Raw genomic sequence first — 114,545 nt, forward strand, 5'->3', positions numbered from 1 at the left:
GACATGGAGCTTCCCCAGGTCCTGTCCGAATTCGGGGTGGTCTTCCTCCTCTTCGCCATCGGGCTGGAGCTGCCGCTGTCGCGCCTGCGGGCGATGCGGCGCTACATCTTCGGGCTGGGGCTGATGCAGGTCGTCCTGACCAGCGCCGCCATCGCCGCCGTCGCCTACGCGCTGGGCGAGGGCATGGCGGCGGCGCTGGTGATCGGCGGCATGCTGGCCTTTTCCTCCACCGCCACGGTGTTGAAGCTGCTGGTCGAGCGCGGGGAGACGGTGGCGCGGTTCGGGCGCGTGTCGGTCGCCGTGCTGATCTTCCAGGATCTGGCCGTCGTGCCGCTGCTGACCCTGCTGCCGCTGCTGGCCGGCGGCGACACCAGCATTCCCTGGGCGCTCGCCCTGGCCGGGGTCAAGGCCGTCGCCGCGATCGGCGCGATCATGCTGCTGGGCCGCTTCGTGGTGCGCCCGGTCTATCACTTCGTGGCCTCGGCCAAGAGCCCGGAAGTGTTCACGGCGACCAACCTGCTGGTCGTGCTGGCGGTCGCCTGGCTGACGGGGGCGGCCGGCATGTCGATGGCGCTGGGCGCCTTCCTGGCCGGCATGCTGATGGCCGACACCGCCTACCGCCATCAGGTGGAGGCCGACATCGAGCCGTTCCGCGGCCTACTGCTCGGCCTGTTCTTCATGACCGTTGGCATGACGCTGGACCTGCCGGCCATGCTCCAGCGCGCCGACCACATCCTGATGGTGACCGCCGCGCTTCTGGTCGGCAAGAGCATCCTGCTGTTCCTGCTCTGCCGCCTGTCGGGGCTCGGGCTGGCGACGTCGCTGCGCATCGGGCTGCTGCTGTCGCAGGGCGGCGAGTTCGCCTTCGTGCTGATCGGCAAAGCGACGCGGCTGGCGGTGCTGGAGGGCGAGACGGGGCTGCTGCTGTCCTCCTGCGTGGCGCTCAGCATGGCGGTTACACCGCTGGTCGGCGCCATTGCCCAGCGGCTGGCCCAGAAGGTCGAGGCCCGCTACGGCGCCGAGGCCTTCGGGGTGGAGACCAGCGACATCACCGGCCATGTGCTGATCGCCGGCTACGGCCGGGTCGGTCGCGCCGTCGCCCGGCTGCTGCGCACCCACGACATCCCCTACGTCGCGCTGGACCTCGACCCGCAGCGGGTGGCGGCGGCGCGGGCCGAGGGGCTGCCGGTCTATTACGGCGACTCCAGCCAGATCGGCGTTCTCCGAGCCGCCGGGATCGAGCGGGCGCGGGCCGCTGTCATCACCGTCAACCGCCCCGACATGGCGGAGCGCGCCGTGGAGGCCATCCGCCGGGCCGCCCCGCGCTTGGCCATCGCCGCCCGCGCCCACGATCTGGACCGCGGCGCGCGGCTGAAGAGGGCCGGGGCCAGCGCCGTGGTGCCGGAGACGCTGGAGGCCAGCCTGCAACTGGCCAGCCTCGTGCTGCGCAACGCCGGGGTGGACGCCGAGACCATCGACCAGAGCCTGAAAAGCGTCCGCGACCGCGGCTACGACGCGCTCAGCGAGCCAGCCGGCCAAAACGATTGAGCGATCACGTCAGCGTTCGACCCGCCACAGGTCGAAGACGGTGCCGCGGTAGACCTCCTGCGCTCCCGGCGGCGGCGTCAGCCCGGCCGCGTGGAAGACGTTGGAGAACATCACCAGCACGTAATCGTACTTGTCCCGCCAGCCGATGTAGTGCGGGCAGGGCTCGACATGGTCGCGCAGGGTCGCCTCCCCAGGGCGGGAGAGCAGGCGGACGTCCACCGGAACCCCCTCGTAGATCGCCATGCAGCGGTCGCGGTAGGGCTGGGTCACGGTCAGCGGCTGCTTACCCGGGTGGCTGAACAGGGTCGGGACGAAGGCGCGCCGCTCCACGGTGATGAGCGACGGCAGATGGATCAGGCTGGGCAAGGCGACCAGCGCGTGCCGCCAGGGCGGCTGGGTGAGCAGGAACTCCCGCGTGTTGCAGCAGCCGGCCTCCTGCCCCGCCCAGGCGATCAGGACGGAGCGTCCGGGCTCGATCCGCTCCATGGCGCGGCGCAGGTCGGCCACATCGTCCTCATAGGCCAGCCAGTTGAGCGTCAGCACGCCGGTCCTCACCGTCAGCAGGGCGAGCAGGCCGGCGGCGAAGGCCGCCGCGGCGCGGGCGCTGGGAAAGCGGATGTCGGTGCCGGCCACCAGCAGGAAGGCCGCGAGGATCCAGAAGCGGATCGACACGAAATAGGTGCCGAAGAACGGGTCCGGCACGACGAAGAAGGCCAGCACGAACAGCCCCACCGCGAGCATCATCGCCGGCGCGGCGCGCAGCCAGCCGGCCAGACGCGCCGCCACCATGCCGCCCAGGATCAGCAGCAGGGTCGCCACGTCGAGCAGCGTGTTGTAGTTCAAGACCGGGGCCAGCATGTCGTGCAGCCGGTACCCCCACTGTTTCAGCTCGGTCAGCTTCTTCAGCCGCCAATAGACCTCCTTCAGCAGCAGGACCGGCGTGCTGTCGCGGGCGCCCACCGCCGCCGCATCGGATTGCAGGAGGTGCGTCCCCACCGTGCCGGCGAACAGCGCCACGGGAAGGACCAGAAGCGCGGCGAAGCGCAGGGCGTCGCGCCCGAGATTGGCGAGCGTCGGCGGCTTGCGCCCCTGCCCCACATACTTCACCGCCTCCACCGCGAACAGGCAGAGCAGGAAGGAGCCGAGCACGATGGCGTGGGCGAAATAGAGGAACAGCGCGCAGCCCATCCCCACCGGCACCTGCCAGCGCCGTCCCGCCAGCGCGATCCACAGCGACAGCCCGACCAGCAGGAAGCCGAGGCCGAGCGAGAAGCTCATGAAGCCGCCGATCAGCGTCGCGTTGTAGATGAACAGCGCGCCGCACAGCGGCCACAGGCTCCACCGCCCGAACAGCGTGCGGTTCAGCAGCATCGCCCCGAACAGGGTCAGCAGCCCGGCCAGCGCCATGTAGACGCGCCCGGCGATGTACAGCGGCAGCACGCTGGCCAGCGGCAGCATCACCGCCTCCATCAGCAGGTTCGGCACCGGCGTCAGGGATGCGGTGTAATGGTCGCCCAGAAAGGGGTCGGTTCGGTAATGCAGCAGCACGTCCACCCGCGCCAGATGGTTCGGGTAGTCGAGCAGCGGCGGCATCTCCACCAGGATGAGCGGCAGCAGAAGCAGCGCCAGGATCACCGGCAGCACGAGCAGCAGCGGCGGCGACCAGGCTCCGGCCCCGGTGTCCGTCCGCAGGGCGGCGGCGCCGGGGCCGGGGGCCTGCGACAGTCCTGAATGGTCCACCGGAGCCTCCTGCATTTGGTGCAATGCGGAAGGCTCAACACATCCACTGTCCGCATCGCCAGAAGGCAATGGCGTTACGAGTCGGCGTTGGACTTAGTCCGTGGCCCGGACGGGGCAGGCTCCATGGCCCGCAGAAATCCCGTTCGCATGAGGCGGGGCGCCCCGCCCGCCCCTTTTCGCGGTTAGGCCGGGCGCCGTCGGTGTAGCAGTCACGGCTGCGGGAAGACGCGGGCGCGGTCGATGTGGACGCTGCACTGGTCGCCGAGGCGCAGGCCCAGGGCGGTCAGCCGCTCGCGGTCCATCTCGGCCTCCAGCGGCAGGCCGGCGAGGTCGATCTCGATCCGCGCGTCCGGACCCACCACATGGATGCCCGACACCCGGCCCGGCCCGCCGGCGCTGGGGCTGAGGCCCAGATCGTGCGGGCGCACATAGGCGATGGCCGGGCCGCGGACCGTGCCGTCGGCGGGGATCGACAGCGCCCCGTTGGCCGTCCGCGCCACCCCGTCGGTCACCACACAGTCGAAGCGGTTCACCTGCCCGAGGAACTCGTAGACGAAGGCCGAGGCCGGACGGTCGTAGACCTCCGCCGGGCTGCCCACCTGCTCGATCCGGCCCTGGCTCATCACCACGACGCGGTCGGCCAGCTCCAGCGCCTCCTCCTGGTCGTGGGTGACGAAGACAGAGGTGATGTGGATGTCCTCGTGCAGCTTGCGCAGCCAGCGCCGCAGCTCCTTGCGCACCTTGGCGTCGAGCGCGCCGAACGGCTCGTCGAGCAGCAGCACCTTCGGCTCGATGGCGAGCGCGCGGGCCAGCGCCACGCGCTGCCGCTGCCCGCCGGAGAGCTGCGCCGGATAGCGGTCGGCGAAATGGGCGAGCTGGACCAGTTCCAGCAGTTCCATGACGCGCCGCTTGATCTCGGTCGAGGCCGGGCGCTGGCCGCGTGGCCGCACCTTCATCCCGAAGGCCACATTCTCGAAGACGGTCATGTGGCGGAACAGCGCGTAATGCTGGAAGACGAAGCCGACCTGCCGCTCCCGCGGGGTGAGGCTCAGCGCCTCCTCCCCGTTGAGCAGGAGGCTGCCGGAATCGGCGAACTCCAGCCCCGCCATGATGCGCAGCAGGGTCGTCTTGCCCGAGCCCGACGGGCCGAGCAGGGCCAGAAGCTCGCCGGAACGGACCTCGAGGTCCACCGCGTCGAGCGCGCGGAAACTGCCGAATTGCTTGGTGATGCCCGAAACCTGGATCGCCATGACGTGCGTCGCCTCAATGCCGGGTGGCCGCCAGCTCAGCCCCGAAGCGCCATTCCAGCACCGACTTCACGACCAGCGTGACGAGGGCGAGCATGGCCAGCACCGAGGCCACCGCAAAGGCAGCGACCAAGTTGTATTCGTTGTAGAGAATCTCGACATGCAGGGGCATCGTGTTGGTCTCGCCCCGGATGTGGCCGGACACCACCGACACCGCGCCGAACTCGCCCATCGCGCGGGCGTTGCACAGCAGGACGCCGTACAGCAGGCCCCATTTGATGTTGGGCAAGGTGACGCGCCAGAAGGTCTGCCAGCCGGACGCGCCCAGCACCAGAGCCGCCTCCTCCTCCTCGTTGCCCTGCTCCTGCATCAGCGGGATCAGCTCGCGGGCGACGAAGGGGAAGGTGACGAAGACGGTGGCGAGCACCAGCCCCGGCACGGCGAAGATGATCTGGATGCCCTGCGACTTCAGGAACGGCCCCATCAGCCCGTGCAGCCCGAACAGCAGCACGTAGATCAGGCCGGAGATCACCGGCGACACCGAAAACGGCAGGTCGATCAAGGTGATCAGCACGTCCTTGCCACGGAAGTCGAACTTGGCGATGCACCAGGACGCCGCCACCCCGAAGAGGAGGTTCATCGGCACGGCGATGACCGCGACGATCAGCGTCAGCTTGATCGCCGCCACCGCGTCCGGCTCCATCAGGGCCGCCCAGTAGGCGTCCGTGCCGCGGCGCAGCGCCTCGACGAAGACCGCGACCAGCGGCAGCACCAGGAACAGCATCAGGAAGGCCAGCGCCGTGGCGATCAGAAGCCCCTTCACCCAGCGGCTGTCGGCCAGCGCCGGGGTGAACCCGACGGCTTTCTTAACGAGCATGGCGCGACCTCATCCAGGCTTGCAGCAGGTTCAAGGCCAGCAGCAGCACGAAGGACGCCATCAGCATCAGCACGCCGACCGCGGCAGCGCCGGCATAGTCGTACTGCTCCAGCTTGATGACGATCAGCAGCGGAAGGATTTCCGACAGGCCGGGGATGTTGCCGGCGATGAAGATCACCGAGCCGTACTCCCCCACCCCGCGGGCGAAGGACAGGGCGAAGCCGGTCAGCAGGGCCGGCAGGAGCGCCGGGAACACCACCCGCCGGAAGGCCTGCCAGCGCGTGGCCCCCAGGGCCGCGGCGGCCTCCTCCTCCTCCGGCGGCAGGTCCTGGAGGATCGGCTGCACGGTGCGCACCACGAAGGGCAGGCCGATGAAGGTCAAGGCGATGGCGATGCCCAGCGGCGTGAAGGCCACCCTCAGCCCGAACCACTCCATCAGCAGGGAGCCGATCCAGCCGTTGGGTGCGTACAGCGCGCTGAGCGCGATGCCGGCGACCGCGGTGGGCAGGGCGAAGGGCAGATCCACCAGCGCGTCGACGATCCGGTCGCCGGGGAAGCGGTAGCGCACCAGCACCCAGGCGACGATGAAGCCGAAGACGGCGTTGACCGCAGCGGCGGCCAGCGACAGCCCGAAACTGACCTTGAAGGCGGCCAGGACGCGCGGCGTCAGCACGGCGTCCCAGAAGCCGGACCAGCCCAGCCCCGCCGCCTTCAGCGCCAGCGCGGCCAGCGGCAGCAGGACGATCAGGGACAGATAGGTCAGCGTGAATCCCAGGGTCAGCCCGAAGCCGGGCAGGACGCTGGGTTTTCGAAGAACGCTCAACACCGTGCCCCCCGTATTGGGAAGCACGGCGTCGCTGGTGGTTGCCGCGACCACGGGTCAGCGGCCCTTCTGGTAAATCTGGTCGAAGACGCCGCCATCCGCGAAATGCTTCTCCTGCGCCGTGCGCCAGCCCCCGAAGGAACCGTCGATGGTCACAAGCTTAACATTCGGGAAGCGATCCGCATACCGCGCAGCGACCTCCGGCAGGCGCGGGCGGTAGAAGTTCTTCGCCGCGATCTCCTGCGCTTCGGGGGTGTAGAGGAAGTTCAGGTAGGCTTCCGCCGCCTTGCGCGTTCCCTTGCGGTCGACCACCGAATCGACGACCGTGACCGGCGGCTCCGCCAGGATCGACAGCGACGGCACGACGATGTCGAACTTGTCGGCGCCGAATTCTTGGAGCGACAGGAAGGCCTCGTTCTCCCAGGCCAGCAGAACATCGCCGAGCTGCCGCTGGGTGAAGGTGACGGTGGAGCCGCGGGCGCCGCTGTCCAGCACCGGGACATTCTTGAACAGGTCGGCGACGAACTGCTTGGCCTTGGCCTCGTCGTTGCCGTTCTTCTCCAGCGAGTAGGCCCAGGCCGCCAGATAGTTCCAGCGCGCCCCGCCCGAGGTCTTCGGGTTCGGGGTGATGACCTGCACGCCCGGCTTCAGCAGGTCGTCCCAGTCCTTGATCTGCTTCGGGTTGCCCTTGCGGACCAGGAAGACGATCGTCGAGGTGTAGGGAGAGCTGTTGTTCGGCAGGCGCGTCTGCCACGTCTTCGGCAAGGCGCCGGAGTCGGCGATGGCGTCGATGTCGTAGGCCAGCGCCAGCGTCACCACGTCGGCGTCGAGCCCGTCGATGACCGAGCGCGCCTGCTTGCCCGACCCGCCGTGCGACTGCTTGACGGTCACCGTCTGGCCGTTTTCCGCCTGCCATTTCTTGGCGAACGCCTTGTTGAACTCCACATAGAATTCACGGGTGGGGTCGTAGGAGACGTTCAGCAGCGTGGTCTGCGCCTTGGCGGGCGCGATGGTCAGCATGGCGAGGGCAACACCCGCGGCCATTGCGGACAGGCGGCCTACGGAGAGCCGGCCAACGGAAAACCGGTTCGCGCGGAGCGCGGAGAGCCGATCACGAAACGACATGGCACACTCCCTCAGTATGGTTCATTGGGGGGCGGCACCGGCCCGAAGACCATGCGCCGCACCGCTGTTCACAAACCCGGCGCTCGCGCCGTATCCACACTCTTTATAATGTATATGCAATATCCATTTGCCTCCTAGAGTTTGCATGATTCCTCGGATGCCGCAAGGCTGTTTTTTGTCATTTCCCACGCCAAGCCGCGTTAATTTCACATCGCACTGTAAAATCGCTTCCTCACGGATCGGGCTGGAAGCGATGCGTCGGATCGCTATCATGCGCGCCCTCTCCGCCTCCTGTCCCGAACGGCCATGTCCGCAACAGTCCAGCCCCTCTCCCCCGCACTGCTGACCGCTCTTCTGGAGTCCGAACGCGCGCTCGGCCGGCTGGCGGAGGTGGTCCAGGACCCGACACGCCGGCGCCGGTTGTGGGCCGACGCGGCGCGGCGCGAGTCCTGCGCGGCGGCGCGGCTCGACGGGGTGGCGGTGGACCCGGCGGAATTCCTGGTGGCGACCATCGGCACCGACCTCGTCCCCACCGCCGGACGGGGGGCGGCGCAGTCGGTCCGCGCGCTGTGGCAAGGCGCTCTGTTCACCCAAGGCGTCATCGCCGCCCCGGCTCGCCACGCGGGAAACACGCGGGCGCCGATCCCGTCCAGCGGGGCCGCCGCCGATGCTTGGCGGGCGGTGGCGCAACTGGAGGCCGGGTCGGACGTCCGTTTTTCCTTCCCGCCCGACGACGAGGATGGCGACGCCACACCTGCGGCGGACGACACGCCTCCCGCCTGGACGCTGGGCTGGGCTGAGGCATTGTGGCGCTGCCTTCAGGCGGAGGTGTCCGGCCGCGATCCCGGACGGCTGGCCTTCTCCGCGGACCGCGAGGCGGAGGCGGCCACCCTGCTCAAGCGTCTGGATCAGGCCGGCGACTCGCCGGCCCTGCTCGGCGGCGTGGGCATGCTGGCCGAACTGCTGCGCCCGGCGCCCGATCTGCGCATTCCCGCCTGGGCGGTGCCCTCGGCCCGGCTGATGGCGGCGCTGGCCGTGGCGCGCTGCTGCCGGGTGCCGAACGTCTGGCTGCCAATGTCCGTCTCGCTGCACGCCGACCGCACGACCGCCGGCCTCGCCGCCTGCGGGCGGGAGGAGGGATGGCGGCTGTGGCTGGCCGACACGGCGGCGGAGACGGCGCGGCGGGAGCGGGAACGCGCCCTGTCTCTGGACCGCACCGCGGAGGGCTGGCAGCAGCGGGTGGGGGCCAAGCGCCGCAATTCCCGCACCCCGGACCTGTTGGAGCTTCTGTTCGAGGAGCCCGCCCTGACCGTGCGGCGGGTGCAGAAGCGGCTGGGCAGCACCTTCCGCGGCGCCCAGCTTCTGGTGGACGAGCTTCTGGAGGTGGGAATCCTGCGCGAGGCGACGAACCGCGCGTTGGACCGGGTGTTCATCGCCGTGGATCTGATGCCCTAAACCGGCAGACCCGGATCAGAAGTCACCAATCAGATGTCGAAGTTGACGGGCAGGCCGCCGGTCGCCTGACGGTGGCGCAGGGCGTCGGACAGGGTCTGGTTGTCGAGCACTTGGGCGGTGGCGTCGCGCACCTGGACCATCAGCCAGCGCACCGAACAGGTCGGCGGGTCGATGCAGTCCTCGCAGGGACGGAAGGAATTCTTGCTGGCGCAGGGAATCGGCGCCAGATGCCCGTCGATCAGCCGGATCACCTCGCCGAAGGAAATCTCCTCCGCCGGGCGCGCCAGACGGTAGCCGCCGCTCTTGCCGCGCTTGGCGAACAGCAGGCCATGCTTGCGCAGTTCCACCAGAATGGCTTCCAGGAACTTGCGCGGAATGTTCTCCCGCTCGGCGATTTCGGCGATCAGGACGAGTTCGTCGTCCGTCCGTTCGGCCAGCATGATCAGCGCACGCAGGGCGTATTTGGCTTTTTGCGACAGCATTCGGTCCGGCACCGCCCCCCGCGGCGGAATGGGATAAAGATAAAGTGCACTCCATATAGCCGCGTTGCCCAGGAATTGGTACCGGTTCTTGCCCTGGAAAACGGTGGCGCGTAAGGTCGAACACGAATCGATCCCTGACCATTGATCATTGACCGGCGAAGGACGCGGCATGCAGACCATCATCGTTCCCGTCACTCCGTTCCAGCAGAACTGCACGGTGCTCTGGTGTCCGGAGACGATGAAGGGCGCCGCCGTCGATCCCGGCGGCGATCTTCCGCGCATCCTGCGCGCCGCCCAGTCGAAGGGCGTGACGCTGGAGAAGATCCTGGTCACCCACGGCCACATCGACCACGCCGGCGCCGTCGCCGACCTCGCCGACGAGCTGAAACTGCCCATCGAGGGGCCGCACCGCGAGGACCAGTTCTGGATCGACGGCATGCCGATGCAGAGCCAGATGTTCGGCTTCCCGCCGGTCCGCTCTTTCACGCCGGACCGCTGGCTGGAGGAAGGCGACACGGTGACGGTCGGCAATCTGACGCTGGACGTCCACCACTGTCCGGGCCACACGCCGGGCCATGTGGTCTTCGTTCACAAGCCGAGCAAGATCGCCATCGTCGGCGACGTGCTGTTCCAGGGCTCCATCGGCCGCACCGACTTCCCCAAGGGCAACCACGGCGACCTGATCGAATCGATCCGCAGCAAGCTGTTCCCGCTGGGCGACGACGTGACCTTCATCCCCGGCCACGGCCCGACCTCGACCATCGGGGAAGAGCGGCTGTACAACCCCTTCCTCAACGATTGATGGCCTCAACGATTGATGGCCTCAACGATTGATGGGTGGGGAATGGCCGATCCGGACCCGCTGGACCGGCCATCCTTCCATCAGGCTCCCGTCTCGACGGACAGCGCCATCGGCAGCGGGTTGGCCAGGGTCTGGTAGACGACGCAATAGCGCTCGGTCAGCTTGGTCAGGCTGGCGATGCGCTCCGCCGGTTCGTCGGTGTCCAACTCGAAGCGCAGGCGGATGGCGCGGAAACCGACCGGCACGTCCTTCGCCACGCCCAGCGTGCCGCGGAAATCCAGGTCGCCTTCCGCCGACACCGTGCCGCCGCGCAGCTTGAACTCCAGCGCCGTGGCGACCGCCTTCAGCGTCACGCCCGCGCAGGCCACCAGCGCCTCCAGCAGCATGTCGCCGGAGCAGGCCTGGGTGCCCGGCCCGCCGGTCGCCGGGTGCAGGCCGGCCTCGACCAGCGCGCGGCCCGTATCCACCTTGCAGGCGATGCCGGAGTCGTCCAGCGCGCCGCGGGCTTTCAGCGTAACCACCGCCGACTCCGGGGCGTCCTTGTACTTGTCCTTCAGCGGCGCCTGGAGCGCGCGCAGATCCTGTGCATCCATACCCGTGCGTTTCCTCTGTACGGTTCGGCTTCTTGATTTGTGCGACCCGCGGATGATGGACCGCAAACATCATCCCGGCAATGCCCAAAGCAAAGGCCCGTCGCCCCATCCGCATGCCCCTTTTTGTTGCTCGTCCGGCGGCGGCACTCCGGCGTAAGGTTTCGTTAACGAAACACGGGATGCGGGGGTTGGAACCATGCTGCGACTGGGCACGAAGGTCCGGCATCATGGACGGGACGCCATGGTGATCGCGCGGACCCTGGGTGGGCACCCATCCTACGATCTGAGGCTGATCGACGGCACCATCGTGAAATACGCCCTGGAGGCGGACTGCGAGGCGGTGCCCGCCGATGGCGGCTTCCCGCCGCCGTCTGCCGGAGCCGGCACGGCGGCGGGAAGCCCCGGCTGAGTCTCGGGCTGGCGGCGGCGGGCAAGAGCGTCGTTGCCGAAACCCGTCCGCCCGCGCAATATCGCGCGATGGAACGGCTGGAAGACGATGGCGGCGACCCGCGGCGGCGCTGGCGGGTGATCGAGGGCGGCGGGACTCCCGTCGCGGTGTTCGGCGCGCCGCGCGATGGTGATGCGCGCCCGGACGGTGTACCGGACGGCGTTGTGGAGGCCGCGGCGCGCCCGATCCCCGAGGATTACGGGCTGACCCGGGAGGATCTGCGGATCTGGTACGCGCCGGGGCGCGTCGGGGTCGCGCTGGCCCTGGCGGCGACGGTGGGGATGGCGGCGGTAGAGGCCTACGACGCCGGGCGGCTGTCCGATCCCTGGATCCTGGGCGCCCTGCCCGGCCTGCTCACCGGCACCCTGATCGGCGGATTCGCCGGAATGGGGCTGATGGTCCTGGTCCACTGGTGCGACCCGCTGGTCGGCATGGTCTGGCCGACCTACGCGCGGCTGCGCCGTTACCGCGACGCGCTGGCCGCCGCGGTCGCCGCGGAACGGAGCGTCAACGAACGGATGCCCTGATCGCCACGAAGAATCACCGCAAAGGACGTTCCCTCCGCTGCCACCAGCGGTGGAAATGAAGGGCCTATCCCATTCGAGAGATGGTGCAGCGGCGCGTCGACCCAATCTGCTTAAGAGCAGACAGGAGAAACGCAGTGAACCGATTTGACGAAAAAGTCTATCGCGTAACGAAGCGCCGGGACGGTCCGAGCCTCCAGGAACAGAAGAGTCAACTGCTCCGCCTGAAGCAGGATCTCGAACAGTTCAAGTCCCGTCAGGCGGGCGCCGCGGTCGTCGGCAGCCTGCAGGCGCGCATCCGTGAGCTGGAAGCCTCCGTCACCCGCGCCGAAGCGGCACGCGTGACGGACCGCGAGTCCCGTCGCCCCCGCGGCGACGACGAGGACGCGGAATCCGGGGACATGCCGATGGCGGACGGCACCATGCGCGCCACCTCCAGCCGCTTCCCGCCGCGCGGACGGCCCGGCCGGACTCTCTGAACCGCAACGAAATCATGCCTCGCGGCCCGGATCACCCTCCGGGCCGTTGCCCTGTCCGGTTGCCCCACCGCCGGACCGATCCGGGGCCCGGTTGATCCAGATCAGGGCGGGTCCTGGTCATACCTCATACCTTTGGCTCGGTTTCAAGACCTTAGTTTGATGCTTTGGTCCGGACCGGACGTCCGAAGCGAGCGCGCCGTCCCACGGCGCCGAAGCGAGACAGCCCAGGGGTACATGTCATGACCTTCTCCGTCGCCGCCGCCACCACCGCAGCCATTGTCCCGCCGCCGATTCCCGCTCCGCCGACGCGGGCGGCGGAGACGGTGACCGGCCGCTGCGCCGGCTGCTCGGCGCGGAGCAAGGGGCTGTGCGGCGCTCTGACCGCCGGAGACCTCCCGGACCTGTCGACGACGTCGCGTCCGCTGGACCTGCTGTCGGCGACCCCGGTGGTGATGGAGGGGGAAGAGGCCGAGGCCGTCTTCACCGTCATGTCGGGCATGCTGAAGCTCTACAAGACCCTGCCGGACGGACGGCAGCAGATCACCGGCTTCGCCACGGCGGGCGACGTGATCGGGCTGGCCGTGGGCAGCGGCTACGCCTACACCGCCGAGACCGTCACCGCCTCCACCGTCTGCCGGATGTCGCGGACGGCGCTGCGCCGCCTGATGGAACGGCACCCGGCGGTTCAGGGGCGGCTGCTCGCCATGACCTCGGTCGAGCTGTCGGCGGCGCAGGACCAGATCCTGCTGCTCGGCTGCAAGACGGCGGTGGAGCGGGTATCCAGCTTCCTCCTCGCCTTGTCGCGGCGGTCGCGGCCGCTGGCCGACGGAACGCCCAGCGTCTTCCTTCCCATGCCGAAGGTGGACATCGGCGCCTATCTCGGCCTGCGCCCCGAAACGCTGTCGCGCGTGCTGCGCAAGCTGGAGGTCGCCGGGGCGATCACCCGCCTGACCAACGACCGCATCCGCATCGAGAATCCGGCGGTGCTCGAAGCCGCCGCCTGATCCCCCGCTCCATTCCGTTTCAGGCCCGGCCCGCCACCGGATAGCCCTCGCCGCCGAATCCCGCCGCCACGTCCTTCACGAAGGCCTGCCCGACCCGGCGGTAGCCCAGCCGGCCGAACAGGCCCGCGGCGTCGAGCTTCGGCGCGGTCGCCGCGACGACGCAGCCGCGCTCGTCCACCACCACCGACGAGCAACCCAGCTTGCGCGCCAGCAGGTCGATGCCGTCGGCCTGCGCCGCCGAGGTCACCGCGGCGTCGAACAGCCCAACCGCGATGAAGATCGGCACCGTCAGCACGCGGATCATCCCTTCGGCGCTGACGCGGTAGCAGAACAGGCCGCGGATGTGGCCGTCGCTCATCTCGCAGGCCATCACCCCACCGTCGCCGCCATCCTGCAGGAACAGGGCGGCCACCTGCCGCCACTCGTCCAGCGTCATGTCACGGTGCAGGGTCTGGACGACGGGCAGCGCCTGATCGGCCTGTGTCTTGGCAAGCGGAGCGAGAATGAAGCTTCTGGGCATGGGCGGGCGATCCTTTCGCGGGCATTGTCCGCGATGCCCCGGTCCGCCGCTTTGATTTTGGTCATGCGCCGCACCGGTAGAGGAACCAAGGGAGCGATTGCGCGGAGGCGGTGTTTCCACAGAACGGCCCCACCCCATCACCGGAGACCGGACATGAGCCCCTACCCGCCGCCCCGGCAGGAACCCGATGTGCCGATCCCCATGCCGCTGCCCCCCGACGCCCCGCCGGACGAGCCGGTGGAGGCTCCGCCCATGCCCGGCGAGCCGCAGGAACCGGTGTAGAAACCTCTCGCTTTGGACCGCGACGGCGGTCCCGGCCGCACGTGCGGCCGAAGCCCGCCGGCGAGTGAGGCGATGTGAGTCCAATGCGAACGGACGTTCGCTTTGGACTCAGGGCTTGCGGCGGTAGAGCGCCATGGCGCGCTCCAGGATGCCGGGCGACGAATAATCGCCGAGGAACAGGTCGCCCAGCGCGCGGCGCATCCGCGCCCGGATGCGGGAGCGGATGGCGTTGCGCAGCGCCTCCTCCTGCATGTGGCAGCGGCGGCAGAGGTTCTTCGGGCGGGCCTCCGGGTTGCCGGAGGGGCGGACCGGGCGCACCACGACCTGCACGTCGCGCGTCTCGGCATACTCCACCACGTCGGGCCAGGCCGCCCGCCGCCCGCGTCCGTCGCGCCAGGTCTGGTCGGCGGCATCGTACCAGCGGCCGTCCGGCAGGCAGCGCACGACGGCGCCGCCGGGCCGCCCGCAGCAGCGGCAGCGGTTCTCCCCGCTGGAGCCCTTGCGGTTGGCCGGATCGAGGTCGGGTCGGAGAATCTTTGCGCGGAGCGGTCTGGTCATGGCTTGATGCCTGCCTCGGGGCCGGGACTGCCCCTGCGGGACGTGGCTCATGACATGGATGGCCGCGGACCGCCAGTGCGAATTTGTGAAAAGCTCTCCAGAGACCGCGCCCTATGGACATGACCTCTCCCGACCCTTCCCACGCCGGCCCTTCCAACACCAGCGAGCCCGCCGACCCGCATCTGGTGCACGAGCTGGCCAGCGCCCACCCCGACGTGGTGACCGCCGCCACCGCGGGCGTGACGCGGGTGGCCCATGGCGAGGGGCTGGGTCTGGTGCCGCTCGGCCTGCCGCTGCCCAAGGGCAAGCGCGACCTGCTGGTTCCGGCGGAGCGCCGCGAGGCGGTGCTTCTGGAGATCCAGGGCACGCTCGACCGCGCGCGGCGGCGCAACGCCCTGCTCGCTCAGGGGCGCCGCGCGCTGGAGGGCTGGTCGACCAGCCTGCACCCGGCGGATGACCGCACGCGGGTCAGGGCGGTGCGCGGCGAGGACCTGCCCTGGCCCGGCCTGCCCGCCCCGGTGCGGCTCCAGGTGTCGCGCGTGCTCGACGCCATGGAACTGGCCGACCTGACGGACGACGATCTGGCCCTGCGGCTGGAGGGCGACCCGGCGCTGGCCGCCGCGCTGGAGGACGCGCTGTCGCGCACCGCCGCCCGGCTGCACCGCTACGCCGGGGAGGCGGACGGTGCGGACGATGCCTGGACCTTCGCGTCGCTGGCCGAGCGGCTGTCCCGCGCCGCCCGCAACCGCCACGGGGTGGACGAGCTGTTGGAGCGCTGGGACCGCGAGTTCGCCGTCTGGCGCCGCGAGCGGGCGGAGGCGCGTGGGCGCGCCTATGTGGATCGGCATTTCGATCTCGCCCGCTTCGAGAAGCTGTTCCCGGTGGCCCGCGGGCTGGGGCGGCGGCTGGTCCTGGTGATCGGCCCGACCAACTCCGGCAAGACCCACCACGCCATCGAGGCGCTGAAGGGCGCCTGGGACGGCATCTATCTGGCGCCGCTCCGCCTGCTGGCGCTGGAGGTGATGGAGCGGCTGAACGCCGAAGGCACGCCCGCCTCCCTGCTGACCGGCGAGGAGGCGATTTCCACCCCTGGCGCCCGCCACACCGCCTCGACCATCGAGGTGATGGACCCCGACCGCCCGGTCGAAGTGGCGGTGATCGACGAAATCCAGATGCTCGCCGACCCCGACCGCGGCTGGGCCTGGACGGCGGCGCTGATGGGCGCCCCGGCGGAGACCGTCTACATCCTGGGCGCTCCGGAGGCCCGCCCGCTGGTCGAGCGGGTGGCGGCCCATCTCGGCGAGCGGCTGGAGGTGATCGAACTGGAGCGCAAGGTGCCGCTGACCCTGATCGACCGCCGCCTGAACTGGGAGGAGGTGGAGCCCGGCGACGCGCTGATCGCCTTCTCCCGGCGGGAGATCCACACGGTGCGCGACACGCTGCGCGCCAAGGGCCTGTCGGTCGCCGCGGTCTACGGCGCGCTGGCCCCGGAGGTGCGGCGGCGGGAGGCGGCGCGCTTCCTGTCCGGCGAGGCCGACGTGGTGGTGGCCACCGACGCCATCGGCATGGGGCTGAACCTGCCCTGCCGCCGCGTGCTGTTCACCGCGCTGGAGAAGTTCGACGGGACCAGCGTCCGCCCGCTGAGCGCGACGGAGGTGAAGCAGATCGCCGGCCGCGCCGGGCGGTTCGGCAAGTTCGAGTCGGGGGAATTCGGCGTGGTCGGCCGCGGCACGCCGCAGGCCCTGCGCACTCTGCTGGAGAAGGCGGACGGGCGGCTGCGCGCCGACGCTCCGCTGACCGTGCGGCCGACCCGCGCCATGCTGGCCCGTCTGGCCGATCACATCGGGACGGAGGAGACGGTCCTGCTGCTCGACTGCTTCGCCGACGCCCGCACGGCGGGGTCGCCCTACCGGGTGGGCGACCTGTCCGGCATGCGGCGGCTGGCGGTGATGCTGGACGAGCGGCAGCTGGCGCTGTCGGCCAAGCTGGACCTGCTGCTGATCCCCGCCGATCTGGAGGACGAGGCGGAGGCCCGCATCCTCGCCGCCATCCTCGGCGCGGTGGAGGCCGGGGAGCCGTCGCCCCTCGGGCGCTTCGTCCCGGCGCGGCTCGACGGGCTGGACGGAGCGGCATTGGAGGGGCTGTCGCGGGCCTGCGACCTTTATTACTGGGCGGCGCGCAAATTCCCGTCGCTGTTCCCGGAACGGGAGGCGGTGCGCAGCCGCCGCGGCGAGATCAGCCGGCGCTTGGCCGACCTGCTCGCCACGCGCGGGGCGCGGTCCGCCGGGCAGCGGCGCGAGCCGCCGCCCAAGGCCGGTTTCCGCGGCGCCCCGCGCAAGCGCTTCGGCCCGCGGCGGTAAAGCGGCGGTGGAGCGGGGCCTTACATCCCGCCCGGATAGTTCGGGCCGCCGCCGCCCTCGGGGACGACCCAGTTGATGTTCTGGGTGGGGTCCTTGATGTCGCAGGTCTTGCAGTGCACGCAGTTCTGCGCGTTGATCTGCAGCCGCGGGTCGCGGCCGTCCTCCGCCCGCACGATCTCGTACACGCCCGCCGGGCAGTAGCGCGTCTCCGGCGCGTCGTAGAGCGCCAGATTGACCGCGATCGGCACCGACGCGTCCTTCAGCGTCAGGTGCGCCGGCTGGTCCTCCTCGTGGTTGGTGTTCGACAGGTACACCGACGACAGCCGGTCGAACGACACCACGCCATCCGGCTTGGGATAGGCGATCTTCGGCATCTCCGACGCCTTCTTCAGCGTCTCGTGGTCGCCGTGCCGGTGGTGCAGCGTCCACGGCGACTTGCCCTTGGTCGCCGTCTCGTAGGCCGCGTTCGCCAGACCCGCCCACAGGCCCTTCTGGAAGCCGGGGCGGATGTTGCGCACCGCGTGCAGTTCCGACCACACCCAGGACGCCTTCAGCTTCTCCGGATAAGCCACCGCCTCGCGCGCCGGAGCCTCGGCGGAGAGCAGCTCATGCACCGCTTCGGCCGCCAGCATGCCCGACTTCATCGCGGTGTGGTTGCCCTTGATCTTGGGCACGTTGAGGAAGCCCGCCGCGTCGCCGACGATCACACCGCCGGGGAAGGTCAGCTTGGGGATCGACTGGAAGCCGCCCTCGCTGAGCGCCCGCGCGCCGTAGGCGATGCGCCGCCCGCCCTCGAAGGTCGGGCGGATCGCCGGGTGGGTCTTGTAGCGCTGGAACTCCTCAAACGGCGACAGGTGCGGGTTCTCGTAGTCGAGACCGACCACGAAGCCGACCGACACCAGGTTGCCCTCCATGTGGTAGAGCCAGGAGCCGCCGTAGGTCTTGGGGTCCATCGGCCAGCCGATGGTGTGGACGATCAGGCCGGGCTGCGACTTGGCGGGATCGACCTCCCACAGCTCCTTGATGCCGATGCCGTAGGTCTGGGGATCGGCGTCGCGGCGCAGGTCGAAGCGCTCGAACAGCGTCTTGGTCAGCGAGCCGCGGCAGCCCTCGGCGAAGATGGTCTGCTTGGCGTGCAGCTCCATGCCCGGCGTGTAGTTGGCGGTCTTCTCGCCGTCCTTGCCGATGCCCATGTCGCCGGTGGCCACGCCCTTGACGGCGCCCGTGTCGTCGTAGAGCACCTCCGCCGCGGCGAAGCCGGGGTAGATTTCGACGCCCAGCTCCTCGGCCTGCCCGGCCATCCAGCGGGCGAGGTTGCCGAGGCTGATGATGTAGTTGCCGTGATTGTGCATCTGCGGCGGGGCGAAGGGCGACTTCAGCGCCTTGGTCTCGGTGAGGAAGAGGAAGCGGTCCTCGCGGGCCGGGGTGGTGAGCGGCGCGCCCTTCTCCTTCCAGTCGGGGATCAGCTCGTCGAGGGCGTGCGGCTCGAACACCGCGCCGGAGAGCAGGTGGGCACCGACCTCCGAGCCCTTCTCCACGACGCAGACCGACAGCTCCTGGCCGGCCTCGTTGGCGAGCTGTTTCAGGCGGATGGCCGCGCTCAGGCCCGACGGGCCGGCTCCGACGACAAGGACGTCGTACTCCATCACCTCGCGCGGATCGCGATCCATGGTCCCCATGCCTCCCGGTTGATTGAAGCGCCGGGGCCATTTCCGCAGGGTCCGGCGGCTTTCGGAACGGCGTATGCCTTTCGCACCCGCCAAAAAGGATATCTAAGCCCATGTAAGACCACAGGAGCCGTGGTAAGGTCAAACGATGATTGACCAATCCGACATCCTCGCCAGGCGCGCAGCCTGGAGGAGCTGGAGGCGGCGCTGCGCGCCTTCGACGGTTGCCCGCTGAAGGCAACGGCGATGAACACCGTGTTCGCGGACGGCAACCCCGCCGCGGACATCATGCTGATCGGCGAGGCGCCGGGCGAGGACGAGGACCGGCAGGGCAAGCCCTTCGTCGGGGTCAGCGGCAAGCTGCTCGACCGCATGCTGGCCCAGGTGGGACTCGACCGCAGCACGGTCTACATCAGCAACATCCTGCCCTGGCGTCCGCCCGGCAACCGCTCGCCGACCCAGGCGGAGATCGCCGCCTGCCTGCCCTTCCTGGAACGGCACGTCGAGCTGATCGGGCCGAAGGTGCTGGTGCCGCTGGGCGGCACCTCCGCCAAGACCTTGCTCAACCGGGCGGAGGGCATCACCCGCCTGCGCGGCCGCTGGTTCGACTACGCGTCCCCCGGCCTGCCCGGCCCGGTGCCGGTCCTGCCGATGCTTCACCCGGCCTACCTGCTGCGCAACCCCATCGCCAAGCGCGAGGCGTGGCGCGACCTGCTGACCCTGCGCCAGCGCTTTCCGGGCAAACCTTAAAAGGGCGGCCCTTAAAAAGGCGGCTTTCTGCCCCCTCCCTAACCCTCCCCCTCCTCGAGGTGGAGGGGACGGACGTCGCTTCGCATAAGGCACCCTCTCCCTCGCAGAGGGGGAGGGCCGGGGTGGGGCACGCCTTCGCGATGGTTAACGCCGCTGATTTTCTAAAATGTCCCGCTTATTGTGTTTATTCTTGCACGGTCATTCGAACATTCGAGATCCATAGACATTCCAAACATTGCCCAAGTACTTCGAAAGATCGGAGTGGTTTACCAAGTCGCCGCTATGCCGTTGCGCCAAGCGGCACAGAAAGACCCATGACCTTACGCCAAAAGGGTCTTCCCACTGGGCTAGAGCCATTTTTCTGCCCCCACTAAGTTGCTGAAAACCCTTGCGAACAGACGGCCTTGACCGCTGTTGGGGAATCATCTTCTTGCGATTCCCCTCCACTGCGGTTATTCGAATAACATGTTCCGGATATTGTGCAGCGCAGCAAACACCGTCTCGCTGCGGCGGAAGGTCCTGGGAATGGCGGGGGTGGCGCTGGCGCTGTGCGCGGCACCCGACCCGACGGGCGGCTATCGCCCGGCCCAGGCCGGCCTTGTGATTCACGCGCCGGATGGACGCCCCGTCGTCCCGCCGGGATTCGATCGTGCCGAGCAGACCCTGCTCCTGGCGACGGACGCCGACGCGCGCGCCGTCCAGTTGACGGAAGAGGACGCCCGCCATTACCGCCGCATCTTCGCCCTCCAGGAGCGGGGCGAGTGGGAAGGCGCCGACTGGGAAATCCGCCTGCTGCGCGACCGCCGCCTGATGGGCCATGTGCTGCGCCAGCGCTATCTGCACCCCGACCGCAAGGCCAGCTACGACGAGTTGGCCGGCTGGCTCCAGCGCTACGGCGACCTGCCGGGGGCGGAGCGCATCCACGCCCTGGCCCAGCGCCGCGCCCCCGCCGGCCAGCAGCGCGCCCTGAAGCCGCCGCGCGGCAGCGACGGGGAGCGGCTGACCGGATCGCTGGAGCGGCTGGGCGGCCTGCGCCCCGAACCGCTGCCGGAGACCGTCTCCGACGAGGACCAGTCCGACCCGGACAAGAGCGCCGAGGCCGCCGAGGACAAGACCAAGCTCACCGTCGCCCCGCGCAGCCGCACCGCCAGCCGTGCCAATCACACCACCCCGTCCCGCGTGACCGACCTGCTGCGCGCCGGCAAGCCGGGGGCGGCGCTCGCCCTGCTCAACCAGGACGACTTCGGGCGCAGCCTCGATTCGGTGCAGTACGACCAGGCGCGGGCGCGCATCGCCGCTTCGCTCTATTATTCCGGCGACGTGACGCAGGCGCTGTCGCTGGCCTCGGCCAGCGCCGCCCGTTCCGGCCCGGCGCTGACAGAGGCGCATTGGATCGCCGGCCTCGCCGCCTGGCGGCTGAAGCAGTACGACCGCGCCGCCCGCCACTTCACCAATCTGGCCGAGGCCGGCCCGCAATCGCCCTGGCTGGCCTCCGCCGCCAGCTTCTGGGCCGCCCGCGCCCACGCCCGCCGGGACCGCGAGGAGCAGGCCCGCACCCATCTCGCCGCCGCGGCGCGCTACCCGCACACCTTCTATGGCCTGCTCGCCCACCGCAAGCTGGGCGGCTCGGGCGACCTCAACTGGCGCACGCCGGAGCTGACCGGGGAGCATCTGAAGGCGCTGTCCACCCTGCCCGGCGGCACCCGCGCCATCGCCCTGATCCAGGCCGGCCAGCGCGAGGCGGCCGAGCTGGAACTGCGCCGCATCCACCCGCGCGGCGACACGCTGGCCGAACAGGCGCTGGTGGCGCTGGCCGACCGCGCCGGGCTGCCGGGGCTGGCGCTCCAGGTCGGCAACGCGGTGGCCGGTCCGGACGGCGCACCCTACACGGCGGCCCTCTACCCGGTGCCGCACTGGAAGCCGCGCGACGGCTTCGCCGTGGACCGCGCGCTGGTCTTCGCGGTGATGCGTCAGGAATCGCGCTTCGACCCCAAGCTGGTCAGCTCCGCCGGAGCCACCGGCCTGATGCAGATCATGCCGGCCACCGCCCAGCACGTGCAGGAGCGCAACGCCGACATCGGCGAGGCCGACGCCGGCCGCACGGGCCTGTTCGACCCCTCCACCAACATGGAACTCGGGCAGCGCTACATGGCGGAGCTGCTGAACAGCCAGGACATCGGCAACAACCTGTTCCTGCTGGCCGCCGCCTACAACGCCGGCCCCGGCACGCTGGCGCGCTGGCGCCGCGATCTGTCAGACATCGGCAACGACCCGCTGCTCTTCATCGAGAGCCTGCCCTACGCCGAGACACGGAACTACGTCGAGAAGGTCGTCGCCAACTTCTGGATCTACCGGCTGCGGCTGGGGCAGGAAATCGAATCGCTGGACGCCGTTGCGGCGGGCGGCTGGCCGGTCTATATGCCGGTGGATGTCTTCCCGGCGGCCCGGTCCACCCAGGTCGCGCAACACGGCGAAGCTCCCTGACCGAAGCCCGACCATGCCGAAAATCGACGAATCGCGCCCGTTCCTGCCCGTCAACATCGCCGTCATGACCGTGTCCGACACGCGCACGCCCGCCGACGACCGCTCGGGCGACGCGCTGGCGGAGCGGCTGGCCGGCGCCGGCCACCGGCTGGGCGCCCGCGCCATCGTGAAGGACGACGTCGCCGCCATCCGCGCCCAGGTCCAGGCCTGGATCGCCGATCCGGAGATCGACGTGGTGCTGACCACCGGCGGCACCGGCGTGACCGGCCGCGACGTGACGCCGGAGGCGGTGGAAGCCCTGTTCGACAAGGCGATCCCCGGCTTCGGGGAACTGTTCCGCCAGCTCAGCTACGCCAAGGTCGGCACCTCGACGATCCAGAGCCGGGCGACCGGCGGGGTTGCCAACGGCACCTACATCTTCACCCTGCCGGGTTCGCCCAGCGCCTGCCGCGACGCCTGGGACGACATCCTGGTCTTCCAGCTCGACAACCGGCACCGTCCCTGCAACCTCGTCGAACTGATGCCGCGCCTGCGCGAGCATCAGGTGTGACCGGCACAGCCGGCCTGCACGGCGCCCTGACGCGGCTGCCGGCTTTTGCCGACCTGCCTTCCGGCGCGCTGGAACCGATGCCGCGCCGGGGCGTGGCGCACGACCATGTTAGGCTGCCGGGAAAGGGCCTGGTCGCCCGAGTCCCGCGCTGGAGCCAGCTCGGGCTCGACCCCTTCGCCAATCTGGAGCAGCAGGCCACCGCCTTCCGCCGCGCCGCGCCCAGCGGACACACGCCGGAGCTGGCCGCCGTCCTGCCGCCGGGGCCGGATCTGCCCATGGGCGCGTTGGTGGTGACGGAGATCGTCGGGCGCCCGCCGCGCCTGCCGGGCGACATGCCGGCCATCGCGCGGGCGCTCGCCGCTCTGCACGCCCTGCCCCTGCCCCCAGACGGCGAGCGTGCCCCCCTGCCCGCCCCCGCCGACCCGGTGGCGGCGACCCTGGCCCAGGTGGAGCGGCAAGCGGTGTGGTTCGAGCGCGCCGGGCTGGCGCCGGACGCTCTCGCCCTGCTGGAGCGGGAATTCGACGACGCCCGCGCTTTCCACTGCGCGGCGCCGATCCCCATCACGCTGGTCGGCAGCGACGTCCACCCCGGCAACTTCCTGATCGACGCCGCCGGCAAGGCGTGGTTCACCGATCTGGAGAAGGCCCAGTACGGCCACCCGGCCATCGACCTCGCCCACGCCAGCCTCTACACCTCCACCAAGTGGGAGCGGGAGGTCGCGGCGGTGCTGGCCCCCGACGAGGTCGCGGCGTTCCACGAAGCCTGGGAGGCGGCGGTGCCGCCCGCGCTGGCCGAGGCGGTGCGCCCGTGGCGCCAGCCCTTGCGCCGGCTGACTTGGCTGCGCACCTTGTCCTGGATGGCCCGCTGGCGGGTCGAGGGCGCCGCCCTGTCGCCGGACATGCCGGACTCGCTGGCGGCCCACATGGACGCCCACGCGGTCGACGTCCTGCGTCCGGAGATCATCGGGCGGGTCGCCGCCGAGTGGCGTTGACCGGAGGGTGCCGGGCGGCCGAGACATGCGATGGTTCGGACCGCAGCGTGGTTAACCCTTGCCAGCGGTTGGTGTTAGACTGAGGAATCGAGTTTCAGGCTTTCCTGATCCGGACTCCGTAGGCGTGCAGGTGGACGCGGCATGATGACATTCCGATTTGGGCGGACCCGGTTGGGTCGGACGGCGCTCGGTGCCTTGCTCCTTTCCACGGCGGGCCTTCTGCCGGCCGGCAACGCCGCCGCCGCGGCCCCGGCGGCGACGGAGCGTCCGTCGCTGACCTCGGCGACCGGCAGCTATCTGGCCGGGCGCTTCGCCCAGCGCCAGGACGATTGGGCCGCCGCCGCCCTGTTCATGGCGCACGCCCTGTCCGCCGACCCCGGCGACCTGACGCTGCTGCGCCGCACCTACCTGCTGAAGCTGGGCGAAGGGCAGTTCGACGCCGCCATCGACCTCGCCAAGCGGCTGCTGGAGCAGGACAACGACCCGCAGATGGCCATCGCCCTGCTGGCCTCCGACAATCTGGCCCGCGGCAAGCTGAAGGAAGCCAAGGCGATGGCGGCGCGCATGCCCAAGGAGGGCATGGCGAAGTACATCGGCCCGCTGGTCGACGCCTGGCTGGCCGCCGCGGAGGGCAAGACCGACGCGGCGCTGAAGGCGCTGGAACCGCTCTCCACCGCCAGCGGTTTCGCCGCCCTGCACGACCTTCACGCCGGTCTGGTGCTGGAACTGGGCGGGCGCAAGGACGCCGCCGCGGAGCGCTTCGCCCGCGTGCTGGACAAGGAGACGCCGCTGCGCGTCATCCAGATCGTCGGCAGCTTCTACGAGCGCACCGGACGCAAGGACGAGGCGCGCAAGCTCTACGAGGCCTTCCGCGCCGGCAATCCCGACAGCCTGATGGTCGAGCCGGCGCTGAAGGCGCTGGACGAGGGCAAGACCACCGCCCCGGTGGTGTCCGACGCCAAGCAGGGGCTGGCGGAGGCCCTGTTCGACCTGGGCAGCGCCATCCATCACGAGGGGGCGGAGGAAACCGCCCTGCTGTTCGGGCGGATCGCCCTTCACCTGCGCCCCGACCTGTCCCTGGCGCGGCTGATGATCGGCGACATCATGGAGAACCGCGACCACCACGCCGACGCGCTGGTCGAGTTCCAGGCGCTGGAGAAGGACCCGGTGCTGGGCTGGACCGCCCGGCTGCGCGCCGCCGAGAGCCTCGCCCGGCTGGAGCGCACCGACGATGCCATCGCCGCCTTCTCCTCCCTGTCCGCCGAGCGTCCCGAGCGGACGGATGCGCTGATCCGGCTGGGCGACCTGTACCGCGTCGCCAAGCGCTACGGCGAGGCCGCCGACAGCTACAGCAAGGCGCTGGAGCGCATCGGCACGCCGGAGGAGCGGCATTGGGCGGTGCTCTACGCCCGCGCCATGTCCTACGACAAGGTGGACCGCTGGCCGGACGCCGAACGCGACCTGCGGGCGGCGCTGGCGCTGAAGCCGGACGAGGCCTTCCTGCTGAACTATCTGGGCTACAGCTACGTCGACCGCGGGCTGAACCTGGAGGAGGCCAAGACAATGATCGAGAAGGCCGTCGCCCTGCGCCCCAAGGACGGCTACATCGTCGACAGCCTGGGTTGGGCGCTCTACCGCACCGGCGATTTCGAAGGGGCGGTGGAGAAGCTGGAGCGCGCGGTGGAGCTGAAGCCGACCGACGCCACCATCAACGACCATCTGGGCGACGCCTACTGGCGCGTCGGGCGCCGCAACGAGGCCCGCTTCCAATGGACCCGCGCGCTCCGCACCGCGGAGGAGGAGCCACTGAAGGAGGACATCCAGGCCAAGCTGGACAAGGGACTGGTGGACCCCAAGGCCGCCGAGGCGGCGCCGCCGAAGGTCCAGTAAGGCCCGACCCGGCCGCTGCACCAGCCGGCACACAATCGTTCCCTTTACGTTCTTCTTTGCCGCGGCTATCCTGTCCCCATGGACGAGATTCCGCGGCAGGCCCTGAAAGGACGGGGAGCGATCAGCAACCTGACCTCCCGCTACGAGCGGGAGACGCGGGTGCTGGCCGACGACGGCTGGGGCGGGAACGAGGCGGTGACGGAGACCGTCCCGACCCAGGTCTTCGACGACACCGCCCGCTCGGTCCTGTCGAAGAACACGTCGCCCGACGTGATCTTCGAACGGTCGGTGAACCCCTACCGGGGCTGTGAGCACGCCTGCATCTACTGCTTCGCCCGACCGACCCACGCCTATCTCGGCCTGTCACCGGGATTGGATTTCGAGACGAAGATCTTCCGCAAGGCCAGGGCGGCGGAGCTTCTCGCGGCGGAGCTTCGCGCAAAATCCTACCGCTGCCAGCCGCTGGCGCTCGGCGCCAACACCGATCCCTACCAGCCCATCGAGCGGGAGCAGCGCATCACCCGCGCCGTGCTGGAGGTCTGCCGCGACTTCAACCAGCCGGTGATGATCATCACCAAGTCGGCGCTGGTCCTGCGCGACCTCGACATCCTGGCGCCGATGGCGGCCAAGGGGCTGGTCAACGTCGCGCTGTCGGTCACCACGCTCGACCGCGACCTCGCCCGCCGGATGGAGCCGCGGGCCAGCACGCCCGTCCGGCGCCTCGCCGCCATGCGTGAGCTGACGGCGGCCGGCGTGCCGGTGGCGGTGCTGGCCAGCCCGATGATCCCGGGGCTCACCGACCATGAGCTGGAAGCCATCCTGACCGCGGCGGCGGAGGCCGGGGCGACGCAGGCCAACTACATCCTGCTGCGCCTGCCGCTGGAGATCAAAGACCTGTTCGAGGAATGGCTGCGCGAGCACGCGCCCAACCGCGCCGAACGGGTGCTCAGCCTGATCCGCCAGTGCCGTGAGGGGGAATTGTACCAGTCCCAATTCGGCAGCCGCATGAAGGGCTCCGGCCCGGTGGCGGAGCTGCTGTCGAAGCGGTTCAAGCTGGCTTGCCGGCGCCTCGGGCTCAACGCCCGCGACGCCGCCCTCAACTGCGGCGACTTCAAGCCCCCTCCGGCCCGCGGCGATCAACTGACGATGTTTTGACCGTTCCGTCTTGCACAGGAGCCATCCGGCCCGCTCCGAGTTGATCGGCCGGCCGCCGCTGGGCTACCTTCGGCCGCCTGAACACGCCCGCACGGGTGTCGATAATCCGGGCCGCGGTTCGAAGACTGAGGGAGAGGGTAATGGCCACGATCGGTGAAATCCTGGCCAAGGCCTTCGCCGATCATCGCGCCGGCCGCGTTTCCGAGGCGGCCGTTCTCTATCGCCGCATCATAGAAGCCGACCCGGCAAACCCCAACGCCTTGTATCTGCTCGGAATGACCGAGTGGCAGACCGGCCGGCCGGCCGCGGGCCTGACCCTGATCGGGCGGGCGCTCCGGCTCAGTCCTGACTGGATCGAGGCGCGCGCCAACCGGGCCATCATGCTGGACAAGGCCGGCTATCCCGCGGAGGCCACCGCCGACTGGCGGCGGCTGACCTTCTTCGATCCGGGCCACCCGCAGGCTTGGCGCAATCTCGGCAACACCTTCCAGGCCCAGGGCGATGCCGGGACGCCGCAAGCCCTTCACGCGCTGCGCCGTGCCGCCCACCTCGACCCCGGTCTGGCCGAGGTCCATCACGATCTGGGGGTGGTTCTCCGCCGCGCCGGCCAGCTCGACGAGGCGGTGGACAGCCTGGTCCGCGCCATCGCGGTCAAGGCCGATCTGGCGCCCGCCCACATGAACCTGAGCAACACCCTGCTCGAACGCGGCGATGACGACGCGGCCCAGGCCAGCCTGCGGCGCGCGCTGGCTCTCGAACCGGCCAGCCCGGAATACTGGTACAATTTCGGCAACGCCCTGTACGCCCACGGCGATCCTCTGCAGGCTCTGCGCGCCTACCGGCGGTCGGCGCGGCTGGGGCTTGCCCTCGCCCATCTGCGGGTGGCAACGGTGCTGAGCGATCTGGGCCGCTTGGCCGAGGCCGAAGGCGAACTGATCGGAAGCCTGCCGATCCCCGGCGCCGATGTGTCCCTCAGCATCGAGCTGCTGACCAACGTCTTCCTGCGACGCGACCGGCTGGCCGAGGGTCGGGCGTTCTTCACCCGGCTGGCCTCGGCGCCGCTCGGCGGCGTGGTCTATCGCGGGGAGTGCCTGACCGCGCTCGCCGCGCTCGACCTGCGGGACGGCGCCCCCCGGGCGGCCCGCGACCGGCTGGCGGCGGTCCGCGGGGACAACGGCTGGTTCTTCACCGTGAAGTCGCTCGCCGCCTTGCGCGCGACCCTGGCCGATCAGGGGCTTCAGCTGATCCGCCCCGCCGCCGTGGGGGCGGACGGCGGGCACCGGCCGCCGCGCGTGACCTCCTCGTCCCTGGCCACCCGCGGCCGCTTCGCCCACACCGTCCTGGAATACATCCTGGTCCGGCTCTACGCCGAAAAGCACGGCTTCGTGCTGGAGACTCCCGATTGGGTGGGCGGCGCCTTCTTCGAGCTGAACGATCCGCCGCAGAGCGACCCGCTGCCGCCGCTGCTGTTTTCCCGCCGCATCCTCAACGATCTGGTCAGCGGCACCACGGAGCGGGCGCCGATCGCCGACCGCGACATCCTTTCGCCCCTGTTCCTGTTCGAGCACAAGCGGGAATACCGGCAGCGGGTCCAGTCCTGGCTGCGGCCGCGCCGGGTCTGGGAGCCCCACCTCGCCCCGGCGGTCGAGCGGTTGCGGGTGGCGGGAAACACGGTGGTCGCGCTCCACATCCGGCGCGGCGACTTCGTGACGGCCAACTACCCGATCACCGAGACCGCTTGGTACGTCGACTGGCTGCGCGACTGGTGGCCGCGTCTCGACCGGCCGGTGCTCTATGTGGCCAGCGACGACGTCGCGGCGATCCGGCACGCCTTCGCGGAGTTCCATCCCCTGACGCGGGCCGACGTCGTGGAGGAGTGGGTTGGGTTGGACTTCCTTCAGGACTTCCACGTGCTGATGAACGCCGACGTGGTCGGCACCAGCGCCGCCAGCGGCTTCAGCGCGCTGGCCGCCCGCCTCAACACCCGCGCCCGCCTGTTCGTCGAGCCGGACGTCGCCGCCCGCCGCGTCCGGCCCTTCGAACCCTGGACGTCCTGAGAGTTACGCACTGAGATTTACGCCCTGACGCCCTGCGCGATGGGTTACGGGCGGGACCGGGCCAGGGCCTGGAGAGCGGCGCGGACGCGGCCGACGACGGGCGCCCACTCGCCGCGCTGGTCCTGGCGGAACAGGCGCATGGTCGGGTACCACGGCGTGCACATCCCCTGGTCCAGCCAGCGCCAGTCGGGGGCGAAGGGCAGCACCGTCCAGACCGGACGGCCGAGCGCCCCGGCCAGATGGGCCGGCGCCGTGCAGGAGCTGATGACGAGGTCGAGGTTTTCCATGATCGCCGCGGTGTCGGCGAAGTCCGAAATCTCCGCGCCGAGGTCGATGAAGGACGGCGGCAGAGGCCCGCAGGTCTCCAGGTCCTGCCGCCCCGCCCCCTTCTGCAGGCCGAAGACCGTGACGCCCGGAACGTCCAGCAGCGGAAGAAACGCCTTCAGGCGCGGCGAACGGATGTGATCCGCCTTGAAACCGGGGTTTCCCGCCCACACCAGCCCCACCCGCAGCCTCTCCCGCGGCCCCAGACGCGTCGCCCAGCGTGTCGCCAGCTCCGGCTCGGCGCGCAGATAGGGGGTGTCGGCGGGTATGGTGTAGAGCATGGTGCCGAGCCGGTGCGGCAGGCTGGCCAGGGCGTCGTGCGCGTCATGCGGCGGCGGCGGGTCGAAGCGGCTGACCACGCCCTCGATGCCGGGCATGGCGGAGAGCAGGCGGACGAGCTGGCTGTTGCACTCGATGACGACGCGCACACCCCGCGCCTGAAGCCGCTGGGCGAAACGGGCGAACATGACGGTGTCGCCCACCCCCTGCTCGTCATGGACCAGCAAGGTCCGGCCGGTGAGGTCGGAGCCGTCCCAGGGGGGTGAGGCGAAGCTGCGCCGGGGCGACGGGAAGTCGGCCATGCGCGACCGCCATTCATACTCGGCGAACCCCTCCTCCAGCTCGCCCTTGATGAGCAGCCCGAAGCTCAGCGCGGTGTGGGCCTCCGCCAGGGAGGGGTCGAGCCGGACCGCGGCCCGCGTCAGGGCGATCATCTCGTCGACCCGCATCAGGTCGCGGGCCGCCAGCCCGAGGTTGAGGTGGGTGTGCGCAGCACCCGGCTGCATCGCGATGGATTGCCGGAAGCAGGCCACCGCCTCGTCGAGCCGCCCGAGATCCTGAAGCGTGACGCCCAGGTTGTTGAGGACGCCGGGATCGCCCGGTGCAAAGCCCAGCGCACAGCGGTAGTAGCGGACCGCCTCCTCGGCCCGGCCGAGACGGCGGTGGGCCATGCCCAGGTTGGCGTAGGCGGCGACCGACGACGGCGTCATGCCGAGGAGCACCATCAGCTCCTCGATCGCCGCCTCGGCGCGGCCGTCCAGGATGAGTGCCTGCGCCAGCAGAAGCCGCTGGTCGGTCAGCTGGGGCTTGAGGCGCAGCAGTCGGCGCAGCGCGGTCGCGGCGTCGCCGTGCCGGCCCAGGTCCGACAGCACGTTCGCAACGTTGTTGAGCGCATCGGCGGAGCCGGCGTCCAGCGCCAGGGCGCGCCGGCAGCAGGCCACGGCCTCGTCGCGCCGGCCGAGCCGCCGCAGCGCGCTGGCGAGGTTGGAGAAGCAGGCCGCGTTGTCGGGGGCGGAGCGGATGGCCTGCCTCATCCACTCCACGGCCTCCGCCGGCTTGCCGCACTGCAGCGCCAGCGCGCCCAGGAGATGCAGGGCGTCCGGGTGGCGGGGGTGGTCGGCGAGAACCCGCCGGTACGCGCTTTCCGCTTCGGCCAGCCGGCCCGCCCCGTGATGGGCGAGGCCCGCCGCGACAAGCGCCGCGGGGTCGGGTCGATCCAGGGTGGCTTTGGTGGAGAAGGCCATGCGTGCGAGCTTTCGAATCGTCGATCAGATCAGGACCGGGGCTGCCCAGGGATCGTAGGGGACCAGCGCCCGGCGCGCCGGGTCCGGCCGAAGGAACTCACTGGCGTTGCGGTTCAGCATGGTGGCGACGAAGGAGAAGGAGCTGTTGGAAATGGCAACCCGGTCGGCGTGGCAAAGGACGTGAAAGTCGGTGAAGAACTCCGCACCCGCGATCGGCTCGGCCAGATCGCTGGCGGTGACGGGGCGGTAGGCGGCGAACTCCCGCAGTTGGGCGGGATCGTCGGTCGCGATGAACAGGACAGGCCGGTCGAGCGTCGGCCAGACGGTCTCCAGCCAGTGCCGATACCAGGACGCCGGGGCGATCCAGAACCGCCCCCAGCCGAAATCCCCGCGCCGGAGGTGCAGCGCCACGACGGTCCGCCCGGCGTCGCGCAGACGGCCGAGCAGCGCATCCGCGTGGGGCTGGAGGTGGCGGCCCGGCGTGAACAGCGCGCGGAACTCCTCCTTGAACGGCGCCAGGGGTGTGGTGTCGCCGCAAAAATAGCCGGACACCTCGCGGTCCGCCAACACGGTGGAGGGCTCCCCGCGGAGGGAAGCGGTCACGGCGGCCTCCCCCTCCGCCTCCGCCACGCGCGGCAACGCCGGACCGGGCAGCGGATCGTCGTGATCGTACAGGTGGCGGCCGAGCCAGGGAGGAACCTCCAGGGTGAGGCCGTGCCGGGCGGCGTAGAGGCGCAGGGCGCCGTATTGGAGAAGCTGGTTGCCGAACCGCCCGTTGAGCCCCAGGACGGTCGAGGCGAGGCGGCGGCCCGGCCCGCCCGCCGGGGCAGGCGCCGGAGGCGGCCCCCAGCGCCGCGCCAGCAGGGACAGCGCGCGGCGCGTGAAGGCTTCGCCGAACCCAGGGTTGCAGCGGATCGCCCGCTCCCAGGCCACCAGCGCCGCGTCGGGGCGGCCGAGCGATTCCAGGGCTGCGGCCAGCGCCGCGTGACCGCCATACAGCTCCGGGCTGAGCCGCAGCGCCCGCCGGGCATGCTCCGCAGCACCCACTCCGTCGCCAAGGGCCAAGACGGCGATCGCACAGTCCGCGTTCAGATCGGGCCGCATCGGGTCCAACCGGAGCGCGCGCTCCAGCTCCCGCGCCCCCTGCCCGTCCTGCCCGAGCCGCCGGTTCGCGCGACCCAGCAGGCACTGGGCATTGGCATGGCCCGGCTGGAGCGCCAGGGCGCGGCGCAGCCGGGGGACGGCCTGGGCATGAGCGTCGGCGTCGATCAGCATGGAGCCGAGATTGCACCACGCGGCGGCCGCGCCGGGGTGAAGGCACGCCACCGCCCGGAAGGCCGTCAGCGCAAGCCGGTCGCGCCGAAGCCGGTGCGCGAGCAACCCCAACTCGAACCAGGCTTCGGTGCGGCCGGGGTCCTCGGCGGCGGCGCGGGTCAGCGCGGCGACGGCACGGTCGAGTTGCCCGGTCTGGATGGCCTCCTTCGCCACTGCGACGAGATCGATGGCGACGAGGTCGATGGCACGCGGGGCGTCCCGGCTTTCCGACGGGGCGGCTACCGGCGCCGGGGGCGGTCCCTCGGGCTCCCCTTTGGCCCTGAGGAACGGCGGTCCGGTCCAGCCACCGTCGCGCAGAAAAGCGTCTCTCCTAGCTTTCAGGGCGTGGAGGCGGCGCTGGGTCAGTATCTCGATCGCCACAAAGCGGGGGTCGGACGCGACCTGCTCCGTCGGCTTGACGCCGCTGGTCATCGTCTGGCGTTGCCGCGCCAGGGCGTTGTCCGCCCGCATCGTGTAATGGACCGTCTTCTCGGCGATCCGGACTCCGCCGAACAGGCTGTGGAGCGCCCGGCCATAGGCCACGTCGTCGGCCACGGCCGGGTGGAACGGCGCCTCCTCCGGGAAGCCGCCGATCATGTCGTGGCAGACGCGCCGTACGCAGAGGTTGCACGGGTAGCTCAGCTCCGACGCCTCGCGCCACGCGGGGGTGATCTCCCCGTCGATGGTGTCGAAGTGCATCCCGGTGCGGACGAACCCCGCGTCGGGGGTGCGGTCCAGCACCGTTGCCGTCAGCACGAAATGCCGCTCGAAGAAATAATCGTCGGCGTCGAGGAACCACAGGTAACGGCCCAGCGCCGCGGCGGCGCCGATGTTGCGCGACCGGCCCGCCCCCTGGTTGCGGTTGTTCGCGATCAGCGCGACGCTCTGCTCCGGATGAGCCCGTGCCCAGCGCAGGGCCCGCGACGCCGTCTCGTCGGGGGAGGCGTCGTCGACGACGCAGACATGGACCTGCGCCCGCGGGTTCCGCACCGTCTCGCGGTAGACGCGGGCCGCCGCCGCGACGCTGTCCAGCGCCCGCTCGATGGTGTCCTCCATCCGGTGGGCAGGGATCACCACGGTGCCGAGGAAGTCGGTGTCGGCCTTGTGGCGCGCGATCCCCCGCAGAGCGACTCCCAACCCGCAATCACCGGAATTCGCAGCCGCGTGCAGCCGTTCGGCCTCCGCGTCGCGGCCCTGGACCAGCCGCAGGATACCCAGGGCGCGGGCGAGGTCGCCCTGTGGCGGGACGAGGCCCGCCAAGGGCTCCAGCATCGCCGCCGCTTCGTCGGCCGTCCCGTCCTGCACCTGCGCCAGGGCCCGGCCGGCGGCGAGAGTCAGGTGCTCCCCGATCTGCCGGCCGAGCGCCTCGAAGTCACCGTGCAGGCGGGCGGCCCGAACGAACAGCGCGATCGCCCGCAGGCCGTCGCCCGCCGTGCGGGCGGCGAGCGCCGCGTGCTGCCACGCGACCGCGTCCGCCGGGTCGTTCGCCAGCGCCCGCCGGTGGATCGGGCCGCCTTCGGGGGCCTTGGCATCCCGTGCCATCCCTAGGCCACCGCCGCCACGAAGGCCTCGGCGAAGGCGCGCCACGTCCGCTCGCCGCGCAGGAAGGCCCGCGCCGTGTCGGCGCGGGCGCGGGCGGCGGCGCGGTCGGTATAGAGGGTTTCGAGATGGGCGACGGCCTCCTCGACGGAGGACTCCCCCCAGCCGCGGCGCCGGCCCCCTTGACCTGATGCGGGGTCGGGCACCAGGTCCTGCCGGGACAGCGGCAGGCAGTTGCCATCACGGATCAGGTCGAGATGACCGGTGTTGGCCGACAGGATGACCGGCACGCCGCAGGCCATCGCCTCCATGGCGACGAGGTTGGTCGCCCCTTCGCAACGGTTGGGAAAGAGGGCGGCGTGGCAGTCCGCCAGGATGGCGGCGATCTGGCCGCGCCCGAGAAAGCCCATGTCGACGAAGCCCTCCGGCGGCACGCCGCAGTCCATCGCCCATTCCACGATGCGCAGCTTGCCGTTATCGCCAACGGCGGGGGCGGAGGGCACCAGCGGGGACTCGGCGATGTCGGCGGAGGTGTGCGGCCAGGGGTTGTGCCACGCGGTGACCAGCAGCGCGTCGGGATGGCGCTCGTGGAACCGGCGGAAGGCGGCCAGCACAATGTCCTGCCCCTTGCGGAACTCCACCTTCCCGCCCGAAAAGACGACGAAGCGGTCGCCGAAGCGCCCGGCCGGCGGGACCGGCGCCAGCTCGTCCGGGTCCACGCCCTGGAAGGCGCAGCCGACGTCGGTGATGCCCTGTTCGGCCAGCAGCGCCCTGTTGTATTCAGAATGGACCACGAGCTTGTCGTAGCTCCGCGCGCGGCGCAGCGTGTCCTCGTCGAACCGGGTGTCCTCGAAGGCGATGACCCCGACGTTGCGGCTGCCGCGGAACCGGGCGGAGAACGGCCCGGCGACGAAGCCGTTGCCGAGCGCGTGCAGGACGGTGCAGTCGTTGAGGCCGAGCATCCGGTCGCCCGACCGGTCGGCGATGGCGGTGATCTGCCGATGGCCATCCATCAGGCTTTCCAGCTTTTCCCGGTTCTCCGGCCGCAGGGTGGACAGAAGCGGCTTTTCCAGCAGGAGCGGCGGCCGTCCCCGGTCGATCAGATGCAGCGCCGTGTGGACGCCGACCAGACCCCAGCCGTGGATTTCCGAAAGCTGCCACGTCAATGCCAGATTCTGCGCCGGATTCTGCTCCACGCGCGGGGTGCCCCCATCCACCGCTGCCGACTCCGTCACGCGCCGCACATCCTTTTTGCCCATCCTTTTTGCCCACGGCCTTGGATGGTAGGATAGCAGAACGTGGGCACCGATCCACAGCGTGAGCCGCTGTTCAGCGCCAGCCATCACGTGCGAGCCAGCCAGCCCGAGCCAGCATGACCGTCAAGATCGCCTTTCTCGACCCGGCGGGTGGGGACTACACGCCGGACACGCCACGCCTGCACCCGCTCGGCGGTTCGCAATCGGCCCTATGCTACCTCGCGGAGGCGCTGGCCGCCTCCAAGCTTGAGGTCACGCTGGTCAATGGCACCCGGACGCCCGGCCGGGTGCGCGGGGTGCACTGCCTTCCCGCCGGCGCGGTGTCCTGGGAGGGTATGCGCGCCTTCGACGTCGTGGTGCTGCTCAACGGCTGCCCCACGGAGGCGCTGACCCGGCTGCGCGCGGCGCTGGACGGCGGACAGAAGCTGATCCTGTGGATGCAGCACGCCGTCGATCAAGCCGCCGCGCAATGCGTCGCGGAGCCGGAGGCCCGCGCCTGCTGGGACGGCTACGCCTTTGTCAGCCGCTGGCAGATGGACGGCTACCTCACGGCCTTCGGCCTCGACCGCCGGCTCTGCCGCATCCTGCGCAATGGCATCGCCCCGGCCTTCTCCGGCCTGTTCCCGCCGGGGGCCGACATCAGGGCGGCGAAGCCCTGGCCGCCGGTCCTGGCCTACACCAGCACGCCCTTCCGCGGCCTCGACGTGCTGCTCGACAGCGTTCCCCGCCTGCGGGCGGCGATCCCCGGCACCACCGTCCGGGTGTTCTCCAGCCTGGACGGCTATCAGGTTCCCGCCGACCGCGACCCCTACGGCGCCCTCTACCAGCGCTGCCGCGAGACCGAGGGCGTGGACTATGTGGGGGCGGTCTCCCAAGGCGCTCTGGCCGAGGCGTTGCGCGGCGCGACCGGCCTCGCCTACCCCAACCGCTTCGCCGAGACCTCCTGCATCGCCGTCATGGAGGCGCTGGCCGCCGGCTGCCTCGTCGTGTCCAGCGCGCTGGGGGCGTTGCCGGAAACCACGGCCGGCTTCGCCCGGCTGATCCCGGTCCCCGAGGACCCGGCGGAGCACGCCGTCCGCTTCGCCGAGACCGCCCGGACGGCCCTGCTCCAGTGGCGCGACGATGGCGCGACCACCGGCCGCCGGCTTCGCGAACAGGTGGATCACGTCACCACCGGGATGAGCTGGGCCGGACGGGCCGCGGACTGGCTGGCGTGGTTCGACGAGCTGAGAGGCGACCGGATGGACGCCGCCGCGGGCACAGCGGGGGCGGCCGTCACCGCCAGTCTGGCCGATGCGCAGCAGCGCCTGCTGGACGCGCTGGGTGCCCACCTGAACGCCCGCCCCCCGGCCAAAGAGGAGCAGGCCTGGCGGGCGGAGGCGCGGGCGCTGATCGCGCTGATCGAGCGTTCGCTGCGGCTCGACCACAACACGGAGGAGAACCGGTCGGCCGTCTGGACGACGTTGCGCGGGTTCGACGCCTGGTTCGCCTACGTCACGACGCTGACGGACACGCCACCGCCCGCGGCCCCGCCACCCGGCGGGCGGCGAATCTACGACTGCTTCCAGTTCTACAACGAGCTGGACCTCCTGGAGGTGCGGCTGGCCGAGCTGGACGCGGTGGTCGACCGCTTCGTCCTGGTCGAGGCGACCTTCACCCACGCCGGCGATCCCAAGCCCCTCCATTACGCGGAGAACCGCGCGCGCTTCGCGGCCTACGCCGACAAGATCATCCACGTCGTCGTCGACGACGATCCCGGCGGCTTCGCGTGGCAGCGCGAGGCCCACCAGCGCGACGCGATCATCCGCGGCCTCGACGGCTGCGACCCGACGGACATGATCGTCGTCTCGGACGCCGACGAAATCCTCCGCCCCTGGGTGATGGAGCGGCTGCGCCGGGAACCGGACGACGGCCGCTCGCTGTTCGCGCCGCACCTCGACATCTTCCTCTATTTCCTCGACCTCAAATCGCCCGACCCCTGGGTATCGGTGGCCGCCGCGCCGTGGGAGCTGATCCGCCGGATCGGCGCCAACCGCGCCCGCTACCTGACCAAGCTGGGGCATGGGCGCGTCGTCCCGGACGCCGGCTGGCACTTCACCTGGATGGGCGGGATCGAGCGCTTCCGCGCCAAGCTGCAGGCCTTCGCGCACCGCGAGATGATCGCGGCCTTCGATCAGGACCCGGCGGCGAACCGCGAACGGCTGGACCGCTTCTACGCCACCGGGCGCTTCGACGGCGGCGCCGTTCCCGGCATGTGGACGTCCCTGGCGCCCGTCCCCATCGACGCCGGCTTCCCCCGGCTGATCCGCGAGCGGATCGACCATTTCCGCGCGCTCGGCTGGATCTCGCCGGACGCCGGCCCACCGGTCCCGGAGGAGCCGATTGCGGAGTCCGGGTCGGAGCATCGTCGTGCCCTGGTCCTCGACCCCGCCTCCATCGACGCCTTCCATGCCTTGGCGATGGAGCGGCTCGGCCGCAACGCGCCGGAGGAGGCCGACGGACCGCTGCGCCGCTGCATCGTCCTCGATCCCTTCGGCACCTTCCACCGCTTCCATCTCGCCCACACGCTGCTGATGCGCCAACGCTATGGCGAGGCGGAGGGCGTGCTGCGGGAGCTGGTCCGCCTCGCCCCCGACGACCATCGCGCCCGCGCCAACCTGGGCATCGCGCTCAAGAATATGGGCCGCCACGACGAGGCGGTCGGCGTCGGACGGCGGGCGCTGGCGCTGGCCCCCGCCGAGTCTGGCGTGCTCAGCAACCTGGGGCTTGCCCTTTCCCTGCGGACCGGCGGGGACGCGGAGGCGGCCCGCGTGCTGCATTGGGCGGTGGCGATCGACCCCGACTTCACCTCGGCCCGGCTGAACCTCGGGCTGGTGTTCAGCAAGCTGCGGCGCATGGGGGACGCGGAGGCCCAATGCCGGCGCCTTCTCGACCGCGATCCCGACAACGCCGAGGCGCACACCCTGCTGGGCACCTGTCTGCTGCTGCGCGGCGAGTTGGAGGCGGGATTCCGGGAATACGAATGGCGCACCCGTCTGGCCGACCGTCAGGTCGCGCCGCGCGGCCTGACGACCCCGGTGTGGGAGGGCGGAAACCCGGAGGGCCTGACGATCCTGCTGCACGACGAGCAGGGGCTCGGCGACGGTATCCAATTCGCCCGCTACGCGCCCCTGCTGCGCCGTCGGGGTGCCCGCGTGATCGTCGAGTGCAACGATCGTCTCGTCCGCCTGTTCGCCACGCTCCCCGGCGTGGACGGGGTCGTCGGCCGCTCCGACTCGCCGCCGCACGACGCCCACGCCGCTCTGCTCAGCCTGCCGCACTGCCTCGGCACCACGCTGGCGACCGTTCCGGCCGAGATTCCCTACCTGCGCGCCGAACCGGCGCTGGTGACGCGCTGGACGACGCGCCTGGGGCCGCGAACGGGGCTGCGGGTCGGGCTGGTCTGGGCCGGCAACCCCGAATTCAAGGACGACCGCCGACGCTCGCCGGGGCTGGCCGCCCTGTGGGCGCTGCTGGATGTTCCGGGCGTCGCAGTCTTCGGCTTGCAGAAGGGAGCGGGGCGGCAGGATCTGGAGCGCTGCGGGCCACTGCCGCCGTCCTTCACCGACCTCGGCGCGGAGATCGCCGACTTCGCCGACACCGCGGCGATCATGGCGAGCCTCGACCTCGTCATCAGCTCCTGCACCGCGCCAGCCCATTTGGCTGGCGCGCTCGGTCGGCCGGTCTGGACGCTGCTGCCGGACATCGCCGACTGGCGCTGGCTGGAGCGCGGCGACACCACCCCTTGGTACCCGACCATGCGCCTGTTCCGTCAGGCGGCGCCGGGCGACTGGGCCTCTGTCGTGGCCGACGTGCGGGCGGCGCTGGAACAGCTGGTGGCTACACAGGTGTGTGGTTACAGGGGAGGCACCGTAAAGGAAGTGGGCGGCAGGCCGGCGGCGTGGCGGTCCCACATCGTCCGGTAGGCGCGCTCCAGGTGACGGGTGAAGCGGGGGCTGTCGAACAGCGGGGCCGTCGTCCGCATGGCGGCGAGGCGGCGGCGGTAGCCGGCGAGCGTCGCCGGATCGCCGGCCAGCCGCACCGCCAGCGCCTCGTAGCCGTCGAAGCTGATGGTGACCGTCTCGGGCAGGCCGGCGGCGTTCAGCAGGCCGGCGGCGACGCGCGACGCAAAGGTGTCGCCAATCCGCGTCACCACCGGCAGGCCCATCCACAAGGCGTCCGAAACGGTGGTGTGGCCGGTGTAGGGAAAGCTGTCGAGGAACAGGTCGGCCAAGCGGTAGCGGGCGAGATGCTCGGCCTGCGGCTTGTGGGGGGCGAAGACCAGACGGCCGGGATCGACCCCGCGCCGCGCCGCCTCGCGCCGCAGATTGTCCGCGCCGTCCCGGCCGGGGTGGTGCAGCCACAGCACGCTCCCCGGCACCCGCGCCAGCACGCGCATCCACAGCCCGAACAGCGACGGGGTGATCTTGAACGGCGCGTTGAACGCGCAGAAGACGAAACCGTCCGGCGGCAGGCCGCAGGCGGCGCGGTCGGGTACGGGGGCGTCCAGCGGCCGGCGCCGGTCGTTGACCTGATAGGAATCCGGCATGATGACCAGCCGCTCCCGATAGTGCGGCTGATGCTCCGGCGGCGTGGCGAAGCGGTCGCCGATCACATAGTCCATGACGTCGCTGCCCATCGTCCCGGGATAGCCGAGATAGGCGACCTGGACCGGCGCCAGCCGGCGCGCCAAGAGGTCGAAGCGGACGTGCCGCGTGTAGCCCTTCAGATCGACCAGGATGTGGACGCCTTCGGCCGCGAGCAGCGCCTGCACCTGCTCCGCATCACAGCCGCGGATGTCGTGGAAGGCGTCGAAGGCGGCCTCCAGGCGGCGGCGCGTCGGGCTGCCATCGTCGGGACCGTAGGAACAGGCGACGACGCGGAAGCGGTCGCGGTCGTGCAGCTCGAACAGCTCGGCCGCCAGATAGGCGGTGGCGTGCTCGTGGAAATCGGCGGAGAGGTAGGCGACGGTGAGCCGGCCGCCATCACCGGAGGGGGCGCCGAGGGCACGCGCCAGTGGAACGGCTGCGGCTTGCGGGAGCGCCGCCGGCTGCACCACCGCGCGGTGGAAGTGGCGGGCGGCGCGGTCCTGCTGCGCCGCGCTGGTGTCGATCAGCAGGGTGAGCAGCGGCAGGGCGATCCCCCGGCCGCTGTCGATGACCGCCAGGACCTCCCGGCACAGAGCGTCGTACCCGCTCCAGTCGCAATGCGAGAGGGCGGCATGGAGCCGGTCGCCGAGGGATTCGGTGCGGCCGGGGTCGAGCCGGTACGCCCGCCCATAGGCGACGGCCGCCGCGCCCGGTTCGCCCGCATCGCGCAGCGCGTGGCCGGACTCGCGCCACGCCTCGGCGTCGTCCGGGGCCTGCGCGACCGCCCGGCGCAGAACGGTGCGGGCCGCCGCGATCCGGCCCAGCTCGCGGAGCATCCCGCCCAGAGTGGTGACCGGTCCGGCATCGTCCTGTCCAGCATCAGCCTGTCCCAGAGCCAGCCGGATCGCCCGCGCCTGAAGCGCCGCCGCCTCGGCAAGACGGCCCCGGCGACGCAGCAGAAGCGCCAGATTGAAGACGGCGTCGGCCAGATCCGGCTTCAGCGCGATGGTGACGGCGAGGTGGCGCTGCGAATCCTCGATCCGACCGAGCGTGAAGGCGGCGACGCCCAGAAGGAAGGACGCGCCATGATGGTCCGGCTTGACCGCCAGGATCGCGCGGCACACCGCGCCGCACTCGGCGTGCCGGCCGTTCTGATACAGCGTCAAGGCGTAGCCCAGCGCTTCGGCGGGGGATGCGAAATGCCGGGCCATGCTCATGCTTCCACCTCGGTGCCGCCGCCCCCCTGTGCCTTCCATCGGGAAAAGGGTTACCATCGGGCGCGGCAATTCCAAACCCATTTGCCGGGCCCATTTGCCGGGCCGACCGATTGGATGGAGAGGGTGGGTGATCGAGGCGACGTTCGATGGGGCCGGCGAAGCGTTCGACCGGTGCTTCGGCTCCGGACTGCGTCATGTCGACGCCGAATTGCTGGAAGCGGCGGCCTGCTCCTTCCGAACGGCGGCGGAGATCCGGCCGGAGCATCCGGTGGTCTGGTTCGTCCTAGGGCTGGTGCTGCGCGGCCTGGGGCGTGGGGACGGCGCGGCGGTGGCGCTGCGGGCCGCCCACCGCCTGCGCCCGGACGACGCCGACACGCTGTTCCAGTGGGCGTCGCTGCTCATCGAGCGCCGTCTGCCCAAGGAGGCGGTGGCGCCGCTTCTCCGTCTCGTGGCGCTGCGGCCCGGTTATCCGGACGCGGCGTTCAGCCTCGGCAACGCGTTGATGGCCGTGAACGAGCCCGAACGGGCCGAGGCCGCCTACCGCTTGGCCGTGCTGCTGGAACCGGGTTCGGCGGCGGCCAACAACAACCGGGGCGCGGCGCTGCTGTCGCAAGGACGGCCGGAGGATGCCGCCGCGAGCTACCGGCGGGCCGTCCGGCTTGAGCCGGGCTCCGCCGAGCATCACAAGAATCTCGGCGTCAGCCTGCTCACCGCCGGAAACTTCGCGGAGGGCACGGCCGAGTACGAATGGCGCACCCGCCAAGCCGTCTGGCAATGGAACCGCAACCGTCCCGGCACACCGCTGTGGGACGGCAGCCCGCTCGACGGCAGGACCATCCTGGTCCATTTCGAGCAGGGGCTCGGCGACACCGTGCAGTTCATCCGCTACATGGCCGTGCTCAAGGCGATGGGCGCCCGCACCATTTTCGAATGCCAGCCGCCGCTCAAGCGCCTCCTCGCCGACGTTCCGGGAATCGACGCGCTGGTGGCGCGCGGCGAGCCGCTTCCCGAGGCCGACTGCCTCCTGCCCCTGATGAGCCTGCCCCATCGCTGCCGGACGACGGTGGCGACGATCCCCGGCGGCGTTCCGTATCTGCGGGCCGATCCGGAGCGTGCGACGTTCTGGCGCCGCCGCATCGCCGAGGCGGGGCGGCCGGGCGAGTTCCGGGTGGGCATCCAGTGGCGCGCCGCGGGGGGCGACCGCTCGATTCCGCTGGAACGCTTTGCGCGCTTGTCGCACCTTTCCGGGGTGCGGCTGTACAGCCTGCAAAAGGCGGACGGACCCGGCCAATGGGAGCGGCCCGACGACCGGCTGGGAATCGTCTCGCTGCCGGACCGGGACGGGAAAGGTGAGGATGAGGGGTTTGTCGACACCGCCGCGATCATCGAGGGCATGGACCTGATCGTCGCCTGCGATTCCGTGGTCGGCCACATCGCCGGCGCCATGGGGCGGCCGGTGTTCCTGGCCTTGCCGTGGCTGGGAGATTGGCGCTGGATGCGCCTTCCAGACCGCACGCCCTGGTACCCGCGGACCCGTCTGTTCCGCATGACGCGCCGGAACGATTGGGACGGGGTGATGGCCCGGATCGCCGCCGAAATTGACGCTGCGGTCGCCCGCCGCACCGCGGGGGTGTCATGACGGACAGGATCGACGCGGCGTCCCGGCTGTACGGCGCCGGGCGGCTGACGGAGGCCATCGACGCCTGCCGGGCCGTGCTGGCGGTCGAGCCGGGGCGTTTCGATGCGCTCAACCTGCTCGGCGCCGCCCTGTTCTCGGCCGGCCAGGACGGCGCGGCCCGGGAGGCGCTGCGCGAGGCCGTCCGCGCCGATCCGGGCAATGCCGCCGCGCTGACCAATTTCAGCATCGTCCTGCAACACTGCCAGGAGTGGCCGGCCGCCGCACGCGCCTTGCGCGCGCTGGCGGCGGTGCAGCCGGAGTCCGCGCCCCTCTACAGCCGGTTGGGCACGGTGTTTCAGGAAATCGGCGACCTGGACGGGGCCGTCCGGTTCCTGGTCCGCGCCGCCCGGCTCGATCCCCGCCCGAGCGTGCAATGGTACAATCTCGGCCTGATCCGGATGCTCGCCGGCGACTTCACGGCCGCGGCGCGCGACCTGCGCCGGGCGATCGCGATCGCGCCCGAGGGGGGCCTCGCTTCTGTCCAGCTTGGCGAGACGCTGCTGCGGCTCGGTCGGCTGGACGAGGCCGCCGGGAATTTCCGCCGCGCGCTCCGGCTCGACCCGACCATCTCCGAGGCGGTCAACGGCTTGGCGCGCTGCGTGCGATATCGGGCCGCCACCGCGTACGCCGCCGGATCGGGGCTGGGATCGGGGCCAGGGACGCCAAAGGGGCTGGTCGTGCGCGGCGCCCTGGAGAGCGCCACGGGCTACGGCTATTTCTGCCAACGCTTCATCCGGACGCTGCGCCAGCGGGCCGTGCCCCTCCAGGCGATCGGAATCACCGGTCCGGAATCCTGGCAGGAGGAGGATCTCGACCCGCCGGTTTCCGCCAAGGCTTTGGTAAACTTCCTCATTCCCCTGGCGGTCGAACGGGTGCCCGGGCTGGCCACGGTGACCTTCTCGATGTTCGAGGGAACCCGCATCCCCCCGGCCTGGCGTCGCCAGTGCGAGCACAGCGACCTCGTCATCGTGCCCACGGAATCGTCCCGCATGGCCTGGGCGGCGCAGGGCTATCCGGAGGATCGTCTGCGGGTCTGCCCCCTGGGCGTCGATCCTGAGGACTCCGATGGCGGCGCGCCCGCCCCGACCATGGTCGATTCGCGCGGGCGGCTGGTCTCCAGCTACCGGCACCGCTTCGTCAACGTCTCGGATTTCATTCCCCGCAAGAACATCGACGGGCTGCTGCGGGTCTGGCTGCGCAGCACGGCGCGCACCGACGACGCGGTGCTGATCCTAAAGCTGGGCAAGGGAACCAATCCGGCGTTCGGCGCGGAACTCGGCGCGCTGGTGCGGCAGACGGAGGAGGCCGTCGGGAAACGGATGGCCGACGCGGCGCCGGTGGTGCTGATCAACCAGCTTCTGTCGGACGCCGACATGACGGGGCTGCTGCGGGCGGCGACCCATTACTGGAGCATGTCGCACGGCGAGGGCTGGGACCTTCCCCTCTCCAAGGCGGGCGCCTTGGGGTTGAGCCTGATCGCGCCGCGCCACTCGTCCTATCTGGATTATCTCGACGACCGGGTGGCCCGCCTGATTCCGGCGGCCGTCCGCCCCGCGCGCCTGCCCTACAGCGCGCAGCACTACGCGCCGTTCCACGGGCTCGACTGGTGGGACCCGGACGAGGACGCCGCGGCCGGCATCCTGACCGCCATCATCCGCGGCGACGACATCGGTCCCCCGTCGCCCCGCGACCATCTGGTGCAAGGCTTCACCTGGGCCCGTGCGGCGGAGCGGCTGCTCGCCATCCTCGACGACGCAGGCCTGCGCTGATGGGGAACCCGGCCGAAACGGCGGCGGTGCGGAGCTTCGCCGCCGCCCTGGAGCATCATCGCGCGGGCCGGCTCGACGCCGCCGAGGCCGTTTACCGGGCGATCCTGCGCGACGATCCCGGACACGCCCACGCCAACAACAATCTGGCCATCCTGCTGCGCGGCACGGGGCGGTGGGAGGAGGCCGCCGCCTGCTACCGCCGGGCCGTCGCGGCGCTGCCGGACGACGCGCCGATCCGCAGCAACCTCTCCTGCGCGCTGGCCGACCTCGACCGGCTGGCGGAGGCGCTGGCGGCGGTGCGCGTGGCGCTGTCCCTGTCCCCGGACTACGCCGACGCCTGGTTCAACGCCGGCAACCTCCTGAAGACGGAGCGGCAGCCCGAGCGGGCGCTCGCCGCCTACCGCCGGGCGCTGCGGCTGAAGCCCGGCATGGGCGGGGCCCACAGCAACATGGGCGACGTCTACCGCGACCTCGGGGAATCGAGCCGCGCCGTGGACTGCTACCGGGCGGCGATCCAGGCGCAGCCCGACCTGCCGCAACCCGTCGTCAACCTTGGCGAGGCGCTGAAGGAGCAAGGACGGATCACCGAGGCCATCGCGGTCTTCCAAAACGGGGTCGAACGCCACCCCGATCTGGCCCTGCTCCATTCCAACCTGCTGTTCGCCTTGCATTATACGCCCTGGGTGCCGCCCGAGGTCATCGCCCGCGCCCACGCGCATTGGAACGAGCGGCACGCCCGGCCGCTGATGCCGCGGAACCGGCGGTTCGCCAGCGACCGCAACCCCGACCGCCGGCTGCGGGTGGGCTATGTCTCGCCCGACTTCCGCGCCCACGCCTGCGCCCATTTCATCGAGCCCCTGCTGCGCGAGCACGACCGCGGCGCGGTCGAGATTTTCTGCTACGCCGCCTCGGATCATCACGACGCAATCACCGAACGCATGAGGAGCTTGGCCGACGGGTGGCGGTCGTTGACCAAGCTGGACGACGCGACCGCCGCCGCGCTGGTCGAGCGCGACCGCATCGACATCCTGGTCGATCTGGCCGGCCACACGGCGCACAGCCGGCCATTGCTGTTCGCCCGCAAGCCGGCCCCGATCCAGGTCGCCTGGCTGGGCTATCCCGACACCACGGGGATGACGGCCATCGACCACCGCCTGACGGATGCGGTCGCCGACCCGCCGGGCCTCACCGACGCTTGGCACGCCGAGCGGCTGGTCCGCCTGCCCAAGGGGTTTCTCGCCTTCCAGCCGCTGCGCTTCGTCACGGGGCGCGACGAACCGCCGGCGCTGGTCAACGGCTTCGTGACCTTCGGGTCGTTCAACAACGCCGCCAAGGTGACGCCGGAGGTGGTGCGGGTCTGGTCGGCCATCCTGGCGCGCGTGCCGTCCGCCCGCCTGTGCCTCAAGAGCCGCGCCTTCGCCGACGCGCCGACGCGCGCGCGCTATCTCCAGCAATTCGCCGGCAACCGCGTGGACCCCGGCCGTATCGACCTCCTTCCGCCGATGGACGTGATCGATCACCATTTGCAAGCCTACGACCGGATCGACATCGGCCTCGACCCCTTCCCCTACAACGGCACCACCACCACCTGCGAGGCGCTGTGGATGGGCGTGCCGGTGATCACGCTCGCCGGTCGTCATCACGTCGCGCGGGTGGGCGCCAGCCTGCTGACCCAGTGCGGGCTGGCCGAGTTCATCGCGACGGACGAGGCCGGCTACGTTGAAACAGCCGTCGCCCTGGCCGGGGACACGGCGCGTCTGGCCGCGCTGCGCCGCGGCATGACGAAACGGATGGAGCGCTCGGCGCTCAGCGACCACCGCGGCTTCGCGGCGGCGGTCGAGGCCGCCTACCGCGCCATGTGGCACTCCTGGCTCGGGCGCGAACGGGACGCCACGGCGGAACGCTGAGCGCCGGACGCCGGCCGTATCACCGGCCGGTGGTGCGGCGGACCTCCTCGCGCAGGGCGTCCGCGGCCCGGGCGAACACCGGCTCCCAATCCTGGTCGGGGCCTTGGCGGAACAGCCGCATGGTCGGGTACCAGGGCGTGCGGTCGCCGGAAAAGCCGTAGATCCAATAGGGAACATGCTGCACGAGGTTCCAGACCGGCTTGCCGAGGGACCCGGCGAGATGCGCCACGGAACTGTCGGTCATGATGACGAGGTCGAGCTGTTCCAGCATCGCCGCCGTGTCGGCAAAATCGTCCAGGTCGGGGCCGAGCGGCGTCACCAGATGGCCGGCGACGCCGCTGTCCGCGAGTTCGGCCTCGGGCGGACCCTTCTGAAGGCTGTAGAGCCGCACGCCCGGCACCTCGGCGAAGCGCAGGAACCGGGCGAGGCTGGTGGCGCGCCGGCCGTTGTCGCCGAAGGTCACCCTCCCCGACCACACGATCCCGACGCGCAGCGTGCCCGGCTCCCGCGCGCCGAGCCGATGGGCGGCCTTCGCGCGGGACGAGTCCGGAACGGTCAGGGACACCGGCGGCGGAACCGACGCCAGGGTGGTGCCGAACAGGCCCGGCAGGCTCATCTGCGACGCCTCGACGTCGAAGGCCGGCGGCGGGTCACCGGGTTGCAGGACGGCGTCGACGCCCAGCTCCGACAGCACCCGGCGCAACTCCGGATGGCAGTCGTACAGCACCCGGCCGCCCCACTCCCTGACCAGCGGCACGTAGCGCGCCGCCAGGATGGCGTCGCCGAACCCCTGCTCGGTGAACAGGTACAGGGTGCGCCCATTCAGCGATCCGCCGTTCCAGGCCCGCTCCGAAGGTGGCCGGCCATGGTAGGCGGCGAGCCGGCGCCGGGCCTCGTAATCCGTGAAGCCGTGAACGTAGTCGCCGATCTGGAGCCGGACGAGCGCCCGCTCCCACCGCAACTCGGGCGTGACGGTCCCGTCCGCCGCCGCCCGCTCGATCATCGCGAGCGTGTCCTTGAAGCGCCCCGCCTTGCGCAGGGCCACGGCGCAGTTGAAGAGAAAGGCCGGGGCTAGCGGTTCGAGCCGCAGCGCCTCCGCATGCGCGGCCAAAGCCTCGTCGAACCGGCCGGCTTCCACCAGGGCGTTGCCCAGATTGCTCCAGATGCTGGCGTTCTCCGGCGCGGCCTCCAAGCCCCGCCGGTGGCAGGCGATGGCGCCGTCCAGTTTTCCCGTGCGGCGCAGAAGGTGGCCGAGCATGCTCCAGGCGGCGCCGTCACGGGGATTGGTGGCGAGGAGGGCCTCCAGACTGGTCGTGGCCTGCGCATGATCCATCCTCGTCCCTCCGGCTGGCCGTGGCCGGACCGCCAGACCACGCTTGCCATCATAGACTCGTTTGATCGCGCGGCTGTCAACCACCCGCCCCGGAGAGCAATGCCGAGACCGGGCGTTCACGCGCATGAACGCAATCTTTGGATTCATATTGTTGCTTTTTGTAACCAATAACCGCCTTTACGAATATGTCGTTACGAAATGGATTGCTCATCTTCAAAAAGCATCAACTAATACGCGACAAATCAGGCGCGGCATGGACAAACGATCATGATGCACCGCGATCCAGTCCCGTACAGCTGAAGTTTTGCGTCGCCAACGCGCCATACCGAATTCCGCCGGCCGGGCCAATACCACCGCGGGAATTCGGGTTTTTGACCGACCATGCCTATAAAACATTAACTTTATTTACCCGCTTTTAAGAGGTGGTTGCCAGTCTGCAAAGACTGCCACGCTCTTGCTGCCACGGCCGCGGAGCCAAAAACGCCGATGCATGAGGGATGAGATGGCTGCTGGTGGAACTCTGACGCTCACGGGCGGCTCTGACTACGTGTTCTCCTCGACGGAGGTCTGGTCGGGCATCAGGGGCAACGGCAGCACCCAGGGCGTGCGGCTCAACACCCAGGGGCAGACCCTGAGCGTGTCCAACCTCGATCGCCTCATCGGCGGCACATCCAGCACCAGGAAGGACGTCGTCACGCTGGCCGGCACGGCCGGGAACACGATCACCGTCCAGGCCCTCGAAACCCTGATCGGCGGTTCCGGCAACGACCGGGTCCTGCTGACGTCCACCGGCGCCACCATGGTGGTGGAATCGCTTGAGACGATTCTCGGCGCGAACACCGGCACCTCCCTCATCACGCTCGCCGGCACCACCGGAAACACCATGTCGGTGGGCTATCTGAAATCGATGGTCGGCAGCGCCGGCAAGGACGTCATCAACATCAACGCCGCAGGCTCCATCGGCAGCACCATGGCGGTGGCCCTGATGGAGACGATGATCGGGACCGACGGCCTGGACCTCATCGCCACCATCGGCGGCACCGGCAGCAACACGATGTTCGTAAAAGGCATCGAGATTTTCCTCGGAAACTCCAGTGCTTCCGTTAATGATGTCGTCCATCTGGACAGCGGCGGCAACACGATCGGCATTGCCTTCCTTGAGACCCTCATGGGCGGCAGCGGCAACGATGTCGTGACGATGTCCTTCAAGACCGGCTCGGCCAATCTCCAGAGCACTGCCGGCACACTTGCCGTGTCGTCGATCGAAACGATCGTTGGTGGAACCGGCGGCCGAAACACCGCGATTCTCCTCGACGTCGGCAACACCATCACGGTGGCAAGCCTCAACACCCTGATCGGCGGCGGCGGCAAGGATGTCGTCAACGTCACGCTCCGGGACGGGACGGCGGTCGTTGGCGACGGGGGCATCCCCTGGAGCACGACCGGCAGCACGATGCTGGTGTCGCTGATCGAGACGATGATCGGCAGCGCCGGCGACGATGTGGTCGTCGCGCTCGACAACAACGGCATGACCCTCGCGGTTTCGGCGATCGAATCCGTCGTCGGCAAGACGGGCAACGACGTCGTCGTCCTCGGCACCGGCGGCAACACGATCCAGGTGGAGTCGCTGGAAACCCTGATCGGCAGCGCCGGCAACGACGTGGTGACGGTGCGCACCTCCCGGGGCGCCACCATGACGGTGTCGGCCGTCGAATCCATAGTCGGCAATGCAGGCACCGACGTCATCTACCTCGGCGCCGGTGGCAACACGGTCCAGGTCGAGGGGCTGGAAACCGTGATCGGCGGCACCGGCAACGATGTGGTGACCATCACCGACACCGCCGGCACCGTCTTCGTGTCGGGTGTCGAGACCGTCTACACGCCCTATCAGACACTGACGCTGAGCGGGACGGACACCTACGTCTCCCTGCCGCCGGCTGCCGTCGACACGACGCCGCCGTCGATCACCACGGTGTCGATCCCGGACGCGGTGATGAAGATCGGTGACACGGTGACCGTCACCATCACCGTGGCGTCGGACAGCGATACCTACACGCTGGGCAACGGCAGCACGGTCGGCGGCTTCGCGCTCGGCAACCTGACCAAAGTCGACGCGACCACCTACACCGCGACCTTCACGGTGACCAGCGGCGGCACCGACGTCGCGGCGGGTTCGGACGTGCCGGTCAACATCGTGCTGACCGACACCGCCGGCAACTCCAACACCCCCTACACCACGGCGATCAGCCAAGGCGCCGACCGCATCGACGCGAACCGGCCGACCATCACCTCGGCGGAGGTGAACGGCACGACGCTGACGGTCACCTTCGCCGAAGCCATGTCGGCGACCAGCGCCGCCGGCCTGACCGTCACGGTCGCCGGCCAGAGCCGCGTCGCCACCTACGCCAGTGGGTCCGGCACCGCCACGCTGACCTTCACGCTGGCCTCGGCGGTCACCCACGGCGAGACGGTGACGCTCGATTACAACCCGGGCACCGGCACCTTGACCGACACCGCGAGCAACGCTCCGGACACCGTCACCAACCAGTCGGTGACGAACAGCACCGCGGCGCCCGACACGACGCCGCCGTCGATCACCACGATATCGATCCCCGACGCGGTGATGAAGATCGGCGATACGGTGACGGTGACGATCACCGTGGCGTCGGACAGCGACACCTACACGCTGGGTGCCGGCAGCACGGTCGGCGGCTTCACGCTCGGCAACCTGACCAAGGTCGACGCGACCACCTACACCGCTACCTTCACGGTGACCAGCGGCGGCGCCGACGTCGCGGCGGGTTCGGACGTGCCGGTCAGCATCGTGCTGACCGACACCGCCGGCAACTCCAACACCCCCTACACCACGGCAATCAGCCAGGGCGCCGACCGCATCGACGCGAACCGGCCGACCATCACCTCGGCGGAGGTGAACGGCACGACACTGACGGTCACCTTCGCCGAAGCCATGTCCGCGACCAGCGCCGCCGGCCTGACCGTCACGGTCGCCGGCCAGAGCCGCGCTGCGACCTACACCAGTGGCTCGGGCGGCACCACGCTGACCTTCACGCTGGCCTCGGCGGTGGCCCAGGGCGAGACGGTGACGCTCTCCTACAACCCGGGCACCGGCAACCTGACCGACACCGCGAGCAACGCCCCGGACCTCGTCACCAACCAGTCGGTGACGAACAACACGGCGGACACGACGCCACCGTCGATCACCAACGTCACGATCCCCAACCAGCCGGCCCAGGTCGGCGACACGGTGACCGTGACGATCACCGTGGCCTCGGACAGCGACACCTACACGCTGGGCAACGGCAGCACGGTCGGCGGCTTCGCGCTCGCCAATCTGACCAGGGTCAGCGCGACCACCTACACCGCCACCTTCACCGTTACCGCCGACGGCCAGCGCACCGGCAACCTCGCGGCCAACCAGGACATCCCGGTCAACATCGTCCTGGTCGACAGCGCCAGCAACGCCAACACCCCCTACACCACCCCGATCAGCCAGAACAACGACCGCATCGACACCAACGCCCCGCCGGTCCTCGCCGTCCCCACCACCCCGCCGACGCTGGTCGACACCTCGGCCACCGACACCTTCCCGCTGATCGACGGCCAGCTCTCCGCGACCGATCTGGAAGGCGACACGCTGACCTACTCCGTCGCCGGATCGCAGGCCTCCCCGGTCCAGCACGGCAGCGTCACGCTCAGCAACGGCGTCACCTACGACACCTGGTCCACCGGGCCGGGCGGCACCGCCTACGTCAACAGCCAGACCGGCCACTACGCCTACGTCTTCGACGCCGCCTTCCTCAACGGCGTCCCCGCCGGGCCGATGCAGGGCACCGGCACCTTCACCGTCTCCGACGGCAACCGCACCGTCGAGCGGCAGCTCACCCTCAACTTCACCGGCGCCAACGACAGCCCCATCCTGTCCAACGACGTCCGCAGCCTGGCCGCCATCGACCAGGGCATCGCCGACGCCGCCAACACCGGCACCACCGTCACCGACCTGCTCGCCTCCGCCGGCACCGCCACCGACGCCGAGTACGACAGCCCCTTCCCGCTGGTCACCGTCCTCCCGCTGGGCATCGCCGTCACCGGCGTGACCAACACCAACGGCACCTGGCAGTACAAGGTCGGCAGCGGCGCCTGGACGGACATTCCGACGGGTTCGTCCAACGGCTCGGCACTGCTGCTCGCCGGGTCGGACCGCGTGCGCTTCGTGCCGAGCGGGTCGGGCTTCACCAACACCGACACCGGCGGCCTGACCTTCAAGGCGTGGGACCGGACCAGCGGCACCGCGGGCAGCACCGCCGACACCAGCACGGACGCCTACAGCACGGGCAGCGCCACCGCGACGATCTCCGTCGACGCCGTGCCGACCCTGACCGCGACCGGCGGCAGCAAGACCTTCGGCGTCGGGGTGGACGCGTCGACCAGCCTGTTCAGCGGGGTGGCGGCTTCCACGGTGGAGGCGGGGCAGAGCTTCCGCGGCGCGGTGTTCACGGTCAGCAGCGTGGTCGACGCCACCGAGGTCCTGACCATCGGCGGCACCGACGTCGCCTTGACCAACGGCGCCACCGCCACCCTGACCGGTCTTGGCACCGCGGGCGGCAACGCCAGCGTCACCGTCTCGGTGGTCGGCGGCGTCGCCACGGTGACCGTCACCGGCCTGGAGCGCAGCGACGCGCAGATGAACGCGCTTCTGGGCGGCGTCACCTACAAGAACACCAGCGCGACGGCGACGCTGGGCGACCGCACGGTGGCGGTCGCCAGCCTGACCGACAGCGGCGGCGCCACCGGAGCCGCGACCATCTCCGGGGTCAGCACGGTGGTGAGCGTGGCCGACGTGACGCCGCCCGTGGCTCCGGTGGTCACCAGCGCGGCGCTGACCAACAGCGCCACGCCGATCATCGCCGGCACGGCGGAGGCGGACAGCACGGTCACCGTCACTATCGGCGGGGCGACCTACACCACGACGGCGACCAACGGCAGCTGGTCGATCAACCTCGCCACGGCGACGCCGGCCTCCGGGTCGCTGAGCCTCAACGCCAACGGCACCAACGCGGTGTCCGTCACCGCCCGGGACGCGTCCAACAACACCTCCACGGCCGGCACCCAGACGCTGACGCCGGCGGGTCGGTGGTGATGGACTTCGAAGTGGGAGTGGACCGCCTGGCCTTCTACGAGGCCGGCGTCGACCTCGGCGCGGTGATCCGCTCGGCGCGGGTGGAGGGCGGCAACACCACGCTCGACGTCGGCGGGGGCAACCGCATCACCATCCTCGGCCAGACCGGCAACGTCGCCGCCTGGTTCGGCTGAGCGGCGGCGGCGCAGCGCGCTCCGCAAACGAAAGGCGGGTGCCGGGGCCTTCGGGCTCCGGCACCCGCCTTTTTCTTTGCGGGCGGTGGGTCAGCTCAACCCCGGAGGCGGCCTTCAGGCTGCCTCCGGCGCCGACGCAACCGGGCGCTCAGTAGGACTTCGGCAGGTCCAGGACATGCTCGGCGACGTAGGCCAGGATCAGGTCGGTGGAGACGGGGGCCACCTGATACAGCCGGGTCTCGCGGAACTTGCGCTCGACGTCGTATTCGCTGGCGAAGCCGAAGCCGCCATGGAACTGCAGGCAGGCGTTCGCCGCCTCCCACGAGGCCTTGGCGGCGAGGTACTTGGCCATGTTGGCCTGGGCGCCGCAGGGCTCCCCGGCGTCGTAGAGTCGGCAGGCCTCGAAGCGCATCAGGTTGGCGGCCTCCACCTCGATGAAGCTCTCGGCGATGGGGAACTGCACGCCCTGGTTCTGGGCGATCGGGCGGCCGAACACCTGACGGTCGCGGGTGTAGTCGCACACCTTGTCGATGAACCAATAGCCGTCGCCGATGCATTCCGCCGCGATCAGCACCCGCTCGGCGTTGAGGCCGGTCAGGATGTATTTGAAGCCCTGCCCTTCCTCACCGATCAGGTTCTCCGCGGGGATTTCCAGATTGTCGAAGAACAGCTCGTTGGTCTCATGGTTGACCATGTTGCGGATGGGCCGGACGGTCATGCCCTTGGCCATCGCCTCCTTGATGTCGACGATGAAGATCGACATGCCCTCCGACTTCTTGCGCACCTGATCGAGCGGCGTGGTGCGGGCGAGCAAAATCATCAGGTCGGAATGCTGGACGCGGGAGATCCACACCTTCTGCCCGTTGATGACGTAGCGGTCGCCCCTCTTCTCCGCCCGGGTCTTGATGCGGGTGGTGTCGGTGCCGGTGGTCGGCTCGGTGACGCCCATCGAGGTCACCGTCACTATCGGCGGGGCGACCTACACCACGACGGCGACCAACGGCAGCTGGTCGATCAACCTCGCCACGGCGACGCCGGCCTCCGGGTCGCTGAGCCTCAACGCCAACGGCACCAACGCGGTGTCCGTCACCGCCCGGGACGCGTCCAACAACACCTCCACGGCCGGCACCCAGACGCTGACGATCGACACCACCGCGCCCAACGCGCCGGCGGTGACCAGCGCCGCGCTGAGCAACAGCGCCACCCCGATCATTGGCGGCACGGCGGAGACCGGCAGCACGGTGACCGTCACGGTGGGTGGGGCCACCTACACCACGACCGCCACCAACGGGACCTGGAGCCTCAACCTCGCCACGGCGACGCCGACCTCCGGATCGCTGAGCCTGAACGCCAACGGCACCAACACCGTCTCGGCGACGGCAACCGACGCGGCGGGCAACACCTCCTCGGCCGGCACGCAGACGCTGACCATCGACACCACAGCGCCCAACGCCCCCACCGTTACGACGGCGCTGAGCAACAGCACGACGCCGACCCTCACCGGGGCGGCCGAGACCGGNCAGCACGGTGACCGTCACGGTGGGCGGCGCCACCTACACCACCACCGCCACCAACGGGACCTGGAGCCTCAACCTCGCCACGGCGACGCCGACCTCCGGCACGCTCAGCCTCAACGCCAACGGCGCCAACCCCGTCTCGGCCACCGCCACCGACGCGGCGGGCAACATCTCCTCGGCCGGCACCCAGACGCTGACCATCGACACCACCCTGCCCGACGCCCCGACGGTGACCAGCGCCGCGCTGAGCAACAGCACCACACCCACCCTCACCGGCACGGCGGAGGCGAATGCCACGGTCACCGTCACCATCGGCGGCGCCACCTACACCACCACCGCCTCGGGGACCGGCGCCTGGAGCGTCAACCTCGCCACCGCCACTCCGACCGCCGGTTCGCTGAGCCTCAACGCCAACGGCACGAACGCCGTCTCGGCCACGGCAACCGACGCGGCGGGCAACACCTCCTCGGCCGGCACCCAGTCGCTGACCATCGACACCACGGCACCCAACGCCCCGGCGGTGACCTCGGCGACGCTGACCGACAGCGCAACGCCCACCCTCACCGGCACGGCGGAAGCGGGCAGCACGGTGACCGTCACCATCGGCGGCGCCACCTACACCACGACGGCGACCAACGGCAGCTGGAGCCTCAACCTCGCCACCGCGACACCGACCTCCGGGTCGCTCAGCCTCAACCCCAACGGCACCAACGCCGTCTCGGCCACCGCCACCGACGCGGCGGGCAACACCTCCTCGGCCGGCACCCAGACGCTGACCATCGACACCACCCTGCCCGACGCCCCGACGGTGACCAGTGCCGCGCTGAGCAACAGCACCACACCCACCCTCACCGGCACCGCCGAGACCGGCAGCACGGTGACCGTCACCATCGGCGGCGCCACCTACACCACCACCGCCACCAACGGCACCTGGAGCCTCAACCTCGCCACCGCGACACCGACTTCCGGCTCGCTGAGCCTCAACGCCAACGGCGCCAACACCGTCTCGGCCACCGCCACCGACGCCTCGGGCAACGTCTCCGCGCCGGGCACCCAGACGCTGACCATCGACACCACCCTCCCCGACGCCCCGACCGTCACCACCGCGCTCACCAACAGCACCACCCCACCCTCGCCGGCACCGCCGAGGCCAACGCCACGGTCACCGTCACGGTGGGCGGCGCCACCTACACCACCACCGCCTCGGGGACCGGCGCCTGGAGCCTCGACCTCGCCACCGCCACCCCGACCGCCGGCTCGCTCAGCCTCGACCCCAACGGCGCCAACCCCGTCGCGGCCACCGCCACCGACGCCGCCGGCAACGTGTCGAGCCCCGCCACCCACACGCTGACCGTCGACACCACCCCGCCGACGGCCAGCGTGCTGTTCGACGACGACAGCATCGACGCCATCGAGCAGTCCAGCACCGCCTTCACCATCAGCGGCGGCGAGGCCGGCGCCGCCTTCACCTGGACGATCACCTCCGCCGGCGGCGGCCAGGTCTCCGGCAGCGGCGTGATGAGCGGCCCGACCGCGCAGGTCGGCGGGCTCGACCTCTCCGGCCTGGGCGACGGCACGCTGACCCTGACGCTCGCCCTGACCGACCCGGCGGGCAACGCCTCGCTGCCCTTCACCGCGACGACGCAGAAGCTCACCGCCACCGTCGACAAGCCCGCCCCCGTCGCCCCGCCGCCGGTCGCCACCGTCGACGGCGCCACCGTCACCGGCGCGGTCACCACCAACGGCGACGGCAGCCGCACCACCACCGTGACCATCGAGGCCAGCACCGGCACCCGCGTCGAGGACACCAGCACCGCCAACCCCGACCTCGCCGACGTCCCGGTGGTGCGCGAGCAGGTGGTCGACGCGCAGACCGGCCAGGTCTCCACCCAGACCACGCTGACGGTCAGCGTCTCCACCGGCGTCGCCGTCACCGCCACCGGCGGCGCCGAGCGGCAGACCGCCGCCCAGGCGCTGACCGGGCTGACCGGGCTGATCGCCGCCATCGAGGCGCGCACCGACGAGGGCACCGCCGCGCGCGGCACCCTGACCGGCGGCGGTTCGGGCTTCCTCTCGGTGCTGTCGGCGCAGGCCCAGCTTCTGGTCCGCGCCATCGACTTCACCGCGCCCGGCGTGGCCGCCGGCCAGGCGGTGCAGACCAAGGTGACCGGCACCACGCTGGGCGGCACCGGCCCGACCAGCACGGCGCCGACCGCGGTGGTGCTCAACACCACGGGCCTGACCGGGCCGGTGACCATCCAGCTCGACAACGTCGAGTTCGCGGCGGTGGTCGGCAACGCCACGCTGGTCGGCGGCGACGGCGAGCAGATCGTCTACGGCGACGACCACGAGCAGTACATGCATCTGGGCGAAGGCGACGACCTCCTGCACGGCGGCGGCGGCAACGACACGATCACCAGCGCCGGCGGCAACGACACGCTGTACGGCGACGAGGGCGACGACCTGGTGCACGGCGGCGAGGGCGACGACTGGCTGTTCGGCGGGTCGGGCAACGACCTGATCGGCGGCGGCACGGGCGACGACCGCGGCTTCGGCGGCGAGGGCGACGACGTGCTGTTCGGCGAGGAGGGCGACGACACGCTGACCGGCAACGAGGGCAACGACACGCTGAGCGGCGGGGCGGGCAACGACCTGCTGTTCGGCGAGGAGGGCGACGACCTTCTGTACGGCGACGAGGGCGACGACACGCTGAGCGGCGGGGACGGCAACGACACGGCGCTGGGCGGGTCGGGCCACGACCTGATCGCTCTGGGGTCGGGCAACGACCTGGGGCTGGGCGGGGACGGCAACGACACGCTGTTCGGCGAGGAGGGCGACGACACGCTGTTCGGCGGGGCGGGCGACGACGTGCTGCACGGCGGGGCCGGCAACGACGTGCTGTTCGCCGACGGCGGGGCGGACACGCTGTGGGGCGGCGAGGGCGCGGACGTCTTCGCCTTCGGGCGCAACTCCGGCGGGTCGGTGGTGATGGACTTCGAAGTGGGAGTGGACCGCCTGGCCTTCTACGAGGCCGGCGTCGACCTCGGCGCGGTGATCCGCTCGGCGCGGGTGGAGGGCGGCAACACCACGCTCGACGTCGGCGGGGGCAACCGCATCACCATCCTCGGCCAGACCGGCAACGTCGCCGCCTGGTTCGGCTGAGCGGCGGCGGCGCAGCGCGCTCCGCAAACGAAAGGCGGGTGCCGGCGCCTTCGGGCTCCGGCACCCGCCTTTTTCTTTGCGGGCGGTGGGTCAGCTCAACCCCGGAGGCGGCCTTCAGGCTGCCTCCGGCGCCGACGCAACCGGGCGGTCAGTAGGACTTCGGCAGGTCCAGGACATGCTCGGCGACGTAGGCCAGGATCAGGTTGGTGGAGACGGGGGCCACCTGATACAGCCGGGTCTCGCGGAACTTGCGCTCGACGTCGTATTCGCTGGCGAAGCCGAAGCCGCCATGGAACTGCAGGCAGGCGTTCGCCGCCTCCCACGAGGCCTTGGCGGCGAGGTACTTGGCCATGTTGGCCTGGGCGCCGCAGGGCTCCCCGGCGTCGTAGAGTCGGCAGGCCTCGAAGCGCATCAGGTTGGCGGCCTCCACCTCGATGAAGCTCTCGGCGATGGGGAACTGCACGCCCTGGTTCTGGGCGATCGGGCGGCCGAACACCTGACGGTCGCGGGTGTAGTCGCACACCTTGTCGATGAACCAATAGCCGTCGCCGATGCATTCCGCCGCGATCAGCACCCGCTCGGCGTTGAGGCCGGTCAGGATGTATTTGAAGCCCTGCCCTTCCTCACCGATCAGGTTCTCCGCGGGGATTTCCAGATTGTCGAAGAACAGCTCGTTGGTCTCATGGTTGACCATGTTGCGGATGGGCCGGACGGTCATGCCCTTGGCCATCGCCTCCTTGATGTCGACGATGAAGATCGACATGCCCTCCGACTTCTTGCGCACCTGATCGAGCGGCGTGGTGCGGGCGAGCAAAATCATCAGGTCGGAATGCTGGACGCGGGAGATCCACACCTTCTGCCCGTTGATGACGTAGCGGTCGCCCCTCTTCTCCGCCCGGGTCTTGATGCGGGTGGTGTCGGTGCCGGTGGTCGGCTCGGTGACGCCCATCGACTGGAGGCGCAGCTCGCCCGCCGCGATCTTCGGCAGGTAGCGGCGGCGCTGCTCTTCCGAGCCGTGCCGGATCAGCGTGTTCATGTTGTACATCTGGCCGTGGCAGGCGCCGGAATTGCCGCCCGAGCGGTTGATCTCCTCCATGATGACGGAGGCTTCGGTCAGGCCGAGGCCCGAGCCGCCGTATTCCTCCGGGATCAGGGCGGCCATCCAGCCGGCTTTGGTCAGCGCGTCCACGAATTCCTCGGGATAGCCGCGCTCCTCGTCGATGCGGCGATGGTACTCGCTGGGGAATTCGGCGCAGAGCGCGCGCACGGCGTCGCGGATCTCGTCGAAGCCCTGACCGATGCTGGTCTTCATGTCTCGTCACCCTGCTTTTTTGATTGTTGCCGTGTTTCAGGCCGTGGGGGCGCTGCGCGCCAGGATGGCCTTCGCCCTCTCGGCGACCGGGCGGTCGACCATGCGCCCGTCCACGGACACGGCGCCGCGCCCCGCCGCCTGGGCATCGTCCCACGCCGCGACCACCCGCCCGGCCCAGGCCACGTCGGCGGCAGAAGGGGCGAAGACGTCGCGGACGACGGGCAGCTGGGCCGGGTGGATGCACAGCGCGCCGGTCATGCCGACGGCCCGCGCCTGCGCCACCATGGCGCGGTAGGCGTCGAGGTCGCGGAACTCGGCCAGCGAACCGGGCAGGCCGATCGCCGCGAGACCGCGGGCGGCGGCGGCCAGCGCGATCTGGCGGCACGGCAGGGCGAGCAGCGCCTCGGTCGGCTCCACCCCCAGCGTCAGCGCAAAATCCTCGCTGCCCAGCGCCAGGGCCGCCACGCGCGGGACGGCGGCGATCCCGGCCAGCCGCTCCAGTCCCAGCGGACTCTCGATGAGGGCGACGAGGCCGATGGCGCCCGGCATCAGGCCGCGCTCCGCCTCCCACTCCGCGATCATCGCGGAGAGGACGCGCAGCGCCCCGGCGTCCTCGGCCTTGGGCACCACCAGGGCGGCCACGCCGGGGCGCACCGCGGCCTCCAGATCGGCGACGGCGTCGCGCCAGCCGCTGTTGATCCGCACCAGCACCGGCACGCCGAGCCCGTGCAGCCGGTCGATCGGCGCCGGGAGACCACGTCGGGCCTCCGGCTTGCCGGCGGGCAGGACCGCGTCCTCAAGGTCGAGGATGAGGGCGTCCGCCCCGCGCTGGTGGGCCTTCTCCAGCAGCTTCGCGTTGTCGGCGGGGACGAAGAGATAGGATTGATACGGCAGGGACATCAGACGTTTCCTCCAACCGAGCCGCAATGCGCCGCCGTCATGACCGTTCGGCCTCCAGCTCCGCGGACATGGCGACGAAGCCCTCGTGATCGGTCACCCACAGCGTGGCACCGGTGTCGGTCGGCACGCCGCACAGGGTCAGCGGATGGATGTCGAACAGCGGCCGCTTCGCCCGGAAGCGGAAGCCGGTCACCCGCGCGCCCGGATTCTCGCGCAGGAACAGGTCCATCAGCATGGTGGCGCTGAGCGGGCCGTGGAACACCAGCCCCGGATAGCCCTCGACGTCGCGGCAATAGTCGCGGTCGTAATGGATGCGGTGGCCGTTGAAGGTCAGGGCGGAGTAGCGGAACAGCAGCACCGGGTCGGGCTGGATGCGCCGCTGCCACACCGCCTCGCCGGTCGGGCGCTCGCCGGGGACGGGGGCGTCGCCGGGCTTGGCGGCCTCGCGGTAGACGATGTCGTGGAATTCGGTGATGGCGACGCCGGCGGCGGTGCTGATTTCGTGCCGGACCTTCACGAAAACCATCCGGCCCGAGCGGCCCTCCTTCGGGGTGACCTCCTCGATGGTCGAGCGGCGGGAGATCGCCTCGCCGCTGCGGATGGGGCGGTGGAAGGTCAGCGTGTCGCCGGCCCACATGCGGCGGGGCAGCTCCACCGGCGGCAGGAAGCCGCCCTTGTGCGGGTGGCCGTCCTCGGCGATGTCGCGCTGCAGAGCCTTGGGCAGGAAATACAGCCAATGCCCGAGCGGCGGCACCTCGCCCGCCGGCCAGGGCGGGTTGTCGTGGTCGAGCGTCGCGGCCAGTCCGGTCAGCGCCACCGGCGACGCGACGTCCTCGGCACTTTCCGACCGGCCGATCCAGTCGCGCAAATGGTCCATGGTCATGCTCCCCCCTGTTGTTCAGCAATTTCACGCCGGACGGCGTCGGTGTGTTGGCCCAGCGCCGGAACGGCGCCGGAGGCGTAGGGTCGGCCGCGCACCTGCACCGGCGGCGCCACCACCTCGACCGGTCCGCCCGGCGTCTCGGCGGTCACGCGGCGCAACTGCGCGTGGGTGGACAGGTCGGCCACCTCGTTCAGCGAGCCGAAGGCGGTGCGCGCACGGTTCAGGCGGCGCACCGCCTCGGCGTGGTCCATGGTCCGGAAGATGGCGGCGACGAGCGCGTCCAGCTCTGGGCGGTTGGCGACGCGGCGGTTGTTGGTCGCGAAGCGCTCGTCGGTCGCCAGCTCCGGCCGCAGCAGAACGTCGGCGCAGAAGGCCACCCATTCGCGCTCGTTCTGGATTGACAACACCACCTGCCGGCCATCGGCCAGGGCAAAGGCGGAATAGGGGGCGATGCTCGGGTGCATCAGCCCGACCCGTCCCGGCGCCTTGCCGCCATGGTCGTGGTGCATCAGCGGCACCATCATCCACTCCGCCAGCGAATCGAACAGGGACACGCCGACCGCCGACCCCTCGCCGCTGCGCTCGCGCTCCAGCAATGCCTGGAGGACGCCGGTGTAGGCGTTCATGCCGCAGGCGATGTCGGCCACCGACACGCCGACGCGCCCCGGCTGGTCCGGCGATCCGGTGATGGAGGCCAGCCCGGTTTCGCTCTGCACCAGCAGGTCGTAGGCCTTCATGTCGCGGTAGGGGCCGTCGTCACCGTAGCCGGAGATGTCGCAGGTGATCAGCCGGGGATGGCGCCGCCGCAGGACGTCCGAGCCGAATCCGGCCCGCTCCGCCGCGCCCGGCGCCAGATTCTGCACGAAGACGTCGGCGCGGGCGATCAGCCGCTCCAGCAGTTCGGCGTCCTCGGGCGTCTTGATGTCGAGGACAACCGATTCCTTGCCGCGGTTGAGCCAGACGAAATAGGAACTCTGCCCGTGGACCACGGCGTCGTAGCCACGGGCGAAGTCGCCCTCCGGCCGTTCGATCTTGATCACCCGCGCCCCGGCGTCGGCGAGGCGCGACGTGCAGAGCGGTGCCGCCACCGCCTGCTCCAGCGAGACGACCAGAAGTCCCGACAGAGGTCCAGCCAGAGGTGAAGTCATCGTGCAAAGCCTCCGCTGTGGGCCAGGGCCAATCGTCCGTGGCCGCGATGGTAAACAGCCGGACCGGCCCCGATCCAATACAGATGGGGCATGCATCGCATAACGAAGCGCTATGAGGCCAAGGCGCCAGGGCGCTTCTGCAAACCGGTGGCGGGTTGCGGATGCATCTGCCTGGAAGACCTGTCGGCGGTTAAGCGCCGCTGTCAGCCTATGGGCTTTCCACAAACGCCAATAGGGAGCACGACACGGAAGTGATCAGATTGGCCGGTTCACTTGTTGAAGGCAGTGCCGCATCATGTGTGCCTGTCGGCTGATGTCGGTCCAGGGGATCTATGAAGCGGCAGGGAGGCAGCGGAATGGCCGTTGTGCTGAAGGGACTGCGCGTCCTGGTGGTCGAGGACCGCGGCCTGATCGCCGGCAAGATCACGCGCGCGCTGGAGACGGCAGAGTGCGTTCCCGTCGGGCCGGCTTCCACGTTGAAGGCTGGCTTCGACCTGCTCACGTCCGAGGGCGACGGCCTTGGGGCCGCGGTGCTCGACATCGACCTACGCGGCGAACTCGTCTACCCGCTCGCCGAGGCGTTGCGGGCGCGCTGCGTGCCAATGATATTCGTCACCGGCTTTGCCGCGAGCGCCATCCCGGAACCCTGGACGACGGTGCACCACATCAGCAAGCCGTTTCGCGACACGAAGCTTCTAACCTGCCTCAAGGCCGCGCTCTCCGGCCGGCCGGCGCAGCCCGCCCCCTCGCCCGCGGTTCTCAGCGATGCCTATTCGCGCGCCGTAGCGACCGTCCTGGAAACCCGGAACCTGATCGAGGAGACCCGCATCCTCCTCCCGAAGCGCGGCGCCCCGGAGCAGAACTGAGCGCCTCCGATCAGAAGTGCGGCAGTTCGATGGCGCAGCGAACGCCGTCCGGGCCGATCTCCAGCCGGGTCTTGGCGTCCAGGTCGTAGGGCAAGACCTCCTCGATCAGCTCCCGTCCAAAGCCGCGTCGACCCGGCGGCGAGCGCGGCGGTGACGCCGGCGTCTCCTCCCAAAGCAGCCAGATCCGCTCGTCGTCGTGCTTGCCCCAGGTGATGGACAAGCGCCCGCCGGACGACGTCAACGCTCCGTGTTTCAGCGCGTTGGTCATCAACTCATGCAACGCCAGCCCGAGCATCTGCACCTGGTTCGGTTGCAACCAGATCTCCGGGCCCTCCGCGTGTACCCCGGATTCCGAGTCCGCCCCGTGCGCCGCCAATTCCAGGCGCGTCAAGTCACTCAGGTTTACGCCTGGCCCGCTGCGCGACAGCAGCGCCTGGCTGCGCCCCAGAGCTTCCAAGCGCAATTCCAAGCGTTCCCAGAAATCTTCCAGGGTGCTGCTGGCCGTCTTGGTGCGCTCCGCTACGACGGAGACGACCGTCAGAAGGTTCCGGGTACGGTGCTGGAGTTCCGCAACAAGGACCTTCATCCGCTCGGCCGCTTCTTTCCTCTCGGTGATGTCCTCGTAAAGAACCGTGAACCGCTGGCCGCGCCGTGGGTAGACGTGCGCCTCGTACCACCGGCCGAGCGTGGCCACTTGGTTTTCGACCCGCTCAGGGCGACCGTCTCGGACGATGCGATCGTATGTCGCGATCCACCAGTCGTCGAAATTTGGGATGACCTCACGCACCGTCCGGCCCAGCACCTCAGCCACGGGAATGCCGGTCAGACGCTCGTATGCAGGATTCAACTCGATGTACCGAAGATCGGTGGCGCGACCATCGGGATCGCGGATCAGCTCGCACTCCGCATAACCCTGATCCATCGATTCGAACAGAGAGCGGTATTTTTCCTCGCTCTCGCGCAGGGCGATCTCGGCGGCTTGCCGCTCGATGATGTCGGCAGCTTGGCGGGCGAGCAGATCCAGCAACTGAAGGGACCGTTCATCGGGTCGTCGTCGTGTCCGATAATGCGTGGAGAACATCCCCACTTTCTGTCCCGAGCGGCTGATCAAAGGCGTGGACTGCACCGCTCGGACACCGGCTCGGAGTTGGATGTCCAATGCGGGGGTGCCAATGAAGATCGGGCTCGTTTCGACATTCTCGATGATGACGCGCTCTCCACGTTCGAGCGCCGTACCGCAAACACCCTGGCCGAGCGCGACGGTGTCCCAGAAGTCGAGCCACCATTGCGGGAAGCCCCGATGCGCGACAATCCGCAAGTCCCCGGTCGCGGGCGCGAGCAATTGGATGTTGCCCATATCGGCATCGGCGATGGCGATGGCCGCATCCACGATCTCGGCAAGGACCGGAGCGATGTCGCCTTTACGCACGAACATCGCGCCGATCTTGTGCAAACGGGTCATGGCGTCGAGGTCCTTGGCCCGCTCACGTTCGGCAAGGACCCGCGCGGTCGTCTCAATGGCCGTATTGATCAGGCCGGAGACCGCGCCAGTTTCGTCGCGTACTGGGCTGAACGAGTAGTCGAAAAACACCTCCTCGGTCTGGCCCCCGCGCGGGAGCAGAAATCGGGCGTTCTCAAAAGAAAGTGGATTGCCAGCCAGGGCCTGAGCAATCTGAGGCTCCGTGATGTCGCGCGCCTCCTCCCAAACCTCCAGAAATGGCCGGCCGAGGGCGTCGGGCTTGTTGCCGAGCAAGGGACGATAGGCATCGTTGGGGAACGTCAGAAGGTCTGGCCCCCAGGCCAGGGCCATCGGAAGAGGTTGATCGAGAACCATGGTCAGCGCATTGCGCAGCGAGAGCGGCCACCGCTCCAGGGGGCCAAGCGGCGTCGCGCTCCAGTCATGTCCCCGGATGCGGTGTCTCATTTCACCTTCGCCGCGCAACCAGTCCAGGCGCGCAGGCGCCGCAATTCGGGTCACCCCGTGGGCCGAGCCACATTGAAAGGACGTGGTCCCTTCAACCGGTATCGCGTGTTCCCGGAGGGCCTTGTTGCGCTTCATTCTACGACCCTCGATCGATCACATTCCGAGATAGCGGGCTGAACGGTCGGTCGGCCGCGCATGCAGGTGCCGGCCGATGGTCACTCGGTCCCGAGGTGCTTGCCCAGAATATAGGGCTTCGGGTTCGCGGCTGTCAGCTTGGCCAGCCTGTCGATGAACTCGCGCGGTCCGACAAGGGCCAGACAGGGATCATGCCACGGAAGTGGACGAACTGTCCGATACGCTGGTGGTGTCCGGAAAACCAATGATTTGGATAACGGTGGCGACGAAGGTCACTTGGTTAGGGCAGTCATACTCGTAATTCCCATTCACCTACGCGGGCAGCCCACTTGTCGTCGTCGATGCGACGGTTCAGCCTCGACGGCGTGTCTCTTCCAACGTCCGCAGCCTTCCGATGGGCCGACTCCTCGGCCGGAAAGGAGACGTGATGGGAATTCTCCTGGCCTTCGCGCCCTTCATCGCCTTCGCCGTCCTCGACCGACTGGTCGGGCCGGTGGAGGGACTCATCGCCGGTGCCCTCGTTTCAGCCACCATGCTGCTGCGCGACTGGATGAGCCCCGGCAGGACACCGAAAATCCTCGAAGTCGGCACGGTGCTGCTGTTCGGTGGGTTGGCGCTCTACGCCGTGGCAGGCGGACCGGCCCGGTCCGTCATGGGGGGGTCCGTCATGGGGGTCCGGCTGCTCGTCGATGCAGGGCTCCTGCTGATCGTGCTGATCTCCATCGCGCTGCGGCGCCCCTTTACGCTGCAGTACGCGCGGGAGCAGGTTGCCCACGAATTCTGGGACAGCCCGAACTTCATCCACACCAATTACGTGATCACGGGCGTGTGGGCTCTGGCGTTCCTCGTGCTGGTGATCGCGGACCTCACCCTGCTCTACCGGCCCGATCTTCCGCCTCGCTTCGGCATCGTCGCGACCGTGCTGGCGCTGGTCGGCGCGATCAAGTTCACATCCTGGTACCCGGAGCGTCGTCGGTCCGCTGCCGGCACGGTGTGAATCCTATGTCTTCGGCCGTGCGCTAGGACGCCGCCGCTTCCTCGTCCAGCAGCAGGGTGCCGGGCCAGTCGCCGCCGCCGACCAGATCGCGCACCACCCGCAGAAAGGTCTCGCGCACCGCCGCCGCGGCCTCGGTCACCGGGGCGCCGCGGGGACGGCAGAGATGGACCGAGCGGCGCAGGGACGGCGACACGATCAGCCGGGCGGAGACCTGGCCCGTCCGCCATTCCTCCATCACCGCCGAGATCGGCAGGACCGAATAGCCCACCCCCTTGGCGACCAGCGCCTTGATCTGGGGGAGCCCGTTGATCTCCACCGCCACGGTGACGATCGTGCAGGTCTCGCGCGCCACCCGTTCGATGCGGTCGCGCAGATTGTGCGGGCGGCTCGGCAGGATCAGGTCCTTTCCGGCCAGCTCGTCGAAGGCGATGGCGCCGTCCTCGCCGCCCGGCGGTCCGATCAGGTAGAGATCCTCGCGCACCAGCGATTCGGCCAGCAGGGTGCGCGACCGCGTCACGTCGTAGATGCAGCCGAAATCCAGCCGGTCGTCGTTCAGCCATTCCAGGATCGTCCCGCTGAAGGACTCGACCACCCGCAGCGACACCTGCGGCAGTTCGGCGCGGACCGCCTGCACCAGGGGAACCGCCGCCACCAGCGCCACCGAGGAGGTGAAGCCGACGGTCACCAGCCCGCTCGGCGTGCCCGAGCAGTTCCGCACCTGCTCGGTCGCCTGGGCGACGTGGCGCAGGATGATCTCCGCATGCTCGTACAGCCGGGTGCCGGCGGCGGTCGGCTTGACCCCATGGACGCCGCGGGTCAGCAGCTTGACTCCGAGGCCAGCTTCCAGGTTGCGAATGTTGTGGCTCAGGGCCGGTTGGGCGACGTTCAGCTTCTGAGCCGCGGCCGTGAAGGAGCCTTCATCGACGATGCCGATGAAATACCGCAACTGACGCAGATCCAACGCTCACCTTCCTTTGCCCGGCCCTTTGCCCGCGGGAGCGACACTCCCCCGCCTGGGCCAATCATGTCGGGGCGTCGCGGGCGGATCAAGGCGGGTGAATGAGGAAGCGCCGGGCAAACCCCGTTCAACCATTTGCCGGGCCACCGCGTTCCATTGATCGGTTTCATAAGACTTATCAGAGACCGGCGGGTAATCGCCGAAGCGGCACGGCCTAGCTTTTCCCCATCCGCACAGGCGGATGAGCCGCCCGCACGCCCGCGCCCCGCCCCAAGGGCACCGGGATTACAGCCAGGAAGGGAAGAGGATTTCACCGATGCGATATTCCGGCGACCTCGACATGACGCGGCGCGGCCTCCTGCTTGGGACCGCCGCCACCGCCGCGCTGACGGCGGCGCCGTTCCGGGCGCCGGCGCGGGCGGCCACCGTTGGAGAGACCGCCATGCCACCCCCCGCGACCGGAGCCGACGCACCGTCCCTGTCGCCCGTCCTGTCCAAGGTCACCTTCACGGTGAACGGGCAGCGCCGCGACCTTGAACTCGACACGCGGACGACGCTGCTCGACGCGCTGCGCGAGCATCTGCATCTCACCGGCACCAAGAAGGGCTGCGACCACGGCCAGTGCGGCGCCTGCACGGTCATCGTGGACGGGCAGCGCATCAATTCCTGCCTGACGCTCGCCGTGATGCACGAGGGCGGCAGCGTCACCACCATCGAAGGGCTGGGCCTGCCCGGCAAGCTGCACCCCATGCAGGCCGCCTTCGTGGAGCATGACGGCTACCAGTGCGGCTACTGCACGCCGGGCCAGATCTGTTCGGCGGTGGCGATGCTGGACGAGATCAAGGCCGGGGTGCCCAGCCACGTCACCGCCGACCTCAACGCCGCGCCCCAAGCCACCGTGGATGAGTACCGCGAGCGGATGAGCGGCAACATCTGTCGTTGCGGCGCCTATTCCAACATCGTCGATGCGATCTCGGACGTCGCACGGAGGGAGGCATGAAACCCTTCACCTACGAGCGGGCGGACTCCCCCGCCGCCGCGGCGGCGGCCGTCGAGCGCCGGCCCGGCGCCAAATTCATCGCGGGCGGCACCAACCTGCTCGACCTGATGAAGCTGGAGATCGAGACGCCGGCCCATCTGATCGACGTCAACGGGCTGAAGCTCGACACCTTGGAGGCGACGCCGGACGGCGGGCTGCGCATCGGCGCGCTGGTGCGCAACACGGCGCTGGCCGCCGACCCGCGGGTGCGGCGCGACTACGGCGTGCTGTCGCGGGCCCTGCTCGCCGGGGCGTCGGGCCAGCTGCGCAACAAGGCGACGACGGCGGGCAACCTGCTCCAGCGCACGCGCTGCCCCTACTTCTACGACACCAACCAACCCTGCAACAAACGCCAGCCCGGCAGCGGCTGCGCCGCCATCGGCGGCTACAGCCGGCAGCTCGCCGTGGTCGGATCGAGCGACGCCTGCATCGCCACCCACCCCAGCGACATGGCCGTCGCCATGCGCGCGCTGGACGCCACGGTGGAAACGGTGCGGGCCGACGGGACGACGCGGAAAATCCCCATCGCAGAGTTCCACCGGCTGCCCGGCGACACGCCGCACATCGAGACGGCGCTGGTTCCCGGCGAACTCATCACCGCGGTGACGCTGCCCAAGCCGGTCGGCGGCACCCACGTCTACCGCAAGGTGCGCGACCGCGCGTCCTACGCCTTCGCGCTGGTCTCCGTCGCGGCGGTGGTGCAGCGCGACGGCAGCGGCCGGATGGCGCTGGGCGGCGTGGCGCACAAGCCGTGGCGCGTCGAGGCCGCCGAGGCCGAGATGCCGCGCGGCGCCAAGGCGGTCACCGCGGGGCTGCTGGCCGATGCGAAGCCGACGCACGACAACGCATTCAAGCTGACCCTGGTCGAGCGGACGCTCGCCTCGGTGCTGGCCGAAGCGAAAGGTTGAGACGTCATGAAGTTCGACACTCCCGCGACCACCAACCCGATCGACCAGCTCAAGGTGGTGGGCAAGCCGACCGACCGCATCGACGGGCCGCTGAAGACCACGGGAAAGGCCACCTACGCCTATGAATGGCACGACGTGGCGCCGAACGTCGCCTATGGCTGGGTCATCGGCTCGGGCATCGCCAAGGGGCGCATCGCGTCCATGGATTTGGAGGCGGCGCGGAAGGCCCCCGGCGTCGTCGCCATCGTCACGGCGGAGAACGCCGGCTCCCTCGACAAGGGCAAGCGCAACACCGCGACCCTGCTCGGCGGGCCGGAGATCGAGCATTACCAGCAGGCCGTCGCCCTGGTGGTGGCGGAGACTTTCGAGCAGGCGCGCACCGCGGCGGGGCTGGTCCGCATCGACTACAGGCCGGCGGACGGCGCCTATGATCTGGCGGCGGCCAAGGACAAGGCGGAGAAGACCAAGGACGGCGATTCCGTCGTGGGTGATTTCGCGGGCGCCTTCGCGGCGGCTCCCGTGAAACTCGACGAGACCTACACCACGCCGGACGAAAGCCACGCGATGATGGAGCCGCACGCCACCATCGCCGCCTGGGAGGGCGACCGGCTGACCGTCTGGACCTCCAACCAGATGATCGACTGGATGGTCACCGACCTGTCGGCGACGCTGAAGATGCCGAAGGACAAGGTGCGCGTCATCTCCCCCTTCATCGGCGGCGGCTTCGGCGGGAAGCTGTTCCTGCGCGCCGACGCGCTGCTGGCGGCGCTGGGCGCGCGGGAGGCCGGGCGTCCGGTCAAGGTCGGGCTGTCGCGGCCGCTGATGATGAACAACACGACGCACCGCCCCGCCACCATCCAGCGCGTCCGCATCGGCGCCACGCCGGACGGCACGATCACCGCCATCGCCCATGAGAGCTGGTCGGGCAACCTGCCCGGCGGCTCGGAGGAGACGGCGACCGACCAGACACGGCTGCTCTACGCCGGGGCGAACCGCCTGATCGGCAACCGCATCGCCACGCTCGACCTGCCCGAGGGCAACGCCATGCGCGCGCCGGGGGAGGCGTCGGGCATGATGGCGCTGGAGGTCGCGATGGACGAGATGGCGGAGAAGCTGGGCATGGACCCGGTGGAGTTCCGCATCCGCAACGACACCCAGACCGACCCCGCCGACCCCAACCGGGCCTTCTCGCAACGCCAGCTCGTTCAATGCCTGCGCTTGGGGGCGGAGCGCTTCGGCTGGGCCAAGCGCAACCCGCAGCCGGGGCAGGTGCGCGACGGGCGCTGGCTGGTCGGGCTGGGCATGGCGGCGGCCTTCCGCAACAACCTGCTGACCAAGTCGGCGGCGCGGGTGCGGCTGGACCAGCGCGGAATCGTCACGGTCGAAACCGATATGACCGACATCGGCACCGGCAGTTACACCATCATCGCCCAGACCGCGGCCGAGATGATGGGGGTCGGGCTGGACAAGGTGGCGGTGCGGCTCGGCGATTCCAGTTTCCCGGTGTCCGCCGGCTCGGGCGGCCAATGGGGCGCCAACAACGCCACCGCCGGGGTCTACGCCGCCTGCGTGAAGCTGCGCGAGGCGGTGGCACAGAAGCTGGGCGTCAACTCCGCCGACGCGCAGTTTGTGGATGGGCAGGTCGTCGCCGGCAACCGCAGGGTCCCGCTGGCCGAAGCGGCGGGCGCCAACGGCCTGTCCGCCGAGGACGGCATCGAATACGGCGACCTCGACAAGAAGTACCAGCAATCGACCTTCGGCGCCCATTACGTGGAGGCCGCGGTGGACGCCGCGACCGGCGAGATCCGCGTGCGGCGGATGCTGGCGGTCTGCGCGGCGGGCCGCATCCTGAACCCGAAGTCGGCGCGCAGTCAGGTGATCGGCGCCATGACCATGGGCGTCGGCGCCGCGCTGATGGAGGAGCTGGCGCTCGACAAGCGGGCGGGCTTCTTCGTCAACCACGACCTCGCCGGCTACGAGGTGCCGGTCCACGCCGACATCCCGCACCAGGAGGTGATCTTCCTCGACGAGGCCGACCCGATCTCCTCGCCGATGAAGGCCAAGGGGGTGGGCGAGTTGGGCCTGTGCGGGGTGGGTGCTGCGGTCGCCAACGCGGTCCACAACGCGACGGGCCTGCGGGTGCGCGAATACCCGATCACGCTCGACAAATTCCTCGACCGGCTGCCCGCCATGGGGTGAGAGGCGGCGGAGTTTGGGGCACGTCCCGGACTCCGCCGCTTCTTTTTCACAGAGTCCGTGACGCTCAACGGACCCCCGCCCTCTCCAACGCCGTTGCACCTGTTTTCCCCAAGCGCCATAGAACACGCCCGCCACCATATCCACGTATGGCGCACATCAGGCTGAGGGAGCAGGCATGGCACGACGGAGAGGCGGAGCACCGCGGGGAGGCCGGAGGGGCCGTCCCCTGACGCTGGGCGGGCTGGTCGCCGTTCTGCTGGTGCTGGCCGCGGTCTATGCCGCGGAGCGCTTCCACCTCGTCCCGCCCGGCACGCTGGATTCCATCCTCGGCGAGGAGAAGGTCCAGCGCCCCAATCCCAAGCCCATCCCCCGCCCGGTCCCGGACGCCAGCATCGACTATGCCGCCGTCGCCGCCCAGCTCGACCGCATCCAGGTGACGGAGGAACGCCGCCGCGGCTATGTGCGGGAGGAGTGGCCGCACTGGCTGACCATCGATTCCAAATGCCTGAACACGCGCGAGCAGGTGCTGATCCGCGACTCCGCGAAGCCGGCGAAGCTGTCGGCCAACGGCTGTTCGGTGCTGTCCGGCGTGTGGAACGATCCCTACACTGGGGAAACCTTCACCGAGCCGAAACAGGTGGACATCGACCACCGCGTGCCTCTGGAGGAGGCCTACGCCAGCGGCGGCTACGACTGGCCGCGCGAGAAGCGCGCCGCCTACGCCAACGACGTGAGCGACCCGCTGACCCTCGTCACCGTCTCGGCGGCGGCCAACCGCGCCAAGGGATCGAAGGGGCCGGAGGACTGGCTGCCGCCGCGCGAGGCGTACATCTGCGCCTATGTGGCGGGCTGGATCGCCGTGAAGGCACGGTGGGAGCTGACCATGGACGAGCGCGAGCGCGTCACCGTCGGCAACATCCTGTCCGACTGCCGGCGCACCGCCGTGGGGGCCCGGCCCGCCCGCTGACCCGCCTCCCCGACAATTTCATGCGCCGGTATGCCTCATCCGCCGCCAATGTCACTTTTGAAACCTAGCCGAAGTTGATAGAACCTTCGTAAGCGGTCTTCCTGACGGAACGGCGGCGGGGTGTTTCGGGGAGTGGCCGGGCGTCATGGCAAGGGAACGCGGTCTGCGGACGACGGTGGCTCTGACCGGCGCCGTTCTTGTCCTTGGCGTCTCCGTCGTGCTGGCGGCACTGACCGGCCTGCGCTCCCGCGAACGGATCGAGAGCGAGATCGGGCACTCGCTCGCCGAGGCCGCGCACAACATGGCCGACCGGCTGGACCGCTCAATGTGGTCGCGCGCCAGCGAGATCGGCATGCTGGCCAAGCTCGGCATCACCCCCGCCATCGACGATCCGGTCCGGCTGCGCTGGCTGCTGGAGCAGTTCCAGGAATTCTTCCCGACCGTCTCCTGGATGGGCGTGACCGACACCAAGGGCAAGGTTCTGGCCGCGACCGGCGGCTTGCTGGACGGCGTGGACATTTCCAAGCGCCCGGTCTTCCAGAACGGGCAGAAAACGCAGTTCGTCGGTGACGTGCACGACGCGGTGATGCTGGCCTTCCTGCTGCCGAACCCGACGGGCGAGGCCATGAAGTTCGTGGACATCTCCACCCCCGTGCACAACGAGCGGGGCGAGGTCGTCGGCGTTCTGGCCACGCATCTGAGCTGGGAATGGACGCGCGAGATCCGCCGTTCCCTGTTGGACACCATGCGGGGCCGCGCGGAGCTGGAGCTGATCGTGGTCGCGGCCGACCGCACGGTGCTGCTCGGCCCCCGTGAACTGCTCGGCACTCCCCTCGACATCGAGGCGGTGCGCAGCGCGCAGAAGAACGAGAGCGGCTGGATCGTGGAACGCTGGCCGGACGGGGAGCGCTACCTCACCGGCTACGCCTACGGCAACGGCTACCTGAATTATCCGGGCCTGGGCTGGAGCGTGGTGGCCCGCCAGCCTCTGGCCGTCGCCTACGCCCCGGCCACCGCCCAGATGGTCGAGACGGTGCTGGCCGGCGGCGCCATGGTCCTGCTGTTCAGCGCGCTCGGCTGGATGGCCGCCGGGCGGGTCACCCGGCCGCTGCGCCGCATCGCCCAGGCGGCGGAGCGCATCCGCAGTGGCGAACGCGGGGCGGAAATGCCGGTGCTGGCCGGCAGCGCCGAGATCACCTCGCTGTCGGCGACGCTGCGCGATCTGGTGGACGGGCTGACCCACCGCGACGCCGCGCTGGTGCGGCTGGAGGACATCGCCTATCAGGACCGGCTCACCGGCCTGCCGAACCGCCGCTATTTCGAGCAGTATGTGGAGGCCACGACCGCCGGCAACGGCTCCGCCGCCTTCCTCTACATCGATCTGGACGGCTTCAAACCGGTGAACGACCGGCTGGGCCACGACGCCGGCGACCTCGTGCTGCGTCAGGTGGGGGAGCGGCTGGCCGCCTGCTTCCGCGGCGACGACGTGGTGGCGCGGCTGGGCGGCGACGAGTTCGCGGCGGTGCTGCCGCAGCGCGCCGGTGTCGAGCCGCCGGACCTGGACGGGCTGGCCCGCCGCATCATCGAGGCGGTGAACGAACCCGTCAGCGTCCAGGGCGAGGCGGTGCGGGTCGGCTGCTCTCTCGGCATCGCGCTGTGGCCCGAGGATTCGCCCGATGTGACGGAAACCCTGCGCCGCGCCGATCAGGCGCTCTATCAGGCCAAGCGCGCCGGGCGCAACCGCGGCATCCGCTGGACGGCCGACCTGCCGCCCGCCCCGGCCGAAAGCCAGGGCATAGCCGCGGAGGCGACAAAGAGCGCGGCGTCCTAGGCCCCGCGGCCAAGCCTCCGCCAAGCGGGGAACCGCGTCCGGCAGGCGTCCGGCCAGCGGTGGGTAAAGCGGTTGCACGCTGGAGCCTTGGACCTTTTCTGCCGTTTCATGTCCATCGGAGCACGATTCGGACGGCCATGGCGGGAGATTGGAAGATGAGCCTCGACACCAAGGGACAGCGTGCCCGCATGCTGCGTCTGCTCGCCGTCGTCGAGCATTACGAGCGCAACAGCGCGGCGGGCGCGCAATTGATGCGGGGCACGCGTTATGAGCTGGCCGTGCAGGCCACCGACGTGAACGGCGACCGCTGCCTGTTCCCCGCCTGCGGCTGCACCCAGGCCGACTGCTCGCGCCAACCGCCCGCCGGCCCGCAGCTCAGCTGGTGCGGTCCGCGCGGCGGCTGGAAGATGCGGTGACGGTCCGCGAGGGATGATCAGTAATGGGGCGGGGGCGGCTCGTCCTGCGGCGCGCGGGGCACGCCGGACTCCAGCTCCGCGATCCGGTCGCGCAGGCGGCGCATCTGCGCCGTCATGAGATCGATGGTCCGCCCCTGCTCGAACAGGACGGCGGACATTTCCTCGGCCATGCGCTCGTGATGGGCGAGGCGGGATTCCAGCTCGGTCAGGCGGCGTTCGGCGTCGGCGTCCATGGATGGCCCTGCGGTGTCGCGGAAGGGACAGAGCTTTAGAACCGCTCCGCCGGACAAGGCAAGATCAATGCGCCACCGATGCAGCCGGCATCAATGCAGCCGACTGGGGGCGATCACCCAGCGCTCGACGATCTGAAGCGCCTGCGGCACGTCCAGTTCCGGATGATGCCAGCGCAGCACCACCGTGGCGGCCTCCAGCGCGTGGCGGTCGGGGCGCCCGCAATCGACCAGCTCGCGGTAGGCGCGCTCGACCACCGGGCGGCAGCCGCACACCGCCGCTTCGCAGGCGGCGAAACGCTCCGCCGGATCGTGCTCCGGCCCGGTTCTCCGCTCCGCCGCCATCAGGCCGTCTCCGGGCCTTTGCGCTGGATGCGGCGCCCGAAAATCTCCAGCCGCTGCCCGATCATGTCGAAGCCGAGATGGCGGGCGATGCGGGTGACGGCGGCCTCCAGCTCCGGGTCCTGGAACTCCACCACCTCGCCGGTCTCGATGTCGATCAGGTGATGGTGGTGGTCGCCGCGAGCCTCCTCGTAGCGGGCGCGTCCATCGCCGAAATCGTGGCGCTGGATGATCCCGATCTCCTCGAACAGCCGCATCGAGCGGTAGACGGTCGCCAGGCTGATCCCGGCATCGATCGCCGCCGCACGGCGATAGACCTCCTCCACATCGGGATGATCGGCGGCTTCCGACAGGACTCGGGCGATGATCCGGCGCTGGCCGGTCATCTTCAACCCCCGCTCGGCGCAGGCGCGTTCCAGCCGCGACGGCAAGGCTTCTTCGGGCGTGGTCACGGGGCCGGTCCTTTCCGATGCCTAACCCATGGACTCAAGAGATGGAGAGGAAAGGCCAAAAGAACAACGGCCATCCGCAAGACCTGGACGAATGGCCGGGACGCATGGCCGGCCATAGGACCATCGCATCGGGCGGAAGGGCTTTCAGGGGGCAGATGGACACCTCCATCTCGCAGTCGCATCACCGCCCGATACCCCGGATGACCCGGACGGGTTCCCCCACCGGAACGCCGCAACCCACCTTCCGCCACCGCGTTTTTTGTCACAGTCGTCCGTACATGATGCAGATGCGGAAGCACAGGATAGAGCGGATGAGATCAAAGTTTTCGAGACGTCGATCCAATCCCATTTTTTTCACGTAGACATTCGAAGCCGGCCCTTCATCAACATCCCCCAGGGAAGACCGAGCCCATGGACATGAGGACTCTTGTTGAGGACGACGGCGACACCATCGACATCACGTTGCAGCCTGTAGAAAATCCCAGCAAACTTGAAGAGCTTTGGACCGATCTGGAGCGGCGCGCCGACGGGTCCTTCTTCCTCAGCTGGCAGTGGATCGGCAACTGGCTGGCCTCCCTGCCCAGCGGCACACGCCCCCACGCACTGGTGGCGCGGCGCGGCGGACAGGTCGTCGGGCTGGCGCTCCTCTGCCCGCGCACACAGTGGCGCTTCGGTCTGCTGCGCACGCGCTGCTGGCTGCTGCACGAGACGGGGGAGCGGACCTTCGACCGGCTGTTCGTGGAGTACAACGGCATCCTCGCCGACCGGAGCTGCGCGGACGCGGTGCTGGCCGCCTGCTTCGACTGGCTGGGGCAGCGCCTGACCAATTGGGACGAGCTGGTGCTGGGCGGGCTGGAGCCGCAGGCGGAAGCGGCGGTGCGGCTCGCCGCGGCGCAGCAGGGCCACGCGCTGCAGGTCCGGGTGGCCGACAGCTGCCAGTGGGTCGACCTGGAAGGCGTGCGCCGGCAGGGCGCGGGCTACCTCGCCAGCCTCGGCAAGAACACCCGCGCCGCGGTGCGCCGGGCCATGCGGCTCTACACGGAGCGCGGCCCGCTGACCTACCGCGTCGCCACGACGGCGGAGGAAGCGCTGGAGGATTTCCACGCCATGGAGATCCTGCATCAGGCGAGCTGGAACGCCCGCGGCCAGTCCGGCGCCTTCTCCAACCCGGCCTTCCGCCCCTTTCACGAGCGGCTGATCGCCGGCGGCGTGCCGGCGGGGACGGTGCGGCTGTGCCGGGTCAGCGCCGGGGACACGGTCATTGGCTACCTCTACAACTTCGTCCATCGCGGGCGGGTGATGAATTACCAGGGCGGCTTCGCCTACGAGGCCGACAACCGGCTGAAGCCCGGTCTGGTCGCCCATGTCCTGGCCATCGAGGACACGCTGGCCCGCGGCGAGGACTGCTACGACTTCATGTCCACCCCGGCGGGACACAAGCCGCTGCTGTCCAACACCGAGCAGCCGATGAACTGGATCGCGCTCGGCCCCGACCGGCTGAGCCGCCAGATCGACACCCGCCTGCGCCGCGTCAAGGCGGGTTTGGCCGACCGGATGAGACGGCTGATCCGCAGTCCGCTTCCCCTGATGAACCGCTGACTCCATTAAGACCAACGCCGCAAACCGCAGGGCCGCCGACGGGGCGGTTGGAGGATGCCGAAAATGAGAAACACCCCCGCCGCCAGCTCCGTCGCCAACCCCGCCTTGGCCTGCGTGATGGGCGACATGGACATGGTGCGCCCGCTGGGGCTGGCCGGGCTGCGCTGCGCCGTGGTCACCCATCCCGGCGCCCCCGCGCTGCACTCCCGTTTCACCAAGGACGCCATCCTGTGGGACGACCCGGCGCGCAACCCGGACGGGCTGGTCGAGGTGATGATGGCCTTCGCCAAGGGGCAGCCGGAAAAGCCGGTCCTCTATTATCAGGACGACACCCAGCTCCTGCTCGTCTCGCGCAACCGCGACCGGCTGGCCGAGGGGTTCCGCTTCGCCATCGCCGACGCCGAGCTGGTCGAGGATCTGGTGGATAAGGGCCGCTTCCAGGCGCTGGCCGAGCGGCTGAACCTGCCCGTCCCGGCGACCCGCCGCCTTTATCCGACCCGTGAGGCTGCACCCGACGTGGTGGACCTGCGCTTCCCCCTGATCGTCAAGCCGCTGACCCGCCGCCGGGTGTGGGACGAGGCGGACGGCTTCGCCAAGGCCATCCAGGTCGATTCCGCCGAGGAGCTGCGCGCCCTGTGGCCGCGGCTGACGGCGGTCGGGCTGGACCTGCTGGTCCAGGAGATGATCCCCGGCCCGGAGACCCGGATCGAGAGCTACCACGTCTATGTGGACGAGGGCGGCGGCGTGGCCGGAGAGTTCACGGGCGCCAAGATCCGCACCTACCCGCTCGCCTACGGCCACAGCACCGCCCTGACCATCACCGACGCGCCGGACGTGGCGGCGCTCGGCCGCTCGCTGACCGAACGGCTGGGGCTGCGCGGCGTCGCCAAGTTCGACTTCAAGCGCGCCCCGGACGGCGCGCTGCACCTGCTGGAGGTCAACCCGCGATTCAACCTGTGGCACCATCTGGGGGCGGTGGCCGGGGTCAACCTGCCGGCGCTGGTCCACGCCGACCGGCTCGGCCTGCCGCGCCCGGCGGTGGGCAAGGCGCGGGCCGGAGCGCGCTGGTGCCATATCACCAAGGACCGGCTGGCCGCCAAGGACAGCGGCCTGTCGATGGCCGCGTGGCTGCCTTGGGTGCTGGGCTGCGAAGCCAAGGCCATCGCGCTCGACGATCCCATGCCCTTCCTGCACAACCAGCTCGCCCGCTTCCTGCCGTCGCGCGCGCACCACGACGCGCCCGGCGGCGCGATGAAAGCCCAATGAGGGTGGCGCGGCGATGAGGATCGGCATCCTGTCGGACATCCACGCCAACCGTGAGGCACTGGAGGCCACACTGGCCGACATGAGCGGCGCGGGGGTGGAGCGCATCGTCTGCCTGGGCGACGTGGTGGGCTACAACACCGACCCGTCGCCCTGCATCAGGCTGCTGCGCGAGGCCGGGGCGGTCTGCGTCGCCGGCAACCACGACCGCGCGGTGACCCGCCAGATCCCCACCGACGGTTTCAGCGTCCGCGCCATCCGGGCCATCGCCTGGACGCGCAAGCGCCTGCCGCCGGAGGACGTCGCGTGGCTGTCCGCCCTGCCGCTGAAGACCAATATCGGCGACCAGCTCGTCGCCGTTCACGGGGCGCTTCATGTGGACCGGGGCTGCGAGCTGGTCCGGCTGAACAGCGAGGACCGGATGCGGCGGACCGCGCAGGCCCTGCTCGCCCACCCCTCCGGCGCCCGCGTCTGCGCTTACGGGCACACGCACCGGCTCGGCATCCACGAATACCGCAACGGCGAACTGTGGGAGCACGATCCCGACAGCGAGGTCGCCCTGCGCGGCGGCTCCTGTTACCTGCTCAACCCCGGCACGGTGGGGGAGCCGCGGAGCGAGGAGCGGCGGGCGACCTGGATGCTGTTCGACACCGGCCGACGGACGGTGAGCGTGCGGCGGGTCGCCTACGACGACCGCGCGGCTTTCGAGAAGACGCGCCGGGCGGGGATCGAACCGCGGCGCCTGCTGTCCATTCCGGCGCCGTTGCGCGCCGCCCTTCAGGGAGGGCTGCGGCGGATGGGGATTTACGAGATGGTGCGGCGGGTCATCAACTCGTGACCCGTCCCCTCATTGAACCGTCGCCAGCATCAGCAGCGACGCGCCGAGCGGCAACAGGGCAAGCAGCAGCTTGAGCATGGGTCCGGCCATCGGAGTCTCGTAAGGGGGGTCTGTGAACGCGCGCGACTGTAGCCGGACGGCGGGCGAATTTCTGTGACAAATCCCACAACCCAGCCATCCCTTCCCGCGTCCTGAAAAATTTTCCTTTTGATCCAATCTCTCGGAAAATCCGTATCAACTCTTTGGTGCTATCGTCGGTTCCGCCGCAGGGTGGGCTTTCGGCAACCGGCGGCATCCAACGAGTCTTCGACGACACGGACCGGCGGGAGTGTGGACAATGAACTGGTTCCGAAACGCCAAGGTCGGCCTTCGGCTGATGCTGAGCTTTTCCAGCATCCTGGTGCTGATGGTCGCCCTGGCGGCCATCGCCATCTACAAGGTCAACAGCATCAACGACAGCCTTTCCACGATCAACGACGTCAACAACGTCAAGCAACGCTACGCCATCAACTTCCGCGGCAGCGTGCATGACCGGGCGATCAGCCTGCGCGACGTCACGCTCCTGTCCGACGCCGCGGCGCTGAAGGCCGAACTCGCCACCATCGACCGGCTGGCCGCCGACTACGCGCGCTCGGCCGAGCAGATGGACCGCATGTTCGCCGTCGGCACCCACATCACCCCCAGGGAACGGGAAATCCTCGCCTCCATCAAGGAGACGGAAGCCAAGACCCTGCCGCTGGCCCGTGGCGTCATCGAGGCGCGCCAAGCCGGCGACGCCGACCGCGCCGTCAAGATCCTGGTCGAGCAGGCCCGCCCCGGCTTCACCGAATGGCTGGCCCGCATCAACGCCTTCATCGACCTCCAGGAGGCCGAGAGCCAGGCGGTGGCCAAGCACGCCCGGACGGTGTCCGAGAGCTTCCAGGTGCTGATGATCTCGCTGTGCGCGGTGACCGTCCTGCTCGGCGCCGGACTCGCCTGGTGGTCGATCCTGACGGTGCGGCCGCTGCGCCGCCTGACCGACACCACGCTGAAGCTGGCCGAGGGCGACCTGACCATCGCGGTGCCGCAGGCGACCAGCCGCGACGAGGTGGGCGAGATCATCCGCGCCGTGCAGGTCTTCAAGGACAACATGGTCCGTGCCCGCCGCATGGAATCGGAGAAGGAGGAGACGGAACGCCGCGCCGAGGCCGAGAAGCGCGAGGCGATGAACGGGCTGGCCGACCAGTTCGAGCGCAGCGTCGGCTCCATCGTCGAGCTGGTCTCCCACGCCGCCGCCGAGTTGGAGGGCGCCGCCCAGACGCTGAACGCCACCATGGAGCGGGCCAACGATCAGGCCGGCACCGTCGCCGCCGCGGCGACCCAGGCGACCGCCAACGTGGAATCGGTGGCCACGGCCTGCGGTGAACTCGCCGGGTCGGTCAGCAGCATCGGCCAGCAGGTCCGTCAGTCCGCCGACATCGCCAACCGCGCCGTCCGCAACGCCGAGGACACCCAGGCGACCGCGGAAGGTCTGGTCAGCACGTCGCAGAAGATCGGGGAGGTGGTGCAGCTCATCAACTCGATCGCCCAGCAGACCAACCTGCTGGCGCTGAACGCGACCATCGAGGCGGCGCGCGCCGGCGAGGCCGGCAAGGGCTTCGCGGTGGTGGCGAGCGAGGTGAAGAATCTCGCCAACCAGACCGCCAAGGCGACAGAGGACATCACCGCCCAGATCGCCGGGGTCCAGGACGTGACCCTGCGCACCGTGCAGTCGATCCGGGAAATCGCCCAGGTCATCGGGGAAAGCAGCCAGATCGCCGACGACATCGCCCAGGCGGTCGAACAGCAGGGCATCGCCACGCAGGAGATCGCCCGCAACGTCCAGCAGGCCTCGGCGGGCACCGCGGAGGTGTCGGGCGCCATCGTGCAGGTCAGCGGCGCCGCCTCGCAGGGCGGGACCGCGGCGGGCCGCGTGTTGGGCAGCGCGCAGGAGCTGAGCCGTTCCGCCGCGCGTCTGCGGACGGAGGTCAGCGGCTTCCTCGCGAAGGTCCGCGCGGCGTAAGGAGGTGAATATTCCCTCTCCCGCCCTGGGAGAGGGTGCCCGCGGCAGCGGGCTCTCGCGCTGGCTCGAAGCCAGCGCTGACGCGGCAGGCGGACCTTCGGTCCGCCGAGAGCGGGTGAGGGTCGTACGAGGATCAAACCCTGATCCTTGCCTGTCCCCTCACCCTTCCCGCGCGTTGCGCGGGTCCCATCCCTCTCCCGGGGCGGGAGAGGGAGCAGGATGCGATGGTCTTGTCAGGACCTCACGCCGGGGAGCGGTCCTTGTACTTCACGATGACGTACAGCGCGTGAATCATGCCCGGAATGTAGCCGAGCAGGGTCAGCAGCACGTTGATCCAGAACTGGGCGCCAAACCCCACCTGGAGGAAGACGCCGACGGGCGGCAGCAGAAGCGCCAGGATGATGCGTATGATGTCCATGCCGCGATAACGCTCCCGCCCCGCCGCAGGTTCCCTTTGCTCGTCGCGATCCTCAGCCCAGCAGGCCGATCTGGTCGAAGGGCAGAGGATCGAACCCGTGCTGGTACACCGCCGAGCCCGCCACCGGCGCGAAGTTGTCGTGCGCGGCGTCGGTGAACTGCGGGTCGAAGGTGAAGGACCCCTTGTCGTAGCCGGCGGCCTGCCACTGCGCCAGCGTGCCGGTTGCGCCGTTCGCCATCACCTGCGGCCAGACCTGGAACAGCGCCTCGTTCGGATTGAGGTCGGCGTAGAAGTTGCCGGTGAAGGTCCCCGCCGTCTTCGGCCCGTCGATGTTGACCGCGCGGCCGTCTCCGGCGTCCACGATGTTCTGGGTGATGGTGTTGTTCGCCATCGGCGTGCCCTTCCAGCCGCCCCAGCCGACGCTCTGCTGCAGGCCGATCTGGGTGCCCAGATTGTCGGCCAGGATGTTGTCGGTGACCGTGTTGTTCCAGCCGCCGTGCAGGAAAATGCCGCCGACGTTGTCGTGGACGACGTTGCCCTTCACCGTGGTGCCGCTGGTCCAGTCGTCCAGATAGATGCCCCAGCTCACCAGCTTCGTCGGGTCGAGGAAGGTGGGGGAGACCTTACCGTCCCAGGTCACGTTGCCGAAGGCGGTGGTGCCCGACACCTCGTTGTAGGCCACCGTGTGCCCGGCGAGATCCTGCTGGCGGTTGATCAGGTAGATGCCGCCGCCGTCGCTGGTCTCCTGGTTGGCGCCGACGATCTTGTTGTAGGTGATCGTCGCCCGGTAGGTGGCGTCGCCCGAGGCCTGGACGGAGCCGACCGCGATGGCCTTGCCCGGCGTGTCCTCGATCTGGTTGTGGGTGATGGTGACGTCGTTGCTGCCGTTCACCCACAGCGCGTCGCCGCCGTGGTCGACGGCGCTGGCGTGCTGGATCAGGTTGTCCGACACCTTGGTGAAGTTGGACCCCGCCTTGACGTAGACGGCCTCGCGCCCGGTCTCGGCGAAATGGTTGCCGGAAACGGTACTGTTGGCGCTGCCCTCCACCGTGATGCCGTAGCCGGTGTTGGTGACGGTGTTGTTCTTGAAGGTCAGCCCGGCGGCGTTGTTGGCGTAGACCGCGTGGCCGTCCGGCGCGCCGTCGGTCAGGGTCAGCCCCTCGATCGTCACGTTCTTCGCACCGCCCAGCCCGATCAGCACGGGAAGCTGCGCCGCGACCACCTTATGCCCGGCGACCGCCCCGCCCTCCGGCTTGAACAGCACCTGGTTGGACGCCTTGTCGAAGAACCACTCCCGCGGGGCGTCGAGCTGGTCCTTGCCGTTGAACAGGTAGAAACGGCTGCCGGCGCCGAGCGCGTCGTAGGTGTTCTGGGCCAGCGTGATGGTGTTGCTGCCGTAGTCGATGCTCTTCACCGGCACGGTCATGTTGTCGTAGCCGTGCTGGCTGAAGACGCTGACCATCAGCCCGTCCGTGCTCGAATAGGTCGGGATCGCCCCGGCCTTGAAGCCGAACTGGGTGTAGGCGTTGGCCCCGGCCTTGGTGGCGATCAACCAGCCGCCGTCGATGGGATGGCTGGGATCGGCGTTGGGCGTGCGGGCCACCGTCTGGCGGTCGCCGTCCATCGACAGGTCGAGCACCGCCTTGGACCCGCCGGGAAGCTGCGCGCTGTAGAGGCCGTTGCCGCGCGACACCCAGTTGTCAACCAGCGAGCCGCCGTGGAAGACCGGCTTCTCGCTGCCGTAGGCGGCGAAGCGGACTCCGCTGTCCTGGCCGTCCAGCCAGAGCATGTCCTTCATGTAGTAGTCGCCGCCGCGGACGTAGGTCACGTCGATGTTCGGGTCGGCGCGCATGGCGTCGCGGGCGGCGGTCAGCGTCGCCTTCGGCCCGTCGGTGCCGTCCGCGTTGGGGGCGGCCAGCTTGCCCGACCATTTGTCGTTGCCGTTGGTCGCCACGAAGAACGCCGGCCCGGTCGGGGCGGGGGACGGCGTGGGATTCGGGGTCGGGGTGGGCGTGGGGGCCGGCGTGGACCCGCCGGTCGCGAAGAAGCTCTTGTCGGCGTCCACCACCAGCGTGCCGTTCCACCACATTCCGGACTGGCCCTTGACCACATCCTTCCCGTCGAGCGCACCCTTGTCGTAGGTGACGATGCTGTCGGTGGCGGAGACGGACTTGCCGTTGATGGTGACCTTGTTGACGATCAGCGAGCGGTCCTGGCCGTTCACCACGGCGTCGTTGTCATACTGGATCTGCACCTTGTGCGCCTGATCCGGCGCCACGTTGGCGGTGAAGCTGTAGTCCTTGGCCGCGGTGCCGACCGTGCCCTCCCCCACCTTCTTGCCGTCGACCAACAGGTTGAAATGCGCGTTGGTGCCGCCCGCCGCGATGCCCTGCGCGTTCACCACGAAGGTCGAGCTTCCGGCGACCGGCGCCGCCGGGGCGGGGAAGTCGGCGGCCGGGGTGTCGACCACCAGCGTGCCGTTCCACCACATCCCGGACTGGCCCTTGACCACGTCCTTCCCGTCGAGCGCGCCCTTGTCGTAGGTGACGTTGGCGTCGGTCGGCTTGTGGGTCTTGCCGTTGATGGAGACCCCGCTGACGATCAGCGAGCGGTCCTGGCCGTTCACCATCGCGTCGTTGTCGTATTGGATCTGCACCTTGTGCGCCTGCGCCGCGGTGACCGGCACCGTGAAGCTGTAGGCGGTCGGGCTGGTGGCGTTGACGGTTGCCTGGCCCACCTCGACGCCGTCGATCAACAGGCGGAAATGCGGCCAGATGCCTCCGGCGGACTGCCCATAGGCACTCACGACAATCTTGGCGTCGGTCTTGCCCGTGGTGGTCGAAGCCATTGGATGGTTCCCTCGCTCTTATGCTCAACGGCCGCGAGCATGGCGGGGCCGGCCGGACATTTGTGCGCCATTTTGATAACAGGCGAGGGCCACCGGGTCCGTGCTTCTATCCGCCACCGCCTATGACGGGAGAGGCGGTTGAACGGGAGTCATACGCACCAAAGCGCAGGCTCCCCCGGATTAAAGCGAAGCCTTACGTGTTGATGGCTTATACGGAACCAAGAGGCAGAGACCCCATGAAGAAGATCGCTGTAACCGCCTTCGTCGCCCTGTCGCTCGCCGCCTGCCAGAGCGGCGGCAGCGGCATCGGGACCAAGCAGACGGTCGGCGCGCTCGGCGGCGCGGCGGCCGGCGGCGTGATCGGCTCGCAGTTCGGCGGCGGCACCGGCAAGCTCATCACCACCGGTGTGGGCACGCTGCTCGGCGCCTATCTCGGCAGCGAGCTTGGCCAGTCGCTCGACCGCGCGGACGAAGGCTACGCCCAGCGCGCCGCCACCCAGGCCTATGCCGCGCCGATGGGCTCGACCATCCAGTGGAACAACCCGGAATCGGGCAACCGCGGCACCATCACCCCGATCCGCGACGGCCGCGACAACTCCGGCAACTACTGCCGCGAGTACCAGCAGACCGTCTATGTCGGCGGCAAGGCCGAGCGGGCCAACGGCACCGCCTGCCAGCAGCCGGACGGCAGCTGGCGCATCGTTTCCTAACATCCGGGCACGCTTCCGTCCCGGCCGTCGTTCCTACCCCTGCTCGGGAACGACGGCCGGGACGGAAGCCCCGTTACGACGCGGGAATTGCCAGAAGCCGGATCGCCACCTGCTTGGTGTGCGGGCTGACGGCGATGATCTCCCAGGCCGCACCGGACTCGGCCACGTATTCCATGAAGGCGCGGTACTCGTCCTCGCGCCACGTCCGGTTCCCGATGAACTCGTCGAAGACCAGCACCGTCCCCGCCCGGAAGCGCTGCGCCAGGGCGGTCAGCACCGTCCGCGCCGACGAGTAGATGTCGCTGTCCACATTGACGAAGCGCACCGCGCCGCCGTGGGCCGCCAGGAAGGGCGGCAGCGTGTCCTCGAACCAGCCCTCGTGCAGCACCGCGTTGTCGCGCACCGGCGGCAGGCTCTTTCCCGTGCTGAGCACGCCGCGCGGCGCGTTCACCCAGCCCTCCGGCAGCCCTTCGAACGAATCGAAGCCGTGCACGGTCTGCCCGGCCACCGCGGCGATCTGGTTCAGCGAGGTGCCGCGGCGCACGCCGAACTCCAGCACCAGACCGGGAACCTCCGCCCGCTCCAGCGCGAAGCGCAGCAGCTCCGCCCCCACGCCGAACAGTCGCACGTCCGAGGCGAGGTGCGGGCAAATCGCCGTCACCGCCTCCACCAGCGGCAGACGCTTCGGCTGACCGGCCAGCTTCTCGCCATACAGCGCCCCGGCGTCCGCGTCGCGGCCCAGCAGCAGCAGGTAGGCGCACAGGAAGCCCCAGTATTTGCCCGCCGCCCCCGGACAGTCCGCGGCCCGGCGCAGGCGGCGCAGCGCGTCCTCCACCCCGTTCAGACCCAGCGCTGCGGCGTGGCTGCCGAACCACGCGGCGGCGTGCTCCGGATCATCGGCCAGCCGCTCGTCGAAGACGGCCAGCGCGCCCGCGGCGTCGCCGAGATGGGCGAGGCTGACCGCCCGCTCGTAGAGAATGTCCGCCGACCGATTCCCGGCGGCCAGCGCTTCCCCGGTCACCCGCAGCGCCTGCTCATAGAGGGCGTCGCGGCGGTAGGCGCCGGCCAGCGCCTCGCGGAGGCCGGGAAAGGCGGGATCGACCGCCGCGACCCGCTCCAGCCAGCGCACCGCTTGCAGGCGGTCCCCGCCGGCCAGCACGGCTTGGGCCAGATGGTGAAGGGTCTCCGCATGCTCCGGCGTGCGCGCCAGGGCGCGGCGCAGCGCGGCGGTAGCGGCCACGGCGTCGCGCCGGCCGAGAGCGGCCATGCCGGTCAGCCGGTCACGTTCGGCCCGGTCGCGCTCGGCGGAGCCGCCGGACTCCGGCGCGGTGTCCCGCAGCAGGCGCACCGCCTGCCGGTAATGCCGCGCCGCGATCAGGCGGCGCGCCTCGGTCAGAACCTCATCCACGGGGAAAACCTGTCGGTCGGGCATGGTCGGAATGGGGCACAGATGCCCCGCGGAAGCGGCGGGATGCAAGCGCCGCCTGCGGCCCTCGCCGGGGTGAAAAGAAAGAAATGCCCCCTTCGATATTTTTCCCTTTGACAGGGGGCCGCCTGGATTGCTATTCACCCGCTCCCGCCGGACGCTGCCGTAGCTCAGTGGTAGAGCACTCCCTTGGTAAGGGAGAGGTCGAGAGTTCAATCCTCTCTGGCAGCACCATGGGGCCGTAGCTCAGATGGGAGAGCGCCTCGTTCGCAATGAGGAGGTCAGGGGTTCGATCCCCCTCGGCTCCACCAACTTCTTCGGTGGTTGGTTGGTTGACTTGAGTAAGTAGAGCAAGGTTGAATTTAGTGCTTGCTTCGGCGGTCTTTGTTCTTTAGAAGGTCGCCAACGACGCGGGTGTAGCTCAGTTGGTTAGAGCGCCGGCCTGTCACGCCGGAGGCCGCGGGTTCAAGTCCCGTCACTCGCGCCACTTTCTTGTGGTTAGGTTAAGTTCGGTTCGGTATCTCGCGGTTTGGTCCTGTAGCTCAGCGGGAGAGCACTACGTTGACATCGTAGGGGTCACTGGTTCAATCCCAGTCGGGACCACCATTGGGGGATCGTCTAGCGGTAGGACTCCAGACTCTGACTCTGGCTACCTAGGTTCGAATCCTAGTCCCCCAACCAACTTTCCTCTCAGAACTCGTGACTTCAAGGGTCTGCCGGCCGCGCGCACCGCGTGGCGACACCCTTTGCGCCGCCGCACAAAGCGCGCCCTGTTCTCCTCCCCTTTTCAAACATCACGGCGCAGGCCCACCGCTCCATCAGGACGGAAGCGACGGCACGGCGGCGACCAGCCGGCGTGTGTAGGGATGCTCCGGGGCGGCGAACAGACGGTCGCCCGGCCCCTCCTCGACGATGGCGCCGGCGGCCATCACCACGACCCGGTCGGCGATGGCTTCGACCACGGCGAGATCGTGGCTGATGAACAGGTAGGTCAGCCCGTGCCGCTCCTTCAGCGCCGCCAGGAGGCGCAGCACCTGCGCCTGCACCGACACGTCGAGGGCGGACACCGCCTCGTCGAGCACGATGATCTTCGCCCCGGCGGCGAGCGCCCGCGCGATGGCGACGCGCTGCGCCTGCCCGCCCGACAGCTCGTGCGGGTAGCGGTCCAGGATGGCGGGGTCGAGGTCGACCGACCGCATCAGCTCGGCCAGCCGCTCCTCCCGCGCCCCGGCGGGCACACCAGCCAGGAAACGCAATGGCGCCATCAGGGTCCGCCGGATCGTCTTGCGCGGGTTGAGCGAGGACAGCGGGTCCTGGAAGACATACTGCACCGTCCGGCCCAGCGCCCGCGGACCTCCGGCGGCCAGCTCGGCGAGGGGGCGGCCGTCGAGCAGGACGGTCCCGCCGGTCGGACGGCTCAGCCCGACGAGACTGCGGGCGAGCGTCGACTTGCCGCTGCCCGACTCCCCGACGATCCCCAGCGTTTCCCCGGAGGCGACCCGCAGCGACACGGCTTTCAAGGCCATGACCGCCGGGCGCGACCGCCCGAACAGCGACCGGCGCGCCGCGTAGGTCTTGACCAGATCGCGGACCTCGACCGCACAGCCCGCCGACGACGCCCCCCGCGGCGGTGTTTCCGGGCGCCGTGACCGCCCGAGCGCCGGCACGGCGGCGAGCAGACGCCGGGTGTAGGCGTGCCGCGGCCGGGTGAGAACGCTGCGGGTGTCGCCCTCCTCGACGATTTGCCCCTGGAGCATCACGGCCACCCGGTCGCAGAGGCGGGCGATGACTCCGAAATCGTGGCTTATGAAGACGACGGCAAGGCCGCGCCGCCGGCGCAGGTCGTCCAGCAGGTCCAGGATCTCGGCCTGGACGGTGACGTCGAGCGCGGTTGTCGGCTCGTCGGCGATGATCAGCTCCGGGTCGTTGGCCAGCGCCATGGCGATGCCGACCCGCTGGCGCTGCCCGCCCGACAGCTCGTGCGGGTAGGCGTGGACGAGGGTGGCGGGGTCGGGCAGCTTCACCGCGGCGAACAGCTCCACCACCCGCCGGTCGGCTTCGGCCCGCGGCACCGGGCGATGCGCGCGCAGCGCCTCGGCCACCTGCGCGCCGACCGGCATCAGCGGGTGGAGGGTCGTCAGCGGGTCCTGGAAGACGTAGGCGATCCGCCCGCCGCGCAGCCGTTGCAACGCCCCGACCGGCAGGGCCAGCAGATCGTCCCCGCCGAACCGCACCGCGCCGCCGCGCACCACCCCCGGCGGCGAGGCGACGAGGCGCGCAATGGACAGCGCCGTGACCGATTTGCCGGACCCGGACTCGCCGATGATGCCCAGGCATTCGCCGGGGGCGACGTGCAGGTCGACGCCCTTCACCGCGTCCACTGGCCCGTCCGCCCGATTGCCCGCCGTGTCGAAGGCCGTGCGCAGGCCGGTGACCTGCAGCAGCGTGCCGGGGGCCGGCGCTGCGTTCCCACCGCCCCCGGCGGTCCGCGCCACCCGCGTGGCGGCGCCCGGCGCGCCGGGAATGCCGGAGCGCAGGCGCGGGTCGAGCGCGTCGCGCAGCCCGTCGCCGATCAGGTTCATGCTCATCACGATCAGGAAGACGACCAGCCCCGGCACCGCCGCGACGTGCGGTGCGGTGATCAGCGCCTTGCGCCCCTCGCTCAGCATCGAGCCGAGATCGGCCTGCGGCGGCTGCGACCCCAGCCCCAGGAAGGACAGGCCGGCGGTCTCCAGGATCATCCAGCCCACGGTGGTCGAGGCGGTGATGACGATCACCGGCAGGACGTTGGGCAGCACCTCGCCCAGCAGGATGCGCGCCTCGCCCATGCCGGACAGGCGTGCCGCGTCGACGAACTCCCGGCGGCGCAGGCCGGCGGTGGCGCCGCGGACGTTGCGCGCGAAGAAGGGAATGTTGGCGACCACCACGGCGTACAGGGCGTTGAGCAGCCCCGGCCCCAGCGCCGCCACGATGGCGAGCGCCAGCAGCAGATAGGGGAAGGCCATCAGCACGTCGATGCCGCGCATCAGCACGCCGTCGGTCCGCCCGCCCGCGTAGCCGGCGACGAGGCCGATGGCCGACCCGATCAGCGCGGCGAGGAGGGAGGCCGCGACGCCGACCCCCAGGCTCAGCCGCGTCCCCCAGACCAGCCGGGCCAGCACGTCGCGCCCCAGCGTGTCGGTGCCGAGCCACGCCCGGGCGCTGAAGGGCGGCAGCAGGCGCCGGGCGGGATCGATGGCGTCCGGGTCGGCCAGCGGCAGGACGGGCGCGGCGAGCACGACCAGGACGATCAGCCCCAGCAGCACGAGCCCCAGCGCCGCCAGCCGGTTGCGCATCACGCGGCGCAAGAGAGCCAAGCCGCCCCTCATGGCGCGATCCTCGGGTCGAGCAGGCGTTGCAGGATGTCGGCCAGCAGGTTGAACAGCACGTAGCTGGCCGCGACCACCAGAACGCCGCCCTGGACCAGCAGCACGTCGCGCGTCGCGATGGCGTTGACCAGCATGCGGCCGATGCCCGGCCACTGGAACACCGTCTCGATGTAGACCGCCCCGCCCAGGACGAAGCCGGCCTGGATGCCGATCACCGGGATCACCGTCACCATGGCGGCCCGCAGCGCGTGACCGAACACCACGCGACGCTCCGTCAGCCCCTTGGCGCGGGCGGTGCGGACGAAGTCCTGGCGCAGCACCTCCAGCATGGCCGAGCGCGTCAGCCGGGCGATCACCCCGGCGGCGACGATGGCCAGCGTCGCGGCGGGCAGCGCCAGATGCAAGAGCAGGTCCGGCAGGTCGCCGCCGCCGTAGATGGAGAGCATGCCGCTCACCGGCAGAAGCTGCCAGCGGACGGCGAAGACCAGGATCAGCAGCAGGCCGAGCCAGAAGGTCGGCATGGAGATCCCCACCAGCACGGCCAGAGTCACCAGCTTGTCGGCGAGGCCGAACTGCCGCACCGCGGACAGGATGCCGGCCAGCAGCCCGAGCACCGACGCCAGCACCAGCGCGGCACCGGCCAGCACCAGCGTGGCGGCGAAGCGCTCCGTCACCTCGTCGAGGACCGGCCGGTTGAGGCTGGAGGAACGGCCGAGATCGCCCGTCATCACGTTGCCCAGCCACGTCGCGTAGCGCACCGGCAGGCTGTGGTCGAGACCGAGGTCCTGACGGAGCCGCGCCACGTTCTCCGGTGTCGCGTAGGGGCCAAGGATCGCGGTCGCCGGGTCGCCGGGAATCAGCGCCATGATCAGGAAGACGATCACGCTAAGCCCGAACAGCACGGGGACGAGCGCCGCGAGGCGGCCGAGGATGTAAGACCCCACGGGCGCCCCCTCAGTCCTTCGACACGCGGTCGAGCAGCAGGAAGAAGGACGGCTCCAGCGCGAAGCCGCGCACCGCCGCGGTGGTGACGGCGTTCTGCTTCCAGTGCGCCACGAAGGCCCAGGGCGCGTCGTCCACGATGATCCGCTCGGCCTGTCGGTAGAGCGCGCCCCGCTCGGCCCGGTCGCCGCTGCGCCGCGCTTGTTCCAAGAGGCGGTCAAGCTCCGGGTTCGCGTAGTAGCCGGAGTTGAATCCGCCCGCCTCCGGCAGGGCGCCGGACCGCAGGGTCAGGTACGGCAGAGTGTCGGGATCGTTGGTCATCCAGGCCATCTCGGCCATGTCCGCCGCCTCACCCAGCCCGCCGTTCACCCGCGCCAGGAAGCTGTTCCACTCGTAGGTTTCGATGGTGACGGCCAGCCCCACGGCGGCGAGGTTCGCCTGGATCGCCGTCCCCATGGCGACGGGGTCGAGCATGCCGGACCCGCCCTCCGCGACATAGAAGGTGAGCTTCGCTCCCTCCGCCCCGGCCTCCCTCAGCAGCGCCCGCGCCTTGGCCGGGTCGTAGGGGTAGCCCGCAGCCGCGGGGTCGGTGGCCCAATCGAAGGCGGGCGCGGTGGGTCCCTTGGCCGGGATCGCCGTGCCCTGCAAAATGCTGTCGGCGATGGCCCCCTTGTCGATGGCGTAATTCACCGCCTGCCGGACGCGCCGGTCCTTCAGCGGCCCGTGTCGGGTGTTCAGGATCAGGAACCAGAGATGCGGGCCGGCCTGCTCGTGCACCCGGAAGCCGTCGCCGTCCCGGAACTGGGACAGCGCGTCCGCCGGCACCTCCACCATCACGTCCAGACCGCCGGCCAGCATCTCCATCGCGCGGGTGTTCGGGTCGCTCACCGGGCGGAAGATAATCGTGCGCAGCTTGGCCGGCGTGCCCCAGTAGTCCGGGTTGCGCTCGATGGTCAGGCGCCGGCTGCCCTGCCAGTCGACGAAGCGGAAGGGGCCGGTGCCGACCGGCCGCCGGCCGAACTCCCGGCCTTCCCTCATCACGGCGGCGGGCGAGACGATCAGGCCGGTCGGGTAGGCGAGGTTCGAGAGGAAGGGCGCGAAGGGCTCCTTCAGCGTGATGCGGACGGTGAACGGGTCCGGCGCCTCGACCCGGTCGATGGCCGCGAAGAAGAAGGCCAGCGGGAAGGGGCCGGTGTCGGCGGCGGGATGCGTCCTGTCCAGCATGCGGTCGAAGTTGAACTTCACCGCCTGGGCGTCGCAGGGCGTGCCGTCGTGGAAGGTGACGCCTGGCCGCAGCGCAAAGCGGTAGGTCAGCCCGTCGTCGGAGACGGTCCAGCGCTCGGCCAGCGCGGGCTCGACATCCAGGGTTCCGGGGCGGTAGCGGACCAGCCCCTCATACAGGTTCACCAGGATGCGGAAATCGTTGGTGGCGGTGCTGACCGCCGGGTCCAGCGACGCCGGTTCGGCGATCTGGCCGACGACCAGCACGTCCTTCGGCACCGGCGCCGCCCGGAGCGGCGCGCCCGGCAGGGCGAGAAGGGCGCCGAGGAGCAAGCCCGCGAGCGCACGTCGGAATCCGGTCATTGCGTCCCAGCCGTCGAAGTCGATCCGACCTTATCAATGCCGGGAGGGGGAGGTTGTTGCGCCGCTTCCGCTCCGCCAAGCGTGCGTTGCGGGTCAATCCGGCTCGCGGCAGGCCGCGAGAATCCGCCCGCGCAGCCAGCGGTGGGCCGGGTCGGCGTCCTGCCGGGGGTGCCACATCTGCGTCACCACGACCTCGTCCAAGACGGTCGCCAGACCGGCGGGAAGCGGCAGGGTGCGCACCCCGGCCACCCCGGCGGCGAGCTGGCGTTCGGACACCAGCGCGGTCAGGTCGGAGGCGCGGACGATCGCCAGGGCCGCCGGGAAGCTCGGCACCACCGCCACCACCTTGCGCACGAGGCCCAGGGCGGCCAGCGCCTCGTCCACCCGGTCCCGCACCAACCCGCGGCGCGAGGTCAGCACATGGCCGCAGGCGGCGTACTGTTCCGGCGTCACCGTCGCCCGCCGGGTCAGCGGATGGCCCTCCCGCACGGCGGCGACCAGCCGGTCGCGGAGCAGGCTCTGCACCTTCAGCTCCGGCGTGGTTTCCGAATGCACCCCGATGTCGAGGTCGATCAGACCGTCGCGCAACGCCTGCGCGTCGCGGTTGCCCCGCGGCGCGAAGCGCAGCAGGACGCCGGGGGCTTCGGCGGCGACGCGGCCGACCAGCCGGGCGGCGTAGACCTCGATAAAGCTCTCGCTGGCGCGCAGGGTGAAGCCGCGCTCCAGCCGGGCGATGTCGATGGCCTCCGCCGGGCGCAGCACCGCGCGGACCTCCTCGGCGAGGCCGGGCACCCGCTCCCGCAACTGGATGGCCCGCGGCGTCGGGACGAGGCCGCGCCCGGCCCGGACGAGCAGCGGGTCCCCGGTGACCTCGCGCAGGCGCGCCAGGGTGCGGCTCATCGCGGACTCGCTGAGGCCGAGCCGCCGCGCCGCCTTGACGACGCTGCCCTCCGACAACAGCGCGTCGAGGGCAATGAGCAGGTTGAGATCGGGATCGGCCATGGAGCCCGAAGTTAACACATGGCGCCCCATGCAGGAATAACCTGTACAGGCGGCGTCTTCCGCCATGCCAAGCGGAGAGCGACATTGATCCAACCCCTGTTGGAGACGCCGATGCCCCGTTCCACCCTCGCCCGAACGCCGGATTCCCCGCATCCCGACGGGCTGCCCATGCCCCGCCGCGCCGTGGCCGCCGCGTCCGTCATCGCCGCGATCGTGCTCGTTGTGCTCGACGGCGCCATCGCCAACATCGCCTTGCCGACCGTCGCCGGCACCCTCGGGGTTCCGCCCGCCGACACCGTCTGGATCATCACAGCCTACCAGCTGGCCCTGGTGATCGCGCTCCTGCCCGTCGGCGCCCTCGGCGAGAGTCTCGGGCACCGCCGGGTGTTCACCGGCGGGGTGCTGCTGTTCACCGCGGCCTCCGCCGGCTGTGCCCTGGCGCCGACGCTGCCCTGGCTGATCGCCGCGCGCTTCGTGCAGGGGCTCGGCGGCGCGGCGGTGATGGCGCTGGGCGTCGCGCTGCTGCGCTTCGTCTATCCGCAGCGGCTGCTCGGCGCCGCCATCGGCTGGAACGCCCTGGCCATCGCGCTGGCCTCGGCGGCGGGACCGACGATCGGGGCGGGCATCCTCGCCATCGCCCCCTGGCCGTTCCTGTTCGCGGTCAACATCCCGGTCGGGATCGTGGTTCTGGCGACCGCCCGCGCGCTGCCCGCCGTCGCGGGAAGCAAGCGCCGCCTCGATCCCGCCAGCGTCGCCCTCAACGCCGGATTCTTCGCCGCCCTGGTGATGGGGGCCGAGATCGTTGCGGCGCAGCCCCTGCGCGGCGGCGCGCTGCTGCTGGCCGCCGCGCTCTGCCTTGCCGGACTGGTCCGGCGCGAAAAGGACCGCGAGGCCCCGCTGGTGCCGCTCGACCTGTTGCGGGTGCGCTCCTTCCGCCTGTCGGTGGTCGCCTCCGTCCTCTGCTTCACCGGCCAGATGGCCGCCGCCGTGGCCCTGCCCTTCTACCTGCAGCACGGGCTCGGCCAGGGCATCGTCACGGCGGGGCTGTTCCTGGTGCCGTGGCCACTGGCGACCGCCGTCGCCGCACCCATCGCCGGCCGGCTGTCCGACCGCGTGGGGACGGGCTGGCTGTGCGCCGCGGGCGGCCTGCTCCTCGCTGCCGGTCTCGCCCTGGCGGCGGTCTGGCCGCTCGCGCAGGACGCCCGGCCGCTGCTGGCCTTCATGGTGATGTGCGGTTTCGGCTTTGGGCTGTTCCAGACGCCCAACAACCGCAACATGCTGCTGACCGTGCCCAAGACGCGCAGCGGCGCCGCCGGAGGGATGCAGGGCACCGCACGTCTGGTCGGGCAGACCGCCGGCGCGGTGCTGATGACCGTGCTGTTCACCCTACTGTCCGGCCCGGAGACGGCGCCGCGCCTCGGCCTCGCCGTGGCCGCCGCCCTCACCCTGGCGGGCGGCCTGACCAGCCTGCTGCGCGTTCCCGCGAAAGGCGCGGCGGAGGCCGTGGAGGCGCCGGCCCCCGGCCGGTGAGCCCGCCTTCCGGGGATCGTCAGCCGCGCCGCGCGGCCTCGATCGCGGCGACGTCGATCTTCGTCATGCCCATCATCGCCGCGAAGGCGCGCCCGGCTTCGTCGCCGCCGGCCGCCAGCGCCTCGGTCAGCACGCGCGGCGTGATCTGCCAGGAGACGCCCCAGCGGTCCTTGCACCAGCCGCAGGCGCTTTCCTGCCCGCCGTTGCCGACGATGGCGTTCCAATAGCGGTCGGTCTCCTCCTGATCGTCCGTGGCGATCTGGAACGAGAAGGCCTCGTTGTGCTGGAACGTCGGCCCGCCGTTGAGGCCGAGGCAGGGAATGCCGGCCACCGTGAACTGAACCGTCAGCACGTCGCCCGCCTTGCCGGACGGGTAGTCGGCGGGCGCGCGGTGAACGGCCCCCACCGAACTGTCGGGAAAGACCGTGGCGTAGAAGCGGGCCGCGGCCTCCGCATCCTTGTCGTACCAGAGGCAAATGGTGTTCTTGGCGGTCGTCATGGCGTGTCCCTTCCCTGTCGGTGCGTTGCCGATGCGCGTGAGGATACGCCCCCGCCCTTGTTGACGGGAAGGTTGCAATCCCTTTCGCAGAGGTGGCCCATGAGCGACCCGAAGAAGCCGGACGACACCACCGTCCATCCCCCGCGCAGCTACGATCCCGACAGCCAAAAGCCGGCCAGCGACCGTGACGAGGCCGCGCCCGGCACGCCGGGAACCGGCGAGGACATCGACCCCAGGACCGGCGAGACCTTCACCGAGGGCATCGGCGGCGCCTGACCGCCCTTATCGCCCAGGCATTATCGTCCCGCAGCTAAAGCCTGCATGGTGACGCGGGCGGCGCTGGCGATGTGCTCGTCGTAGAGCTGGCGCGTGCGCACCGTGTCGCGGGCGGTCATCGCCTCGAAGATCTCGCGGATTTCGCGGATCGTGTTGGGCAGCCGCCCCGGCTCGGCCAGCGACACCCCGCGCAGCAGCTGGATGCGGTTGTGCAGCGCCTTGAGGATCTGCGCCATCGTCGGGTTGCCGCAGCCGGCGATCAGCGTGTCGTAGAACATCGTTTTCGCCGTGCGGATGCGCGACGGCACGCCTTCCGCCGCCGCCGCCTCGAAGGCCGCCATGGCGTCGGTCAGGACCGCCCACTGCTCCGGGCTGGCCTGGGCGATGAATTCCGCCGCCGCCAGGCTCTCCAGCGCCCCGCGCACCTGATAAATCTGCCGGACATCCTCCGCCGTCAGGGTCACCACCTCCAGTCCGCGCTGGGGCACGTTGTGGACCAGCCCCTCCGCCTCAAGCTGGCGCAGCGCCTCCCGCAGGATCGGGCGGCTGACCTGCAACGTCTCGCACAGTTCGCGCTCGACCAGCCGGTCGCCGGGCGAATAGCGCCCGTCGGCGATGGCCGCGCGCAACAAGTCGATCACCTGCTGGCGCAGGGGAGCGGCGACGCGGACAATATTTATCGGCAAATTTGACATAAAATTTCTCTTCTTGTCAGACAGTATGACGATCTGCTTGCGCCACACTACCACCTTCGATTAGCATACGTATCAACGACGATCCAAGGCGGCGGCCCAGAGGGCCAAACGCCACACCCACCACACCATACCATCACCTCGCACACAGGAGGCAGGCGTGCAGCGGAGTGCACAAGCGAGCGCCGTTTCAAAAAGCGCCGGCGAGCCTGAGGCCGCGTCCGACCCCAACCGGCAGAGGCGCCGCGAGCGGCTGCTGCAACTCGGCACGCTGGTTCTGCTGCTCGCCGTCTGGGAATTCGCGGCGCGCGACGCGAACAAGCTGCTGGTCGCGGTGCCCAGCGACATCGCCGTGGCGACCTGGGAACTGCTGCTGAACGGCGAGCTGCTCTCGGCGACGCTGGACAGCATGTCGACCTTCGTCCTGGGCTTCGTCATCGCCTCCATCATCGGCATCGTGGTCGGCTTCGCGATGGGCACGAACCGCACGGTGGAGGTGATCCTCGATCCCTACATCAACGCGCTCTACGCCATGCCGCTGGTCGCGCTGATCCCCATCCTGATGCTGTGGGTGGGCATCGGCTTCCTGGCCAAGATCACCATCATCATCCTGTTCGCGGTCTTCCCGGTGATCATCAACACGGTCACCGGCGTGAAGAACGTCGACCGGCACTATCTGGACATCGGCAAGGCCTTCATGGCCTCGCGATTCATGGTCTACCGCCAGATCATCGCGCCCTACGCCCTGCCCTACGTGGCGAGCGGCCTGCGCATCGCGCTCGGCCGCGGCATCATCGCGATGATCGTGGCGGAGTTCCTGACCTCCATCTCCGGCCTCGGCGGCCTGATCATCAACTACACCAACGCGTTCGAGACGGCCAAGGCCTTCGCCCCGGTCCTGGTGGTGGCCCTGCTCGCCAACGCGCTGACGGTTCTCGTTCAAAAGGTCGAAGAGCGTTTCGGCCGCTGGCGCCGCCGCTGACCGGCCCGCCTCCCCCGCACCACACGCGCACCACACCACACCGGATTGAGGAAGGAAGAGGGATCATGAGCATGATGTCCCGTTCGCTGAAGGCCGCCCTGCTGGCGGGTGCCTTCTCCGTGGCGATGAGCACCGCCGCGCTCGCCGCCGACGCGCTGAAGATCGGCATGCCGGCCAAGATGTTCCTGAACCTCGTCGAGTTCGTCGCGCAGGACCAGGGCTTCTACGAGAAGAACGGCCTGACGGTGGAGCTGGTGCACATCGCCGACAGCTCCATCCCCGTGCGCTCCCTGATCGCCGGGGAGCTGGACATCAGCCAAGCCGGCATGTCGGAGACGCTGGCGGCGGCCGACAAGGGCGGCACGCTGAAGACCATCGGCGGCGTCCACACCGGCCTGCACTACGCCTTCTACGCCAACGCCGCGTCGGGCGTGAAGGACGTCACCGACCTGCCGGGCAAGAAGGTCGGCATCTCCTCCCCCGGCTCGCTGCCGCACGTCGTCATCACCGCCCTGATGCGCCAGGCCGGCATGAGCGAGGACCAGATCAAGTCGGTCCAGTGGGTCTCGCTGAAGGGCTCCTCGGCCCGCATCAACGGCATCCTGACCGGCACCATCGACGCGACCGTCTCCAACTACGACCCGAAGGCCGCGCACGACAAGAACGCCAAGGTGCTGTTCGTCGTCTCCAAGAAGCTGCCCAACTACGTGATGACCCCCTGGGACGTGAACGACCAGACCATCGCCAAGAAGCGCGACGTGCTGAAGCGCTTCGTCAAGGCGGAGCTGGAGGCGACCCGCTGGATCTTCGACAACGAGAAGGGCGCGCTGGACGTCGCGAAGAAGCACTTCGACTACAACGACGAGCAGCTCGCCGAATTCTACGAGTTCTACAAGATCGGCGGCATCTGGAACCCGAACGGCACCGTCACCGCCGATCAGGCCAAGTACATGCAGGAGCTGAACGTCGAAGGCGGCCTGCAGAAGGCCGTCCACCCGGCCGAGAAGGTGCTGGACACCAGCATCGTCCAGGAGGTGCTGGCGGAGATCGGCACCTACAAGCAGCCGTAATCCTCCCGTCGGGGCCGGCGTCGCACCGCCGGCCCCCTCCCCCGCTTTGCCCCATTCCGCCCGCCGTCCCGCTTCAAGACCCGGTGCCGTCCCATGCCCAAGCTGTCCGTCCGCAACCTGACCAAGCGTTTCCCGGTGTCCGGAGGGCCGTCGATGACGGCGCTCGACGGCGTCGACCTGGACGTGGAGGAGGGTGAGTTCATCGCCTTCGTCGGGCCCAGCGGCTGCGGCAAGACCACGCTGCTGCGCATCATCCAGGGATTGGAGACAGCGACCAGCGGCGAGATCCGCATCGACGGCAAGCCGGTCACCGGCCCCGGCCACGACCGCGGCTTCGTCTTCCAGCAATACGGCCTGCTGCCCTGGCTGACCGCCGCCCAGAACATCGGCTTCGCGCTGGAGGCCAAGGGCATCCCCGCCGCCCGCCACGGTGAGACGACGGAGCGCGTGCTCGCCACCGTCGGGCTGAAGGGCTTTGGCGACCGCTTCCCGCACCAGCTCTCCGGCGGCATGCAGCAGCGCGTCGGCATCGCCCGCGCCCTGGCGATCGAGCCGGAGATCATGCTGCTCGACGAGCCGTTCGGCGCGCTCGACGCGCTGACCCGCGAGATTTTGCAGAACGAGATGCTCGGCCTGACCGAGCGCATGGGCAAGACGATCCTCTTCGTCACCCACAGCGTGGACGAGGCCGTCTGCCTCGCCGACCGGGTGGTGGTCATGTCGCCCCGCCCCGGCCGCATCCGCGAGATCGTGCCCATCGACATCCCGCGCCCGCGCGCCAGCCTGGGCGAGGCGCTGCGCGACACGCCGGAATACGTCGCCAAGCGGCACCAGCTGTGGACCCAGCTGATGGATCTGGTCTGAGCGCCCCCCTTCTCCGGAACCCAGGAGGTCCCATCGTGTCAGTCGTCCCTGACGATCACGAGTGGCAGTACAACCCCCGCCATTCCGTCCCCGACTTCGCGCGCCACGCCGAGCGCGCCGCCGCGTTGAGCCGCGCCGCTCGGGAACGGAACGCCGCGCGCTACGACATCGCCTACGGCGACAGCCCGCTGTCCACGCTCGACGTGTTTCCGGCGGCCGCACCCGGCGCCCCGCTGCACGTCTTCCTGCACGGCGGCTACTGGCGCGGGCGGGACAAGGCCGACTACAGCTACGTCGCCGACGCGCTGGTGCCGCGCGGCGTCACGACCGTGGTCATGAATTACGACCTGTGCCCGGCGGCGACCCTGCCGCAGATCGCGCGGCGCACCCGCGAGGGCCTGCGCTGGATTCACCGCAACGCCGCCTCGCTGGGCGGCGATCCCGACCGCCTCACCGTGTCGGGCCATTCCGCCGGGGCGCATCTGATCGCCATGGCGCTGGCCGAGGACGCCGGGGCCGGGGCGGACCGGCTGGAGGATGGCGCCATCAAGGCCGCCGTTCTGATCAGCGGCATCTACGAGCTGGCGCCGGTGCTGGACATCACCGTCAACGAGACCATCGGGCTGCGCCCGGAGATGGTCGACGGGGTCAGCCCGATGCGCCACCCGCCCTCCACCGCCACGGCCCTGACGGTCGTCGTCGGTTCGGCGGAGACTCCCGCCTGGATCGCCCAGTCGCGCGACTTCGCCACGCTGTGCCAATGCCGCGGCTCGCGCTGCACCTATCACACGCTGGCCGGGGAGGATCACTTCTCGATCATGGCACGGATGGAAAGGCCGGACGACGCGCTGTCGCGGCTGGTGCTCGACGCCGCGGGAGTAAAAGAATGATCGTCATCGATGAAAACGCCGCCCGCCGTCTGGTGTCCCCCGCCGACGCCATCGACGCCATGGACATGGCCTTCCGCGAAGTCTCCCGCGGGCAGGCGCGCAATTTCCCAGTGGTCCGCGAACGGCTGCTGCCGGGGCCGGACGTCTACGGCATCAAGGCCGGCGGCGACCTCGCCATCGGGCTGCTCGGGCTGAAGATCGGCGGCTACTGGACGGGCAACCGCGCCCGCGGCCTGACCAACCACCAGTCCACAACCGTGCTGACCGACCCGGAGACCGGCTGCCCGACGGCGCTGGTCAGTTCCAACCACCTGACCGGGCTGCGCACCGCCGCCGCCTGCGCCATCGGCATCCGCGAACTGGCCCGGCCCGACGCGCGGGTGCTCGCCCTGATCGGCACCGGCGGGCAGGCCGCGCACCATCTGGAGGCGGCGTTGCTGGTGCGCGGCTTCGACCGCATCCTGGTGGCCAACCGCGACCGCGCGCGGGCCGAGGAGCTGGCGTCCTCCTTCGCCGGACCGGTCCCCGTCGAGGTCGTGGACGCCGAGACCGCGGCGCGCAACGCCGACGTGCTCATCACCCTGACCACGGCGCGCGAGCCGGTGGTCAGGGCCGGCTGGGTCCGTCCCGGCACGCACATCTGCGCCATGGGCGCCGACACCGCCGGCAAGCAGGAGCTGGACCCGGCGATCCTGCTCGGCGCCGCCGTCTGGGTGGACGACTGGGCGCAGGCCGCCGCACTCGGCGAATGCCAGCACGCCCTGGCGCACGGCCTGACCCGCGAGTCCATCCGCGGCACGCTGTGCGACGTTCTGGAGGGCAAGGCGCCCCGCCGCGCCGGCGCGGATGAGATCACCGTCTTCGATTCCACCGGCATGGGCATCCAGGATCTGGCGATCGCCGCCTGGGCCGTCCGCGCCGCCAACGCTGCCGCCGACACCGCCGCCGGAACCGACACCGGCTTACCCATCCACCGCATCGATTTAGCGCGCTGACCCGCAAGAGGGCGCGACCGAGGCCGACATGCAGTTGAAGAATGTGCGCATCGCCGGGAAGATTCTCGGCATCGTCGTGGTGCTGGGCGCCGTTTCGGTGTCCACCGCCCTGGTCAGCGGCTACGGCCTCGCCACGCTCGGCGGAGAGCTGAACCGGGTCGAGGAGGCGGGGCGCGAGGCGACGCAGGGCGCCCGTCTGAACCGCTATCTGGTCGAGCTGAGCCGCGCCGAGTACCAGATGGGCGCCAACCCGGCCAGCGTCGCCACCATCGAGGCCGTCGTCGCCGACCGCAAGACCGAGGTCCGCGCCCATCTGGAGCACGCCCGCTCCGCCGCCGACGCGCAGCAGCGTCCCCTGCTGGACGGCATCGAGACGCAGTACGCCGCCTATCTCAGCAGCCTGGACGCCACGGTGGCGGCGGCGAAGAAGCACGCCGACATGGGCATCACCTACGCCCGGCGCGAGGTGCTGAACAACGTGTCCGGCAGCCAGGAGCAGGTGGAGGCGCTGATCCGCGCCGTCCAGGACTACAACGGCCTCACCGTCGCCAAGACGGCGCGGATCTCCGAGGAGGCGGAAGCGCTGGCCGACCGGACCACATGGCTGATCGCCGCAGTGGCCCTGCTCGGCATCCTCGCCAGTGGGCTGATCGGGCGCTGGCTGTCGGCGCGCGGCATCGTCACCCCCATCGTCGAGGCGGTGTCCTGCCTGCGCCGTCTGTCCGGCGGCGACCTGACCGTGGTCATCAGCGGCGCCGACCGCCGCGACGAGGTCGGCGACATCGCGCGGGCGCTCGCCGTCTTCAAGGACAACGCGCTCGACCGCCAGCGCATCCAGGCGGAGCAGGAGGCCGAGGCCCGGCACAAGCTCGACCGCGCCGAGGCGGTCGGCGCGACGATCCTGCGCTTCGACCGCGAGGTCGGCGAGGCCCTGCACGTCATGAAGGACGCCGCCGCCGCGCTGGAGGCCACCGCCAACTCCCTGTCCGCCGGGGCGGAGCAGGCGTCGGAACGGATGACCGTCGTGGGTGCGGCCGCCGAGCAGACCGCCGCCAACGTCCAGACGGTCGCCGCCGCGACGGAGGAGATGACCTCCACCGTGCAGGAGGTGTCCCGCCAGATGAACGAGGCGCGCGGCTTCGCCGACGAGGCGTCGCGGCAGGCCCAGCAAGCCCAGGAGCGCGTCGGCGCCCTGACCGAGTCCGGCCAGCGCATCAATGAGGTGATCGACCTCATCCAGGGCATCGCCAGCCAGACCAACCTGCTGGCGCTGAACGCCACCATCGAGGCCGCCCGCGCCGGGGAGGCCGGCAAGGGCTTCGCCGTGGTGGCGAGCGAGGTCAAGCAGCTCGCCAACCAGACGGCGCAGGCAACCGACGAGATCCGCGGTCAGGTCGGCGCCATGCAGGAGACCATCGGCGGCGCCGTGTCGGCCATCCAGACGATCGCCACGGTGATCTTCCGCCTGAACGAGATGGCGACCGCCGTCGCCGCCGCGGTCGAGCAGCAGGGCGCGGCCACCGCCGAGATCGGCCGCAACGCCGTCCAGGCGGCGCAGGGCACGGCGGAGGTGACGGGAACCATCGGCACGCTGCGCGTCGCCTCGGAATCGACGGCCGCCGGATCGGCGCAGGTCCTGCAATCCGCCCGCGAGGTGGCCGGGCGCGCCGTGGCCCTCAAGGGCAGCGTCGACGCCTTCATCGCCGAGGTGAAGACCGCCTGATCCCTCCCCCAATCCATCGGCCATAACCAATCGGCCCTGAGCAATGGGCCATGATCAATGGGTTGAGCGCCGCGCCGGCAACCGCCAGAATGCGGCGGGCGAGACGACCGGCGGCCTCCGCTGGTTTCTCTCTTGCGTGCATTACCGCAGGACCGGTTGGGAGAGGATCACGATGACGGTTGACGGCGCGGCTCGGACCATGAGCTTTGGATCACTCTACCGCCATGGGATGGCCCGGGTTGCCGCCTGCACGACGCCCTGCACGATCGCCGACCCCATGGCGAACGCCGCGGCGGTGCTGGACAGCGTGCGGGAGTGCGACGACCAGGCGGTCGCCGTCGCGCTGTTCCCCGAACTGGCGCTGTCCGGCTACGCCATCGACGACCTGTTCCTTCAGGATTGTCTGCTCGACGCCGTGGAGAAGGCCGTCGCCCATCTGGTGGAGCGGTCGCGCGATCTGATGCCGCTGATCCTCGTCGGCGCGCCGCTGCGCCACGCCGGCCGCGTCTACAACACGGCGGTCGCCGTGCATCGCGGCCGGCTGCTGGGCGTGGTGCCCAAGGTCCATCTTCCCAATTACCGGGAATTCTACGAGCGCCGCCATTTCGCCTCCGGCGCCGGCACCGAGGGCGGGACGATCCGCATCGGCGCCCACGACGCCCCCTTCGGCCCCGACCTGCTGTTCGCGGCAGAGGATCTGGACGGTCTGGTGGTCCATGCCGAGGTCTGCGAGGATCTCTGGGTCGCCGTCCCGCCCAGCTCCGAGGCGGCGCTGGCCGGGGCGACGGTGCTGGCGAACCTGTCGGCCAGCAACATCACCATCGGCAAGGCGGAGACCCGCCGCCTGCTCTGCAAGTCGCAATCGGCGCGCTGCATCGCCGCCTATCTGTATTCCTCCGCCGGGGCCGGGGAATCGACCACCGATCTAGCCTGGGACGGGCAGGCGTCGATCTTCGAGAACGGCGAGACGCTGGTCGAGACCGAGCGCTTTCCCAAGGGCGCCCAGATGGCCGTCGCCGATGTCGACCTCGACGTGCTGCGCCAGGAACGGCTGCGCATGGGCACCTTCGACGACAACCGCCGCTCGCACGGAACGGCCTTCCGGCGGGTCGGCTTCCGCGTCGATCCGCCCGGCGGGGACATCGGGCTGCGCCGCAACGTGCCCCGCTTCCCCTTCGTCCCGGCGGCGCGGGAGCGTCTGGAGCTCGACTGCTACGAGGCCTACAACATCCAGGTCGCCGGGCTGGTCCAGCGGTTGCGGGCCACCGGCATGCCGCGCATCGTGATCGGCGTGTCGGGCGGGCTGGATTCCACCCACGCCCTGATCGTCGCCGCCCGCGCCATGGACCTGCTCGACCGGCCGCGCACCGACATCCTCGCCTTCACGATGCCGGGCTTCGGCACCAGCGACAAGACCAAGGGCAACGCGCTTCGCCTGATGAGCGCGCTCGGCGTGTCGCACCATGAACTCGACATCCGCCCCGCCGCCAACCAGATGCTCAAGGACATGGACCACCCCTTCGCCCGTGGCGAGGCGGTGTACGACGTGACCTTCGAGAACGTCCAGGCGGGTCTGCGCACCGACTACCTGTTCCGCCTCGCCAACCAGCGCGGCGGCATCGTGCTGGGCACCGGCGACCTGTCGGAGCTGGCGCTGGGCTGGTGCACCTACGGCGTCGGCGACCAGATGGCCCATTACAACGTCAATTCGGGCGTCCCGAAGTCGCTGATCCAGCATCTGATCCGCTGGGTGATCGGCTCCCGCCAGTTTCCGGACGAGGTTTTGGGCACGCTGGGCGACATCCTGGCGACCGAGATTTCGCCCGAACTGGTCCCCGCCGGCAGCGACCGCGCCCTGCAGAGTTCGGAGGCCGTCGTCGGCCCCTACGAGCTTCAGGACTTTCACCTGTTCCACACGCTGCGCTATGGCCTGCGCCCGTCGAAGATCGCCTTCCTCGCCCTGCACGCCTGGTCCGATCCGGCGCGCGGCGACTGGCCGGCGGGCTATCCGGTGGAGAAGCGCAGCGCCTACACGCTGGCCGAAATCCATTCCTGGCTGCGCGTCTTCATCCAGCGCTTCTTCGGCTTCAGCCAGTTCAAGCGCTCGGCCATGCCCAACGGGCCGAAGGTGACCGCGGGCGGCTCGCTGTCGCCGCGCGGCGACTGGCGCGCCCCGTCCGACGGCAACGCCCGCATCTGGCTGGAGGAGCTGGAGCGCGAGGTGCCGAAGGAGTAGCCGCCCTACCCCGCGTCGCCGGTCCGTTCGTTCATCACCAATCGCCCGGCCGGCCAGGAGCGGACCAGCCCGGCGGCGCGCAGTTCCGGCAGGGCGCGGGCCACAGCATCGTGCGACAGGCCCGTCGCCTCGACCAGCGCCGGCCCTGATTTCGCTCCGTCCGCCAGGGCGCGCAGCACCGCCGCAGTCGGCGTTCCGGCCCGGGCGAGCGCCGCCTCGCTGCGGGCGGGCCGATTTGCCCGGCCGGCGGCGAGCAGCGCGGCGATGGCGCGGAGTTGCCCCAGCCGATGCATCGCCTCGGGGCTGCGGTCCTTGCGCAGCACCAGCGCCGTGTGGCAGCGGGCGACCTCCCGAGCCAGGGTGGCGAGGTCGGCGGTGCGATCCTGAACGAGGCACAGGGCCGCTTCCTCGGCGAGGGTGTCCAGGTCCGCGTCGGCCTCATCCCAGCGGCCGGCCTCGACGGCGACCCGGATGTCGTCGGCCAATGCCCGATGCGCCTCCCCGCTCATGGACAGCCCTCCGTGTTCAGCTCCGGCCAGCGTTGCGGTTCCCAGCGCGCCGCAACCCAGCCGGGCTCCGGCGCGTCGATGGGAAGCGACAGCCGACGGATGCGCGAACTCTGCGCCGGGTCGGCGCGCGGCTGGAAGAACAGCGCCACCCCGCAATCGGTGATGCGCTTGTCCTCCTCCCCGTCGGCGTCACAGACACGGTTGAAGCGGTGCGAGAAGGACATGCTGTTCGCCACCACCACCCGGCACGACCCGGCGCGGGAGGACTCGTCGCCGGCCTGGGCCTGCCACCGCTCCTCCGTCAGGTCGGCGTCCATCACCGGGGTGACGATCCAGTCCAGCAGCTTGGCCCGGCACAGCCACGCCGCCGGTTTCTCGCGCCCGAGATCCTCGCAGATCATCACCGCCAGCCGGCCCATGTTGGGCAGCTCGACGATGGTGACGCCGTCCCCCGGCGCGATGAACTCCTTCGCCGCGTCGAGCAGCCGCCCATCCGGGCCGCGCACGTCGTAGGAACGGCACTGGTCGGCGTCGAGGTCCCAGCAGTGCAGCTTGGTCTGACGGAAAATTTCGGCCCCCGTCCGGTCGAGCAGGACCGCGGTGCTGCGCGGCTTGGCATCTCCCTCCCCCTCCTGGCGGACGCCGACGAGGACGTAGCGGATCGGGCCGTTCACGGCCTGCCGCCGCACCGCCGCCTGGATGGCGCCGAGCGTCGCGGGATCGGCGGTCACCTCGGGAAAGACGACGATGGTCGTCCCTTCGGCGGCCAGCGCGTCGATGGCCGACGCCGCGCGGGCGCCGAGATCGCCAGGGACGGCGGCGTACCAGTCCGCGCCGTCCTTAGAAAAGGTCCGCAGGGCGAGGTCGTCCTCGGCCAGGGCGAGCGGGACGACCCCGACGATGGGCGCCCAATCGGGATCGCCGGGGCACTGGTCGGCGACCTCGGCAACGGGGTGGAAGGCCAGCGCAACGGGTCGTTCGCCGTCCTCGCCGTGGGGGCACTCCGCCGCGAGGGTCGGCGGCAGCAGGAGCAGGGTGTGGAACAGGTCGGCCACGTCGAAGGACTCGCGCAGGGGCGTGACCTCCCGGATGTTCACCGAGCGGTCGAACAAGCCCGGCCGCAGGATGAGCTGACCGTCGGCAGCGTCGCCGTTGAGACACCCGTGCCGCTTGTACCATTGCCGCGCCCGCAGATGACCATCGGACAGAGCGCGTCGCGACAGGTGGCGCGAGGCCAGCGGCGCGAACCATTGGTCGATGGCCTGGGCCGCCAGCACACACCGGTCCAGCGGCGTCCCCTCGCCGGACGTATCGACCCAAGACTTGAGCGCATCGGCGCCGCCGTCGGCCTCCAACAGCGCCATCAGCCGGCGCAGCACACCGCCCGCATCGTCCGGTGCGAATTCCAGGCGCAGCGCGGCGCGTTCGGTCTCCTTCGGGTCTCGATCCAGTTGGCGCCGCAGCGCAACGAACAGATCAGCCAGATGCATGCCTTCAACCACGCGAAGCGACGGGATGGAGCGGGTGCTATCGACATCCCCTCTCCCCTCTGGGGAGAGGGTTAGGGTGAGGGGGTTGCGCTTGTGCCGGACATACCGCCATGCGCATCCCCCTCACCGGCCCTCCGGGCCACCCTCTCCCCGGAGGGGAGAGGGCTAAGTCACCTGAGGCTAAGTCACCTCAAGCACCCACGCCCATCCTGTTGAACAGCATAGTGGCGGCTTGGTTTCGCGGTTACGTTGTCAGGTAATGGCGCGCCGGACCTCCGCACGCCCCGACGCCGGCACGGCGACGCGCCCATGCAGCCACGCCGGAAGCGCCAGGCTGGCGACCGCCAGGACCGTGATGCCCGTCTTGCCCAAGACGCCCACCGGCCGCACCGCCTCGTCGATCAGCACGATCCCGTAGGCGAGCACGACATGGTACGCATAGACCTGCAGCGAATGGCCGCCGAGATAGCGCAGGAAGCGCAACAGGAAGAGCCGTTGCAGGGCCTGTCCCGCCCAGCGTGCGGCGGGGGACGCAGCCTCGACGCCGGCGGACAGCAGCCACGTCACCAGGAAGGCCAGCGCCGCGAAATTCACCAGGAAGATCAGGCTGAACTCGGTGCGGTCGTGCAGGCTCCAGAAGCGCGCCGCCATGTCCTCCGGCACGAGGTCGAAGGTGAAGGCCAGCCGCCACGCCATGAAGGCGAGCACGACATACAGCGCGATCCGGGCGAGCAGCGTGCGGTCCGGGGCCAGCCAGGGGCGCAGGTCGATCCGCTCCGCCGCCATCAGCGTGCCGATCACCAGCCCGGTCACGAACACGATCTGCCACGCCAGCGGGTTGAAATGCCCGCGCAGCGCGAAGTCCGGGATGACCGAGCCGGCCAACGCCTCCAGCGAGGCGGCCAGCGGCAGATGCAAGCCGAACTGCACCGCCGCCCACAGGGCGAAGCTTCCCGCGATGACCTCCCCGCCCTTGCCCGCGAGCGTCAGGCGGATCAACAGCGGCGACGCCGCGAGGTACAGCATGTATTGCGGCAGGATGTCCATCAGCGCCGGCTGGTGCAGCAGGAGCAGGACCGCCGGCAGCGCCGGGCCGAGCGCGCTGCCCAGTTGCGACTCCCAGCCGCTGCGCGCGCCGGGGATCAGCAGCGCCATCGCGACGACGGCGGCGAAGACCGCCACTGTGTACAGGTAAAGCTGCCAGACGCGGGCGCGCAGGCGCTTCCCGGCCTCCTCGTCCCGCCCGGCGGCGTAGAGGCGGCCGTAATAGAGCCCGACGATCAGCCCGGAGATGAGGATGAAGCCCTGCGCGTCCTCGACGAAGGCGAGTTGGTTGTGATTGACCAGGGCAACCGGATTTCCCCCGTCGAACCAGATGTGGTTCACCAGCATGAACACGAGGAAATAGCCGCGCAGGCCATCCAGAAGATGGTGCCTGGTCATAACGCGTCCCCCACCTATTCGTCCGTATTCCGAATACAGACGAGCCCGGCAAAGCATCCCTTTTGACGAGGAACGAAATGGGGTTAGCCGCCCCCTCGCTTAGCGATGCATTAACCATGATCGCCTGACCATGGCTCTCAGACAGCGTGCCTCGACGAGGCGAACCAGGGGAGCGTGGCTCATGACGGGACGGGTGCTTGGCGGAGTGTTGGCCGCTTGGGTTTTGTGGAGCGGTGCTGCCGCCGCGTCGGCGCTGTGCCCGGTCCCGCCCGGTGCCGATTCAGCCGCCGCCGGACTGACGCACAGCCGGGCCGCGCTGGCCGCCGGACACCCGCTGACGGTCGTCGCGATGGGGTCGTCCAGCACGGAGGGCGTCGGGGCCACCACCATCACCGCCACCTACCCCGCCCAGCTCGACGCCATTTTGGAGCAGCGTCACGCCGCCTCGGCCATCCAGGTCCTGAACAAGGGCATCGGCGGCGAGACGGCGGGAGCCAACCTCGTCCGCTTCGACAAGGATGTGCTGGCCGCCAAGCCGGACCTCGTGGTCTGGCAGGTCGGGACCAACGACAGCTTCCAGAAGGTGCCGCTCGACGCCTTCGCCGCCACCCTGCGCGACGGCATCGCCCGCATCCGCAAGACCGGCGCGGACGTCATCCTGATGAACCCGCAGTCCTTCCCCGGCGAGGCCAAGGTCGAGTCCTATCCCGCCTACGCGTCCACCGTGGTGGCACTCGGCCGCGAACTCGACGTGCCGGTGCTCGACCGTTACCGCATCATGGCGTGGTGGCTGGAGAGCCGGCACTTCGCCGCCGATCAGGTGCTGAGCACCGACGGCCTGCACCTGAAGGATCTCAGCTACCGCTGTCTGGCGGAGTTCGTCGCCGACATGATCGACACCCCGCGGGTGGTCAGCGAGAAGACCGCGGCGCGCTGAGCCCCCATCATCCGTTCCGGGAAGGGGCGCCGGTGGTCATGACACCGGCGCCCTTTTGCTGTCAGACGACCAGTTGCGCGCCCAGGAACTGCCGGAGTTCCGGGGTGCGGGGGTTGCCGAAGACCTCCTCGGGCGGCCCGATCTCGTGCACGCGGCCCTGGTGCATGAAGACCACCCGGTCGCAGACCTCGCGGGCGAAGCGCATCTCGTGGGTCACCATCATCAGCGTCATGCCGTCGGCGGCCAGCTCCTTCACCACCGCCAGCACCTCGTTCACCAGTTCCGGGTCCAGCGCGGAGGTGATCTCGTCGCACAGCAGGGCCATCGGCTGCATCGACAGCGCCCGCGCTATGGCGACCCGCTGCTGCTGCCCGCCGGAGAGCTGGTCGGGGTAGGCGTCGAACTTGTGGCCCAGCCCGACCCGCTCCAGCATGCGGCGGGCCATCGCTTCCGCCTCGCCCGCGGGCGTCTTCTTGACGACCATCTGTGACAGCATGACGTTGCGCCCCGCCGACAGGTGCGGGAACAGGTTGAACTGCTGGAAGATCATGCCGACCTTCAGCCGCAGCGCCTTCAGGTGGAGGTCGTCGTTGATGAGCTGGGCGCCGGCCACCATGATCGAGCCGTCGTCGATCATCTCCAGCCCGTTGACGCAGCGCAGAAGCGTGCTCTTGCCCGAGCCGCTCTTGCCGATGATGGCGACGACCTCGCCGCGCTCGACGTCCAGGTTGATCCCCTTCAGGACCTCGACGTCGCCGAAGCGCTTCTTCACCTCAGTGATTGCGATGAGCGACATTGAGCTTCCTTTCCAGAATCTGGCTGCTCTTGGACAGGGGCCAGCACAGCGCGAAGTAGATCAGGGCGACCAGCCCGTAGACGGTGAAGGGTTCGAAGGTCGCGTTTGTGACGACCGTGCCGGCCTTGGACAGCTCCACGAAGCCGATGATCGAGGTCAGCGCCGTGCCCTTCACCACCTGCACGGAGAAGCCGACGGTGGGCGGGACGGCGACGCGCACCGCCTGGGGCAGGATCACGTAGCGCATCTGCTGGACGTAGCCCATGCCGAGGCTGGCCGAAGCCTCCCACTGGCCGCGGGCGACCGATTCCACGCAGCCGCGCCAAATCTCCACGAGGAAGGCCGCCGTCCACAGGACCAGCGCCAGCCCGGCGGCCAGCCAGGCCGGCACGTCGATGCCGAACAGGCCGAGCCCGAAGAAGGCGAGGAAGAGCTGCATCAGCAGCGGCGTGCCCTGGAACAGCTCGACGTAGCCCTGGACGAACATTTGCCCGGCCCGCGCCTTGCCGATGCGCAGGTAGAGCAGCGCCATCCCCAGGAGCCCGCCGCCGATGAAGGAGACGAGCGAGAGGACCACCGTCCAGCGCGCCGCCAGCAGCAGGTTGCGCAGGATGTCCCACAGGGTGAAGGTCATCATCGCGCGGCCCTCCGCGGGAACAGCATCCGCCCGACGCCGCGCAGTGCCTGCCGCAGGGCCAGCGCCAGCAGCAGGTAGAGGCCGGTGGTCAGGAAATAGCTCTCGAATGCGCGGAAGGTCCGCGACTGGATGAAGTTGGCGGCGAAGGTGATGTCCTCCGCCGCGATCTGCGACACCACCGCCGAGCCGAGCATGACGATGACGATCTGCGACGACAGCGCCGGCCAGATCCGTTGCAGGGACGGGATCAGCACGACGTGGCGGAAGGTCTCGAACCGCGTCATGGCGAGGCTGGCCCCGGCCTCGAACTGGCCGCGCGGGGTCGCCTCGATGCCGGCACGGATGATCTCGCCGCTGTAGGCGCCGAGGTTGATGACCATCGCCAGCACCGCCGCCTGGAACTCGGTCATCTGCACGCCCAGCGACGGCAGGCCGAAGAAGATGAAGAAGAGCTGGATCAGGAAGGGCGTGTTGCGGATCAGCTCGACATAGGCGACGACCGGCGGGCGCAGCCAGCGCGGCCCGAGCGACCGCGTCCAGGCGCAGGCGATGCCCAGCGCCACCCCGAACAGCGTGCCGATCAGGGTCAGTTCGACCGTCGTCACCAGCCCCTTCAGGATGACGGGCCAGTATTCGGCGATCCACGAATAATCGAAGCGGTAGGTCATGCGGCCCTCCGGTCAGCCCCCCGTACGCCGGGGCGCCGTGGGGGCCGAAGCCACCCGCGGCGCCCCGGCCCCATCGTCTTCAGAGGTCCTTCGGCAGGTCGGCGGACAGCCACTTCTGCGCGATGGCGTTCAGCGAGCCGTCGGTCTTGGCCGCCGCCAGGATGGCATTCAGCTTCTCCAGCAGGGCCGGCTGCTCCTTGCTCAGGCCGATGTAGCAGGGGGAGTTCTTGATGAGGAACTTCAGCTCCGGCCGCTTCGGCGGGTTGCGGGCGAGGATCGCCGCCGCCACCACGTTGCCGGTCGCCACCACCTCGACCTGACCGGACAGGAAGGCGGAGATGGTGCCGTTGTTGTCCTCGTAGCGCTTGATGACCGCGTCGGCCGGGGCGATCTTGGTCAGCTCCAGATCCTCGATGGCGCCGCGGGTCACGCCGACGGTCTTGCCGGCCAGATCCTCCGGCTTCGCGGCGGTGACGCCGGCCGGGGCGAAGACGCCGTTGAAGAAGGGCGCGTAGGCGTCGGTGAAGTCGATGACCTTCTCGCGCTCGGCGTTCTTGCCGAGGCTGGAGATGACCAGATCGACCTTGTTGGTCTGCAGGAAGGGGATGCGGTTGGCGCTGGTCACCGGCACCAGTTCCACCTTCACGCCCATCTTGGCGCCGATCAGCTTGGCCACGTCGATGTCGTAGCCGAGCGGGGCCATGTCCGGGCCGACCGAACCGAAGGGCGGGAAGTCCTGCGGGACGGCGACGCGCAGCGTGCCGCGCTTCGTGATGTCCTGAAGGGCGTCGGCCCGCGCGGCCGGGGCCTGGGCGATGGAAAGGCCGGCGACGGCGGCGACGGCCAGGGCAAGCAGGGTCCTGCGCTTCATGTCTCTAACTCCTTTTTGGCTGGATGGGCCGGTTCTGGATGGAATGGGTTGCTTGAAAGGGTTCAGGCGGGGGCGCCGGGCGAGAGGATCTCGCGCAGGCCGGCCAGGGGATCGGGGGCGGCGGCGAGGTCGAGGCCGTCCTCGACGCGCCGGATGTGCTCGTCCATCAGCCGCGCCGCCCCGGCGTAGTCGCCGTCGGCCAGCAGCGTCACGATGCCGGCGTGGTCGTCGCTGGACGCCGCGGCGTCCTGGTCGGACTGGTAGAGCATCGAGACCAGCGTCGTGCGCGCGGTCAGGTCGCGCAGGATGTCGGTCAGGAAGGCGTTGCCGAAGGCGTGGGCGAGGTGGATGTGGAAGTCGCCGAGCAGGCAGGTGCGCGAGCCGACATGGCCGGTGTGCAGCGCCTCGCGCTCCTCCTCGACATGGGCGCGCAGGTGGGCGACGGCGTCTCCCGGAAGCGTGTGCAGATCGCGCAGCATCCCGGTCTCGATCACCCGCCGCGCCTGGAAGGCGGCCCGCGCCTCCGTCGCCGAGGGCTCGACGACGAACCAGCCGCGCCGGGCGCTCACATGGACGATGCCGCGCGTCTCCAGCCGCATCATCGCCTCGCGCACGCGGGTGCGGGACACGCCGTAGACCTCGGCCAGCTTCGCCTCGCCCAGCCGGGTGCCGGGCCGCAGCCGGCCGCCCAGGATGGCGGAGATCACGCTGTCTTCGATGCTGTCGGGAAGCTGGGTCATCAGGCTGCCGCACCAATCTTGTATACAAGACTGTTGAGCAAGCGGCGTGCCAACCGGAAAGGCGCGGAAACGCTGGGGTCCGACCCTTGTTGCGATCAAAAATTGGGCATGACGCCGACCTGATTAAGCCTTATGCACTTTTCTGCGGCATCGCTTCGTTGCGCTTGCCCCGGATGGCGGAGGACGGCGGCGGAGAAGGCGGAACCAACGCCTGCCATCTTCAGTTGGGCTGAGGGACTCTCCCGCTTCGCAAAGAGGACCGTTCCCATGGCTCGTGCAGCCACCCATTCCCTTGCCATCGTCACCGGTGCGTCCACCGGCATCGGCCTCGAACTCGCCAAGCAGTGCGCCCGGAACGGCTTCGACCTCCTGATCGCCGCCGACGATCCGGCCATCGAGGAGGCCGCCAGGGAACTCCGCTCCCTCGGTGTGCTGGTCGAAACGGTGCAGGCGGACCTCGCCACCCTCGACGGCGTCGACAAACTCTGCGCGGCGGTGAAAGGCCGGCCGGTCGACGCCCTGCTCGCCAACGCCGGCCACGGGCTGGGCCACGGCTTCCTCGACCAGGATTTCCAGGAGGCCCGCCACGTCATCGACACCAACATCACCGGTACGCTGTACCTGATCCAGACGATCGGCCGCGGCATGCGCGACCGCAAACAGGGCCGCATCCTGATCACCGGCTCGATCGCCGGCTTCATGCCCGGCACCTATCAGGCGGTCTACAACGGCACCAAGGCCTTCATCGACTCCTTCTCCTTCGCGCTGCGCCACGAGATCAAGGACTCCGGCGTGACCGTCACCTGCCTGATGCCCGGCGCCACCGACACCGAGTTCTTCGAGCGCGCCGGCATGGAGGACACCAAGATCGGCCAGGGCAAGAAGGACGACCCGGCGATGGTCGCCAAGGTCGGCTTCGACGCGATGATGCGCGGCGACGGCGACGTGGTGGCCGGCTGGAAGAACAAGCTGCAGACTGCCATGGCCGCCGTGACGCCCTCCGGCGTGCTGGCCGAGCAGCACCGCAAGCAGGCCGAACCCGGTTCCGGCCACCACTGACGCAAGGCACACCTGCCCCCTTCCCCAACACCCCTACGGAGGAGCCCCGCATGAAAGCCCTGGTCTGGCACGGCACCGCTGACGTCCGTTACGACACCGTCCCCGACCCGGAGATCGAGCAGCCCCGCGACGCCATCGTCAAGGTCACGTCCTGCGCCATCTGCGGTTCGGATCTGCACCTCTACGACCACTTCATGCCCGGCATGGAGAAGGGCGACATCCTGGGTCACGAGTTCATGGGCGAGGTCGTCGACGTCGGGGCCGAGGCCAAGAGCGCCCTGAAGGTCGGCGACCGCGTGGTCGTTCCCTTCACCATCTGGTGCGGCGAGTGCGACCAGTGCCGCCGCGGCAACTATTCGGTCTGCGAGCGCTCCAACCGCAACAAGGCGATGGCCGACAAGCTGTTCGGCCACACCACGGCCGGGCTGTTCGGCTACACCCACCTGACCGGCGGCTATCCCGGCGGGCAGGCGGAGTATGTGCGAGTCCCCTTCGCCGACCGCACCCATGTGAAGATCCCGGACGGGCTGACCGACGAGCAGGTGCTGTTCCTCGGCGACATCTTCCCCACCGGCTGGCAGGCGGCGGCGCAGTGCGACATCCAGCCGACCGACACGGTGGCGATCTGGGGCTGCGGCCCGGTCGGGCAGATGACGATCCGCAGCGCCATCCTGCTGGGCGCTAAGCAGGTCATCGCCATCGACCGCGTGCCCGAGCGCCTGTCCATGGCCAAGGCCGGCGGCGCCATCACCATCAATTTCGAGGAGGAAAGCGTCGTCGAGCGGCTGAACGAGCTGACCGGCGGCAAGGGTCCGGAAAAATGCATCGACGCCGTCGGCATGGAGGCGCACGCCACCGCCACGCTCGATTCCATGTACGACCGCGCCAAGCAGGCGCTGGCCCTGGAATCCGACCGCGCGCATGTGCTGCGCGAGATGATGTATGTCTGCCGCCCCGCCGGCACGCTGTCGATCCCCGGCGTCTATGGCGGGCTGATCGACAAGGTCCCCTTCGGCATGTCGATGAACAAGGGCCTGACCTGGCGCATGGGCCAGACCCACGTCAACCGCTGGACCGACGACCTGCTGCGCCGCATCCAGGAGGGCCAGATCGACCCGTCCTTCGTCATCACCCACACCGTAGGTCTGGCCGACGGGCCGGGCATGTACGAGACCTTCCGCG

At 70.0% G+C, this 114,545-nt stretch carries 89 protein-coding genes, 5 tRNA genes and 5 pseudogenes (2 of these 99 only partly in view); 55 read left to right on the top strand and 44 right to left on the bottom strand.

Translation table 11 applies throughout. The features are described from left to right. A protein-coding gene (locus ABAZ39_RS20300) for a monovalent cation:proton antiporter-2 (CPA2) family protein (RefSeq protein WP_040134571.1) crosses the window boundary here: on the top strand, positions 1 to 1,548 show its 3' portion. 153 nt of this gene lie to the left of the window's left edge; 1,548 of the gene's 1,701 nt are visible here — the last part of the coding sequence; its start codon lies beyond the left edge, outside the window; the stop codon is at positions 1,546 to 1,548. A 9-nt stretch (positions 1,549 to 1,557) separates the two neighbouring features. Here ABAZ39_RS20300 and ABAZ39_RS20305 read toward each other — a convergent pair whose 3' ends face one another. The 6 genes from ABAZ39_RS20305 to ABAZ39_RS35745 all read right to left on the bottom strand — a co-directional run bounded on the left by ABAZ39_RS20305 (position 1,558) and on the right by ABAZ39_RS35745 (position 7,633). Beyond that, positions 1,558 to 3,288 (bottom strand): hypothetical protein, encoded by a 1,731-nt coding sequence (locus tag ABAZ39_RS20305; RefSeq protein ID WP_247881664.1) that lies wholly within the window; start codon positions 3,286 to 3,288, stop codon positions 1,558 to 1,560. 209 nt (positions 3,289 to 3,497) lie between these two features. Continuing rightward, positions 3,498 to 4,538, bottom strand: coding sequence for a sulfate/molybdate ABC transporter ATP-binding protein (locus tag ABAZ39_RS20310; protein WP_040134573.1), 1,041 nt, complete (start codon positions 4,536 to 4,538; stop codon positions 3,498 to 3,500). A gap of 13 nt (positions 4,539 to 4,551) precedes the next feature. Further along, positions 4,552 to 5,412, bottom strand: a complete 861-nt coding sequence (gene cysW / locus ABAZ39_RS20315; RefSeq protein WP_040134574.1) for a sulfate ABC transporter permease subunit CysW — start codon at positions 5,410 to 5,412, stop codon at positions 4,552 to 4,554. Further along, complete coding sequence (gene cysT / locus ABAZ39_RS20320) at positions 5,402 to 6,235, bottom strand: sulfate ABC transporter permease subunit CysT (protein WP_207197903.1); 834 nt, start codon at positions 6,233 to 6,235, stop codon at positions 5,402 to 5,404. The genes cysW and cysT overlap by 11 nt, the downstream gene beginning before the upstream one ends. Positions 6,236 to 6,292: 57 nt before the next feature. Further along, a complete protein-coding gene (locus ABAZ39_RS20325; RefSeq protein ID WP_173400353.1) occupies positions 6,293 to 7,255 on the bottom strand; it encodes a sulfate ABC transporter substrate-binding protein in 963 nt (320 codons plus the stop codon). A gap of 126 nt (positions 7,256 to 7,381) precedes the next feature. Beyond that, on the bottom strand, positions 7,382 to 7,633 hold the full coding sequence (locus tag ABAZ39_RS35745) for a hypothetical protein (protein ID WP_137117000.1): 252 nt from the start codon (positions 7,631 to 7,633) through the stop codon (positions 7,382 to 7,384). Between the two features lie 33 nt (positions 7,634 to 7,666). Between ABAZ39_RS35745 and ABAZ39_RS35750 the strand changes: the two genes are divergently transcribed. Continuing rightward, entirely contained in the window at positions 7,667 to 8,815 is a 1,149-nt protein-coding gene (locus tag ABAZ39_RS35750) for a hypothetical protein (RefSeq protein WP_040134576.1), read from the top strand. A gap of 29 nt (positions 8,816 to 8,844) precedes the next feature. Here ABAZ39_RS35750 and ABAZ39_RS20335 read toward each other — a convergent pair whose 3' ends face one another. Beyond that, the gene (locus tag ABAZ39_RS20335; protein WP_014198135.1) at positions 8,845 to 9,297 is read right to left on the bottom strand and encodes an RrF2 family transcriptional regulator; all 453 of its coding nucleotides are present in this window, start codon (positions 9,295 to 9,297) and stop codon (positions 8,845 to 8,847) included. Positions 9,298 to 9,466: 169 nt separating this feature from the next. Between ABAZ39_RS20335 and ABAZ39_RS20340 the strand changes: the two genes are divergently transcribed. Next, positions 9,467 to 10,099: an MBL fold metallo-hydrolase gene (locus ABAZ39_RS20340; protein ID WP_040134577.1), complete on the top strand. Its 633-nt coding sequence runs from the start codon at positions 9,467 to 9,469 to the stop codon at positions 10,097 to 10,099. Positions 10,100 to 10,179: 80 nt separating this feature from the next. On the opposite strand, the gene ABAZ39_RS20345 is transcribed toward ABAZ39_RS20340, so the two are convergent. Next, positions 10,180 to 10,692: an OsmC family protein gene (locus tag ABAZ39_RS20345; RefSeq protein ID WP_040134578.1), complete on the bottom strand. Its 513-nt coding sequence runs from the start codon at positions 10,690 to 10,692 to the stop codon at positions 10,180 to 10,182. A 196-nt stretch (positions 10,693 to 10,888) separates the two neighbouring features. On the opposite strand from ABAZ39_RS20345, the gene ABAZ39_RS20350 reads away from it, so the two are divergent. The 4 genes from ABAZ39_RS20350 to ABAZ39_RS20365 all read left to right on the top strand — a co-directional run bounded on the left by ABAZ39_RS20350 (position 10,889) and on the right by ABAZ39_RS20365 (position 13,147). After that, positions 10,889 to 11,101, top strand: coding sequence for a hypothetical protein (locus ABAZ39_RS20350; protein WP_040134579.1), 213 nt, complete (start codon positions 10,889 to 10,891; stop codon positions 11,099 to 11,101). A gap of 68 nt (positions 11,102 to 11,169) precedes the next feature. Further along, on the top strand, positions 11,170 to 11,667 hold the full coding sequence (locus ABAZ39_RS20355; RefSeq protein ID WP_040134580.1) for a hypothetical protein: 498 nt from the start codon (positions 11,170 to 11,172) through the stop codon (positions 11,665 to 11,667). Positions 11,668 to 11,801: 134 nt separating this feature from the next. Then, positions 11,802 to 12,143, top strand: a complete 342-nt coding sequence (locus ABAZ39_RS20360; RefSeq protein WP_040134581.1) for a hypothetical protein — start codon at positions 11,802 to 11,804, stop codon at positions 12,141 to 12,143. Between the two features lie 239 nt (positions 12,144 to 12,382). After that, a complete protein-coding gene (locus ABAZ39_RS20365) occupies positions 12,383 to 13,147 on the top strand; it encodes a Crp/Fnr family transcriptional regulator (RefSeq protein ID WP_051658289.1) in 765 nt (254 codons plus the stop codon). Between the two features lie 19 nt (positions 13,148 to 13,166). Here the strand turns inward: ABAZ39_RS20365 and ABAZ39_RS20370 are convergent, their stop codons facing one another. Beyond that, complete coding sequence (locus tag ABAZ39_RS20370) at positions 13,167 to 13,667, bottom strand: hypothetical protein (RefSeq protein ID WP_014197695.1); 501 nt, start codon at positions 13,665 to 13,667, stop codon at positions 13,167 to 13,169. A gap of 153 nt (positions 13,668 to 13,820) precedes the next feature. Between ABAZ39_RS20370 and ABAZ39_RS37415 the strand changes: the two genes are divergently transcribed. Next, entirely contained in the window at positions 13,821 to 13,949 is a 129-nt protein-coding gene (locus ABAZ39_RS37415; RefSeq protein ID WP_014197696.1) for a hypothetical protein, read from the top strand. Between the two features lie 108 nt (positions 13,950 to 14,057). Here ABAZ39_RS37415 and ABAZ39_RS37055 read toward each other — a convergent pair whose 3' ends face one another. Further along, complete coding sequence (locus ABAZ39_RS37055) at positions 14,058 to 14,507, bottom strand: hypothetical protein (RefSeq protein WP_051658290.1); 450 nt, start codon at positions 14,505 to 14,507, stop codon at positions 14,058 to 14,060. A 113-nt stretch (positions 14,508 to 14,620) separates the two neighbouring features. On the opposite strand from ABAZ39_RS37055, the gene ABAZ39_RS20380 reads away from it, so the two are divergent. Continuing rightward, complete coding sequence (locus ABAZ39_RS20380) at positions 14,621 to 16,867, top strand: helicase-related protein (RefSeq protein WP_040134582.1); 2,247 nt, start codon at positions 14,621 to 14,623, stop codon at positions 16,865 to 16,867. A 20-nt stretch (positions 16,868 to 16,887) separates the two neighbouring features. Here ABAZ39_RS20380 and ABAZ39_RS20385 read toward each other — a convergent pair whose 3' ends face one another. Continuing rightward, entirely contained in the window at positions 16,888 to 18,537 is a 1,650-nt protein-coding gene (locus ABAZ39_RS20385; protein ID WP_040135678.1) for an electron transfer flavoprotein-ubiquinone oxidoreductase, read from the bottom strand. Positions 18,538 to 18,708: 171 nt separating this feature from the next. On the opposite strand from ABAZ39_RS20385, the pseudogene ABAZ39_RS20390 reads away from it, so the two are divergent. From ABAZ39_RS20390 to ABAZ39_RS20420, 7 genes and pseudogenes are all read left to right on the top strand, one after another. Continuing rightward, positions 18,709 to 19,284, top strand: a pseudogene (locus tag ABAZ39_RS20390) (uracil-DNA glycosylase); the annotation flags it as partial. Between the two features lie 525 nt (positions 19,285 to 19,809). Continuing rightward, positions 19,810 to 21,768 carry a lytic transglycosylase domain-containing protein gene (locus tag ABAZ39_RS37560; protein ID WP_040134583.1) on the top strand — a complete coding sequence of 653 codons (1,959 nt, stop codon included), beginning with the start codon at positions 19,810 to 19,812 and terminating at the stop codon, positions 21,766 to 21,768. 13 nt (positions 21,769 to 21,781) lie between these two features. Then, positions 21,782 to 22,318: a molybdenum cofactor biosynthesis protein B gene (gene moaB / locus ABAZ39_RS20400; RefSeq protein WP_040134584.1), complete on the top strand. Its 537-nt coding sequence runs from the start codon at positions 21,782 to 21,784 to the stop codon at positions 22,316 to 22,318. Then, positions 22,315 to 23,310 (top strand): phosphotransferase, encoded by a 996-nt coding sequence (locus ABAZ39_RS20405; RefSeq protein WP_040134585.1) that lies wholly within the window; start codon positions 22,315 to 22,317, stop codon positions 23,308 to 23,310. The genes moaB and ABAZ39_RS20405 overlap by 4 nt, the downstream gene beginning before the upstream one ends. A gap of 195 nt (positions 23,311 to 23,505) precedes the next feature. After that, complete coding sequence (locus ABAZ39_RS20410) at positions 23,506 to 25,200, top strand: tetratricopeptide repeat protein (RefSeq protein WP_247881665.1); 1,695 nt, start codon at positions 23,506 to 23,508, stop codon at positions 25,198 to 25,200. Positions 25,201 to 25,278: 78 nt separating this feature from the next. Next, positions 25,279 to 26,355 (top strand): PA0069 family radical SAM protein, encoded by a 1,077-nt coding sequence (locus tag ABAZ39_RS20415; protein WP_040134587.1) that lies wholly within the window; start codon positions 25,279 to 25,281, stop codon positions 26,353 to 26,355. A gap of 140 nt (positions 26,356 to 26,495) precedes the next feature. Then, positions 26,496 to 28,412: a tetratricopeptide repeat protein gene (locus tag ABAZ39_RS20420; protein WP_040134588.1), complete on the top strand. Its 1,917-nt coding sequence runs from the start codon at positions 26,496 to 26,498 to the stop codon at positions 28,410 to 28,412. A 44-nt stretch (positions 28,413 to 28,456) separates the two neighbouring features. Here ABAZ39_RS20420 and ABAZ39_RS20425 read toward each other — a convergent pair whose 3' ends face one another. The 3 genes from ABAZ39_RS20425 to ABAZ39_RS20435 are packed head-to-tail and all read right to left on the bottom strand — an operon-like array spanning position 28,457 to position 34,347. Then, positions 28,457 to 30,259, bottom strand: a complete 1,803-nt coding sequence (locus ABAZ39_RS20425) for a tetratricopeptide repeat-containing glycosyltransferase family protein (RefSeq protein ID WP_051658291.1) — start codon at positions 30,257 to 30,259, stop codon at positions 28,457 to 28,459. Positions 30,260 to 30,283: 24 nt separating this feature from the next. Beyond that, positions 30,284 to 33,115, bottom strand: a complete 2,832-nt coding sequence (locus tag ABAZ39_RS33215) for a glycosyltransferase (RefSeq protein WP_051658292.1) — start codon at positions 33,113 to 33,115, stop codon at positions 30,284 to 30,286. Between the two features lie 2 nt (positions 33,116 to 33,117). Next, positions 33,118 to 34,347 carry a glycosyltransferase family 4 protein gene (locus ABAZ39_RS20435; RefSeq protein WP_247881666.1) on the bottom strand — a complete coding sequence of 410 codons (1,230 nt, stop codon included), beginning with the start codon at positions 34,345 to 34,347 and terminating at the stop codon, positions 33,118 to 33,120. A 137-nt stretch (positions 34,348 to 34,484) separates the two neighbouring features. Between ABAZ39_RS20435 and ABAZ39_RS33220 the strand changes: the two genes are divergently transcribed. Then, positions 34,485 to 38,333 carry a tetratricopeptide repeat protein gene (locus ABAZ39_RS33220; protein ID WP_051658293.1) on the top strand — a complete coding sequence of 1,283 codons (3,849 nt, stop codon included), beginning with the start codon at positions 34,485 to 34,487 and terminating at the stop codon, positions 38,331 to 38,333. Here ABAZ39_RS33220 and ABAZ39_RS20445 read toward each other — a convergent pair. Beyond that, positions 38,264 to 40,213, bottom strand: a complete 1,950-nt coding sequence (locus ABAZ39_RS20445) for an O-linked N-acetylglucosamine transferase, SPINDLY family protein (protein WP_081863180.1) — start codon at positions 40,211 to 40,213, stop codon at positions 38,264 to 38,266. The two genes, ABAZ39_RS33220 and ABAZ39_RS20445, sit on opposite strands and share 70 nt — an antisense overlap. A gap of 127 nt (positions 40,214 to 40,340) precedes the next feature. Here ABAZ39_RS20445 and ABAZ39_RS20450 point away from each other — a divergent pair, with 127 nt between their 5' ends. From ABAZ39_RS20450 to ABAZ39_RS20460, 3 genes are read left to right on the top strand one after another with little or no spacing between them, the layout of a single operon-like run. Then, a complete protein-coding gene (locus ABAZ39_RS20450; protein WP_051658294.1) occupies positions 40,341 to 41,852 on the top strand; it encodes a tetratricopeptide repeat-containing glycosyltransferase family protein in 1,512 nt (503 codons plus the stop codon). Continuing rightward, the gene (locus ABAZ39_RS20455) at positions 41,849 to 43,660 is read left to right on the top strand and encodes a tetratricopeptide repeat-containing glycosyltransferase family protein (protein WP_040134589.1); all 1,812 of its coding nucleotides are present in this window, start codon (positions 41,849 to 41,851) and stop codon (positions 43,658 to 43,660) included. The genes ABAZ39_RS20450 and ABAZ39_RS20455 overlap by 4 nt, the downstream gene beginning before the upstream one ends. Beyond that, a complete protein-coding gene (locus tag ABAZ39_RS20460; protein ID WP_051658295.1) occupies positions 43,660 to 45,567 on the top strand; it encodes an O-linked N-acetylglucosamine transferase, SPINDLY family protein in 1,908 nt (635 codons plus the stop codon). The genes ABAZ39_RS20455 and ABAZ39_RS20460 overlap by 1 nt, the downstream gene beginning before the upstream one ends. 19 nt (positions 45,568 to 45,586) lie before the next feature. Here the strand turns inward: ABAZ39_RS20460 and ABAZ39_RS20465 are convergent, their stop codons facing one another. Further along, positions 45,587 to 46,900 (bottom strand): tetratricopeptide repeat protein, encoded by a 1,314-nt coding sequence (locus tag ABAZ39_RS20465; RefSeq protein ID WP_040134590.1) that lies wholly within the window; start codon positions 46,898 to 46,900, stop codon positions 45,587 to 45,589. A gap of 502 nt (positions 46,901 to 47,402) precedes the next feature. Here ABAZ39_RS20465 and ABAZ39_RS36230 point away from each other — a divergent pair. Together ABAZ39_RS36230 and ABAZ39_RS36235 are read left to right on the top strand one after the other, a co-directional pair. Then, positions 47,403 to 52,058, top strand: a complete 4,656-nt coding sequence (locus tag ABAZ39_RS36230) for a beta strand repeat-containing protein (RefSeq protein WP_160174844.1) — start codon at positions 47,403 to 47,405, stop codon at positions 52,056 to 52,058. Next, positions 52,058 to 52,231, top strand: a complete 174-nt coding sequence (locus ABAZ39_RS36235; protein WP_160174845.1) for a hypothetical protein — start codon at positions 52,058 to 52,060, stop codon at positions 52,229 to 52,231. The genes ABAZ39_RS36230 and ABAZ39_RS36235 overlap by 1 nt, the downstream gene beginning before the upstream one ends. A 148-nt stretch (positions 52,232 to 52,379) precedes the next feature. On the opposite strand, the pseudogene ABAZ39_RS20475 reads toward ABAZ39_RS36235, so the two are convergent. Both ABAZ39_RS20475 and ABAZ39_RS37065 read right to left on the bottom strand, forming a co-directional pair. After that, positions 52,380 to 53,186 (bottom strand): annotated as a pseudogene (locus tag ABAZ39_RS20475) (acyl-CoA dehydrogenase family protein); the annotation flags it as partial. A gap of 24 nt (positions 53,187 to 53,210) precedes the next feature. Further along, a complete protein-coding gene (locus tag ABAZ39_RS37065) occupies positions 53,211 to 53,498 on the bottom strand; it encodes a hypothetical protein (protein ID WP_040134592.1) in 288 nt (95 codons plus the stop codon). On the opposite strand from ABAZ39_RS37065, the pseudogene ABAZ39_RS37070 reads away from it, so the two are divergent. The 3 pseudogenes from ABAZ39_RS37070 to ABAZ39_RS37080 all read left to right on the top strand — a co-directional run. Further along, positions 53,404 to 53,610: pseudogene (locus ABAZ39_RS37070) on the top strand (hypothetical protein); the annotation flags it as partial. The gene ABAZ39_RS37065 and the pseudogene ABAZ39_RS37070 overlap by 95 nt on opposite strands. Before the next feature lie 160 nt (positions 53,611 to 53,770). Then, positions 53,771 to 54,763 (top strand): annotated as a pseudogene (locus ABAZ39_RS37075) (Ig-like domain-containing protein); the annotation flags it as partial. A 146-nt stretch (positions 54,764 to 54,909) separates the two neighbouring features. Then, positions 54,910 to 56,910: pseudogene (locus tag ABAZ39_RS37080) on the top strand (calcium-binding protein); the annotation flags it as partial. A 148-nt stretch (positions 56,911 to 57,058) separates the two neighbouring features. Here the strand turns inward: ABAZ39_RS37080 and ABAZ39_RS20515 are convergent. The 4 genes from ABAZ39_RS20515 to ABAZ39_RS20530 are packed head-to-tail and all read right to left on the bottom strand — an operon-like array spanning position 57,059 to position 61,153. Next, on the bottom strand, positions 57,059 to 58,222 hold the full coding sequence (locus ABAZ39_RS20515) for an acyl-CoA dehydrogenase family protein (protein WP_040134598.1): 1,164 nt from the start codon (positions 58,220 to 58,222) through the stop codon (positions 57,059 to 57,061). A gap of 36 nt (positions 58,223 to 58,258) precedes the next feature. Then, positions 58,259 to 59,122, bottom strand: a complete 864-nt coding sequence (locus ABAZ39_RS20520) for an HpcH/HpaI aldolase/citrate lyase family protein (RefSeq protein WP_040134599.1) — start codon at positions 59,120 to 59,122, stop codon at positions 58,259 to 58,261. A gap of 37 nt (positions 59,123 to 59,159) precedes the next feature. Then, entirely contained in the window at positions 59,160 to 59,999 is an 840-nt protein-coding gene (locus tag ABAZ39_RS20525; protein WP_040134600.1) for an HTD2 family dehydratase, read from the bottom strand. A gap of 2 nt (positions 60,000 to 60,001) precedes the next feature. Beyond that, complete coding sequence (locus ABAZ39_RS20530) at positions 60,002 to 61,153, bottom strand: CaiB/BaiF CoA transferase family protein (protein ID WP_040134601.1); 1,152 nt, start codon at positions 61,151 to 61,153, stop codon at positions 60,002 to 60,004. A gap of 356 nt (positions 61,154 to 61,509) precedes the next feature. Here ABAZ39_RS20530 and ABAZ39_RS20535 point away from each other — a divergent pair, with 356 nt between their 5' ends. After that, positions 61,510 to 62,019: a response regulator gene (locus ABAZ39_RS20535; protein WP_051658297.1), complete on the top strand. Its 510-nt coding sequence runs from the start codon at positions 61,510 to 61,512 to the stop codon at positions 62,017 to 62,019. A gap of 10 nt (positions 62,020 to 62,029) precedes the next feature. On the opposite strand, the gene ABAZ39_RS20540 is transcribed toward ABAZ39_RS20535, so the two are convergent. Beyond that, complete coding sequence (locus tag ABAZ39_RS20540; protein ID WP_247881667.1) at positions 62,030 to 64,078, bottom strand: PAS domain-containing HWE histidine kinase family protein; 2,049 nt, start codon at positions 64,076 to 64,078, stop codon at positions 62,030 to 62,032. A 427-nt stretch (positions 64,079 to 64,505) separates the two neighbouring features. Between ABAZ39_RS20540 and ABAZ39_RS20545 the strand changes: the two genes are divergently transcribed. Then, positions 64,506 to 65,075, top strand: coding sequence for a hypothetical protein (locus ABAZ39_RS20545; RefSeq protein ID WP_040134603.1), 570 nt, complete (start codon positions 64,506 to 64,508; stop codon positions 65,073 to 65,075). A 22-nt stretch (positions 65,076 to 65,097) separates the two neighbouring features. On the opposite strand, the gene ABAZ39_RS20550 is transcribed toward ABAZ39_RS20545, so the two are convergent. Beyond that, positions 65,098 to 66,036: a LysR family transcriptional regulator gene (locus ABAZ39_RS20550; RefSeq protein WP_014197711.1), complete on the bottom strand. Its 939-nt coding sequence runs from the start codon at positions 66,034 to 66,036 to the stop codon at positions 65,098 to 65,100. A gap of 313 nt (positions 66,037 to 66,349) precedes the next feature. Here ABAZ39_RS20550 and paoA point away from each other — a divergent pair, with 313 nt between their 5' ends. The 6 genes from paoA (at position 66,350) to ABAZ39_RS20580 (ending at position 73,393) form a co-directional block, all read left to right on the top strand. Continuing rightward, entirely contained in the window at positions 66,350 to 67,033 is a 684-nt protein-coding gene (gene paoA / locus ABAZ39_RS20555; RefSeq protein WP_040134604.1) for an aldehyde dehydrogenase iron-sulfur subunit PaoA, read from the top strand. Continuing rightward, positions 67,030 to 67,980, top strand: a complete 951-nt coding sequence (locus ABAZ39_RS20560) for an FAD binding domain-containing protein (protein ID WP_040134605.1) — start codon at positions 67,030 to 67,032, stop codon at positions 67,978 to 67,980. Before paoA ends, ABAZ39_RS20560 begins: the two co-directional genes overlap by 4 nt. Positions 67,981 to 67,986: 6 nt before the next feature. Then, positions 67,987 to 70,179, top strand: a complete 2,193-nt coding sequence (gene paoC / locus ABAZ39_RS20565) for an aldehyde oxidoreductase molybdenum-binding subunit PaoC (RefSeq protein WP_040134606.1) — start codon at positions 67,987 to 67,989, stop codon at positions 70,177 to 70,179. 175 nt (positions 70,180 to 70,354) lie between these two features. Beyond that, on the top strand, positions 70,355 to 71,146 hold the full coding sequence (locus ABAZ39_RS20570; RefSeq protein ID WP_040134607.1) for an HNH endonuclease family protein: 792 nt from the start codon (positions 70,355 to 70,357) through the stop codon (positions 71,144 to 71,146). A 145-nt stretch (positions 71,147 to 71,291) separates the two neighbouring features. Further along, positions 71,292 to 72,977 (top strand): GGDEF domain-containing protein, encoded by a 1,686-nt coding sequence (locus tag ABAZ39_RS20575; protein WP_051658298.1) that lies wholly within the window; start codon positions 71,292 to 71,294, stop codon positions 72,975 to 72,977. Positions 72,978 to 73,132: 155 nt separating this feature from the next. After that, positions 73,133 to 73,393, top strand: a complete 261-nt coding sequence (locus ABAZ39_RS20580; RefSeq protein ID WP_081863249.1) for a hypothetical protein — start codon at positions 73,133 to 73,135, stop codon at positions 73,391 to 73,393. A 17-nt stretch (positions 73,394 to 73,410) separates the two neighbouring features. Here the strand turns inward: ABAZ39_RS20580 and ABAZ39_RS20585 are convergent, their stop codons facing one another. The 3 genes from ABAZ39_RS20585 to ABAZ39_RS20595 form a co-directional block, all read right to left on the bottom strand. After that, a complete protein-coding gene (locus ABAZ39_RS20585; RefSeq protein ID WP_040134609.1) occupies positions 73,411 to 73,626 on the bottom strand; it encodes a SlyX family protein in 216 nt (71 codons plus the stop codon). A 90-nt stretch (positions 73,627 to 73,716) separates the two neighbouring features. Continuing rightward, positions 73,717 to 73,968: a hypothetical protein gene (locus ABAZ39_RS20590; protein ID WP_081863184.1), complete on the bottom strand. Its 252-nt coding sequence runs from the start codon at positions 73,966 to 73,968 to the stop codon at positions 73,717 to 73,719. After that, complete coding sequence (locus ABAZ39_RS20595) at positions 73,968 to 74,417, bottom strand: Fur family transcriptional regulator (protein WP_014197677.1); 450 nt, start codon at positions 74,415 to 74,417, stop codon at positions 73,968 to 73,970. Before ABAZ39_RS20595 ends, ABAZ39_RS20590 begins: the two co-directional genes overlap by 1 nt. Positions 74,418 to 74,834: 417 nt before the next feature. Here ABAZ39_RS20595 and ABAZ39_RS20600 point away from each other — a divergent pair, with 417 nt between their 5' ends. From ABAZ39_RS20600 to ABAZ39_RS20615, 4 genes are all read left to right on the top strand, one after another. After that, positions 74,835 to 76,016, top strand: a complete 1,182-nt coding sequence (locus ABAZ39_RS20600; RefSeq protein ID WP_247881668.1) for a GNAT family N-acetyltransferase — start codon at positions 74,835 to 74,837, stop codon at positions 76,014 to 76,016. 63 nt (positions 76,017 to 76,079) lie between these two features. Continuing rightward, positions 76,080 to 77,282 carry a carboxylate--amine ligase gene (locus ABAZ39_RS20605; RefSeq protein WP_040134611.1) on the top strand — a complete coding sequence of 401 codons (1,203 nt, stop codon included), beginning with the start codon at positions 76,080 to 76,082 and terminating at the stop codon, positions 77,280 to 77,282. 13 nt (positions 77,283 to 77,295) lie between these two features. Next, positions 77,296 to 78,117, top strand: coding sequence for a metallophosphoesterase family protein (locus tag ABAZ39_RS20610; RefSeq protein WP_040134612.1), 822 nt, complete (start codon positions 77,296 to 77,298; stop codon positions 78,115 to 78,117). Between the two features lie 337 nt (positions 78,118 to 78,454). Continuing rightward, complete coding sequence (locus tag ABAZ39_RS20615; RefSeq protein ID WP_040134613.1) at positions 78,455 to 80,158, top strand: methyl-accepting chemotaxis protein; 1,704 nt, start codon at positions 78,455 to 78,457, stop codon at positions 80,156 to 80,158. Between the two features lie 241 nt (positions 80,159 to 80,399). Here ABAZ39_RS20615 and ABAZ39_RS34540 read toward each other — a convergent pair whose 3' ends face one another. Further along, positions 80,400 to 80,576 (bottom strand): YqaE/Pmp3 family membrane protein, encoded by a 177-nt coding sequence (locus tag ABAZ39_RS34540; protein ID WP_040134614.1) that lies wholly within the window; start codon positions 80,574 to 80,576, stop codon positions 80,400 to 80,402. Positions 80,577 to 80,628: 52 nt separating this feature from the next. Continuing rightward, the gene (locus ABAZ39_RS20625) at positions 80,629 to 83,424 is read right to left on the bottom strand and encodes a carbohydrate-binding domain-containing protein (protein WP_051658299.1); all 2,796 of its coding nucleotides are present in this window, start codon (positions 83,422 to 83,424) and stop codon (positions 80,629 to 80,631) included. 236 nt (positions 83,425 to 83,660) lie between these two features. Between ABAZ39_RS20625 and ABAZ39_RS20630 the strand changes: the two genes are divergently transcribed. Continuing rightward, positions 83,661 to 84,134: an RT0821/Lpp0805 family surface protein gene (locus ABAZ39_RS20630; protein ID WP_014197686.1), complete on the top strand. Its 474-nt coding sequence runs from the start codon at positions 83,661 to 83,663 to the stop codon at positions 84,132 to 84,134. Between the two features lie 73 nt (positions 84,135 to 84,207). Here ABAZ39_RS20630 and ABAZ39_RS20635 read toward each other — a convergent pair whose 3' ends face one another. Continuing rightward, positions 84,208 to 85,542: a TylF/MycF/NovP-related O-methyltransferase gene (locus ABAZ39_RS20635; RefSeq protein ID WP_247881669.1), complete on the bottom strand. Its 1,335-nt coding sequence runs from the start codon at positions 85,540 to 85,542 to the stop codon at positions 84,208 to 84,210. 177 nt (positions 85,543 to 85,719) lie between these two features. Here ABAZ39_RS20635 and ABAZ39_RS20640 point away from each other — a divergent pair. From ABAZ39_RS20640 to ABAZ39_RS20660, 5 genes are all read left to right on the top strand, one after another. Further along, positions 85,720 to 85,794 (top strand) — tRNA-Thr (locus ABAZ39_RS20640). A gap of 1 nt (position 85,795) precedes the next feature. Further along, a tRNA-Ala gene (locus tag ABAZ39_RS20645) sits at positions 85,796 to 85,871 on the top strand. Positions 85,872 to 85,970: 99 nt separating this feature from the next. Next, positions 85,971 to 86,047: transfer RNA gene (locus ABAZ39_RS20650), tRNA-Asp, on the top strand. A gap of 44 nt (positions 86,048 to 86,091) precedes the next feature. Then, positions 86,092 to 86,166 (top strand) — tRNA-Val (locus ABAZ39_RS20655). A 1-nt stretch (position 86,167) separates the two neighbouring features. Then, positions 86,168 to 86,241 (top strand) — tRNA-Gln (locus ABAZ39_RS20660). Positions 86,242 to 86,378: 137 nt separating this feature from the next. On the opposite strand, the gene ABAZ39_RS20665 is transcribed toward ABAZ39_RS20660, so the two are convergent. The 4 genes from ABAZ39_RS20665 to ABAZ39_RS20680 form a co-directional block, all read right to left on the bottom strand. Then, positions 86,379 to 88,928: a dipeptide ABC transporter ATP-binding protein gene (locus tag ABAZ39_RS20665; protein WP_081863185.1), complete on the bottom strand. Its 2,550-nt coding sequence runs from the start codon at positions 88,926 to 88,928 to the stop codon at positions 86,379 to 86,381. Next, a complete protein-coding gene (locus tag ABAZ39_RS20670) occupies positions 88,925 to 89,872 on the bottom strand; it encodes an ABC transporter permease (RefSeq protein WP_040134615.1) in 948 nt (315 codons plus the stop codon). The genes ABAZ39_RS20665 and ABAZ39_RS20670 overlap by 4 nt, the downstream gene beginning before the upstream one ends. Positions 89,873 to 89,882: 10 nt before the next feature. Beyond that, positions 89,883 to 91,454: an ABC transporter substrate-binding protein gene (locus tag ABAZ39_RS20675; RefSeq protein ID WP_051658300.1), complete on the bottom strand. Its 1,572-nt coding sequence runs from the start codon at positions 91,452 to 91,454 to the stop codon at positions 89,883 to 89,885. 93 nt (positions 91,455 to 91,547) lie between these two features. After that, complete coding sequence (locus ABAZ39_RS20680; protein WP_040134616.1) at positions 91,548 to 92,456, bottom strand: LysR family transcriptional regulator; 909 nt, start codon at positions 92,454 to 92,456, stop codon at positions 91,548 to 91,550. Positions 92,457 to 92,567: 111 nt separating this feature from the next. Between ABAZ39_RS20680 and ABAZ39_RS20685 the strand changes: the two genes are divergently transcribed. Then, entirely contained in the window at positions 92,568 to 93,986 is a 1,419-nt protein-coding gene (locus ABAZ39_RS20685; protein ID WP_051658301.1) for an MFS transporter, read from the top strand. Positions 93,987 to 94,005: 19 nt separating this feature from the next. Here ABAZ39_RS20685 and ABAZ39_RS20690 read toward each other — a convergent pair whose 3' ends face one another. Next, on the bottom strand, positions 94,006 to 94,485 hold the full coding sequence (locus tag ABAZ39_RS20690; RefSeq protein WP_040134618.1) for a VOC family protein: 480 nt from the start codon (positions 94,483 to 94,485) through the stop codon (positions 94,006 to 94,008). A 99-nt stretch (positions 94,486 to 94,584) separates the two neighbouring features. Between ABAZ39_RS20690 and ABAZ39_RS36580 the strand changes: the two genes are divergently transcribed. Next, positions 94,585 to 94,761, top strand: coding sequence for a hypothetical protein (locus ABAZ39_RS36580; RefSeq protein WP_200885639.1), 177 nt, complete (start codon positions 94,585 to 94,587; stop codon positions 94,759 to 94,761). 20 nt (positions 94,762 to 94,781) lie between these two features. Here the strand turns inward: ABAZ39_RS36580 and ABAZ39_RS20695 are convergent, their stop codons facing one another. Continuing rightward, on the bottom strand, positions 94,782 to 95,456 hold the full coding sequence (locus tag ABAZ39_RS20695) for a GntR family transcriptional regulator (protein ID WP_040134619.1): 675 nt from the start codon (positions 95,454 to 95,456) through the stop codon (positions 94,782 to 94,784). Between the two features lie 157 nt (positions 95,457 to 95,613). Here ABAZ39_RS20695 and ABAZ39_RS20700 point away from each other — a divergent pair, with 157 nt between their 5' ends. From ABAZ39_RS20700 to ABAZ39_RS20730, 7 genes are all read left to right on the top strand, one after another. Further along, entirely contained in the window at positions 95,614 to 96,435 is an 822-nt protein-coding gene (locus tag ABAZ39_RS20700; RefSeq protein ID WP_051658302.1) for an ABC transporter permease, read from the top strand. A 65-nt stretch (positions 96,436 to 96,500) separates the two neighbouring features. Then, positions 96,501 to 97,505: an ABC transporter substrate-binding protein gene (locus tag ABAZ39_RS20705; RefSeq protein ID WP_040134620.1), complete on the top strand. Its 1,005-nt coding sequence runs from the start codon at positions 96,501 to 96,503 to the stop codon at positions 97,503 to 97,505. Positions 97,506 to 97,598: 93 nt separating this feature from the next. Then, positions 97,599 to 98,369 carry an ABC transporter ATP-binding protein gene (locus ABAZ39_RS20710; protein ID WP_014197869.1) on the top strand — a complete coding sequence of 257 codons (771 nt, stop codon included), beginning with the start codon at positions 97,599 to 97,601 and terminating at the stop codon, positions 98,367 to 98,369. Between the two features lie 35 nt (positions 98,370 to 98,404). Continuing rightward, the gene (locus ABAZ39_RS20715; protein ID WP_040134621.1) at positions 98,405 to 99,259 is read left to right on the top strand and encodes an alpha/beta hydrolase; all 855 of its coding nucleotides are present in this window, start codon (positions 98,405 to 98,407) and stop codon (positions 99,257 to 99,259) included. Continuing rightward, positions 99,256 to 100,254, top strand: a complete 999-nt coding sequence (locus tag ABAZ39_RS20720; protein ID WP_051658303.1) for an ornithine cyclodeaminase family protein — start codon at positions 99,256 to 99,258, stop codon at positions 100,252 to 100,254. The genes ABAZ39_RS20715 and ABAZ39_RS20720 overlap by 4 nt, the downstream gene beginning before the upstream one ends. Before the next feature lie 28 nt (positions 100,255 to 100,282). Beyond that, positions 100,283 to 101,977: a methyl-accepting chemotaxis protein gene (locus ABAZ39_RS20725; RefSeq protein WP_051658304.1), complete on the top strand. Its 1,695-nt coding sequence runs from the start codon at positions 100,283 to 100,285 to the stop codon at positions 101,975 to 101,977. A gap of 199 nt (positions 101,978 to 102,176) precedes the next feature. Further along, positions 102,177 to 104,213, top strand: coding sequence for an NAD(+) synthase (locus ABAZ39_RS20730; RefSeq protein ID WP_040135725.1), 2,037 nt, complete (start codon positions 102,177 to 102,179; stop codon positions 104,211 to 104,213). A 5-nt stretch (positions 104,214 to 104,218) separates the two neighbouring features. On the opposite strand, the gene ABAZ39_RS20735 is transcribed toward ABAZ39_RS20730, so the two are convergent. The 3 genes from ABAZ39_RS20735 to ABAZ39_RS20745 all read right to left on the bottom strand — a co-directional run bounded on the left by ABAZ39_RS20735 (position 104,219) and on the right by ABAZ39_RS20745 (position 107,655). Next, positions 104,219 to 104,722 carry a hypothetical protein gene (locus ABAZ39_RS20735; protein ID WP_040134622.1) on the bottom strand — a complete coding sequence of 168 codons (504 nt, stop codon included), beginning with the start codon at positions 104,720 to 104,722 and terminating at the stop codon, positions 104,219 to 104,221. Then, entirely contained in the window at positions 104,719 to 106,212 is a 1,494-nt protein-coding gene (locus ABAZ39_RS20740) for a carbon-nitrogen hydrolase family protein (protein ID WP_040134623.1), read from the bottom strand. The genes ABAZ39_RS20735 and ABAZ39_RS20740 overlap by 4 nt, the downstream gene beginning before the upstream one ends. Positions 106,213 to 106,464: 252 nt before the next feature. Then, positions 106,465 to 107,655 carry an OpgC family protein gene (locus ABAZ39_RS20745; RefSeq protein WP_051658305.1) on the bottom strand — a complete coding sequence of 397 codons (1,191 nt, stop codon included), beginning with the start codon at positions 107,653 to 107,655 and terminating at the stop codon, positions 106,465 to 106,467. A gap of 181 nt (positions 107,656 to 107,836) precedes the next feature. Between ABAZ39_RS20745 and ABAZ39_RS20750 the strand changes: the two genes are divergently transcribed. Beyond that, positions 107,837 to 108,592, top strand: a complete 756-nt coding sequence (locus ABAZ39_RS20750) for an SGNH/GDSL hydrolase family protein (RefSeq protein WP_081863186.1) — start codon at positions 107,837 to 107,839, stop codon at positions 108,590 to 108,592. Between the two features lie 61 nt (positions 108,593 to 108,653). Here the strand turns inward: ABAZ39_RS20750 and ABAZ39_RS20755 are convergent, their stop codons facing one another. The 5 genes from ABAZ39_RS20755 to ABAZ39_RS20775 form a co-directional block, all read right to left on the bottom strand. Further along, positions 108,654 to 109,388, bottom strand: a complete 735-nt coding sequence (locus ABAZ39_RS20755) for an amino acid ABC transporter ATP-binding protein (RefSeq protein ID WP_040134624.1) — start codon at positions 109,386 to 109,388, stop codon at positions 108,654 to 108,656. Beyond that, positions 109,366 to 110,025 carry an amino acid ABC transporter permease gene (locus tag ABAZ39_RS20760; protein ID WP_040134625.1) on the bottom strand — a complete coding sequence of 220 codons (660 nt, stop codon included), beginning with the start codon at positions 110,023 to 110,025 and terminating at the stop codon, positions 109,366 to 109,368. Before ABAZ39_RS20760 ends, ABAZ39_RS20755 begins: the two co-directional genes overlap by 23 nt. Continuing rightward, positions 110,022 to 110,693 (bottom strand): amino acid ABC transporter permease, encoded by a 672-nt coding sequence (locus tag ABAZ39_RS20765; protein ID WP_040134626.1) that lies wholly within the window; start codon positions 110,691 to 110,693, stop codon positions 110,022 to 110,024. The genes ABAZ39_RS20760 and ABAZ39_RS20765 overlap by 4 nt, the downstream gene beginning before the upstream one ends. Before the next feature lie 79 nt (positions 110,694 to 110,772). Beyond that, complete coding sequence (locus tag ABAZ39_RS20770) at positions 110,773 to 111,564, bottom strand: transporter substrate-binding domain-containing protein (protein WP_040134627.1); 792 nt, start codon at positions 111,562 to 111,564, stop codon at positions 110,773 to 110,775. A 62-nt stretch (positions 111,565 to 111,626) separates the two neighbouring features. Further along, a complete protein-coding gene (locus ABAZ39_RS20775) occupies positions 111,627 to 112,304 on the bottom strand; it encodes a GntR family transcriptional regulator (RefSeq protein WP_040134628.1) in 678 nt (225 codons plus the stop codon). 267 nt (positions 112,305 to 112,571) lie between these two features. Between ABAZ39_RS20775 and ABAZ39_RS20780 the strand changes: the two genes are divergently transcribed. Both ABAZ39_RS20780 and ABAZ39_RS20785 read left to right on the top strand, forming a co-directional pair. Further along, on the top strand, positions 112,572 to 113,363 hold the full coding sequence (locus ABAZ39_RS20780) for an SDR family NAD(P)-dependent oxidoreductase (RefSeq protein ID WP_040134629.1): 792 nt from the start codon (positions 112,572 to 112,574) through the stop codon (positions 113,361 to 113,363). A gap of 50 nt (positions 113,364 to 113,413) precedes the next feature. Continuing rightward, positions 113,414 to 114,545 carry the 5' portion of a zinc-dependent alcohol dehydrogenase gene (locus tag ABAZ39_RS20785; RefSeq protein ID WP_014197886.1) on the top strand. 41 nt of this gene lie beyond the right edge of the window, so only the first 1,132 of its 1,173 coding nucleotides appear in the window; it begins with the start codon at positions 113,414 to 113,416; the stop codon falls past the right edge of the window.

Origin of the sequence: Azospirillum argentinense, from assembly GCF_000632475.1 — a bacterium.
Taxonomy (GTDB): domain Bacteria; phylum Pseudomonadota; class Alphaproteobacteria; order Azospirillales; family Azospirillaceae; genus Azospirillum; species Azospirillum baldaniorum.

Excerpts from the sequence above, each read along its gene's own strand:
- ABAZ39_RS20460 (WP_051658295.1), top strand. The coding sequence starts at position 43,660 with ATGGGGAACCCGGCCGAAACGGCGGCGGTGCGGAGCTTCGCCGCCGCC.
- ABAZ39_RS20605 (WP_040134611.1), top strand. The coding sequence starts at position 76,080 with ATGAGAAACACCCCCGCCGCCAGCTCCGTCGCCAACCCCGCCTTGGCC.
- ABAZ39_RS36235 (WP_160174845.1), top strand. The coding sequence starts at position 52,058 with ATGGACTTCGAAGTGGGAGTGGACCGCCTGGCCTTCTACGAGGCCGGC.
- ABAZ39_RS20355 (WP_040134580.1), top strand. The coding sequence starts at position 11,170 with ATGGAACGGCTGGAAGACGATGGCGGCGACCCGCGGCGGCGCTGGCGG.
- ABAZ39_RS20705 (WP_040134620.1), top strand. The coding sequence starts at position 96,501 with ATGAGCATGATGTCCCGTTCGCTGAAGGCCGCCCTGCTGGCGGGTGCC.
- ABAZ39_RS33220 (WP_051658293.1), top strand. The coding sequence starts at position 34,485 with ATGACCGTCAAGATCGCCTTTCTCGACCCGGCGGGTGGGGACTACACG.
- ABAZ39_RS20630 (WP_014197686.1), top strand. The coding sequence starts at position 83,661 with ATGAAGAAGATCGCTGTAACCGCCTTCGTCGCCCTGTCGCTCGCCGCC.
- ABAZ39_RS20525 (WP_040134600.1), bottom strand. The coding sequence starts at position 59,999 with ATGGACCATTTGCGCGACTGGATCGGCCGGTCGGAAAGTGCCGAGGAC.
- ABAZ39_RS20415 (WP_040134587.1), top strand. The coding sequence starts at position 25,279 with ATGGACGAGATTCCGCGGCAGGCCCTGAAAGGACGGGGAGCGATCAGC.
- ABAZ39_RS20695 (WP_040134619.1), bottom strand. The coding sequence starts at position 95,456 with ATGTCAAATTTGCCGATAAATATTGTCCGCGTCGCCGCTCCCCTGCGC.
- ABAZ39_RS20740 (WP_040134623.1), bottom strand. The coding sequence starts at position 106,212 with ATGCATCTGGCTGATCTGTTCGTTGCGCTGCGGCGCCAACTGGATCGA.
- ABAZ39_RS20310 (WP_040134573.1), bottom strand. The coding sequence starts at position 4,538 with ATGGCGATCCAGGTTTCGGGCATCACCAAGCAATTCGGCAGTTTCCGC.
- ABAZ39_RS20570 (WP_040134607.1), top strand. The coding sequence starts at position 70,355 with ATGGCACGACGGAGAGGCGGAGCACCGCGGGGAGGCCGGAGGGGCCGT.
- ABAZ39_RS20590 (WP_081863184.1), bottom strand. The coding sequence starts at position 73,968 with ATGGCGGCGGAGCGGAGAACCGGGCCGGAGCACGATCCGGCGGAGCGT.
- ABAZ39_RS20585 (WP_040134609.1), bottom strand. The coding sequence starts at position 73,626 with ATGGACGCCGACGCCGAACGCCGCCTGACCGAGCTGGAATCCCGCCTC.
- ABAZ39_RS20775 (WP_040134628.1), bottom strand. The coding sequence starts at position 112,304 with ATGACCCAGCTTCCCGACAGCATCGAAGACAGCGTGATCTCCGCCATC.
- ABAZ39_RS20600 (WP_247881668.1), top strand. The coding sequence starts at position 74,835 with ATGAGGACTCTTGTTGAGGACGACGGCGACACCATCGACATCACGTTG.
- ABAZ39_RS20685 (WP_051658301.1), top strand. The coding sequence starts at position 92,568 with ATGCCCCGTTCCACCCTCGCCCGAACGCCGGATTCCCCGCATCCCGAC.
- ABAZ39_RS20665 (WP_081863185.1), bottom strand. The coding sequence starts at position 88,928 with ATGAGGGGCGGCTTGGCTCTCTTGCGCCGCGTGATGCGCAACCGGCTG.
- ABAZ39_RS33215 (WP_051658292.1), bottom strand. The coding sequence starts at position 33,115 with ATGGCACGGGATGCCAAGGCCCCCGAAGGCGGCCCGATCCACCGGCGG.
- moaB (WP_040134584.1), top strand. The coding sequence starts at position 21,782 with ATGCCGAAAATCGACGAATCGCGCCCGTTCCTGCCCGTCAACATCGCC.
- ABAZ39_RS20760 (WP_040134625.1), bottom strand. The coding sequence starts at position 110,025 with ATGATGACCTTCACCCTGTGGGACATCCTGCGCAACCTGCTGCTGGCG.
- cysW (WP_040134574.1), bottom strand. The coding sequence starts at position 5,412 with ATGCTCGTTAAGAAAGCCGTCGGGTTCACCCCGGCGCTGGCCGACAGC.
- paoC (WP_040134606.1), top strand. The coding sequence starts at position 67,987 with ATGAAGTTCGACACTCCCGCGACCACCAACCCGATCGACCAGCTCAAG.
- ABAZ39_RS20340 (WP_040134577.1), top strand. The coding sequence starts at position 9,467 with ATGCAGACCATCATCGTTCCCGTCACTCCGTTCCAGCAGAACTGCACG.
- ABAZ39_RS20425 (WP_051658291.1), bottom strand. The coding sequence starts at position 30,259 with ATGGCCTTCTCCACCAAAGCCACCCTGGATCGACCCGACCCCGCGGCG.
- ABAZ39_RS20680 (WP_040134616.1), bottom strand. The coding sequence starts at position 92,456 with ATGGCCGATCCCGATCTCAACCTGCTCATTGCCCTCGACGCGCTGTTG.
- ABAZ39_RS35750 (WP_040134576.1), top strand. The coding sequence starts at position 7,667 with ATGTCCGCAACAGTCCAGCCCCTCTCCCCCGCACTGCTGACCGCTCTT.
- ABAZ39_RS37560 (WP_040134583.1), top strand. The coding sequence starts at position 19,810 with ATGGCGGGGGTGGCGCTGGCGCTGTGCGCGGCACCCGACCCGACGGGC.
- ABAZ39_RS20445 (WP_081863180.1), bottom strand. The coding sequence starts at position 40,213 with ATGAGCATGGCCCGGCATTTCGCATCCCCCGCCGAAGCGCTGGGCTAC.
- ABAZ39_RS36230 (WP_160174844.1), top strand. The coding sequence starts at position 47,403 with ATGGCTGCTGGTGGAACTCTGACGCTCACGGGCGGCTCTGACTACGTG.
- ABAZ39_RS20560 (WP_040134605.1), top strand. The coding sequence starts at position 67,030 with ATGAAACCCTTCACCTACGAGCGGGCGGACTCCCCCGCCGCCGCGGCG.
- ABAZ39_RS20770 (WP_040134627.1), bottom strand. The coding sequence starts at position 111,564 with ATGAAGCGCAGGACCCTGCTTGCCCTGGCCGTCGCCGCCGTCGCCGGC.
- ABAZ39_RS20735 (WP_040134622.1), bottom strand. The coding sequence starts at position 104,722 with ATGAGCGGGGAGGCGCATCGGGCATTGGCCGACGACATCCGGGTCGCC.
- ABAZ39_RS20720 (WP_051658303.1), top strand. The coding sequence starts at position 99,256 with ATGATCGTCATCGATGAAAACGCCGCCCGCCGTCTGGTGTCCCCCGCC.
- ABAZ39_RS20520 (WP_040134599.1), bottom strand. The coding sequence starts at position 59,122 with ATGTCCCTGCCGTATCAATCCTATCTCTTCGTCCCCGCCGACAACGCG.
- ABAZ39_RS20615 (WP_040134613.1), top strand. The coding sequence starts at position 78,455 with ATGAACTGGTTCCGAAACGCCAAGGTCGGCCTTCGGCTGATGCTGAGC.
- ABAZ39_RS20730 (WP_040135725.1), top strand. The coding sequence starts at position 102,177 with ATGAGCTTTGGATCACTCTACCGCCATGGGATGGCCCGGGTTGCCGCC.
- ABAZ39_RS20350 (WP_040134579.1), top strand. The coding sequence starts at position 10,889 with ATGCTGCGACTGGGCACGAAGGTCCGGCATCATGGACGGGACGCCATG.
- ABAZ39_RS20420 (WP_040134588.1), top strand. The coding sequence starts at position 26,496 with ATGGCCACGATCGGTGAAATCCTGGCCAAGGCCTTCGCCGATCATCGC.
- ABAZ39_RS20750 (WP_081863186.1), top strand. The coding sequence starts at position 107,837 with ATGACGGGACGGGTGCTTGGCGGAGTGTTGGCCGCTTGGGTTTTGTGG.
- ABAZ39_RS20515 (WP_040134598.1), bottom strand. The coding sequence starts at position 58,222 with ATGAAGACCAGCATCGGTCAGGGCTTCGACGAGATCCGCGACGCCGTG.
- ABAZ39_RS20370 (WP_014197695.1), bottom strand. The coding sequence starts at position 13,667 with ATGCCCAGAAGCTTCATTCTCGCTCCGCTTGCCAAGACACAGGCCGAT.
- ABAZ39_RS37415 (WP_014197696.1), top strand. The coding sequence starts at position 13,821 with ATGAGCCCCTACCCGCCGCCCCGGCAGGAACCCGATGTGCCGATCCCC.
- ABAZ39_RS20710 (WP_014197869.1), top strand. The coding sequence starts at position 97,599 with ATGCCCAAGCTGTCCGTCCGCAACCTGACCAAGCGTTTCCCGGTGTCC.
- ABAZ39_RS20335 (WP_014198135.1), bottom strand. The coding sequence starts at position 9,297 with ATGCTGTCGCAAAAAGCCAAATACGCCCTGCGTGCGCTGATCATGCTG.
- ABAZ39_RS20540 (WP_247881667.1), bottom strand. The coding sequence starts at position 64,078 with ATGAAGCGCAACAAGGCCCTCCGGGAACACGCGATACCGGTTGAAGGG.
- ABAZ39_RS20545 (WP_040134603.1), top strand. The coding sequence starts at position 64,506 with ATGGGAATTCTCCTGGCCTTCGCGCCCTTCATCGCCTTCGCCGTCCTC.
- ABAZ39_RS36580 (WP_200885639.1), top strand. The coding sequence starts at position 94,585 with ATGAGCGACCCGAAGAAGCCGGACGACACCACCGTCCATCCCCCGCGC.
- ABAZ39_RS20745 (WP_051658305.1), bottom strand. The coding sequence starts at position 107,655 with ATGACCAGGCACCATCTTCTGGATGGCCTGCGCGGCTATTTCCTCGTG.
- ABAZ39_RS20455 (WP_040134589.1), top strand. The coding sequence starts at position 41,849 with ATGACGGACAGGATCGACGCGGCGTCCCGGCTGTACGGCGCCGGGCGG.
- ABAZ39_RS20530 (WP_040134601.1), bottom strand. The coding sequence starts at position 61,153 with ATGACTTCACCTCTGGCTGGACCTCTGTCGGGACTTCTGGTCGTCTCG.
- ABAZ39_RS20755 (WP_040134624.1), bottom strand. The coding sequence starts at position 109,388 with ATGTCGCTCATCGCAATCACTGAGGTGAAGAAGCGCTTCGGCGACGTC.
- ABAZ39_RS20765 (WP_040134626.1), bottom strand. The coding sequence starts at position 110,693 with ATGACCTACCGCTTCGATTATTCGTGGATCGCCGAATACTGGCCCGTC.
- ABAZ39_RS20725 (WP_051658304.1), top strand. The coding sequence starts at position 100,283 with ATGCAGTTGAAGAATGTGCGCATCGCCGGGAAGATTCTCGGCATCGTC.
- paoA (WP_040134604.1), top strand. The coding sequence starts at position 66,350 with ATGCGATATTCCGGCGACCTCGACATGACGCGGCGCGGCCTCCTGCTT.
- ABAZ39_RS20365 (WP_051658289.1), top strand. The coding sequence starts at position 12,383 with ATGACCTTCTCCGTCGCCGCCGCCACCACCGCAGCCATTGTCCCGCCG.
- ABAZ39_RS20465 (WP_040134590.1), bottom strand. The coding sequence starts at position 46,900 with ATGGATCATGCGCAGGCCACGACCAGTCTGGAGGCCCTCCTCGCCACC.
- ABAZ39_RS20625 (WP_051658299.1), bottom strand. The coding sequence starts at position 83,424 with ATGGCTTCGACCACCACGGGCAAGACCGACGCCAAGATTGTCGTGAGT.
- ABAZ39_RS20690 (WP_040134618.1), bottom strand. The coding sequence starts at position 94,485 with ATGACGACCGCCAAGAACACCATTTGCCTCTGGTACGACAAGGATGCG.
- ABAZ39_RS20345 (WP_040134578.1), bottom strand. The coding sequence starts at position 10,692 with ATGGATGCACAGGATCTGCGCGCGCTCCAGGCGCCGCTGAAGGACAAG.
- ABAZ39_RS20380 (WP_040134582.1), top strand. The coding sequence starts at position 14,621 with ATGGACATGACCTCTCCCGACCCTTCCCACGCCGGCCCTTCCAACACC.
- ABAZ39_RS20535 (WP_051658297.1), top strand. The coding sequence starts at position 61,510 with ATGGCCGTTGTGCTGAAGGGACTGCGCGTCCTGGTGGTCGAGGACCGC.
- ABAZ39_RS35745 (WP_137117000.1), bottom strand. The coding sequence starts at position 7,633 with ATGATAGCGATCCGACGCATCGCTTCCAGCCCGATCCGTGAGGAAGCG.
- ABAZ39_RS20580 (WP_081863249.1), top strand. The coding sequence starts at position 73,133 with ATGAGCCTCGACACCAAGGGACAGCGTGCCCGCATGCTGCGTCTGCTC.
- ABAZ39_RS20780 (WP_040134629.1), top strand. The coding sequence starts at position 112,572 with ATGGCTCGTGCAGCCACCCATTCCCTTGCCATCGTCACCGGTGCGTCC.
- ABAZ39_RS34540 (WP_040134614.1), bottom strand. The coding sequence starts at position 80,576 with ATGGACATCATACGCATCATCCTGGCGCTTCTGCTGCCGCCCGTCGGC.
- ABAZ39_RS37055 (WP_051658290.1), bottom strand. The coding sequence starts at position 14,507 with ATGACCAGACCGCTCCGCGCAAAGATTCTCCGACCCGACCTCGATCCG.
- ABAZ39_RS20575 (WP_051658298.1), top strand. The coding sequence starts at position 71,292 with ATGGCAAGGGAACGCGGTCTGCGGACGACGGTGGCTCTGACCGGCGCC.
- ABAZ39_RS20675 (WP_051658300.1), bottom strand. The coding sequence starts at position 91,454 with ATGACCGGATTCCGACGTGCGCTCGCGGGCTTGCTCCTCGGCGCCCTT.
- ABAZ39_RS20385 (WP_040135678.1), bottom strand. The coding sequence starts at position 18,537 with ATGGATCGCGATCCGCGCGAGGTGATGGAGTACGACGTCCTTGTCGTC.
- ABAZ39_RS20325 (WP_173400353.1), bottom strand. The coding sequence starts at position 7,255 with ATGCTGACCATCGCGCCCGCCAAGGCGCAGACCACGCTGCTGAACGTC.
- ABAZ39_RS20610 (WP_040134612.1), top strand. The coding sequence starts at position 77,296 with ATGAGGATCGGCATCCTGTCGGACATCCACGCCAACCGTGAGGCACTG.